This window comes from Mesorhizobium sp. BR1-1-13 (genome assembly GCF_020165515.1).
In the GTDB taxonomy this organism is placed as follows: Bacteria; Pseudomonadota; Alphaproteobacteria; order Rhizobiales; family Rhizobiaceae; genus Mesorhizobium.
In genome coordinates, this window is the sequence record NZ_JAIUIH010000008.1 from 57672 (window position 1) to 171448 (window position 113777).

General features: G+C 63.1%; 107 protein-coding genes and 2 pseudogenes (1 of these 109 only partly in view). 58 read left to right on the forward strand and 51 right to left on the reverse strand.

The features are described from left to right. Positions 1-141 precede the first annotated feature (141 nt). From LB533_RS19005 to LB533_RS30035, 3 genes are all read right to left on the reverse strand, one after another. A complete protein-coding gene (locus LB533_RS19005) occupies positions 142-687 on the reverse strand; it encodes an HdeD family acid-resistance protein (protein WP_181169442.1) in 546 nt (181 codons plus the stop codon). Between the two features lie 702 nt (positions 688-1389). Beyond that, positions 1390-1812 carry a hypothetical protein gene (locus LB533_RS19010; RefSeq protein ID WP_224557475.1) on the reverse strand — a complete coding sequence of 141 codons (423 nt, stop codon included), beginning with the start codon at positions 1810-1812 and terminating at the stop codon, positions 1390-1392. A gap of 127 nt (positions 1813-1939) precedes the next feature. Further along, complete coding sequence (locus tag LB533_RS30035) at positions 1940-2362, reverse strand: BA14K family protein (RefSeq protein ID WP_140641846.1); 423 nt, start codon at positions 2360-2362, stop codon at positions 1940-1942. 230 nt (positions 2363-2592) lie between these two features. Between LB533_RS30035 and LB533_RS19020 the strand changes: the two are divergent. Both LB533_RS19020 and LB533_RS19025 read left to right on the forward strand, forming a co-directional pair. Beyond that, positions 2593-2880, forward strand: a pseudogene (locus LB533_RS19020) (PDZ domain-containing protein); the annotation flags it as partial. A 255-nt stretch (positions 2881-3135) separates the two neighbouring features. Further along, positions 3136-3261: a hypothetical protein gene (locus LB533_RS19025; RefSeq protein WP_411908903.1), complete on the forward strand. Its 126-nt coding sequence runs from the start codon at positions 3136-3138 to the stop codon at positions 3259-3261. Between the two features lie 8 nt (positions 3262-3269). Here LB533_RS19025 and LB533_RS19030 read toward each other — a convergent pair whose 3' ends face one another. Further along, positions 3270-4880: an alpha/beta hydrolase gene (locus tag LB533_RS19030; protein WP_224557477.1), complete on the reverse strand. Its 1611-nt coding sequence runs from the start codon at positions 4878-4880 to the stop codon at positions 3270-3272. Positions 4881-5660: 780 nt separating this feature from the next. Between LB533_RS19030 and LB533_RS19040 the strand changes: the two genes are divergently transcribed. Continuing rightward, positions 5661-6104, forward strand: a complete 444-nt coding sequence (locus tag LB533_RS19040; protein ID WP_318012445.1) for a TOBE domain-containing protein — start codon at positions 5661-5663, stop codon at positions 6102-6104. 429 nt (positions 6105-6533) lie between these two features. Further along, on the forward strand, positions 6534-6740 hold the full coding sequence (locus LB533_RS19045) for a DUF6494 family protein (RefSeq protein WP_140499366.1): 207 nt from the start codon (positions 6534-6536) through the stop codon (positions 6738-6740). Positions 6741-6767: 27 nt separating this feature from the next. On the opposite strand, the gene LB533_RS19050 is transcribed toward LB533_RS19045, so the two are convergent. After that, positions 6768-7643: a helix-turn-helix transcriptional regulator gene (locus LB533_RS19050; protein ID WP_224678036.1), complete on the reverse strand. Its 876-nt coding sequence runs from the start codon at positions 7641-7643 to the stop codon at positions 6768-6770. A 95-nt stretch (positions 7644-7738) separates the two neighbouring features. Between LB533_RS19050 and LB533_RS19055 the strand changes: the two genes are divergently transcribed. From LB533_RS19055 to LB533_RS19075, 5 genes are read left to right on the forward strand one after another with little or no spacing between them, the layout of a single operon-like run. Then, complete coding sequence (locus LB533_RS19055) at positions 7739-8431, forward strand: ABC transporter permease (RefSeq protein WP_224677919.1); 693 nt, start codon at positions 7739-7741, stop codon at positions 8429-8431. Positions 8432-8433: 2 nt separating this feature from the next. Further along, entirely contained in the window at positions 8434-9156 is a 723-nt protein-coding gene (locus LB533_RS19060; RefSeq protein WP_224677920.1) for an ATP-binding cassette domain-containing protein, read from the forward strand. Positions 9157-9177: 21 nt separating this feature from the next. Continuing rightward, positions 9178-10005: an extracellular solute-binding protein gene (locus tag LB533_RS19065; protein WP_224677921.1), complete on the forward strand. Its 828-nt coding sequence runs from the start codon at positions 9178-9180 to the stop codon at positions 10003-10005. Then, positions 9983-11176, forward strand: a complete 1194-nt coding sequence (locus LB533_RS19070; RefSeq protein WP_318011251.1) for a molybdopterin-binding protein — start codon at positions 9983-9985, stop codon at positions 11174-11176. The genes LB533_RS19065 and LB533_RS19070 overlap by 23 nt, the downstream gene beginning before the upstream one ends. Positions 11177-11190: 14 nt before the next feature. Further along, complete coding sequence (locus LB533_RS19075; protein ID WP_140641862.1) at positions 11191-13140, forward strand: molybdopterin biosynthesis protein; 1950 nt, start codon at positions 11191-11193, stop codon at positions 13138-13140. On the opposite strand, the gene mobA is transcribed toward LB533_RS19075, so the two are convergent. Continuing rightward, positions 13137-13769 (reverse strand): molybdenum cofactor guanylyltransferase MobA, encoded by a 633-nt coding sequence (gene mobA / locus LB533_RS19080; protein ID WP_181169444.1) that lies wholly within the window; start codon positions 13767-13769, stop codon positions 13137-13139. The two genes, LB533_RS19075 and mobA, sit on opposite strands and share 4 nt — an antisense overlap. Continuing rightward, complete coding sequence (locus tag LB533_RS19085; protein WP_411908904.1) at positions 13759-14643, reverse strand: formate dehydrogenase accessory sulfurtransferase FdhD; 885 nt, start codon at positions 14641-14643, stop codon at positions 13759-13761. Before LB533_RS19085 ends, mobA begins: the two co-directional genes overlap by 11 nt. 150 nt (positions 14644-14793) lie before the next feature. Between LB533_RS19085 and glp the strand changes: the two genes are divergently transcribed. The 4 genes from glp to fdhF all read left to right on the forward strand — a co-directional run bounded on the left by glp (position 14794) and on the right by fdhF (position 20993). After that, the gene (gene glp / locus LB533_RS19090) at positions 14794-16050 is read left to right on the forward strand and encodes a gephyrin-like molybdotransferase Glp (RefSeq protein ID WP_140641865.1); all 1257 of its coding nucleotides are present in this window, start codon (positions 14794-14796) and stop codon (positions 16048-16050) included. 76 nt (positions 16051-16126) lie between these two features. After that, a complete protein-coding gene (locus LB533_RS19095) occupies positions 16127-16378 on the forward strand; it encodes a sulfurtransferase TusA family protein (RefSeq protein WP_224557479.1) in 252 nt (83 codons plus the stop codon). 149 nt (positions 16379-16527) lie between these two features. Further along, entirely contained in the window at positions 16528-18201 is a 1674-nt protein-coding gene (locus tag LB533_RS19100; protein WP_140641867.1) for an NAD(P)H-dependent oxidoreductase subunit E, read from the forward strand. Beyond that, positions 18201-20993, forward strand: a complete 2793-nt coding sequence (gene fdhF / locus LB533_RS19105) for a formate dehydrogenase subunit alpha (RefSeq protein WP_140641869.1) — start codon at positions 18201-18203, stop codon at positions 20991-20993. The genes LB533_RS19100 and fdhF overlap by 1 nt, the downstream gene beginning before the upstream one ends. Before the next feature lie 262 nt (positions 20994-21255). Here the strand turns inward: fdhF and LB533_RS30040 are convergent, their stop codons facing one another. The 11 genes from LB533_RS30040 to LB533_RS19160 all read right to left on the reverse strand — a co-directional run bounded on the left by LB533_RS30040 (position 21256) and on the right by LB533_RS19160 (position 30771). Next, positions 21256-21630, reverse strand: a complete 375-nt coding sequence (locus tag LB533_RS30040; protein WP_281407144.1) for an SH3 domain-containing protein — start codon at positions 21628-21630, stop codon at positions 21256-21258. Positions 21631-21957: 327 nt separating this feature from the next. Further along, on the reverse strand, positions 21958-23157 hold the full coding sequence (locus LB533_RS19115) for a D-alanyl-D-alanine carboxypeptidase (RefSeq protein WP_224557481.1): 1200 nt from the start codon (positions 23155-23157) through the stop codon (positions 21958-21960). 234 nt (positions 23158-23391) lie between these two features. After that, positions 23392-23688 (reverse strand): hypothetical protein, encoded by a 297-nt coding sequence (locus LB533_RS19120; RefSeq protein ID WP_140641873.1) that lies wholly within the window; start codon positions 23686-23688, stop codon positions 23392-23394. Positions 23689-24148: 460 nt separating this feature from the next. Next, on the reverse strand, positions 24149-24841 hold the full coding sequence (locus tag LB533_RS19125; protein ID WP_140641875.1) for an amino acid ABC transporter permease: 693 nt from the start codon (positions 24839-24841) through the stop codon (positions 24149-24151). Positions 24842-24861: 20 nt separating this feature from the next. Next, entirely contained in the window at positions 24862-25578 is a 717-nt protein-coding gene (locus LB533_RS19130) for an amino acid ABC transporter permease (RefSeq protein ID WP_224678037.1), read from the reverse strand. Between the two features lie 66 nt (positions 25579-25644). Continuing rightward, positions 25645-26472 carry a transporter substrate-binding domain-containing protein gene (locus LB533_RS19135; RefSeq protein ID WP_140641877.1) on the reverse strand — a complete coding sequence of 276 codons (828 nt, stop codon included), beginning with the start codon at positions 26470-26472 and terminating at the stop codon, positions 25645-25647. A 24-nt stretch (positions 26473-26496) separates the two neighbouring features. Then, on the reverse strand, positions 26497-27237 hold the full coding sequence (locus tag LB533_RS19140) for an amino acid ABC transporter ATP-binding protein (RefSeq protein WP_140641878.1): 741 nt from the start codon (positions 27235-27237) through the stop codon (positions 26497-26499). A gap of 57 nt (positions 27238-27294) precedes the next feature. Continuing rightward, the gene (locus LB533_RS19145) at positions 27295-27858 is read right to left on the reverse strand and encodes a peroxidase-related enzyme (protein WP_140641880.1); all 564 of its coding nucleotides are present in this window, start codon (positions 27856-27858) and stop codon (positions 27295-27297) included. Then, the gene (locus LB533_RS19150; RefSeq protein WP_140641882.1) at positions 27855-28337 is read right to left on the reverse strand and encodes a CMD domain-containing protein; all 483 of its coding nucleotides are present in this window, start codon (positions 28335-28337) and stop codon (positions 27855-27857) included. Before LB533_RS19150 ends, LB533_RS19145 begins: the two co-directional genes overlap by 4 nt. Then, positions 28334-29803 carry an NAD(P)-binding domain-containing protein gene (locus tag LB533_RS19155; RefSeq protein ID WP_224677922.1) on the reverse strand — a complete coding sequence of 490 codons (1470 nt, stop codon included), beginning with the start codon at positions 29801-29803 and terminating at the stop codon, positions 28334-28336. Before LB533_RS19155 ends, LB533_RS19150 begins: the two co-directional genes overlap by 4 nt. Then, positions 29800-30771 carry a LysR family transcriptional regulator gene (locus LB533_RS19160; protein WP_224677923.1) on the reverse strand — a complete coding sequence of 324 codons (972 nt, stop codon included), beginning with the start codon at positions 30769-30771 and terminating at the stop codon, positions 29800-29802. Before LB533_RS19160 ends, LB533_RS19155 begins: the two co-directional genes overlap by 4 nt. A gap of 217 nt (positions 30772-30988) precedes the next feature. Here LB533_RS19160 and LB533_RS19165 point away from each other — a divergent pair, with 217 nt between their 5' ends. Then, on the forward strand, positions 30989-32059 hold the full coding sequence (locus LB533_RS19165) for an NAD/NADP-dependent octopine/nopaline dehydrogenase family protein (RefSeq protein ID WP_140641888.1): 1071 nt from the start codon (positions 30989-30991) through the stop codon (positions 32057-32059). A 377-nt stretch (positions 32060-32436) separates the two neighbouring features. On the opposite strand, the gene LB533_RS19170 is transcribed toward LB533_RS19165, so the two are convergent. Then, a complete protein-coding gene (locus LB533_RS19170; protein WP_140641890.1) occupies positions 32437-32874 on the reverse strand; it encodes an Lrp/AsnC family transcriptional regulator in 438 nt (145 codons plus the stop codon). Positions 32875-33002: 128 nt separating this feature from the next. On the opposite strand from LB533_RS19170, the gene rocF reads away from it, so the two are divergent. Together rocF and LB533_RS19180 are read left to right on the forward strand one after the other, a co-directional pair. After that, on the forward strand, positions 33003-33923 hold the full coding sequence (gene rocF, locus LB533_RS19175; protein WP_140641892.1) for an arginase: 921 nt from the start codon (positions 33003-33005) through the stop codon (positions 33921-33923). A 3-nt stretch (positions 33924-33926) separates the two neighbouring features. After that, entirely contained in the window at positions 33927-34994 is a 1068-nt protein-coding gene (locus LB533_RS19180; RefSeq protein ID WP_140641894.1) for an ornithine cyclodeaminase, read from the forward strand. Positions 34995-35192: 198 nt separating this feature from the next. On the opposite strand, the gene LB533_RS19185 is transcribed toward LB533_RS19180, so the two are convergent. The 3 genes from LB533_RS19185 to LB533_RS19195 are packed head-to-tail and all read right to left on the reverse strand — an operon-like array spanning position 35193 to position 38745. Next, a complete protein-coding gene (locus LB533_RS19185; RefSeq protein ID WP_140641896.1) occupies positions 35193-36008 on the reverse strand; it encodes an alpha/beta hydrolase in 816 nt (271 codons plus the stop codon). Between the two features lie 11 nt (positions 36009-36019). Continuing rightward, positions 36020-37507 (reverse strand): NAD-dependent succinate-semialdehyde dehydrogenase, encoded by a 1488-nt coding sequence (locus LB533_RS19190; protein WP_140641898.1) that lies wholly within the window; start codon positions 37505-37507, stop codon positions 36020-36022. Between the two features lie 14 nt (positions 37508-37521). Next, on the reverse strand, positions 37522-38745 hold the full coding sequence (locus LB533_RS19195) for an iron-containing alcohol dehydrogenase (RefSeq protein ID WP_140641900.1): 1224 nt from the start codon (positions 38743-38745) through the stop codon (positions 37522-37524). 209 nt (positions 38746-38954) lie between these two features. Here LB533_RS19195 and LB533_RS19200 point away from each other — a divergent pair, with 209 nt between their 5' ends. From LB533_RS19200 to LB533_RS19225, 6 genes are all read left to right on the forward strand, one after another. Then, on the forward strand, positions 38955-39653 hold the full coding sequence (locus tag LB533_RS19200; RefSeq protein ID WP_140641902.1) for a GntR family transcriptional regulator: 699 nt from the start codon (positions 38955-38957) through the stop codon (positions 39651-39653). 6 nt (positions 39654-39659) lie between these two features. Further along, the gene (locus LB533_RS19205) at positions 39660-41237 is read left to right on the forward strand and encodes a sugar ABC transporter ATP-binding protein (protein ID WP_140641904.1); all 1578 of its coding nucleotides are present in this window, start codon (positions 39660-39662) and stop codon (positions 41235-41237) included. Between the two features lie 17 nt (positions 41238-41254). After that, positions 41255-42226 (forward strand): ABC transporter permease, encoded by a 972-nt coding sequence (locus LB533_RS19210; protein WP_140642111.1) that lies wholly within the window; start codon positions 41255-41257, stop codon positions 42224-42226. A gap of 57 nt (positions 42227-42283) precedes the next feature. Beyond that, the gene (locus LB533_RS19215; protein ID WP_140641906.1) at positions 42284-43234 is read left to right on the forward strand and encodes a substrate-binding domain-containing protein; all 951 of its coding nucleotides are present in this window, start codon (positions 42284-42286) and stop codon (positions 43232-43234) included. A gap of 67 nt (positions 43235-43301) precedes the next feature. Continuing rightward, positions 43302-43895: a DJ-1/PfpI family protein gene (locus LB533_RS19220; RefSeq protein WP_140499290.1), complete on the forward strand. Its 594-nt coding sequence runs from the start codon at positions 43302-43304 to the stop codon at positions 43893-43895. A 213-nt stretch (positions 43896-44108) separates the two neighbouring features. After that, positions 44109-45038 carry an ArsR/SmtB family transcription factor gene (locus LB533_RS19225; protein ID WP_140552082.1) on the forward strand — a complete coding sequence of 310 codons (930 nt, stop codon included), beginning with the start codon at positions 44109-44111 and terminating at the stop codon, positions 45036-45038. A gap of 26 nt (positions 45039-45064) precedes the next feature. On the opposite strand, the gene LB533_RS19230 is transcribed toward LB533_RS19225, so the two are convergent. The 12 genes from LB533_RS19230 to LB533_RS19285 form a co-directional block, all read right to left on the reverse strand. Beyond that, positions 45065-46615 (reverse strand): alpha-N-arabinofuranosidase, encoded by a 1551-nt coding sequence (locus LB533_RS19230; protein ID WP_140641909.1) that lies wholly within the window; start codon positions 46613-46615, stop codon positions 45065-45067. Between the two features lie 43 nt (positions 46616-46658). Further along, positions 46659-47561: an ABC transporter ATP-binding protein gene (locus LB533_RS19235; RefSeq protein WP_224557485.1), complete on the reverse strand. Its 903-nt coding sequence runs from the start codon at positions 47559-47561 to the stop codon at positions 46659-46661. Continuing rightward, entirely contained in the window at positions 47558-48625 is a 1068-nt protein-coding gene (locus LB533_RS19240) for an ABC transporter ATP-binding protein (RefSeq protein WP_140641913.1), read from the reverse strand. The genes LB533_RS19235 and LB533_RS19240 overlap by 4 nt, the downstream gene beginning before the upstream one ends. Continuing rightward, on the reverse strand, positions 48625-49485 hold the full coding sequence (locus tag LB533_RS19245) for an ABC transporter permease (protein ID WP_140552078.1): 861 nt from the start codon (positions 49483-49485) through the stop codon (positions 48625-48627). The genes LB533_RS19240 and LB533_RS19245 overlap by 1 nt, the downstream gene beginning before the upstream one ends. Further along, a complete protein-coding gene (locus tag LB533_RS19250; RefSeq protein WP_140641915.1) occupies positions 49482-50489 on the reverse strand; it encodes an ABC transporter permease in 1008 nt (335 codons plus the stop codon). The genes LB533_RS19245 and LB533_RS19250 overlap by 4 nt, the downstream gene beginning before the upstream one ends. A gap of 90 nt (positions 50490-50579) precedes the next feature. Next, entirely contained in the window at positions 50580-52481 is a 1902-nt protein-coding gene (locus tag LB533_RS19255) for an ABC transporter substrate-binding protein (protein ID WP_140641917.1), read from the reverse strand. 358 nt (positions 52482-52839) lie between these two features. Continuing rightward, entirely contained in the window at positions 52840-53346 is a 507-nt protein-coding gene (locus LB533_RS19260) for a sarcosine oxidase subunit gamma (RefSeq protein WP_224677924.1), read from the reverse strand. Further along, complete coding sequence (locus LB533_RS19265; RefSeq protein ID WP_318012446.1) at positions 53339-56287, reverse strand: sarcosine oxidase subunit alpha family protein; 2949 nt, start codon at positions 56285-56287, stop codon at positions 53339-53341. The genes LB533_RS19260 and LB533_RS19265 overlap by 8 nt, the downstream gene beginning before the upstream one ends. Next, positions 56284-56550: a sarcosine oxidase subunit delta gene (locus tag LB533_RS19270; RefSeq protein ID WP_140630428.1), complete on the reverse strand. Its 267-nt coding sequence runs from the start codon at positions 56548-56550 to the stop codon at positions 56284-56286. The genes LB533_RS19265 and LB533_RS19270 overlap by 4 nt, the downstream gene beginning before the upstream one ends. A 12-nt stretch (positions 56551-56562) precedes the next feature. Further along, on the reverse strand, positions 56563-57819 hold the full coding sequence (locus tag LB533_RS19275) for a sarcosine oxidase subunit beta family protein (protein WP_224677925.1): 1257 nt from the start codon (positions 57817-57819) through the stop codon (positions 56563-56565). 9 nt (positions 57820-57828) lie between these two features. Beyond that, positions 57829-58977 carry a M24 family metallopeptidase gene (locus tag LB533_RS19280; RefSeq protein WP_224677926.1) on the reverse strand — a complete coding sequence of 383 codons (1149 nt, stop codon included), beginning with the start codon at positions 58975-58977 and terminating at the stop codon, positions 57829-57831. A gap of 36 nt (positions 58978-59013) precedes the next feature. Further along, positions 59014-59187, reverse strand: coding sequence for a hypothetical protein (locus tag LB533_RS19285; RefSeq protein WP_224677927.1), 174 nt, complete (start codon positions 59185-59187; stop codon positions 59014-59016). A gap of 243 nt (positions 59188-59430) precedes the next feature. Here LB533_RS19285 and ehuB (LB533_RS19290) point away from each other — a divergent pair, with 243 nt between their 5' ends. Genes ehuB (LB533_RS19290) through LB533_RS19310 form a run of 5 tightly spaced genes read left to right on the forward strand, consistent with a single transcriptional unit; the run spans position 59431 to position 63240 of the window. After that, positions 59431-60300 carry an ectoine/hydroxyectoine ABC transporter substrate-binding protein EhuB gene (ehuB, locus tag LB533_RS19290; RefSeq protein ID WP_224677928.1) on the forward strand — a complete coding sequence of 290 codons (870 nt, stop codon included), beginning with the start codon at positions 59431-59433 and terminating at the stop codon, positions 60298-60300. Positions 60301-60357: 57 nt separating this feature from the next. Continuing rightward, on the forward strand, positions 60358-61086 hold the full coding sequence (gene ehuC, locus LB533_RS19295) for an ectoine/hydroxyectoine ABC transporter permease subunit EhuC (RefSeq protein ID WP_140556261.1): 729 nt from the start codon (positions 60358-60360) through the stop codon (positions 61084-61086). Further along, the gene (gene ehuD / locus LB533_RS19300) at positions 61083-61742 is read left to right on the forward strand and encodes an ectoine/hydroxyectoine ABC transporter permease subunit EhuD (RefSeq protein ID WP_140499281.1); all 660 of its coding nucleotides are present in this window, start codon (positions 61083-61085) and stop codon (positions 61740-61742) included. Before ehuC (LB533_RS19295) ends, ehuD (LB533_RS19300) begins: the two co-directional genes overlap by 4 nt. Then, a complete protein-coding gene (gene ehuA / locus LB533_RS19305; RefSeq protein ID WP_140499280.1) occupies positions 61739-62518 on the forward strand; it encodes an ectoine/hydroxyectoine ABC transporter ATP-binding protein EhuA in 780 nt (259 codons plus the stop codon). The genes ehuD (LB533_RS19300) and ehuA (LB533_RS19305) overlap by 4 nt, the downstream gene beginning before the upstream one ends. After that, positions 62515-63240 carry a GntR family transcriptional regulator gene (locus LB533_RS19310; protein ID WP_224677929.1) on the forward strand — a complete coding sequence of 242 codons (726 nt, stop codon included), beginning with the start codon at positions 62515-62517 and terminating at the stop codon, positions 63238-63240. The genes ehuA (LB533_RS19305) and LB533_RS19310 overlap by 4 nt, the downstream gene beginning before the upstream one ends. A gap of 82 nt (positions 63241-63322) precedes the next feature. Here LB533_RS19310 and LB533_RS19315 read toward each other — a convergent pair whose 3' ends face one another. The 4 genes from LB533_RS19315 to LB533_RS19330 form a co-directional block, all read right to left on the reverse strand. After that, the gene (locus LB533_RS19315) at positions 63323-64423 is read right to left on the reverse strand and encodes an alcohol dehydrogenase family protein (protein ID WP_224677930.1); all 1101 of its coding nucleotides are present in this window, start codon (positions 64421-64423) and stop codon (positions 63323-63325) included. 106 nt (positions 64424-64529) lie between these two features. After that, entirely contained in the window at positions 64530-65909 is a 1380-nt protein-coding gene (locus tag LB533_RS19320) for an aspartate aminotransferase family protein (protein WP_224677931.1), read from the reverse strand. Between the two features lie 31 nt (positions 65910-65940). Beyond that, positions 65941-67434 (reverse strand): NAD-dependent succinate-semialdehyde dehydrogenase, encoded by a 1494-nt coding sequence (locus LB533_RS19325; protein ID WP_224678039.1) that lies wholly within the window; start codon positions 67432-67434, stop codon positions 65941-65943. Between the two features lie 177 nt (positions 67435-67611). Beyond that, a complete protein-coding gene (locus LB533_RS19330) occupies positions 67612-68103 on the reverse strand; it encodes an Lrp/AsnC family transcriptional regulator (protein ID WP_140641936.1) in 492 nt (163 codons plus the stop codon). An 83-nt stretch (positions 68104-68186) separates the two neighbouring features. On the opposite strand from LB533_RS19330, the gene LB533_RS19335 reads away from it, so the two are divergent. The 15 genes from LB533_RS19335 to LB533_RS19405 all read left to right on the forward strand — a co-directional run bounded on the left by LB533_RS19335 (position 68187) and on the right by LB533_RS19405 (position 86706). Beyond that, positions 68187-69572, forward strand: coding sequence for a PLP-dependent aminotransferase family protein (locus LB533_RS19335; RefSeq protein WP_140641937.1), 1386 nt, complete (start codon positions 68187-68189; stop codon positions 69570-69572). A 222-nt stretch (positions 69573-69794) separates the two neighbouring features. Further along, positions 69795-70586 (forward strand): ectoine/hydroxyectoine ABC transporter ATP-binding protein EhuA, encoded by a 792-nt coding sequence (gene ehuA, locus LB533_RS19340; protein ID WP_140499274.1) that lies wholly within the window; start codon positions 69795-69797, stop codon positions 70584-70586. 93 nt (positions 70587-70679) lie between these two features. Beyond that, positions 70680-71531 carry an ectoine/hydroxyectoine ABC transporter substrate-binding protein EhuB gene (gene ehuB, locus LB533_RS19345; RefSeq protein ID WP_140499273.1) on the forward strand — a complete coding sequence of 284 codons (852 nt, stop codon included), beginning with the start codon at positions 70680-70682 and terminating at the stop codon, positions 71529-71531. A gap of 209 nt (positions 71532-71740) precedes the next feature. After that, positions 71741-72400, forward strand: coding sequence for an ectoine/hydroxyectoine ABC transporter permease subunit EhuC (gene ehuC, locus LB533_RS19350; RefSeq protein WP_140552065.1), 660 nt, complete (start codon positions 71741-71743; stop codon positions 72398-72400). 16 nt (positions 72401-72416) lie between these two features. Further along, positions 72417-73076 (forward strand): ectoine/hydroxyectoine ABC transporter permease subunit EhuD, encoded by a 660-nt coding sequence (ehuD, locus tag LB533_RS19355; RefSeq protein WP_224677932.1) that lies wholly within the window; start codon positions 72417-72419, stop codon positions 73074-73076. 5 nt (positions 73077-73081) lie between these two features. After that, positions 73082-73858, forward strand: a complete 777-nt coding sequence (eutA, locus tag LB533_RS19360; RefSeq protein ID WP_224677933.1) for an ectoine utilization protein EutA — start codon at positions 73082-73084, stop codon at positions 73856-73858. A gap of 28 nt (positions 73859-73886) precedes the next feature. Beyond that, positions 73887-74873 carry a hydroxyectoine utilization dehydratase EutB gene (gene eutB / locus LB533_RS19365; protein WP_224677934.1) on the forward strand — a complete coding sequence of 329 codons (987 nt, stop codon included), beginning with the start codon at positions 73887-73889 and terminating at the stop codon, positions 74871-74873. Further along, complete coding sequence (gene eutC, locus LB533_RS19370) at positions 74873-75865, forward strand: ectoine utilization protein EutC (RefSeq protein ID WP_224677935.1); 993 nt, start codon at positions 74873-74875, stop codon at positions 75863-75865. Before eutB ends, eutC begins: the two co-directional genes overlap by 1 nt. Before the next feature lie 138 nt (positions 75866-76003). Then, positions 76004-77182, forward strand: a complete 1179-nt coding sequence (doeA, locus tag LB533_RS19375; RefSeq protein WP_224677936.1) for an ectoine hydrolase DoeA — start codon at positions 76004-76006, stop codon at positions 77180-77182. A gap of 5 nt (positions 77183-77187) precedes the next feature. Then, positions 77188-78189, forward strand: coding sequence for a N(2)-acetyl-L-2,4-diaminobutanoate deacetylase DoeB (gene doeB / locus LB533_RS19380; protein ID WP_140641949.1), 1002 nt, complete (start codon positions 77188-77190; stop codon positions 78187-78189). 260 nt (positions 78190-78449) lie between these two features. After that, the gene (locus LB533_RS19385; RefSeq protein WP_224677937.1) at positions 78450-82322 is read left to right on the forward strand and encodes a hydantoinase B/oxoprolinase family protein; all 3873 of its coding nucleotides are present in this window, start codon (positions 78450-78452) and stop codon (positions 82320-82322) included. Between the two features lie 64 nt (positions 82323-82386). After that, positions 82387-83382 carry a sugar kinase gene (locus LB533_RS19390; protein WP_140641952.1) on the forward strand — a complete coding sequence of 332 codons (996 nt, stop codon included), beginning with the start codon at positions 82387-82389 and terminating at the stop codon, positions 83380-83382. After that, positions 83379-84641: a D-tagatose-bisphosphate aldolase, class II, non-catalytic subunit gene (locus LB533_RS19395; RefSeq protein ID WP_140641954.1), complete on the forward strand. Its 1263-nt coding sequence runs from the start codon at positions 83379-83381 to the stop codon at positions 84639-84641. Before LB533_RS19390 ends, LB533_RS19395 begins: the two co-directional genes overlap by 4 nt. Before the next feature lie 128 nt (positions 84642-84769). Further along, on the forward strand, positions 84770-86266 hold the full coding sequence (locus LB533_RS19400) for an aldehyde dehydrogenase family protein (protein WP_224677938.1): 1497 nt from the start codon (positions 84770-84772) through the stop codon (positions 86264-86266). Positions 86267-86430: 164 nt separating this feature from the next. Continuing rightward, the gene (locus LB533_RS19405; RefSeq protein ID WP_140517323.1) at positions 86431-86706 is read left to right on the forward strand and encodes a hypothetical protein; all 276 of its coding nucleotides are present in this window, start codon (positions 86431-86433) and stop codon (positions 86704-86706) included. A gap of 124 nt (positions 86707-86830) precedes the next feature. Here the strand turns inward: LB533_RS19405 and LB533_RS19410 are convergent, their stop codons facing one another. Beyond that, a complete protein-coding gene (locus tag LB533_RS19410; protein WP_224677939.1) occupies positions 86831-87928 on the reverse strand; it encodes a CaiB/BaiF CoA transferase family protein in 1098 nt (365 codons plus the stop codon). Positions 87929-88050: 122 nt separating this feature from the next. On the opposite strand from LB533_RS19410, the gene LB533_RS19415 reads away from it, so the two are divergent. Together LB533_RS19415 and LB533_RS19420 are read left to right on the forward strand one after the other, a co-directional pair. Next, positions 88051-89073 carry an LLM class flavin-dependent oxidoreductase gene (locus LB533_RS19415; protein WP_224677940.1) on the forward strand — a complete coding sequence of 341 codons (1023 nt, stop codon included), beginning with the start codon at positions 88051-88053 and terminating at the stop codon, positions 89071-89073. 52 nt (positions 89074-89125) lie between these two features. Further along, positions 89126-89773, forward strand: a complete 648-nt coding sequence (locus tag LB533_RS19420) for a ThuA domain-containing protein (protein ID WP_224677941.1) — start codon at positions 89126-89128, stop codon at positions 89771-89773. 22 nt (positions 89774-89795) lie between these two features. Here LB533_RS19420 and LB533_RS19425 read toward each other — a convergent pair whose 3' ends face one another. The 5 genes from LB533_RS19425 to LB533_RS19445 all read right to left on the reverse strand — a co-directional run bounded on the left by LB533_RS19425 (position 89796) and on the right by LB533_RS19445 (position 94598). Continuing rightward, a complete protein-coding gene (locus tag LB533_RS19425; RefSeq protein WP_224677942.1) occupies positions 89796-90215 on the reverse strand; it encodes a VOC family protein in 420 nt (139 codons plus the stop codon). 70 nt (positions 90216-90285) lie between these two features. Further along, positions 90286-92313 carry an amidase gene (locus tag LB533_RS19430; protein WP_224677943.1) on the reverse strand — a complete coding sequence of 676 codons (2028 nt, stop codon included), beginning with the start codon at positions 92311-92313 and terminating at the stop codon, positions 90286-90288. Between the two features lie 399 nt (positions 92314-92712). After that, complete coding sequence (locus LB533_RS19435; protein WP_224677944.1) at positions 92713-93861, reverse strand: amidohydrolase; 1149 nt, start codon at positions 93859-93861, stop codon at positions 92713-92715. Positions 93862-93960: 99 nt separating this feature from the next. Next, complete coding sequence (locus LB533_RS19440) at positions 93961-94404, reverse strand: SRPBCC family protein (RefSeq protein WP_140641970.1); 444 nt, start codon at positions 94402-94404, stop codon at positions 93961-93963. Between the two features lie 11 nt (positions 94405-94415). Next, entirely contained in the window at positions 94416-94598 is a 183-nt protein-coding gene (locus LB533_RS19445; RefSeq protein WP_224677945.1) for a hypothetical protein, read from the reverse strand. A gap of 54 nt (positions 94599-94652) precedes the next feature. Between LB533_RS19445 and LB533_RS19450 the strand changes: the two genes are divergently transcribed. The 4 genes from LB533_RS19450 to LB533_RS19465 are packed head-to-tail and all read left to right on the forward strand — an operon-like array spanning position 94653 to position 98501. Beyond that, positions 94653-95513 (forward strand): FAD binding domain-containing protein, encoded by an 861-nt coding sequence (locus LB533_RS19450; protein WP_224677946.1) that lies wholly within the window; start codon positions 94653-94655, stop codon positions 95511-95513. Beyond that, positions 95513-95989 (forward strand): (2Fe-2S)-binding protein, encoded by a 477-nt coding sequence (locus LB533_RS19455; protein ID WP_140521372.1) that lies wholly within the window; start codon positions 95513-95515, stop codon positions 95987-95989. Before LB533_RS19450 ends, LB533_RS19455 begins: the two co-directional genes overlap by 1 nt. Before the next feature lie 2 nt (positions 95990-95991). Continuing rightward, positions 95992-98256, forward strand: a complete 2265-nt coding sequence (locus LB533_RS19460) for a xanthine dehydrogenase family protein molybdopterin-binding subunit (protein WP_224677947.1) — start codon at positions 95992-95994, stop codon at positions 98254-98256. Continuing rightward, positions 98256-98501: a MoaD/ThiS family protein gene (locus LB533_RS19465; protein WP_224677948.1), complete on the forward strand. Its 246-nt coding sequence runs from the start codon at positions 98256-98258 to the stop codon at positions 98499-98501. Before LB533_RS19460 ends, LB533_RS19465 begins: the two co-directional genes overlap by 1 nt. Before the next feature lie 323 nt (positions 98502-98824). On the opposite strand, the gene LB533_RS19470 is transcribed toward LB533_RS19465, so the two are convergent. Next, positions 98825-99460, reverse strand: coding sequence for a response regulator (locus tag LB533_RS19470; RefSeq protein ID WP_263487612.1), 636 nt, complete (start codon positions 99458-99460; stop codon positions 98825-98827). Between the two features lie 14 nt (positions 99461-99474). Then, positions 99475-101112, reverse strand: a complete 1638-nt coding sequence (locus LB533_RS19475; RefSeq protein WP_224677949.1) for a sensor histidine kinase — start codon at positions 101110-101112, stop codon at positions 99475-99477. 486 nt (positions 101113-101598) lie between these two features. Between LB533_RS19475 and LB533_RS19480 the strand changes: the two genes are divergently transcribed. Then, positions 101599-102120 (forward strand): hypothetical protein, encoded by a 522-nt coding sequence (locus LB533_RS19480; RefSeq protein WP_140641976.1) that lies wholly within the window; start codon positions 101599-101601, stop codon positions 102118-102120. Continuing rightward, a pseudogene (locus LB533_RS30180) lies at positions 102108-102244 on the forward strand (IS630 family transposase); the annotation flags it as partial. The gene LB533_RS19480 and the pseudogene LB533_RS30180, both read left to right, overlap by 13 nt. Before the next feature lie 32 nt (positions 102245-102276). Here the strand turns inward: LB533_RS30180 and LB533_RS19485 are convergent. Beyond that, positions 102277-102888 carry a sugar transferase gene (locus LB533_RS19485; protein ID WP_140641978.1) on the reverse strand — a complete coding sequence of 204 codons (612 nt, stop codon included), beginning with the start codon at positions 102886-102888 and terminating at the stop codon, positions 102277-102279. An 8-nt stretch (positions 102889-102896) separates the two neighbouring features. Then, positions 102897-104648 (reverse strand): carbamoyltransferase, encoded by a 1752-nt coding sequence (locus LB533_RS19490; RefSeq protein WP_224677950.1) that lies wholly within the window; start codon positions 104646-104648, stop codon positions 102897-102899. Between the two features lie 468 nt (positions 104649-105116). On the opposite strand from LB533_RS19490, the gene LB533_RS19495 reads away from it, so the two are divergent. Then, entirely contained in the window at positions 105117-105950 is an 834-nt protein-coding gene (locus LB533_RS19495) for a methyltransferase domain-containing protein (protein WP_224677951.1), read from the forward strand. A 197-nt stretch (positions 105951-106147) separates the two neighbouring features. Further along, positions 106148-106291 (forward strand): hypothetical protein, encoded by a 144-nt coding sequence (locus LB533_RS19500; RefSeq protein ID WP_181167671.1) that lies wholly within the window; start codon positions 106148-106150, stop codon positions 106289-106291. 9 nt (positions 106292-106300) lie between these two features. Here the strand turns inward: LB533_RS19500 and LB533_RS19505 are convergent, their stop codons facing one another. The 3 genes from LB533_RS19505 to LB533_RS19515 all read right to left on the reverse strand — a co-directional run bounded on the left by LB533_RS19505 (position 106301) and on the right by LB533_RS19515 (position 110948). Continuing rightward, a complete protein-coding gene (locus tag LB533_RS19505; RefSeq protein WP_411970900.1) occupies positions 106301-108508 on the reverse strand; it encodes a cation:proton antiporter in 2208 nt (735 codons plus the stop codon). Positions 108509-108808: 300 nt separating this feature from the next. Next, positions 108809-110095 carry a DUF763 domain-containing protein gene (locus LB533_RS19510; RefSeq protein WP_224677954.1) on the reverse strand — a complete coding sequence of 429 codons (1287 nt, stop codon included), beginning with the start codon at positions 110093-110095 and terminating at the stop codon, positions 108809-108811. Between the two features lie 160 nt (positions 110096-110255). After that, entirely contained in the window at positions 110256-110948 is a 693-nt protein-coding gene (locus LB533_RS19515) for a DUF2270 domain-containing protein (protein WP_224677956.1), read from the reverse strand. Between the two features lie 228 nt (positions 110949-111176). Between LB533_RS19515 and LB533_RS19520 the strand changes: the two genes are divergently transcribed. The 6 genes from LB533_RS19520 to LB533_RS19545 form a co-directional block, all read left to right on the forward strand. Then, the gene (locus tag LB533_RS19520) at positions 111177-111908 is read left to right on the forward strand and encodes a gamma-glutamylcyclotransferase (RefSeq protein WP_224677958.1); all 732 of its coding nucleotides are present in this window, start codon (positions 111177-111179) and stop codon (positions 111906-111908) included. 130 nt (positions 111909-112038) lie between these two features. Further along, entirely contained in the window at positions 112039-112362 is a 324-nt protein-coding gene (locus tag LB533_RS19525) for an ArsR/SmtB family transcription factor (RefSeq protein WP_140499215.1), read from the forward strand. Beyond that, the gene (locus tag LB533_RS19530) at positions 112359-112787 is read left to right on the forward strand and encodes an SRPBCC domain-containing protein (RefSeq protein WP_224677959.1); all 429 of its coding nucleotides are present in this window, start codon (positions 112359-112361) and stop codon (positions 112785-112787) included. Before LB533_RS19525 ends, LB533_RS19530 begins: the two co-directional genes overlap by 4 nt. A 75-nt stretch (positions 112788-112862) precedes the next feature. Then, a complete protein-coding gene (locus LB533_RS19535) occupies positions 112863-113255 on the forward strand; it encodes a VOC family protein (protein ID WP_140657466.1) in 393 nt (130 codons plus the stop codon). A gap of 33 nt (positions 113256-113288) precedes the next feature. After that, entirely contained in the window at positions 113289-113513 is a 225-nt protein-coding gene (locus tag LB533_RS19540) for a hypothetical protein (protein WP_224677960.1), read from the forward strand. A gap of 11 nt (positions 113514-113524) precedes the next feature. Beyond that, positions 113525-113777 carry the 5' portion of a DUF1801 domain-containing protein gene (locus LB533_RS19545; protein ID WP_224677961.1) on the forward strand. Its footprint extends 203 nt past the window's final position, so the window shows 253 of its 456 coding nt (coding positions 1-253); its start codon is at positions 113525-113527; its stop codon lies beyond the right edge, outside the window.

Sequence of the window (113777 nt, forward strand, 5' to 3'; positions counted from 1 at the left end):
TCGTGCGGATCGATAGGCCGTTCGCGACGGGTCCAGGACAAAATGAAACCCCACGCAAAAAGCTTGCCGCTCTTGAGAACCGTCGCGGCAGGACAGGAGCCAATGCCGCAAGTGGGTAACGGTCACGGTGAAATGGTTGGATCATCGGGTCGTATCCGTTGGCCGCAAGCCTGTAACGAGCCAGCCCAGGCCGTGGAGGACCAGGTCGATACCCACGAACGCCCCAATCACCCAAACCCCGGTCGATGGCCATCCGATGAGTATCAAGAAGCCAGCCGCGAGACCGAACAGGCCGGAAACAAGCATCATCCATCGGTCGGTGGACAGATAGCGCAGGCTCAAAGACATTCTTCCGAACCCGGATATCACGAGCACGACACCGAGCACCCAGGTGAGGATGATAGATCCCAGCACCGGCAAGCTGATGAGCAGGCAGCCAAAAACGACGTAGAGGATGCCGAGCATCGTCTGCCAGAGAAAACCACGCCACCCACCGGTCCAGATGGCGAGGACGATCTCGACAAAACCGGCGAATACGATCGCAATGCCCAGGACAAGCGCGCTGATGGTCGTGGCCAGCGCCAGATCGCCCAACACGAAGACGCCGGCGAGAATAAAGACGATTCCGATCGCCGAGTTCGCCCATGCAGACCGTCTCGGTTGCTGAGCCTCCGACAACTGTGCCATTCCCGTACCTCCTCCCGGAGTCATCTACGAATGCGATGGAAATCCACCACGCGGCCAGTACGGGCATTCAGGACTATCTCGAAAGTGCTGCCGCCAATACGACGCGCGTGATAAACAAAATTGCGTCCCCGGCAGTCCACGCGACGCACGTCCCTGAAGCCTCTGCTCTGAATCAATCGCTGGCCTTGGACGCAAGTAATCGCGCGGCCGTTATTAAGGTTTGATCCGATATTTATATTTACGGTCACAGCTCCCGCTGGGGACACAGCGGCAAGAGGAATACCAAAGCCGAGTGCGGCACTTAACAGGGCAGCTAGTGCATATCTCCGCATATCTTTCGTCCTCTTTGGTGAATTAAGCCGACATCACGCGCATGCGAACACGTTGTCAATAATTCTGCATGGTGGCTTGGATATTTGGAGACACAATGCCTATTTTTTGGATTCTTTGCATTTAGCACTTTTGGCTGAGCGCCTCTGTTTTCGGTTTTATTGCGAAGGTGTATGTCTTGCGATTAACCGTTGGTTTGACGGACAGAGATCGCCGCGGGTGGCATTGTTCTTGTGACCGGCCGCGCCGAGGCAGCAGGCGTTCAGAAACACTGAAATGCACGAGGAGCCGACGGGTGTGGGAGATCTCGAAAGCTGATGAAGTGCGCGACCGAACTGAATAATCTTCGTCAGTTTTCCGGAGGTGAGACGCTCATCCGCCGACGCATAAAGACGGCACAGCTCGACCAACGCCCCACGACAGGCGTCCCTGTACGATGGTCAGCGTCCACTGACCGTTCGAGTACGTCGTTCCTTCCGGTCCTTTGGAGGGCAGGTCGACCTCGGCCGCGTCGTTGACGGATACAGAAGCGCGATCCCCCAGAAGACGCACTGCCAGACGCGTGCCGTCCTCGCACTTGTAGTTGCTGACGGGATAGGGATTGCCTACCCCGATCGACGTGGCGAACGCGGAATAAGTGAAGCTCACAATCATCACCGCGCCAATTGCCGCGACCGATAGATTTTTTTGCACAATAGTCCTCCCAACTGGTGCATCGGCGTGGATCAAACAGAGAAGCTGTATCAACTGATCGGCAAGCGCCTTCGGGAAATGCGCTTCGAAGGGGCGGGACATTTCCGGCTAGCTCACGCCAGTGGCTTTGCCGGCCTCTGCCAGGGCGGCCTGCACTCTCGTGCAAGCTTGAATTCAGCCGTTGCAGCAAATCCCGTGGGCTCGTCAGACCAAGGAGTCCAGAGGACGCTTAGAAGGGCGATATGCACTGTCGGCGTGGACCATTATACGGCTGCCAGCTGTTGTCCGAGACCCGAAAAGAGCGGTAGCGCTGTGAGCACCAGTTCACATGGTTATTCCAAGCGCTGTGATTGTGCTGGCGGGCAGCCGAAACCGCCATTCCGCCGAGCAGCATTCCGCCAATGAGGCCCGCGGCGACGGCGCCATTATTGTTCCTCGAATGCCGGTGATGGCGTGGCGGACGGGAGGGCCGATAATGGGGTCGCCTGTGGTGCGGTGGCCGTACTCCATGTCCCGGTCGATGGCGGGAAGGCCTCCTTAGGTCAATGTTCGTGACCGTATCGGCAACCGACGGCCTTAGCGCTCCGACGGGCATTGCCCAGGTGGGGGCTGCCAAGCTTGCGATGATCGCGGCGACGATGATGCGCTTCATATGCTTCTCCCGTAAACTTCATCTCCCGCCGTACGCCCCGCCGCTGCGGATAAGATCAAATCCAGGTAACTCTAGGCCAGCACCTCGTTTTCTTGGAATATGCTGTAAATCCCAAACGTGGATCGAGCGTTTATTTCTTGCTTCCGGAAGGAATGAGACCAGTCGAACAGTATGTCTTTCCGCCGAGGACGCCTGTCGCGACGGGCGCCACCAATGTTCCTTGAATGCCGGCGCCTGCCAAGGCCGACGCATTGGCCGATCTTGGCCTGACCATCGCTAAGTCAGACGATGGCAACGGCCTGGTCGTCACCGATGTGGATCCCAACAGCGATGCGGCCGATCGTGGCATCCAGCCGGGCGATGTCATCACCGCCGTCAGTTCTGCCAAGGTGAACACCACTGATGACGTCTCCAAGGCCATTGCCGATGCAGCCAAGGCCGGCCGCAAGGCCGTACTGATGCAGATCACCCGCGACGACTCGAGCCGGTTCGTCGCGCTGCCCGTGGGCAAGGCCTGACAGAAGGCGGTCTGGAGCCTGTTTCGAGGCGCCCGCCCCAAATGCTGCCGCCGCGATAGCCGTGGAACATCCAGCAATTTCCCGCGGCGATGTCTGTCGCCAAGCCGCTGCGGGAACAAGGAGCCTCGCACGTCAATCAGTCGTCGTGCCTCGCTCCTGGCGGCAGCGGGCTCCCTACGCCCGCTGCCGTTTCCGCCATTTACGTCAGTGGCAAATCGACTGCATCGTGAGCCTAAACGGATGTCGGGGCTCGCGGTGATTCTTCTGCTCACCGTGTTCGTCAGCACGCTCACGCTCGGCACGGGCCGCACGACGAGACTTCAGGGAGTGGTCCATCTTGGCATATTCGCTATGTTCCTGCTGATTTCGGCCGTGCCCTGAAGCCTCAGCTAGCCGCCTCTGTCGGCCTGTGCTGCAACTTTGGTGGCAAGATGGGTTTTGAGGGCGGCGAGGTCCTGTCGCGACCAGTCCTTCACGCCCAACACCGCGCTCCAGGCTTCCACATAGTCCTGCGGCGCGTAGACATGGCCGTAGCCGATCGGCGTGGTTGTCGCCACGGCCATATCGAGACCGAGCTGCAGCATGGTCACCACCGGGTACCAGCTCAATTGCGGCGAGACGTCCGGCCCGCGCGGCGCCTTCATCCAATCCGGCTGCCGGTAGGCGTCGCGATAGTCGAAGAACACGATCGGGTCGCTGGCATATTGCAGGTAGACGATCCTCAGCGGCCCCCAGAGCGTGTCCGGCGCCACCGCCGGGCCGTTCTGGTTCATGAACCGGACCAAGCTGCTGTCGCGGAAGATTGGCAGCCACTGCGGCGAGCCATTGTTGCGCGTATCACTGACCGAGCGCCAGATGCGGCTTTCGAAGGGCGGGCCGCTCCAGAGTGCGCCGCTGATCGGGTCGCTGAATATCTCGAACAGCCCGGCCGATCTTTCGGAGTTCATGGCGCCAAGGCTGAGTCCGTGTAGGTAAAGCCTCGGCCGCGACTGCTTCGGCAGGGTCGTCCAGTAGCCGTAGATTTCGAGGAACAGCGCGCGGGCCGTCTCGGCGCCGTATTCCGGCTGCGCCAGCAGCGACAGCGGACTGCTCAGATAGGAATATTGCGCGGCGACGCTGGCGACATCGCCTCGGCATAGATATTCGAGCGCATCCATCGAGGCCGGATCGATCCATCCGGTGCCGGTCGGCGTGATGACCACAAGCGTGGATTTGCTGAAGCCGCCCGCCCGCTTCAGCTCCTCCAGCGCGAGTTTCGCGCGGGCTTGCGCACTGTTTGCCGCTCCCAGTCCGACATAGACCCGAACCGGCTGTTGCGCCGGCCGGCCGGTGAAGGTCCCTATCTCGGCGGCGGCGGGACCGTCCGCGATGAACTCGCGGCCGGCGCGGCCGAGCTCGTCCCACCTGACCAGCGAGGCGGGGCTTCCGGTCCTGGAGGCTTCGCTAGGCTGCTGGCGCTCCGGTTCCATGAGTGCGTCGAACTTGGCGAACGAGGAGTCGAGCGCGCCGAAGATCGCGCGGATCGCAACGTCGCTCACCAGCAACCAGATGAGCAGCACGGCGACAGCGGCGCCGGCGACATTCGCCAGGCGCCGGGGTATGTAGCGTCTCAGTGCCCCGGCGATGGCGCGCACCAGCCAAGCGACAAGGCGCGCCAGCGCGAGCACGACGATGAAGGTGCAAATGGCCAGGGCGCAGACATTGACGGGATGAGCGCCATCGACAGCCGGCATGCCCATCACCGCGCGGATGGAGTTCTGCCACGCGCCGGATCGCCACAGTGCCACAAGGGCAAGGGCCAGGCACGGGACCAGGATGATCGCCTTGGACAGCAAACGCGGCCGTGGCGGCAGTTCCGGAATCTCGAGATATTTCCATAGCCACCGCAAGGCGACGCCAAGGCTGTAGCCGATGGCGAAGCACGCGCCCGCCAGTACGCCTTGCGTCAGGTCGGTGCGGGGAACGAGCGTCGGCGTCAGGGCGGCCGCGAAGAACAGCATGCCGAGGGCCATCCCGACACCGGAGAGCGATCGCCAGATACTAAGGAAACGAGTAGTTGTCACTTGGGTGTTACGCCTCGATTTGGACCGCAGGATAAAGTTGGCCTATGGTTTTTACCTTCGGAGTCGCCGTCCGCTATTGGCCCCCTAAACCGTCAGGCCCATGCCATGGGTCAACATGCATCGAACCCTTTGCGCGATAAGACAGAGATACCACGCGTATTAAAAACTAGTGCTCGCCCCGGTCCTTAGGTTCGCCAGACCATACCAGAGAATATGAAGGAAACGGGTTGCCGACCGTCCGCTAACGTGTTGACGTCCAGTAGAAAACGTCGCCCTCCGGGCCTACCATTGTCGTTATCCGCCATTAGGCTACGAAGCGGTTCGCCAATGCGATGGTCTAGACACTCGCCGACGCATCGTCTGCGGATGGCAGCTTTGCGCCTCCAACCCGCCGTTTAGCTTCAAACTGCGTGAGCTAGAGAGCAGACGTTGGACCAGCCCGGCCAAAGGCCCTGAAGCCGTGTGGCACGGCAGCGCCGGCAATATTCGTGAACCGAGTGCTACGTTTACCCGGCGCGCTGCTTGAGTTCAGGAAAATCTGGTCTCTGCGCCAACCTTGGCCTCAGGAACATCCCCATCTACCGCAGCCTTCTCCGCCACCAGTCAAGAATCCGCAGGCTGTGTGCGCCAGTCATACTCTTGCCGGAACCCAAGGATGTCGCGCAGCTTCCGATTTGAGATCGGTCCCTCGAATACGTCCAGGGTGCCGACCGCATCGTGGTGTTGAACAAAGGCCGGATCGAACAGATCGGCAGCCCTTCCGAGCTCTACGAGAATCCAGCTAATCTGTTCGTCGCAAGCTTTATCGGCTCGCCGGAAATGAACCTGATCGAGGGCCGCATCGACAACGGCGCATTCGTCGCCGATCAGGGCTTGCGCTTACCCTTGCCGGCGGATGCTCGGATGGGCGACAGGGATGGGGTAGTTTACGGGATTCGTCCGCAGCACATTTCGGTTGGCGGCAACCACTCTCGGGCGAGGGTGCAAGTGGTCGAGCCGACCGGTGAGGCCCAGGAGCTTACATTAAGTGCAGGTGGAGTCGACCTCGTGGCCGAGGTGCGGGATCAGCCGCCCTTCAAACTTGATCAAGAGGTTGGGTTGGAGATCATGATATCCAAGGTGCATCTGTTCGATGCTCATAGCGGCATCAGGATTGCTTAGGGCGCGCTGACGGGCGAAAAACGGCTATCCATCATGCTCTTCGGCAGTTGCCACTTGCTGCCTGGTTTTTCCGCCAGAGACGGCCGTCTGGCCGTGCCCGCGAAACGGCCTTGCGGACGTCGCCGACTGACTATCGTGGAAGCAGCACCTCCCTCGCTCTAGGCCGGTCCTGATCGACCAGATGATCGCCTTGGCGTCGAAACCCCCGGTGATCGCTGTTTGCCCATCGGCCGTCACGGCCATGACCGCGGAGCTCGGCACCACGCGTTTCTATGCCGCAGAGGAACGGACCAACGGCCGTCAGACATAGCGCGAGCGTCGTCCTCATTGCACCCCGGGCCATTCCGTGCTCCGTTGGCGCAGCGCCGCCGTTGCGGGCACCAAGCTTGCCGGACCGGCCATATCGCTCACACCGTTCGAGGCAATCATATGACCCAGAATATGGAAACCGATCCCTTCAACGTCTCCATGCGCAAGTTCCTCAAGCAGGTCGGCGTGACTTCGCAGCAGGCAATCGAGAAAGCCGTGGCGGAGAAGGGCCTGAAAGGACAGGGCCGACTGACCGTGAGGGCCGTCATCACCTCGGAGCCGGCAGGCCTGCGCCATGTCGTCGAGGGCGAGATCGATCTGGGATGAGAGCTGCGGCTTGATCGGGGTCGGCTGCTATTTGAAGAACCGTATCTGCCCGGCCGGCGATGGATCGTATCCGGCAAGCTCGGCGGCGCGGCTGGCGAAGATTTCCTGCCCTAGCAAACGCAGGAGCGCCTGGATCGGTTGTTGGAAGTAGGTCCGCTGCCGCATCAGGAGATCGAAGCTTTCCCAGGCCAATGGAACGAAATCGAGGCCAGCGGCGCGCGCGGCCGCGCGCGTGGCAATTCCGCAATCGGCCCTACCAATGCGCACGGCAGCCGCGAGATCGGGTCCGGTCAGGCAGGGAGGCTCCAACCGATTGACGTCGTCTTGTTTCGCGCCGGAGTCCGCCAGCAATTGCGTGAGCAGCATGTCCGCGCCTGCGCCGCGTTGACGAACCGCGATGCGTGCGCCGGTCGCAAGTACGTCGGTCAGGTTGTTGAGCGATTTTGGATTGCCTGGCGCGAGCAGCAGGCCTTGCTCGCGGCGGGCGAATCCGACCAGAACCGCATCGTAAAGCCGCGGCCTGGTCGCAATTGCGGCGACATTCGGGTCCGGGTCGCGGCTGTGGAAATGGATCGCGGCGGCAGACACCTCGCCGCGCAGCAGGCGTGTCACGCCGGCTTCCGTGCCTTCCGTCAGAAAGGCCAGGCCGGAGCCTGATTGGCGCAAAGCCCATTCGAGCAGGTCGTCCTGGCTGCCGCCGACGATCGGCGGCGGCTCGGATTGGGTCATTCCTGCGGGCCGGACCAACCCCGACATGACCCAGCGGTCGAGTTCATGCCGCGGAAACAGCCACTTGCCCGCCACCTTGCTGCACGGGATACGCTCCTCCGCGATTAGGTCATAAAGCTTGCGCTCGCCAATGCGCAGATAATCGGCGGCTTCGGACGTCGTCAGCAAATCCATCCTGCATTGATATGCATATTCCTGAATAGGTTCAAGGATTTGACTCTGACGGAGGAGTTGCAGGACATTGACGCTGGACACGACTGCGAGGAGCAATGTCGGAAGGGCTCGGTGCATGGCAACTGATCGCGGGCGGCGACGCCACGCTGTTTGCCATCGTGCGCCTGTCGCTCGCCGTGAGCCTTTCGGCTGTCGCGATCGCCATGGTCGCAGGCCTGCCGCTGGGCGCAATTATCGCGCTGGCACGCTTTCCCGGTCGTTCGGCGATCGTCGTGCTGCTGAACGGTTTCATGGGCCTGCCGCCGGTGGTGGTCGGGCTGACGGTCTACCTGCTGCTATCGCGATCCGGGCCGCTTGGCGAGTTCGGCCTCTTGTTCACACCCGCCGCCATGGTCATCGCGCAGGCGCTATTGGTGCTGCCCATCATTGCCGCGCTGACTCGCCAGACGGTCGAGGATCTGTGGCGCGAGTATCGTGAGGAACTGACTGCGATGCAGGTCGGGCCGACGGGCCTCGTCGCCACGCTTTTGTGGGACGGCCGCTTCAGCCTCGTCACGGCTCTGCTTGCAGGTTTCGGCAGGGCGGCGGCCGAGGTCGGCACCGTGATGATCGTCGGCGGCAACATTGATGGCTTCACCCGCACCATGACGACGGCAATCGCACTTGAAACCTCGAAGGGAAACCTGCCGCTCGCCATGGGACTCGGCCTGATGCTGATTTTCCTCATCCTGCTGATCAACGCCACCGCCTGGGGCGTGCGGGTTTGGTCGGAGCAACGGGCGGGCTAGGGATGCGGGCTGCTCAGAGCGATCTTCCACTTGTCTTCGATGACGTGTCGCTGGTCGCCGGTGCGACGACCATCCTGGACCGGGTGAACCTGACGATCGGGCCGCGCGCGCCGACTCTGGTCGTCGGCCCGAACGGGTCGGGCAAAACCTCCCTGCTGCGGCTCTGCATGGGGCTTGTTGCTCCTTCTGCTGGAACCCTGACTTGGGGGGGACGAATGCTTTCCCCGCCGACACGGCGCGCGATCCTGTTCCAGAAGCCGGTGATGCTGCGCCGCTCGGCGGCCGCGAATGTCGCCTATGCACTGGCTCAAGCCGGCTGTCCGCGCCGGCTCCGGGCCCCGCGCGCGGAGGAACTGCTCGAGCGCGTCGGTCTTCTCGATCTCGCGGCACGTCCGGCACGGCATCTCTCCGGTGGCGAGCAGCAGCGGCTGGCCCTCGCCCGGGCCCTGGCGCGCCAGCCCGAAATCCTGCTGCTCGACGAGCCGACAGCCAGCCTCGATCCGGCGGCGACGCGTTTTGTCGAGCAGATCATCATCACGGCTGCCCAATCGGGCACGAAGATCATCATGGCGTCGCATCACCTCGGCCAGGTACGCAGGATCGCGGGAGACGTCGTCTTTCTGCTCCGGGGGCGCGTTTGCGAGCATGCCGACGCCGACGACTTCCTTGACCGCCCCGCGACCCCGCAAGCCGCTGCCTTCGTGCGCGGCGAACTCGTGCTTTGATCAACTTGGACCGAGATTGAGATGCTGACCCGCCGAATGTTCTCTGCGCTTGTGGTGCTTCTGATGCTAGCGGGCGGCGCACCTGCCCAGGACCAGTCGATCGTCGTGGCGTCGACGACCTCGACCCAGGATTCTGGCCTGTTTGATTACATCCTGCCGCTGTTCGAGAAGAAAACCGGCATCAGCGTGAAGGTTGTCGCTCAGGGCACCGGTCAGGCGCTCGACACCGGTCGGCGCGGCGATGCCGACGTGGTCTTCGTCCATGCCAAGGCGCAGGAGGAGAAGTTCATCGAGGAAGGCTTCGGGGTGAAGCGCTTCGACGTGATGTACAACGACTTCGTCCTCGTGGGCCCCAAAAGCGACCCGGCGGGCGTTAGCGGGACCAAGGACATCGCAGCCGCGCTGATCGCCATCGAAGCCAAGAAAGCGGCCTTCGTGTCGCGCGGTGACAGGTCCGGCACCCATTCGGCCGAATTGGGTCTGTGGAAGACGGCTGGCATCGACATCGAGGCAGCCAAGGGCCCGTGGTACAAGGAGATCGGGCAGGGCATGGGGGCGGCGCTCAACGCCGCGGCGGCCATGAACGCCTATACGCTTTCCGATCGTGGCACCTGGCTGTCGTTCAAGAATCGTGGCGAGTTGGACATTGCCCTCGAGGGCGACAAGCGGCTCTTCAACCAGTATGGCGTGATGCTGGTGAATCCTCGCAAGCATCCAAGCGTCAAAGTGGAGGCCGGCCAGCGCTTCATCGATTGGCTGGTTTCTCCGGAGGGCCAGAAGGCGATCGGAGAATACAAGATCGACGGCCAGCAGCTCTTCTTCCCGAATGCGCAGCGCGAGCGTTCTTGAAGCTGGGTTGCAAACGGGCTCGCGTCTGCTTCAATATCGCGCCATGACGAGAATGTTTTCTTCGAAGGGCCCGCTGACTCCCCTGGAAGCGGCGCTCGATGCGCTGCTCGATGGTGTGATGCCCGTCACCCCGCGCTTGGTGCCGCTTGAACAAGCCTTGGGCTATGTCGCTGCCGGGATGCCGGCTGTCGTGCCAGCTCAGCCTGCGCGAGACATCGCTGCCATCGACGGCTGGGCGTGTCGCGCCCTCGACCTTGTGGGGGCATCAGCCTATTCGCCCTTAGTTTTGCCGGTCGCGCCGACCTGGGTCGAGACGGGTGAGGTCATGCCTGAAAATCGCGACTGTGTGCTGCAGGCCGGCCTCGTCGATTGCAGTGGACCGATGATCCAAGCAGCAGCTGAAGCCGTGCCCGGTCAGGGTGTGCGCCGGGCGGGCGAGGATATGGCGGCGGCCCGCCCGCCAATGCTTGAGGGAAAGGCGATCGGCTTCGCCGACCTGCTGGTCGCCCGCAAAGTGGGACTGAGCCAGCTTGCCATACGGAGCCCGCGCGTGCGCGCAATCGATGTCGCTGCCGACAGTCACGAGACATTCTCCATGCGGCTCGTGGTCGAGAGCCTGAGTGCCTCGGGCGTTTCGATTGCCGGTATAGATACCGTAGAGCGCGACGCGGCATCGATCATTGCCGCTCTTGATGGCGAGGCATGCGATTTTCTGCTCCTGATCGGCGGTACTGGCGACGGCCACGCCGACGTGACCGCCGAGGCTCTGGCGCGGCGCGGGGTGTTGATTGGGCACGGCATTGCCTTAAGGCCCGGGGGGACAACGGCGATAGGCCGGCTCGGCAAAACACCGGTGGTCGCATTGGCCGGATCGCCGCACCAAGCTTTCGCCGGGTTCCTTGCGCTTGTCCAGCCAGTCCTGGACCGCCTGTCGGGCAGATTTGAACGGCCCGGCATCATCTTGCCGCTGTCGCGGAAAATCTCATCCGCGGTCGGACTCTACGAGCTCGTTCTGCTCGGGAAGGAACGGGATATGTGGACGCCGCTCGCCGTCGGCGACTTTTCGCTGGACGCCATGCGGCTTGCCGACGCCTGGCTTGCGGTCCCGGGCGATAGCGAGGGGTATGCCTTCGGCACGCCCATCTCCGCCTTTCCGCTCCGCAACTTTTGATCGAGTGAGCCGCTATGACGAATTCTCCATCATCGGCCCAGCAGAATAGCGGGCAGGAGCAGTTCCTGACGATATTGTCGCGCGAAGCTGCGCTGGCGGGCTTCGAGGCAGCGCTGTTTCCCCGCCCGTTACCGACCGAGACGCGGACGCTGGCCGACGCGCTCGGGCTGGTTCTTGCCGAAGACGTGGCGGCGCCGGTCGACGTGCCGCCCTTCGACCGCTCCAATGTCGACGGCTTCGCAGTACGTGCGGCCGACCTGGCTGCTGCTTCTGAAACCCGTCCCGTTCGGCTTGAACTGAATGCGGAAGCGATTGCCTGCGGCACGGTTCCGCAACTCCCCGTTCTGACCGGAACCGCCACGCCCATCGCAACCGGCGGGCCGCTGCCACGTGGCGCGGACGCGATCATCATGGTGGAGCATACCCATCCGGTGGGGTTGAGTGCCATCGAGGTGGGGCGCGGCATCTCGCCCGGCCAGTTTGTCTCCAATGCGGGATCTGACATGGCGCGAGGAGAGGTCGTGCTGCGCACCGGAACGCAAATCGGCTCGCGCGAAATCGGCATGCTCGCCGCGTGCGGAATCGCACAAGTGGCCGTGGCGCGCAGGCCACGCGTGGCCGTGCTCTCCACTGGCGATGAACTCGTTCAGCCGGGCGAGCCGCTGCGGGCGGCCGGCATTTATGATGCCAACGGACCGATCATCGCTGCGGCGGTCACTGAAAATGGCGGCGAAGCGCATTTTCTCGGCGCTTTTCCAGACGACGAGGCAACGCTTGAGACGGCTATGCGCGAGGCGCTCGCCGCCCACGACGTAATGATCGTGTCGGGCGGCACGTCCAAAGGGGCAGGGGATGTCACGCATCGCATTATCGGCCGACTGGGCAAGCCCGGCATCATCGCCCACGGCGTGGCGCTGAAGCCCGGAAAGCCGCTTTGCCTGGCGGTGTGCGGGGGCAAGCCGGTCATCGTCCTGCCGGGATTTCCGACCTCGGCCATGTTCACCTTCCATGACATGGTGGTACCCGCCCTGCGGCGCATGGCGGGGCTGCCGCCGCGCGTCGATGCTCAGGTCACCGCAAGCCTTCCGTTGCGGGTTCATTCCGAACTCGGACGGACCGAATTCGCGATGGTCTCCCTTGTGCAAGGGCAGGGAGGATTGACGGCCTATCCGACTGGTAAGGGCTCGGGAGCGATAACATCCTTTACCCAGGCGGACGGCTTCATCCGCATCGAGGCACTGGCCGATCACGTGCCTGCCGGTGTAGACGTGCCGGTGACGCTGTTCACGCCGCGGGTCCGCGTTCCCGATCTCGTTGTCATCGGCAGTCATTGCGTCGGCCTCGATCTGGTCGTTGGCGAACTTTCGCGTCGGGGGATTTCGGTGCGCTCGCTTTCTGTGGGAAGCCTGGGCGGTCTTGCGGCGGCCAAGCGCGGCGAGTGCGATCTCGCTCCCATTCATCTCTTCGACCCGAAGACGCGGAACTACAACGCGCCCTTCCTCGGTGACGGACTCGAACTGGTGCCAGGCTGGCGGCGCATGCAAGGTTTGGTGTTCCGCCGAGGGGACGGGCGCTTCGAGGGCCTCGGCGCGGAGGACGCGGTCCGTGCCGCGCTCGCCGATCCCGATTGCATGATGGTCAACCGCAACCAAGGCTCGGGAACGCGTATCCTGATCGACCAACTGCTCGGCGCGGAACGCCCGGACGGCTACTGGAACCAGCCGCGCACACACAATGCCGTGGCCGCGGCGGTAGCGCAGAAGCGCGCCGACTGGGGCGTCACCATCGCGCCGGTCGCGCGTGCGGCCGGGCTCGGTCTTATCCCGTTGACCGAAGAGCACTACGACTTCGCGCTGGTTTGCGCGCGAAAGGATCGGCCCGCGGTGCACGCGTTCCTCGAAGTCCTCCAGGCCGACGAGGTGCATTCGGCGCTGGAGCGCGCGGGGTTCAGCCGGCCGGGTTAGCTAGCGGCGAGCAACGCGGCCAGCCGCTCGGCTTCGGCGAGGTCGTCGACCGTGTTGGCGTTGAAGAACGGGTCCACCGGCTCTGCCGGCCAGGATACGGTGGCAAGGCCGTAGCGGGTGGTCCACCGGTCGATCTTGCGCAGGCCCTCGTTGGTCAACGCATGGCGCAATTCGTCCCGCAGGGCGACTTTCCAGAGCCCGATGACCGGATGCGCCTGACCGCCGGATGACGCCACCGCCAAATCCGCCCCCTCGGTCATGCGCGCCCGCTGGAGGCGTGCAACGAGGTCGCGCGGCAGGAAAGGACAATCACCGGCGGCGCTGACCACCCACTCGACGTCGGGCCTGTTGTCCGCCGTCCAATCGAGCGCGGCGAGCATGCCGGCGAGCGGCCCCGGATAACCCTCGATCGTGTCGGCGACGACGGGCAGGCCAAAACGGGCGAAGCGAACGGGGTCGCCATTGGCATTAAGAACGAGCCCGTCGCATTGCGGTCCTAGCCGTTCGATGACATGCTCGAGCATCGTGCGTCCGCCGATCACGCGCGTCGGCTTGTCCCCGCCGCCCATGCGCCGACCCAGACCGCCGGCGAGCACGACGCCCAGCGTCATGGGCCGCTCAGTCGTCATGCTCGGCACCCTTGCGGCGGTTGCGCGGCGCTTCCTCATCGACCGAAGCGATATCCTGGTCGAAGACGATCCGCTCCTGGCCCGAAAGTGCGGTGAAGCGCTTGCCGCGCGCCCGGCCGACCAGCGTCAGCCCCACTTGGCGGGCCAGCGCCACGCCCCAGGCGGTGAAGCCGGAGCGCGAAACCAGGATGGGAATGCCCATCCGAACCGTCTTGATCGTCATCTCTGAGGTCAGCCTCCCGGTCGTGTAGATGATCTTGTCCCCCGGATCGATGGCGTGGCGGTACATCCAGCCGGCGATCTTGTCGACAGCGTTATGGCGGCCGACGTCTTCCATATAGCAGATTGGCGTGCCCTCCCTGCAAAGGACGCAGCCATGGATGGCGCCTGCTTCCAGATAGAGCGACGGCGTGGTGTTGATTTTGTGCGTCAGCTCGTAGAGCCAGGAGGTGCGAAGCTCAGCGGGCGGGAGCGTGATGTCCTCGATCGCCTCCAGCACGTCGCCGAAGGCGGTGCCTTGGGCGCAACCCGAGGTCTGCGTTCGCTTTCTGAGCTTCTGCTCGTAGTCGGTGTTGCGCTCGGTGCGAACGACCACGACCTGGAGGTCCTCGTCATACTCGACGTCCGTCACCACATCGGTGGGCAGAAGCATGTTCTGGTTCAGCAGATAGCCGAGCGCAAGATATTCAGGGTAGTCGTTGACCGTCATCATCGTGACGATCTCCTGAGCGTTGAGATAGAGCGTCAGGGCACGTTCGATCGGAACGCGGACCTCTACCGTCGCGCCTGTATGGTCGATGCCCGCAACCAGCTCCGTCAGCCGTTGGTCTTGCGGATCGGGTGTGATGATGGCGTGTTCCGGTTGGCGTAGCATCAAATGCATGGCAGTCTCCTGACGTCGTATTCTGGCTCGCGCCTGCGCTAGCTTGCCGTATCTTACAGGCTGTTCAACCGAAGCTGATTAAAAAAAGCCGGATTGATGCGATTACGAAGAAGCCGACACGCTCGTAGAGTGGGAATATGAATGGCGCAAATTTCGGATGACTGCTTCGCTTTCGGCGGACAGATGCGGCCCATCGACGAGACTGCCGCGCTGATCGCCTCGAAACTCAGCGCCGTACAGGAGGTCGAGAGGGTCCCGCTCTTGCTGGCGGATGGGCGCGTCCTGGCAAAAAAGATGGTAGCATCGCTGCCGCTGCCGCCCTTCACCAATTCCGCGGTCGACGGCTACGCCGTGCGAGGGGTAGACCTGCCGCAGACTGTCGAGACGGCGTTCGCCGTTGCCGGGAGGGTTCAGGCCGGCATGGCGGCGAATGAACCTGTGCCGCCGGGCCAGACGGTACGCATCTTCACTGGTGCTCCAATGCCCGACGGGGTCGACACGGTGTTCATGCAGGAAGACGTGAGCATCGACGGCTCCGGCAGGATCCTTCTCCCGCCCGGCCTGCAAAAGGGTGCCAATGTACGCCCTGCGGGTGAAGATGTCGCATTGGGCGAGGCCGTCCTCCCGGCGGGCCACCGGATGCGGCCGCAAGATATCGCGCTCGCCGCCGCATTGGGGTTCACCGAACTTCAGGTCAGGCGCAAGATACGCGTCGCAGTGTTCTCGACCGGGGACGAAATCGTCGCGCCGGGAGACATGCGTGGACCGGCGCAGCTTTTCGACTCCAACCGTTTCATGCTGACGGCGATGCTCGCTCGACTCTGCTGCGACATCACCGATCTCGGTATCCTCGTGGATAACAGTAGCCTGATCGCTGAAAAGCTGAGCGAAGCGGCATTGAGCCATGACCTGATCCTGACTTCGGGCGGTGTGTCGACAGGCGAGGCAGATTGCGTGAAGGCCGCCGTCGAGAGTGCCGGAACCCTGGTGTTCTGGCGCGTCGCGATCAAGCCGGGCCGGCCGGTCGCCATGGGGGTGATCGATGGAACCCCGCTGATCGGACTTCCTGGCAATCCGGTGGCGAGCTTCGTCACCTTCGCGCATATTGCCCGCCCGGCAATCCTCGCCCTTGCGGGAGCCCTCCAGCAACCGCCGACCCCGATCGCTATGCGGGCCGCCTTTTCCTATAGCAAAAAGCAGGGACGGCGCGAGTATGTGCGAGCAAGCGTACGCGCGGCCGCGGATGGATGCTACGAAGCGACGAAGTTTCCCAGGGAAGGCGCAGGACTGTTGTCATCCCTGGTCGCGACCGATGGTCTCGTCGAGTTGGGAGAGGAGATAGTCCGTGTCGACCCAGGTCACACGGTCCAGTTCCTCCCCTATTCCAGTCTTATGTGAGAGCCGTCGGATCACGTCCTCGAAACGAGAGCCGCAACCCGGGCTCGATTGACGGGGTCAGGCCCCGTCGGGCATCATGCCGATCATGATAACCACGACGAAGTTGGATCTGACCGGGCTTAAGTGCCCTTTACCAGCACTTAAGACTCGTAAGGCGCTGAAAGCCTTGAAGCCGGGCGAGCGGCTCGAGGTTCACTGCACGGACCCGCTGGCGGTCATCGATATCCCCAATCTGCTCAACGAGATGGGCGAGCGACTTGAAGCGACGGAACGCGACGGCGATCGCATCGTGTTCATGATCGAAAAGACGCAGCCCGCGACGATGTGACGAGTTGCACCCCATCGGCGGCGGCCCCAAGATTTGCGAGGCAATGCTTGCGCTGGTCGTGCAGGGGACATGTCGTGCCTCATAGTCGACATCCTGGCCCGCGGGATATCGTTAAGAGGTAAGGGCGTTTCACTCGGGGAGGTGAGCACATGACGATCCAGGAACGACGGCCGCGTGATCGCGGACCAAAGGGCAGGCCGTTGGAAGACGCCGCGCTCGCCGAGATCCAGGCGCTCCTGGGCGCGCGCCAGCGACGGCGCGACTTGCTGATCGAATTCCTTCATCTGATCCAGGACCGATATGGCTGCCTGTCGGCGCGGCATTTGCGGGCGCTGGCGCAAGATATGCGCTTGTCGCAGGCCGAGGTCTACGAGGTGGCGACCTTCTACGACCATTTCGACGTTGTGAAGGAAGGCGAGACGCCGCCTGCGCCGTTGACAATCCGCGTGTGCGATTCAGTGAGTTGCATGCTGGCAGGCGCCGACACCCTCCTGGCCGAATTGCAAGCGGGCGCCGATCCAGCGGCGATCAGGGTCATGCGCGCGCCCTGCATGGGCCGTTGCGCTGGCGCGCCTGCCGCGCGTATCGGTGATCGCGAGGTCGACCAGGCAACCGCCGAGGGCCTGAGGCGCATGGCCGCGTCAGCGGATACCGGTGTGAGCGTGCCCGATTATGTCGGGCTTGAGGCGTATCGGCAGGCGGGCGGCTACCAGCTTTTGCAGCGGGTACGGATTGGGGCGCTGACCACGGACGAGCTCATCGCCACCCTGGGCGATGCGGGCTTGAGGGGTCTGGGCGGTGCGGGTTTTCCCGCCGGCAAGAAGTGGCAGTTCGTGCGCTCCTATCCAGGCCCGCGTCTGATGTCGATCAATGGCGACGAGGGTGAGCCCGGCACCTTCAAGGACCGCATCTATCTCGAGCGAGATCCGCACCGTGCCTTTGAGGGTGCATTGATCGCGGCGCACGCCGTCGAGGCGGAACGGATCTATCTTTACATGCGTGACGAATACCCTGCGGTGCTCGCCATTCTTCGTCAGGAGATCGCCGCACTCGAGGCCACCGGCATCGTCAAGCCGGGCTTCATCGAGCTCCGCCGCGGCGCCGGCGCGTATATCTGCGGCGAGGAGAGTGCGATGCTGGAAAGCATCGAGGGCAAGCGCGGCATGCCGCGCCACCGCCCCCCCTACATCGCCGAGGTCGGCCTGTTTGGACGGCCGACCCTCAACCATAATGTCGAGACGCTCTGGTGGATCCGCGACATCGTCGAAAAGGGCGCGCAATGGTTCGCTGCGCAGGGCAGGCCCGGCCACCCCGGCATCCGCTCATGGTCCGTATCCGGCCGGGTGAAAAATCCCGGCGTCAAGCTGGCGCCGGCCGGCGTCACGGTACGCGAATTGATCGACGACTATTGCGGCGGCATGGCGGACGGTCATGAGTTCAAGGCCTATTTGCCGGGCGGCGCCTCAGGCGGCATCCTGCCAGCGGCACTGGGGGACATTCCGCTCGATTTCGGCGGCGATCTGGCCAAGCAGGGCGCCTTCGTCGGCTCCCATGCTATAGTCGTGTTCTCGCGGGCCGACAATATAAAGCAGGTCACGCTCAACCTCATGAAATTCTTCAAGCATGAGAGCTGCGGGAAGTGCACGCCTTGTCGCGAGGGAACCGAAAAGTTGGTGGCCATCTTGCAGGAGCAGGGCCAGATGCCGGAAGACAAGATTCGCGACCTCGAAGCGGTGATGCGCGATTCGTCGATCTGCGGCCTGGGCCAGGCGGCGCCCAATCCGATCAATCATCTGCTGACGCATTTCCGGAGTGACCTTTGATGGCCGAGAGCGTGGTATTCACCCTCGATGGGCAAACCGTGAGCGCCGCCCCTGGCGAGACCATCTGGGATATCGCCAAGCGCCAGGGCACAAAGATTCCGCATCTGTGCCATGTCGACATGCCGGGCTATCGCCCCGACGGCAATTGCCGCGCCTGCATGGTCGACATCGAAGGCGAGCGCGTGCTGGCTGCCTCCTGCGTTCGCCAGCCTTCCGCCGGCATGGTCGTGAAAACCGACACCGAACGCGCCCGCAAATCACGCGAGATGGTATTCGAGCTCCTCGCAAGCAACATGCGACCGGCGAGCGACGGTCCAGACAACCAGTCGGCATTCTGGCAATGGGCCGGTTCGATGGGGATTTCGGGCAGCCGATACCGTTCCAAGTTCACCGAGGAGGGGCTAGCGCCAGAATTCGACATCACCAATCCGGCCATTGCCGTCAATCTCGACGCCTGCATCACCTGCGGCGCTTGCGTGCGCGCCTGCCGCGAGGTGCAGGTCAACGACGTGATCGGCATGGCCGAGCGCGGCAATCACTCGATTCCTGTCTTCGATATGCACGATCCGATGGGCCTGTCGACCTGCGTCACCTGCGGCGAATGCGTCCAGGCTTGCCCGACTGGTGCGCTCTACGAGAAATCGCTGATGGACGAGACCGGCAAGACACGTGTCGTCCAGGCGTTCGACAAGGTCGTCGACACGGTCTGCCCGTTTTGCGGCGTTGGCTGCCAGACGCAGGTCGCCGTCAAGGACAATAAAATCGTCCAGGTCGACGGCCGCAACGGTCCGGCGAACGAGAACCGGCTCTGCGTCAAGGGCCGCTTTGGCTTCGACTATGTGATGTCGCCCGAACGGCTGACGAAGCCGCTGATCCGGCGCGACGACGCGCCGAAGGCCGGCGACATTGATTTGCGCAATGTCGACCCGCTGACAGTGTTCCGCGAGGCCAGCTGGGAAGAGGCGCTGGAGCGCGCCGCCAGCGGGCTGAAACGCATCCGCGACCAGCATGGTGGCAAGGCGCTGGCTGGCTTCGGCTCGGCAAAGGGGTCGAACGAGGAGGCCTATCTCTTCCAGAAATTCGTCCGGCAGGGTTTCGGCACCAACAATATCGACCACTGCACCCGGCTCTGCCACGCCTCTTCCGTGGCCGCTTTGATGGAGGGCGTTGGCTCTGGCGCGGTCTCGGCGCCTTTCATGGACGCCATGAAGGCCGAATGCGTGATCATCATCGGGGCGCGGCCGGCGACAAACCATCCAGTGGCCGCCACCTATTTCAAGCAAGCGGCAAAGCGCGGCACCAAGCTGATCGTGATGGATCCGCGCGGCCAGGAACTGATGCGCCACGCCAGCTATGCGCTGCGCTTCAAGCCGGGCAGCGACGTGGCGATGCTCAACGCGCTGTTGCACGTCATCATAGAAGAGAGGCTCTATGACGAGCAGTACATCCAGGCCAATGTCTCCGGCTTCGAGGCATTGAGGGCTAAGGTGAAGGATTTTTCGCCCGAGGCGATGGCTCCCGTCTGCGGCATCGAGGCCGGTGTGCTGCGCGAGGTGGCACGCACCTATGCCAAGGCGGAGCGCTCGATGATTTTTTGGGGTATGGGCATTTCGCAGCACACCCACGGCACCGACAATTCGCGCTGCCTGATCGCGCTGGCGCTGATCACCGGCCATGTCGGGCGCGCCGGCACAGGCCTGCATCCGCTGCGCGGCCAGAACAATGTCCAGGGCGCTTCGGACGCGGGCCTCATCCCGATGTATTTCCCCGACTACAAATCGGTGGAGAATGCCGATATCCGCGGCCAGTACGAGAATTTCTGGGGCCAGACGCTCGACCCCAAACGCGGCTTGACCGTCGTCGAGATCGTCGACGCGATCCATGACGGCGAGATCCGGGGCATGTACATCATGGGCGAGAACCCGGCCATGTCCGATCCCGACCAGAGCCATGCGCGCGCCGCACTCGCCAAGCTGGAGCATCTGGTTGTTCAGGACATCTTCCTGACCGAAACAGCATGGCATGCCGACGTTGTGCTCCCTGCCTCCGCGCATGCGGAGAAGCTCGGCACTTACACCAACACCAATCGGCAGGTGCAGATCGGCCGGCCGGCCGTCAACCTGCCGGGCGAGGCGCGGCAGGACCTCGATCTCATCATCGAGCTTGCCAGACGCATGGGGCTGGATTGGAACTACAGGCACGTTTCGGACGTCTTCGGCGAAATGGCGCAAGTAATGCCGTCGCTGAAGCACATTTCCTGGGAGCGCATCGAACGCGAGGAGTCCGTCGTCTATCCTGCCGATGGTCCTGATGTTCCTGGCAACGAGATCGTCTTCACCACCGGGTTCCCGACCGCGGATGGCCGCGGGCGCATCGTGCCCGCCGACCTCCTGCCTCCCGACGAGGTGCCCGACGACGAATATCCTCTGGTGCTAACCACCGGGCGCCTGCTGGAGCACTGGCACACGGGCGCCATGACGCGCCGCGCCGGGGTGCTCAACGCGATCGAGCCCTACGGCATTGCTGCGATGAATCCCTACGAGATCAAGCGCCGCGGCCTTGCGCAGGGAGACGTGATCAACGTGGAGACGCGGCGCGGCGTCGTCGAAGCCATTCTGCGGGCCGATCGAGAGGTCGCCGATGGCATGGTGTTCATGCCGTTCTGCTTTGCCGAGAGCCCGGCCAACATGCTTACCAATCCTATGCTCGATCCTTACGGTAAGATCCCGGAGTTCAAATATTGTGCCGCGCGGATCGTGCCGGCATCGAGATCGGTCGAAGCTGCCGAATGATGTTTGGAAGCTGCCCGCGGAGGTAGTGTTGGGCGATGGCTGACTTGAGGAAGTCCATTGCTCGACGGCCGCCGGAATAGTCGGGCAGGCCGTCGCAAAGGCTCGCGACAGGTGGGAGGGCTCTGTCGCCGGCCAAATGTGAGCCACGGTTGTGCGGAACGCCCTCAACTCGGCGTTCTTCTCGCGAGGTTTGATTTGGCTGAAGGCGACGCGAGATGCCATCACCGGCCGACCAGCAGCAGCCTTCCGACGAGTGCTGCTGTTAGAGTGTATCGTTAGGATAGATGCCCCAAAGGCGGGTTTGCCTGACGAAGCCTGCCAGCGAATTGACCGCAACCCTGCACCATTGCCCGTCGCAGCGCACCAGTTCGACAATTACTTCCGGCGCCAGCCAGGCGGTGACGAGGCTGGAAACCGAAGGCTTCCGGCGCAGCGCGATCTTGTCCTTGCTCCATGGGGCGGTTACAGCGGTCCTTCGCCCCGAAAGAAGCGGACCGAAGACCCAGCCGGATGTTCCCTGCCAGTCTCGCACGCGCCGCCAGTTTCCATATTCCTGGTAGATTTCAAGCGGAATCCTCGGCCGGACATAAACCCATTCGACGTCATATTGGGTGCCCGGTCCGACCCGCATATTCACAGGAGAACTCTTCAACGACGCGAAGCGGGGCAAGGCAATCCCATTGGCGGCAGCTTGAGGGCCGGCCTTTGTGACAGTTGCAACACATAGTGCAGCGATGAGGCAACAACGAAGGACGCTACCCGTGACGAAAAAGCCGCAACCGGTGTCTTGATAAGTCGACGAGACGACGTCGCTCCGAGGCGCACAGCCGCGGCGTTTCACAGCGAAGCCCCATGCGAAGGATCGAAGAGGGCTCGAGGACATCTTTCGATATTGCCGCATGGTCCTGGTGAGAGGACGTCGGGAGAGGCGAGTTGCAGCGTTCGCATGGGCGTTCGATCCCACCTACCGAGTGAGCGCGTAGCAATCGATGTTTTTGAGCGCCAGCCGCCCGCAAGCGCTCCACGCTTCCGACTTGTTGTCGAAGCCGGCATATCTGGCGCGGTAGTACACATCGCCACCTTTTTCGAAGGCCTCGGTAAAAGCAGAAGTTTTCGAAAGCAGTTTTGGCGCTTTGCGAGCCGCCAGTGAAAGGATTTCACGAGCTGCGGCCTTGCTTGGCATCGATCCAATCTGGATGATCCATTGACCTTCGTGGGTGGAAGCGGTGCTGATCAGATCGATGGCATCGGCAGACAAGGCCTGCTCCCTGGACCCATCGCCCATCGCCTCAGCGGCGAAAGCGGCTCGGGAATCGGCCACCTGAGCCGGCTTCCACGTCGGAGTGGGCACCGATGCGTTCGAAGCCGCGGAGGCGACCAATGCGCTTTCTCCGCCACGATCGATCCTGAACCGGTCCGGACCGTTGGAAGCCTTAGCCAGATAGCGGCTGATGAGACGCTTCATGCGTGCATCTCGGCTCCCGACCGTATGTCCGCCCATCACCACCGCGACGATGCTGCGGCCCTGCGCCTCGACGGAAGAAACCAGGTTGAAGCCCGAGGCATTCGTGTATCCCGTTTTGATCCCATCCACGCCTTTCACCCGGCCGAGCAGATGGTTGTGATTGCCGAAGCGCCGACCTTTGTATTTGAAGGATCGGGTGTTGAAGTAGGAATAATAGCCAGGATGATGATCCCTGAGCGCCAGGCCAAGACGTGCCATGTCGCGCGCCGTGGTCTTCTGGGCTGTATCGGGCAGTCCGTTGGCGTTCCTGAACGTGGTGGAGGTCATTCCTAACTGTCGTGCTTTTTGCGTCATGAGACGTGCGAAGCCGGCCTCCGATCCGCCGAGGAACTCGCCAATGGCCGTCGCGGCATCGTTGGCGGACTTCGTTACCAGCGCCAATATGACCTGTTCGACGGTGATCGTTTGACCTTGCTTCAGTCCGAGCTTGGAGGGGGCCTCGTTGGCGGCACTGGCCGACACCGGTATCGCCGTGCCTTTCGAGATCCTGCCGCTCTCGAGCGCGTCGAAGATGAGGTAGAGCGTCATCATCTTGGTGAGAGACGCTGGATAGCGCGGAGCGTCCGCATGATCCCTGTAGAGGGTCTTGCCTGTCTTGGCATCGATGACAATGGCTGAAAATCTGGAATTGGCCTGCACGGCGGAAGCAGAGGCGGCGCAAAACACGATGACGACCGAGATCCTCAAGGCGAATTTCAACAATGACGCCGGGAAGGCGACAAGCTTCTCCAGTACCAGATACATCCGCCCCGCCCGTCGCCGCTCCGTGTAAAATGTGGCCGGGCGATCCGGCCATCGGATCACGAAGCTAGGCAGGCACCGTTACCAATTGGTTATCGCATTCTTAACGAGAGGCCGCAAATTGTCTCGGCTCTATCCCTCGATCTCGGGCTCGTATGGTGGCTTTGCCGGAGCCAGGAAATCCGATCTCACCCATTCGGCGAATTTGCCGTTCGAGATGCCGTTCTCCTTGCTGCAGTCATTGCGTCCCGATTCCACGAAGGTGGACTCTCCTTTGTAGCAGCCGGCATTGGAATAGCCGGTTATGCGCGACCATTCGTGGTCCGTCTCGTAGACGATGACCGTCTCGCGATAAAACAGCATCCCGACGATGCCGCATTCCATCGATGGACAACTGCGCCGCTTGGCATTTTCGCCAGCGACCCACATCCGGTTTTCTGCTTGCACAGGTTGGACGAAAGCCACGTGAGCCGCCAGCAACGTGGTCGCAACCAAAACGACCCGCCGTATTCCGGATTCCGGTCTGGCTACTACCCGACGAGAAGTCATGCATCCCTGCACCAGGTCGTCCATAGCGAAAACAGCAGCGTGTCCTTGGGAACGGAGGAATGCCAATAGCTGAAGAACTCTCACGCCTGCACTCCGCCAATATCGATATCGGCATTTTATCTTTGGTCAGCAAGCTGTCGACCAAAATCGCGACCCGTTGGATGTTTCGGAACGAAGGCACGCCCAATCCGCGGCTCCGCACCAGGTAAGGTCGGTCGCCGTGACGGTTCGCGGAACTTGACGCCGCACGGCTCGAGGCGCGCATCGATTGCGGCGCCGACTACCAGGATGCTTCTGCGGAAGACAAGCCGATCTTGCTAGAAGATTCTATTCTACATCCTCACGTCCGTACCCTAAGCGCTTGCTCCAGCCTGTCGGCGATCTGTGTGACGAGATAGGCAATCGCCATGTAGATCACGACGGCAATTACGAAGGCTTCGAGATAGTAGAAATTCAACGCGGCGGTCAGCTGTGACTGCGCGAAAATATCGACAACTTCGATGGCGAATCCGAGTGAAAGTGCTTTCATGATAACCATCATCGAGGTTGTCAGATCGGGAATTGCCGTCAGGGCGACCTGGGGAAATAGCACCCGTCGAAACAGTTGGCCCCTTGTATAGCCAAGCGAATAGGCTGCGTCTGCCTGACCGCTGTCAAAGGCATTGAGGGCTCCTTTGATAATCTCCGCCTGGAACGCGGCGACACAGCCGGTCACCGCAATGACAAGGATAACCCAATTGGGCGTTTGGTGGGCGTTGAAATCTATGCCAACCAATGAAAACAGAAACTGGAGCGCGGGGGGAAGACCGAAATAGGCGAGGAAGATCACGATCACCATCGGAACGCCCTTAAAGACGACCTTGTAGGCCATGACGAGCTCTCGCAGTGCGGGAATCCGTCTATATTCCACGAGCGCAAACAGGCTGCCGACCATCGTCGAGAGGACGAAGATCGTAAGGGCCATTGCAAGCGTTACGGGTACGGCGCCCAGAATTTCCCGCGAGTCCTGGAGCAGGATATCGGTCTCAAACATGGTCAAATACCCTTGTTAGGTCACACGCTCGCGATCAGTGTGTTCTTGATCTGAGCAGATGTCGTAGCCTCCGGTGCCTGCATCGGGGAACGAAGCTCGAAGAAGCGGATGATGAGCCATGCGATCAGGCACATCACCGAATAGATGACCGCCAGCACGAGATAGGTTTCGAACTGGTACTGATTATAGTCGCGCTCCATGATCAAATGCGCGGTCGCCATGACATCCGCCGCCCCGATGTACATCACCAGCGCAACGTTATGGATCAGGTAGATGACGGAGTTCCCGTAGCCCGGCAACGCGAAGTGCACTGCTTGTGGCCCGATGACCCGCGCGATTTTCTGGCGAAAGGTATATCCAAGACTGTCTGCCGCATCATGCTGGCCGCGATCGACGGCCAGATATGCAGGTCGCAGGACTTCTGACAGGTAGCCGCCGTGATAAAAGCTCAATGCCACCATCGCGGCGATCGTCGGCGAGAAAAAATCTTCGGAGCCGAACAGGATTACCAACAAGGGAAGCCCGTAAAATGCAACGAACAATTGGAGGACGACGGGAACACTCCGGGCATAGGATACGTAGAGGTCCGCCAGGTGACTGATCACAGGTACCCTGCGGACCCGGAGAGTTGTCGCAAGGAGATCTAGGCAGAAGCCGGCAATGAGGGCCGTAAAAGTGATGGCCAGCGTCAGCGGCAACGCCGAGAGCAACTCGGGAATCATAGCAGACACATCCACCTTGAACACTCCTTCTTGCAGTTCAACCTTGGCGCCGACCATCCAGCTGCAGCTGAGGACGCCCCGTTACTTCATGTATTTCACGATGTCCTCGCCGAACCACTTCTGCGAGAGCTTGTCGATCGTGCCGTCGTCCTTCAGTTCCTTGAGCACCTTGTTGACGTCCTCAGCCAGGATCTTGTTTTCCGCTGACCGGTGAATCAGCATGTACGTGTTGTTGCTGTAGACCGGATCGGATGCGACGATATCGAGTTTCTTGTTATCGATGACCGCCTGCTCACCGAGGTTAGACGGTAGAACCAATGCGTCGAACTTGCCGTTCTGAACTTCATCCAGGCGGTTCGGGTAGGGGATCCCGGCGCTCGATGCCGTGACGTCGAGCTTGTATTGCGGATTCTCTTTCTGCCAGTTCATGATGAACTTGTAGGTTCCGCCACCTGCCGTCGTCGGAACGATCCTCTTGCCGACCAGGTCCTTCATTTCCTTTATGCCGCTGTCTTTCTTGCTGTAGATTTTCATCAGACTGGCGCCCATCGGGTTCTCTGGAATGATGAATTGCTTCTCTCGCTCGGGCGACTTGTAGTAGCCACCTACGGCGATGTCGTACTTCCCGGTGGCAAGGCCGGTTTCCTGGGCGATGTCAGAGACACCTTCCATTTCGAACTTGTATTGCGGCAGCTTCGCATTGATCGCCCTCAGAAGATCGGGCTCATAGCCTTGCGGTTCGACGCCGATCGCACCCCAGGCCAGCGGCTTGGATTCGGCAGACGTCGCGATCTTGACCGTCCGGACGGCCTGACCATAGCTGATCCCAGCGGTTGCGAGGGCAATTGCGATGCCACCAGCGACGGCCAGGACATAGCGGCGGGAAAAACCGGATGTGATTGCAGACATTTCTTGAGTTCCCTTCTTGTTGAGCTATTGAAAAGCGAGTTCTGACTGCAGGAATTGAGCCAGTCGTGGACTGGAAGGCGCGTCGAAGATTTCAGCCGGACTGCCGTCGGCGGCAACCACGCCACGGTCCATGAAGACGATCCGGTTCGAGATGTTCTTTGCGAATTGCATCTCGTGGGTCACAAGCAGCGACGTGATCCCTGACGACGTGACATCCTTGATCACCTTCAAAACTTCACCGACAAGTTCGGGGTCCAGCGATGACGTAGGCTCATCGAAGAGGATGACGTCAGGACGCACCGCCAGCGCGCGTGCGATGCCGGTGCGCTGGAGCTGGCCGCCCGAGAGCTGGGATGGATAGCTGTCTCGCTTCGACGAGAGACCGACCCGATCGAGCTCTCTGAGCGCGATTTCCTGCGCCTCATCCCTGGATTTGCGCTGCACCACAACGAGCGGATCCATCACGTTCTGGAGGACCGTCATGTTCTTGAAGACGTTGAACTGCTGAAAGACCATCGCGGTCCTCAACCGGATCGCCTGGACAGCGGCCTTGTCGGCACGCTGGTAATCCATCCCAATCTGATCGAACGAAATGGTTCCTGACGACGGCTTGGCCAGATAGTTGATGCATTTCAGCAGCGTGGTCTTGCCGGTGCCACTGGGGCCGATGATCGACACCACGTCACCCCGCTTTACCGAGAGATTGACGCCGTTCAGGACCTGCGTACTTCCGTAAGACAGCTTTATATCTTTGAGTTCAAGCATTGCTGGTTGGCCCTTCGGAAAGTGTGGGACGGACTGGCTTGACTGTATGCGACGTCATCATCCGCTTTCCGCATGGCCCAGGACGTGCATCAGCCGGTTTGCCCAGCCGAAGATCGCTATGGCGTGGACGAGGTCGATGATCTCGGCATCATTCATGCCGACTGATCGCAGCGAGGCGATGTCGTCTGCCGTCGCTTCCGACGGCGCCGCCGACAGGCGGCGGGCAAAGTTGTAGATTGCCGCATCGCGCGACCCAAGCTTTTCAGGTTTGTCGAGATACAGCGCGGTGACCACTTCATCGCTCTTGGTCAGCTCCGCATGCCGGCGAGCGTGAACAACGGCACAGAATTTGCAGCCATTGACGATCGAGGCACCCAATGCGCCAAGCTCGCGGTCGGGACGGGCAAGCCCGCCCTCGACGTACATGATCGCGTTGAACAACACCGTGCGGGCAATATAGCTCTCGGGATCATGCACAAGGGTGCGCACATATTCCGAAACTTTCTTGGCCGACGGCGTAACCTTCATCGCTTCGAGCTGTTCCGGCGTTGCCTCCGATAGCTCGACCGGTGCGATATAGGGATGCCAATTCAGCGGCTTCAGGCGCACCGAGGAAATCATGCCCGCCTCATCAATCGCAAGCCGGTCGCGACCCGGGTCTGGAAGTTGATGAAGGCAGTCAATTCGGAGAGCGCAACGATCTGGGGATTGTTCAATCCGGCTTGGGCGAGCAGGGCAATGTGGCTCGCCTCCGCCTTTCTCGGCGTCAGGGTGATCAGGTCAACATGTCGGGCGATGGTCGCCAGGGGTTCATTCAAATCCGTTTCCCCCCGGGCCAAGGACAGAAGCTGCTCCGTGGGACCAAGCTGAGCTAGTTGCACATCATATTCGGCCATCAGGACGGGATCGGCGTTCAGAGCTGCCATGCGACGGGCCAGAGCGACCCGCAAATTCGGCGCCAGCCCCTGATCGTTTGCCGGCTGCAGGACGGAGAGGCGACATTCCTCAGCCCCTCGCACGAATTCGGGCCGAAACCGCCGTGCAGCGAAAAGGGCATCGTCCGGTGAAAGACCTGCAGCCTTGTCCATTGCGTCGATCACAGTGCGGCCTCCTTATGCAACAAGGGTGTTGAATCGACCCATTCGTCGCCCAGAAGTTCCGGGGTATCGTAGGCGATCAGATTGGCGAAGTGGGTTTCGACATCTTCGGCGAACAGCGACGCGGCAATGCCGCGGACCAGACGGTCGGCGCCAGCGCTGACGGCCGGGATATCGCCGGACACCTTGCCATGGGTCAGCATGGCGGCGTCGTTGAAGCAGTGGACATGCGCCAGCATCGGGCAGGAACCGGGCACGCGCTCGCGAAATTCGAAGGCAGGGCCGAGATCCGGTGCCTCCAACATGCCTGCGCGCGGCGGCCCCATGTCCGGCGTATATCGACCATCCGACCAGGTGCGGATGTGTGGGGCGAGGGCGGCGAATTCCGGGCGACCACTGAAATCATTTGAAAAGCCGGTCGCAGCGATCATGAAATCGTAGCGCATCGGCCCTTGCGTGGTTTCGACTAGAAGGCCTCCGGCATCTTCCTTCACCGCGACTACGCCGCAGTCGAGAAAGAAGCGGGCATTCGCATGACGAGACACGCGAAGCGTCGATGAACGCGGCGGCGGCGTCTGGGTCGAGGCGGTGTAGTCGAAGAATCTCCACTTCCAGGCGTCAGGCAAATGATACATGCCGAGGATGACACCCTGGCTGCCGATCCCGGTCAGCTTGTTGATGCGCGGCATTTCCTTGCGCCGGATCAACATGTCGACTGAACCGGCGCCCGCCTCGAGCGCTGTCGCGGCATTGTCCATCGAAGAGGCACCGGCGCCGATAACCGCCACACGCTTGCCTTTCAGTGCATCAAAATCGATGTCGTCGGCAGAATGGGCCCAATAGGAGCGATCGATGCCCCTGAGGAAATCAGGCACGGCAAAACCGCCGAGACCGGACCGACCGGTGGCTAGAACGAGACGACGGGTGAGAACCCGGCCGGTTTCCGCGCCCTCGACATCGATCGCAATCAGATCGCCAACGGCTGCAACGCCTGTCATGCGCACGCTGTTGCGCACTGGCAGACCAAGAACGTTCCGGTACCAGACCAGGTAGTCCATCCACTGGCCTTTGGGGATTTTGTCCAGCGACCGCCATGCTTCAACGCCCCATTGTGCCGTGAACCAGGCGCGGAATGTCAGCTGCGGCAGGCCGAGCGACGGACCGTGCAGCGTTTTCGGCGACCGGAGCGTTTGCATGCGGGCAAACGTTATCCATGGCCCTTCGAAGCCGGCCGGAGCCGCGTCGTAGGCGACGACATTGGTTATCCCCGTCAGCACCAGCTTTGCGGTGGCAGCAAGTCCGCACATGCCGGCGCCGATCACAACGACGTCACGGACCGGCACGCCATCGCGCGAACGCGCGGGAACCCATGGCTTGGCAGGCAGTTCGAGAAAATCGAGATCCTGAGCAAGTTGTGCTTCCAGCGCGGCTAGACCTCTCGCGGGGAGCGAACTGGGGGTGTGCTTCATATTCCCGTTCCGTGATTTGTGCCGGAGGCAGGATCGGTCACCAATTGGCCGGCCAGGGTCGGATCGAGTTTCTTGAAGCCGACGATCGACCGTTCAGCCACCGCCTCGACCGCATCCACCAACGCCTGCGCGACTGGACGAAGGGGGCGTTTTTCGGCAGCCACAACACCCCAATAAAAGAGGACGGTTACGTCGATCGGCCGGATGACGACCCCAGGCAAGCCCACGCCATAGGCGGTGAGGGGATCGATGACAGCCGCAACACCAGTCCGGCGTACGATCTGCAGCGCGCCACAGGCGGTATTCGTGCGGATTACTGGCCCGGTGTCGATGCCCCTGGCCGCCAACGCCTTGGAGACATGCAACTGGAAACGCAGCGGGTTGAGCAACGTGGCGACGCGGCGGCCGGCAAAAGCGGAAAGCGGTATGACATCTAGTTCGGCGAGCGGATCACCCTCCCGCACGGCAGCAACATCAGGCGCCGAATAGAGCCGCAGGACATCCAGACCGGGCGTATCGAGCGGCAGGCTTGAAAACCCGACCTCGGCACGTCCGCTACGCACTTCCTGAGCGACGGTCGAGGGAAGAAACTGCCCGAGATGCGTCTCGTGCGGAAGCTCGGCACCTTGGAGTTCGGCCAAGGCCGTCGGGATCAAGCCGGTGCCGATCGCGGAGGTGGTGACGATCTGCAGGATTCGCCCTCTGCCGGCGGCGATCATCTTGGCCCGCGCTGCGAGTTCGGTGAAGGACATCAGCAGGCGTCGTGCTTCCTCCTCGAACGCGACTCCTTCTTCAGACAACTGCACTCGTCGACCGATCCGATGCAGCAATTCGAAGCCAAGTTCGGCCTCGAGCTCCTGAATGGTGCGCGTCACCGCAGGCTGGGAACGCCCGAGCATGTCAGCCGCCCTGGTGATGCTGCCGCTGGCAGCAACCGCAAGGAAGGTCTGAAGGTCCCGGGTTTCCATGTTTCTCCTACATGCGTAATCCGTATGATTGACATCGTCTCATTCGTTTTTGATATATGTCAAGCGGAAACGAATGTTCGTTACGGGCTTTGTGCATATGCCGGCTTCAGCGCCAGAATCCGGATCGGAGGCGGACAGGGACGTCAGACGCGGCTCTGGCTTCAGGTGAAGGCGGCAGGGATTCTCGAACCACAAAGCCTGCGACAGGAGGAATGTTATGCGCGTGAGTATTCTGGGCGCCGGAGCAATTGCTTATGGCCTTGCCGCCTATTTGGCAGGATCGGGGCATTCGCCAATGCTTTGGTCACCGTCGGGACAGCGCACCAAGGCGTTGGCTACCGGCGAATTGTTGAAAGCGACGGGGGACATCGTGGCGACGGTACCCGTGCGCATCGCCAAGGATTGCAAGGATGCCATCGCCAACGCGGACGTGGTGGTGATTGCACTTCCGGCTTACGGCCACAGGATGGTGATGGATGCTGCCGCCCCCCATCTGATCGATGGAATCCCGGTCATCATCAGTTCGCATTGTTCGTTCGGGGCACTGTATCTCTCCAAGCGGTTGGCGGAGCGCAAGGTCAGCTTGCCGATCGTCCTTTGGGGCACAACACTGTTGACCGGTCGACAACTCGGACCAACCGAAGTCCATGTCACCACCATTCGCCAGAAGCTTGACGTCGCGACGCTGCCTTTCAAAGCTCAGGATGAAGGATACGCACTTTGCACGAGCTTATTCGGTGATCGTTTCGTCAAGCGCGACGGCATGCTTGCGATCGCGCTCAGCAACCTCAATCCGCAAAACCACTTGGGAATTGCCCTTCTCAATCTGACACGCATGGAAAAAGCCGAGCAATGGAGCCAGGGGGGAAACGTCACCCCTGCCGCTGGCCGCCTTATCGAGGCTCTGGATGCCGAACGGCTAGCCATCGCCGCCCATTTTGGTATCGCGGTTCGCACCGTCCAGGAGCATTTTTCATTGTCGTTTCATGTTCCGAAGGGAACCGTTTCGGAGATGAACCAGGAGATGGATCGTCAAGGCCGTGGCGGCTTTGGTCCGACAACAATCGAAAGCCGCTACATTCTCGAGGATGTTCCGTTCGGACTGCTGCCGACCGTATTGTTGGGCAAGATCACCGAGAAACCGGCGACACTCCACGAGTCTGGAGTTTCGATATTATCGGCGGCTTACGGTCGCGATCTCAGGGGGGATAACGATATTCTTCCCGCGCTCGGCCTCGAGGGAATAGCAAAAACGGATCTTGAAAGCCTTTGCCGCATGGGGTTTTGAGCGCCCGCAGTCGATGCGGCATGATCAAGTTTGAGGCGCACCACGCTACGTCAGCGCGTCGGTTCACCTAACGGTGGCGTGCAGCGTCAGGGCGATGTCGCCGCACGAGTTCGAGGCGAGGCTGATCTAACCTCGAGAGGCAAGGAACTCATCCCGCCGTTCAAGACGGTCGAGCCGGAACGCCAGCACCAGTAGGACGAGGCCGACTTTGCGCTTGGTGTCGCGTGACGCGGGTCGATGACAGATCTCGCCGCTCATGCAGCCCTGCTGGAGGTTGCCACACGTTGGACAAGTCCGAGCCCATTTTACGGTCGTGCCGCACAACGATGCAGGGCAGCACTGCCGGTTTGGCCAGCCAACCTATTCACAGACAGCGATCAAAGCCGTGCCTTGGTGCTCCGGGGTGTCGCCAACAACAGGCTGGTCTCACTGCCGGTAATGCCGGGGATCAGGCGGATGCGCCGCAGCACGGCGTCGAATTCGGTCAGTGTCTGCGTCCCCAGTTCTATTACCAGATCCCAGCGGCCGTTGGTGGTATGGATCGTCGAAACCTCCGAGAAGCCGCCAAGGGCGCGGATCACACGATCGGCGGCATGCCCTTCGATTTCCACCATCATGATGCCGCGTACACGCTGGTCGACGGCATCGGCTCGCAGAATGACGGTATAACCGATGATCGCGCCGGCTTTTTCAAGACGCTCCATGCGGGACCTGACCGTTGCCCGCGAGACGCCGACATCTAGGGCAAGGTCCGAGATGCTGCGCCGCGCGTCATGCCTCAAAAGCGTGATGAGCTGTTCGTCAAGCTGATCCATGGCTCTGAATGCAATCAAATCATTCCATTTTGATAGCCCATTTCAACAAATTTGCCAATTTGATATGTTCATCCTGCCGGTTATCCGCGCTCCAATAGGCGATCGAAAACGCGCGCGGGGACATAGGAATGCATTGCACGATCGTCGGGGCACCGATCCAGGTCGGCTCAGGCCGGATGGGTTGCGAGATGGGTCCTAGCGCGCTCCGTACCGCAGGCCTGGCGGCCGCACTCACTGAACTCGGGCATACGCTGGCCGACCTTGGCACCGTCGCCTCTGCCGATCTGCGCCCGATCAGCCACGGCAATGCCGCCTTGAAGGCGCTGCCGGAAATCGTCGCATGGACGGCGGCGATCACGGAGGCGGCCTATGCCGCCAGCGCCGGCGCCATGCCGATCTTCCTTGGTGGCGATCACAGCATTTCCGCCGGCACGCTGGCCGGCATCGCCCGCCGGGCGGCGGAAGCCGGCCGCCCCCTGTTCGTGCTGTGGCTCGACGCACATCCTGATTTTCATACGCTCGACACCACGACCAGTGGCAATTTGCATGGCGTGCCGCTGGCTTATGCCAGCGGGCAACCAGGCTTCGAAGGCTACTTTCCCAGCTTGGCGGCTTGCGTGGATCCGGCCCGTATCTGCACACTGGGCATCCGTAGCGTCGATCCGGCGGAGCGCGAAGCGCTTCGCAAGGCGGGCGTCACCGTGCACGATATGCGCACGATCGACGAATATGGCATGGCCCCACTGCTTCGCGCCTTTCTTGAGCGGGTCAGCGCTGAAAACGGGATGCTGCATGTCAGCTTCGATGTCGATTTTCTCGACCCGTCCATCGCTCCGGCCGTGGGCACCACCGTGCCGGGCGGCGCCACCTTTCGCGAGGCTCATCTGGTGATGGAAATGCTGCACGACAGCCGTCTCGTCACCAGCCTCGACCTGGTCGAGCTCAATCCCGCACTCGACGAACGCAACCGCACCGCGACCCTTCTCGTGGACCTGACCGCGAGCCTTATGGGCCGGCGGATCATGGACCGTCCCACACGGAGTTATTGAGCTGTGACCCCCAAGCTGAACATCGTGCCCTTCGTCAGCGTCGATCACATGATGAGGCTGGTCCTTGCCGTCGGCATCGATCGCTTTCTCATCGATCTCGCCGCCTATATCGAAGAGGATTTCCGACGTTGGGACTTGTTCGACAAGACCCCGCGCATCGCATCGCACAGCATCGACGGTGTCATCGAACTGATGCCGACGAGCGACGGACAGCTCTACGGCTTCAAATATGTCAACGGTCATCCAAAAAACACGCGCGACGGGCGCCAGACCGTGACGGCCTTCGGCGTGATGGCCGATGTCGGCAATGGCTATCCGATGCTGCTTTCGGAAATGACCATCCTGACCGCATTGCGCACGGCGGCGACGTCGGCCGTCGCGGCCAAATACCTCGCCCCCGATGCGGCGGACTGCATGGCAATCATCGGCAACGGCGCCCAGTCGGAATTCCAGGCCATCGCCTTCAAGGCCCTGCTCGGCATCCACAGGCTTCGCCTTTATGACATCGACCGGTCGGCGTCCTTGAAATGCGCGAAAAACCTTGCCGCGTTTGGTTTCGATATCGCGATCTGTGCGTCGGCGCAGGAGGCGGTGGAAGGGGCTCACATCATCACGACGGTCACCGCCGACAAACGCTCCGCGACCATCCTGACGGACAACATGGTCGGATCGGGCGTGCACATAAATGCCGTCGGCGGCGATTGCCCCGGCAAGACGGAGCTGCATCGCGACATACTGCTGCGCTCCGACATCTTCGTCGAATACCCGCCGCAGTCGCGCATCGAGGGTGAAGTCCAGCAACTCGAGCCTGACCATCCCGTGACAGAGTTGTGGCAAGTGATGACCGGTAAGGCGGCCGGCCGCCGGGATGCCAGCCAGATCACCTTGTTCGATTCCGTCGGCTTTGCGATCGAGGACTTTTCCGCGCTGCGCTACGTCCGCGACCAGCTTCAGCGCACCGGCCTCTACGAGGAGCTCGATCTGCTGGCGGACCCGGACGAGCCACGCGACCTCTTCGGCATGCTGCTGCGCGCCGACAAGGCCGCAGGGGTCAGGGCCGTATCCGGCTGAGTTTTCGCAGAGCCTGCTGGGGATGTTCGTCTCGCAACAGACGCGGCGCCGAGCATCCGGCTTCAGGATCGAGCAAGCCGAGGATAACAAAATGCCCGCCCGAGGGCGGAGGGGTGATCTGCACGGGATCGGAGGGCGGGAGCTGCGCGGCGGGCGGCGGCTGAATATCCCTGGCTAAAGTCGCCGACGCCAATGGCCTCAGAGGGAAACCAGGTTTGTCAGCAGGGTCGCTGCGTCGGTGTCGGCCAAGCCGAGGTCGCGAACGCTGCTCATGTGATTGGTCGCAGGAAGGGTGGTCTGCGAGACCTGTAGTCCCTGCTCCTTCAGATGTCGCGCAAACGCCTCGGCCTGGCTGTGGAATGGCGGCGTTTCATCGGCGCCGACAGCGATCTCGACCGACACTGACGGATCGAAACGGCGGGTGAGCGGCGAGAACCTGGCTGCATCCTCGTCGGTTATCGCGATCTCGGCGGCAAGGAAGGAGGTCTGAAGCGGCTTCAGGTCGTAGAGCCCGCCAAGCAGCAACGCGCCTTTGATCGTCGATGTCCGGCCGTCGTCATGGAAGAGCATCGTCGCAAGCTGGGCGCCGGCTGAATGTCCGCTCACGGTCAGGCGCTTGGTATCGCCGCCGCGATCGCCGATATGGTCGAGCACCCAGCTTTTGGCGCGCCGCACCTGGTCGACGATCGTGGCCATCCTCACGGCCGGCATCAGCGCATAATCGACGATGACCGCGATTGCGCCGGCGCGCGTCACCGTCTCGGCGACATAGGAATAGTCGCGCTTGGAGAACATGCGCCAGTAGCCGCCATGGATGAACATATGGACCGGCAGGCGGTCGCGTTTGCCCTCCGGAAAGAACAGATCGATGGTCTCGGTGGCATCGGCTCCATAGGCGATGTCGGCAACCATCGGTATTGTCGCGCGCACCTCCGTGCTGCGACGAACGATCTCGGCGACGATATCGTCGAATTCGGCGACATGGTCGCGGATGCGGAAAGGATCATTCTGCATGGGCTGCCCGTTCACATGGTGACGGCGATGTACTTCGCCTCCATGAACTCGGCAATGCCGTGCTTCTGTCCGCCTTCGCGGCCAAGGCCACTCTGCTTGACGCCGCCGAAAGGTGCGGCCGGATCCGACATCAGGCCGCGATTGAGCGCGACCATGCCCGTTTCGATCCTAGATGCCACCTGCATGCCCCTGGCCAGATCCCGCGTATAGATATAGGCGGCTAGGCCGTATTCCGTGTCGTTGGCGCGCGCGATGACTTCGTCCTCGTTCTCGAAGCGGCTGATCGGGGCCACCGGACCGAATATCTCCTCCTGTGCCATCTCGGCATTGGCGGGCACGTCCCGAAGGACGGTCGGCGGATAGAAATAGCCCTTGTCGTCGGCGACCACGCCGCCGCACAGGATCCTGGCGCCGCGGGCGACCGCGTCCTTGACCAACCGATCGATCTTGTCGACGGCTTTCCTGGTGATCATCGGACCGCATTCGGTGTCCGGGTCGGTGCCTGAACCGAGCTTGAGCGCGGCCATGCGTTGGCGCAAACCTTCGGCAAACGCGTCATGGATGCCGGCCTGTGCGTAGATGCGGTTGGCTGCCGTGCAGGCCTCGCCGGCGTTTCGCATCTTGGCGACCATGGCGCCGTCGAGGGCCGCGTCCAGATCGGCGTCATCGAAGACGATGAAGGGGGCGTTGCCGCCAAGTTCCATCGAGCATGAGATGACGTGCTTGGCTGCTTCGGCCAGCAGAACGCGACCCACGCCGGTCGAACCCGTAAAGGATAGCTTGCGGACCCGCGGATCGGCGAGCATGGCGGCGGTCACCGGTCCGGGGTTCGAGGTGGTGAGCACATTGACGACGCCGGCGGGTACGCCCGCCTCCTCGTACAGCGCGGCGAGCGCGTAGGCGGTCAGTGGCGTCTCGCTGGCGGGCTTCAGAATGACAGTGCAGCCGGCGGCCAGCGCCGGCGCGATCTTGCGTGTCGCCATGGCGGCGGGGAAATTCCAGGGCGTTATGAGCACGCAGATGCCGATCGGATGATAGTCGACGACGATCCGGTTGGCGCCTGACGGCGCCATGCCGAATTCGCCGCTGATGCGGACTGCTTCCTCGGCATTCCAGCGGAAGAATTCAGCCGCATAGGCGACCTCGCCGCGCGCGTCGCGCAGCGCCTTGCCGTTCTCCAGCGAGATCAGCGCCGCCAGCGTATCGGACCGTTCGACCATCAATTCGAAACAACGCCGCAGGATTTCCGAACGCTTGCGCGGCGCGGTTGCGCGCCAGCCCGCAGCCGCCTTCGCAGCCGCCTCGACGGCAGCGGCGGCATCGGCAATCGTAGCGTCCGGGACGGCCGCAATCACGGCCTCCGTGGAAGGATCGATCACCTCAATGAGGCGACCGTCGGAAGACTGTCGCCAGTGTCCGTTAATATAGAGGCCGTGCGAGAATGTGGTGTAGTCGAACATGTCCGGATCTTCGTTGAATTGCCCTTGGGGTACGTTCATCTCATCACCTCTGGTCAGACTGAGCTTGCGGCCATGTCGCCGTCATAGGCGGCCCTCACCAGCCGCCGCATCGCGGCGATGTCGAAAGGACGAGGGTTGTTCTTGATCAGCCGATCGATGCCGAGCGCCTGCTCGGCGGTCCAGTCGATCTTGTCGTGTGGAAGACCCAGATCGGCCAGCGTACGGGTGATGCCGATGGCACCGAACAGCCGGGCCACCTCATCGATGGTGGCGCGCGCGGTCGCCTCGGCGCTCTTTGTCTCCGTCACCCCCAGAGCAGCGCCGACCGCCGCTATTTCATCGGTCGCGGCGGGCAGGTTGTAGCTCATCACGTAGGGAAGCATCGTCGCCACGCCCAATCCGTGCGGCGTGTGGGTAAGCGCACCGACGGGATATTGCACGGCGTGGGCAGCCGCAGTTCCGGCCGTGCCGAAAGCGCAGCCGGCCGCAAGCGCCCCCATCATAACATCGGCGCGTGCATCTTCGTCCGAGCCGTCCCGGTACGCCTTTTCGAGACTGCGGCCCAGGAGCTGGATGGCGAGCAGCGCGAAATGATCGGTCAGGGCGCTCTTGCCGACAAAGACATGCCGCTGCGGCAAATGCGGATCGGCGCCACGTTTGGCGGACGTGAAGGCTTCGATCGCGTGGGTGAGCGCGTCGGCTCCGGCAATTGCCGTGAGGGAGGGCGGGCATGTCGCGGTGAGTTCCGGATCGCAGAGCGCGACCGCGGCAATGAGATGGGGACTGGAAATGCCGACCTTCAGCGTCCGTTCCGGATCGGAGATCACCGCCACCGGCGTCACTTCCGAACCGGTGCCGGCGGTGGTCGGGACCGCGATTACCGGGAGCGTGGGGCCGGGCACCTTGAATTCCCCGTAGTAGTCCTGAAGCCGCCCGCCGTGACTGATCAGCAGCGCGGCGCTTTTGGCCATATCCAGGCAGCTGCCGCCACCGATCCCGATCACCATGTCCGGCTTGAAGTCCTTCGCATGGGCGGCGCAGACGGCAACGCTGTCACGGGGGACATCCGGGAGGATGCGATCGTACACGAGCGTTTCGATCGAGCCTGCTCTCAGTGCGGCGCTGATCTGCGCGAACATTGCCGTCCCGGCGAAACGCTCATCCGTGCAGATGAATGCGCGCCGGCCATATCTGGCGGCAACATCAGGCAGCGCGTGACGCTGGCCTTTGCCGAAAAGAATCTCCCGCGGCAACCGGGCTGCTGCAAATAGAGTCATGAACTGTGTCCTTCGAATATGGATTGGCGAGCGGGGGATCGGAGATCATCGCTTGCCCAGCGTGCGTGGCGTGGTTCGGGCAAGGCACGGGCCAGAGCCGTCGTCGAGTTTTCCTGACTCACGAAATATCCTCTATAAAATCGTATAGGATATAGGATTGAATTACGCGGAGCATCGTGTTAGAGGTCGCTCCTGTCAAGAGGCAAAACATGCAGAATCCAGACCTTACCGTCGACAACGACGCTCGGTTGACGGGCCGCATCCAGCGTGCCAACAGCCTGTCGGAGGACGTCTACGAGGCGATCTTCCAGCAGCTGATGTCGCTGAAGATAGCTCCGGGATCGCGGATCACCGTCGACAACCTCGTCAAGGAGTTCAACGTCTCGCATACGCCCATCCGCGAAGCTCTTGGGCGGCTGGAAGGCGAGGGCCTGGTGGTGAAAACCCATCTTATCGGGTACCGGGCCGCGCCCCAGATCACACGGCGCCGTTTCGACGAGCTCTATGAACTGCGCCTGCTGCTCGAACCCGCAGCCGCCGCCAAGGCAGCCGCTGCGCTGGATGAAGCCCGGCTGATGATTTTGCAGGAGGCGGCTGGCGTGATGGCCAGGCGCGTGGGCAAGGACGAACGCCTGCGTTATTCGAACTTCGCCCGCCAGGATGCCATCTTCCACGACAAGGTCATGGAGTTCGCGCAGAACGAGCTCATCCGCGAAACGCTGAACCACCAGCACACCCACTTCCACATCTTCCGCCTGATGTATCACTCGCGGGTCACCGAAGAGGCACTTGACGAGCACGAAGCCATCCTCGCCGCTTTCGCGGCCAGCGATCCGGTTGCCGCCGAAAAGGCGATGCGCGTGCACATAGAGAATTCGCGGGACAGGCTCCTGCCTGCATTCGAGTAGGCCGCGATGTCAGTTGCTACTCGCATCGACGGAAGCGTCACCGCTTTGCCGCCGGAGCCCACATCGGCTGTGGCCCCGGTGCTGCGCGCGGAAGGGCTTTGCAAACAATACGGCCCGGTAACCGTGTTGTCGGACATCACGCTGGATATTTTCCCCGGCGAAATCCATGCCGTCATCGGCGAGAATGGCGCCGGCAAGTCGACGTTCATGCGCTTGCTTTCCGGTTACATCGAGCCAACCGCCGGCGGCCTGTCCATGGCCGGTGACCGCGTGAGTTTCAGGACACCTCACCAGGCGCAGGCGGCAGGTATCGCGCTGGTGCATCAGGAGATCCTCCTGGCCGAAGCGCTCACGGTGACCGACAATCTCTTTCTCGGCCGCGAGCTCTCCAGGCGCGGAATCGTCGATGATGGCGCCATGCGCCGCATCGCGGCCGCGAAACTGGCCGAGATCGGTTGCGAGGTCTCGCCGACCGCGCTGGTCCGAGACATTTCGCTGGCGGATCGCCAGCTCGTGCAAATCGCCCGCGCGTTGCTCGACGACCACAGGGTCGTCATCTTCGACGAGCCGACAGCGGTGCTGACCGGCGGGGAGGTCGAGCGTTTGCTCGCCATCATCTTCGGGCTCAGGGCGCGGGGCATCGCCGTCCTCTACATCAGCCACCGCCTCGACGAGGTGCAGCGGCTGGCGGATAAAGTCTCCGTCCTGCGCGACGGCAAGATGATCGGCACCTATCCCGGCCATGCATTGAGCCAGGCCGACATGGCGCAGCTTATGGTCGGGCGCGAACTCGCCGCGCTTTATCCTCACAAGCGCGAGGTCCGTACGAGCCGGCCCATGCTGACCGTCCGAAACGCGACTGTTCCGGGTTACGCGCGGGACGTGTCCTTTACCGTTCACAAAGGCGAGATTCTTGGCTTCGCCGGCATGATCGGGGCGGGGCGAACCGAGTTGTTCGAAGGCATTGTGGGGCTTCGGCCGGCGACGGCGACGATCGAGTTCAACGGGTCGCCGATACAGATACGCTCGCAGCGCGAGGCCATAGAGGCGGGCATCGGCTATCTCACGGAAGATCGCAAGGGCAAGGGCCTGCTTTTGCAGGAGCGGCTGGCGCCGAACTTGACCCTCTCGTCACTTGGCCTTCTGCATCCGGGACTTCTGGTTCTGCGCGGCCGCGAATCCGAGGCGCTCGCGCGGGCCGTCTCCAGCTACGACATCCGGGTGAAGAGCCTGAACAACCAGGCGGGGCAGCTTTCGGGCGGAAACCAGCAGAAACTTCTGCTGGCCAAGGTGCTTCTGACCAATCCGTCGGTCGTGATCATCGATGAGCCGACGCGCGGGATCGACATCGCCAACAAGGCACAGATCTACGCCTTCATCCAGGAGCTCGTGGGCCAAGGCAAAGCCTGCATCGTCATCTCCTCGGAGATGCAGGAACTGGTCGGCATCTGCGACCGCATCCTGGTCATGCGCGAAGGCAGGATCAGCGGCGAGGTCTCGGGCGAAACGATGATCGAAAGCAACATCGCGCTACTGGCGACCAGCGACAAAGGCCATGACACGGCCCAAGGAGGAAGACAGTGACGGCGCTTACCCATTCCATGTCCGCCCGAAGCGACAGGCAGCACCATTTCTCGTGGACGGATGCCGGCCCTTTCCTTGCACTGTTCGCACTGCTGGTGGCGGGATTCCTCATCAATCCGGATTTTCTTTCCGCGACAAACCTGGGAAACGTGATCACGCGCAGTGCTTATGTCGCCATCATAGCCGTCGGCGCCACGTTCGTGATCTCATCGGGCGGGCTCGACCTTTCGGTCGGCTCGATGGTCGCCTTCATCGCCGGCGTCACGATCATGTTCATGAACATGATGGCCCCCAGCCTCGGCCTTTGGGCCATTCCGGCAGGCATGGTGATAGCCGTCATCGCGGGGCTTCTATGCGGCCTCGCGAACGGTCTGATCGTCACGGTCGGAAGGATCGAACCGTTCATCGCCACGCTCGGCACGATGGGTATCTTCCGCGCACTGATCACCTATATGACCGATGGAGGCACGATCCCGATCGATCGCTCGCTGCGGGACGCGTACCGGCCGGTCTATTTCGGTACCGTCGCGGGCATTCCGGTGCCGATCCTTCTGTCGGCGCTCGTTGCGGTGATCGGCGCATTTGTCCTCTACAAGACCAAATATGGCCGCAAATGTGCGGCGGTAGGCGCCAACGAGGACGTCGCCCGCTATTCGGGCATCTCGGTCGTCAAGACGCGCACCATTGCCTATGTCATCCAGGGTGCATGCGTGGCGGTCGCCGCCATCTGTTACGTGCCTCGCCTCGGGGCCGCCACCCCGACCACCGGACAGCTTTGGGAGCTGCAGGTGATAACGGCCGTTGTCATTGGCGGAACTGCGCTGCGGGGCGGCAAGGGCCGCATCTGGGGCACCATAGCCGGTGCGGTGATCCTGGAACTGATCGCCAACCTGATGGTGCTGTCGGACTTCGTTTCCGAATACCTCGTCGCCGCGGTGCAGGGCGTCATCATCATCATCGCCATGCTTGTGCAAAGATTTTCGAAATAGCCCGTCTTCGGACCGGACGGGCGCCTGTTGTGTGGTCCATATCTCTGGGAGGTATTTATGTTTAGCAGAAAATGGGTTGCGGTTGCGGCTGCCGGCGCACTGATGGTGGCCGGCCAGGCGCTTGCAGCCGACAAGAAGGTGGTCGCGGTGTCGATCCCGGCGGCGGATCATGGCTGGACGGCCGGCATCGTCTATCACGCGCAGGCCGCCGCAAAGGAAATCAACGCGGCCTTCCCGGATGTCGACGTGGTCGTTAAGACGTCGCCCTCGGCGGCCGACCAGGTAAGCGCGCTGGAGGATCTGTCGGCCAGCCGCAAGCTGGATGCGCTGGTGATCCTGCCCTACACCTCGGAGGAATTGACCCAGCCGGTGAAGGCCATCAAGGACATGGGCACGTTCATCACCGTCGTCGACAGGGGATTGACCGATCCTTCCGTCCAGGACCTGTATCTTGCCGGCGACAACATCGCGGTTGGCACCAACACGGCGAAGTTCATGATCGACAAACTGGGCGGCAAAGGTGACGTCGTCGTGCTGCGCGGCATTCCCACCGTCATCGACGACGAGCGCATCAAGGGCTTCGAGGATACCATCAAGGGCACCGGCCTGAAGGTGCTCGACATGCAGTATGCGCACTGGAACAGCGACGAGGCCTTCAAGCTCATGCAGGATTACCTGGCCAAGCACCCGCACATCGATGCGGTCTGGGCCAATGACGACGACATGCTTCTCGGTGTGCTCGAGGCCGTCAAGCAGTCCGGCCGAACCGACATCAAGCTGGCGCTCGGCGGCAACGGCATGAAGGACATCGTGAAGAAGGTGATAGACGGGGATGCGATGACACCGGTCGAGACGCCGTATCCGCCGGCGATGATCAAGACCGCGATCTACATGACCGTGGCGAACTTGATCGGCCAGGCTCCGGTTCGCGGTGCCGTCAAACTCGATGCGCCGCTCATAACCCAGGCCAACGCCGAGGAATACTATTTCCCGGACTCCCCATTCTGAAGGCCGCAATCCGAATGAGACAAGGCGCGTGACGCGCCTTGCCTGCCAACAACAGAGAGGAAGAGCTATGCCAGGCAAGAAGATACTGATGCTGACCGGTGAGTTCACCGAGGAATACGAGATTTTCGTTTACCAGCAAGCGATGGAAGCCGTCGGCCACACGGTCCACGTCGTTTGCCCCGACAAGAATGCAGGCGACCTGATCAAGACCTCGCTGCACGATTTCGAAGGGGACCAGACCTACACCGAAAAGCTCGGGCACTACGCGCTGATCAACAAGACGTTCTCGGATGCGGAAAAGCAGCTCGACCAGTACCACGCGGTCTACTGCGCGGGCGGACGCGGACCGGAATACATCCGCACCGACAAGCGTGTGCAGACGATCGTTCGACACTTTCACGAGACCAAGAAGCCGATCTTCACGATCTGCCATGGCGTGCAGATCCTGATCGCGGTCGACGGTGTCGTGCGCGGCAAGAAGGTCGGTGCGCTGGGCGCTTGCGAGCCGGAAGTCACTCTCGCGGGCGGAACCTATATCGACCTCTCGCCGACGGAAGCCTATGTCGATGGCACGATGGTGTCGGCCAAGGGATGGACGGCGCTGGCCGCCTTTATCCGTGAGTGCCTGAAGGTGCTCGGCACGGAAATCCGCCACAACTGAGCCACGAACCAGGGCGGAGGCCGGCGCGCTGGCGTGGCGTGTCGGCCTCCACAGTTTACCGAAGCCTTCGCCGATGCGGACGACTGTATCGACCGTCGTCGCCGCGCCCGCCAGATGCGCGGACAGGCTAAAACACGCTATAGCGCTTTGAGCGCCCGCTCATGTATGCTTGCGATCAGACTTTCTGATATATAGCGCACATGAGCAGTTTGCATGAGACGCAGTTTCCTGAACGTGACGCCGGATAACGGTGTCCCGGTCCTCAAAGGACTGGCATCCCCGGTCCGCATGCGCATTCTCCAGCTTCTCCACAAGTCGGGAAAGTTGAATGTGAACGAGATCAGCAAGGAGCTCGGACTCCCTCAATCCACCGTCGCCACGAATATTCAGATGCTGGAAGAGGCCGGCCTGGTCGATACCTACCCGATCAAGGCCAAGAAAGGTCACCAGAAGATCTGCGCCCCCAAATACGACGAGATCATCCTCCGCTTCGATTCAGGAGAAGAGCGCCGCAAGGACAATCAGATCGAGGTTGCGATGCCCCTTGGACTGTTCACGGGCTGCGAGGTCAACGCTCCGTGCGGTCTTTGTTCGACCGAAGGAGTGATCGGTCTGCTCGATGTACCGGACTTCTTCCTCGATCCAGGACGCGTCCAGGCTGCCCTTGTCTGGTTTGGGCGTGGTTTTGTCGAATACAAGTTTCCCAACAACGCCAAGCTGGTGAACTCACGTGTCGAGGCCTTGGAGTTCTCGATGGAGCTGTCATCCGAGGTGCCGGGAACCAATCTCGATTGGCCCTCCGACATCACGCTCTGGGTGAACGACCACCGCATCGGCACATGGACTTCGCCCGGCGATTTCGGCGACAAGCGCGGCGTCTACACGCCGAACTGGTGGAAGCTCGAAGGCTCGCAATACGGCAAGCTCAAGACCTGGCGTATCAACAAATCCGGCTCCTTCATTGACGGCATCTCGATCTCCGGCGTGACCGTAGCCGATATCGGCCTTGCGGAGCATCACTCCATAAGGATGAGGATCGGCATCGACGACAATGCCCGACATCCCGGCGGCGTGAACATCTTTGGCCGTGGCTTCGGCAATTACGACCAGGACATCGTCATGCGCCTTCACCTTGCACGGTAAGGCTCGTCTTCCTCCGACCTATCCCGTCATTTCGATGTGTCGAACCGCACGACGGTCCAGGACGCCGGCTCAAGCTTGATGCTAATTCGATCTTTCGTCGTTTCGATGGAACTGAATTCAGTCGGTTTAACCTCGTCCGGCGCCTCCTTCGTGTTGAGGGCGAGGAGATCGTTGTGTCGTAGTTCATGGGCCAGGCGCTTCGTCAACGTGCCGAAGCCGGTTGCCTCGATGCTCACGTCGATGCCATCGGAAAGGTTGCGGTTAAGCATGAACAGCGTCACCGTGCGGTCAGCCTCGGAGTGAACCACGGAAAGCTTGAGAAACGGCACGGCTTCGATCTTGTCGTAAAGCTCTTCGGTCCGCGTCGGGTCGTAGTAGCGAGCGGAATAGGTCGGCACATCCACATATGTGCGCAGCACGCGTCCGCGGCCCAGATTGCTGAAGTCGGCAAAGGGCCAGAAGATCGTCTGACGCCAAGCCGGTCCGCCCGTTTCGGTCATGATAGGGGCGATAGCGTTGACGAGTTGGGCGAGGCATCCAGCCTTGACCCTGTCGGCGTGATTGAGCAGTGAGATGCAGGCGCCTCCGAAGGCCAGTGCGTCCTGCATGTTGTATTTCTCCTCGAGGATGGCCGGCGCGACCGGCCACCCGGTCTGAATGCGGTTGTCGTCGCCACGCCGCGTCCGATACCAGACGTTCCATTCGTCGAAGCTCAGCATGATGCGCTTCGACGACCTGCGCCGTGCCGCCACGGAATCGGCGATAGCGACGACCTCCTCGATGAAACTGTCCATCAGGTCGGGGCTGGCGAGGAAGGAGGGCGTGTCGTCGGCATAGTTGTTGAGATAGGTGTGGAGCGAGATGTACTCGACATGATCGAGCGTGTGTTCCAGCACGACCCTTTCCCAGTCCCCGTAGGTCGACATCTTCCGTCCCGACGAACCGCAGGCGGCAAGTTCGATCGATGGGTCGGTCAGCTTCATCATCTTCGCCGCTTCGGCTGCAATCCGCCCATACTCCTGGGCTGTCTTGGCGCCCATTTGCCAGGTACCGTCCATTTCGTTGCCGAGGCACCAGAATTTCACGTCATGCGGCTTGTCCCAGCCGTGCGATCGGCGACGGTCGGAAAGCGTGGTGCCGGAAGGGTGATTGCAGTATTCGAGATAGTGCCTTGCCTCGTCCGGCCCGCGCGTGCCGAGATTCACAGCCAGCATCGGTTCGATGTCGGCAAGCCGGCACCAGTCGATGAATTCATTGGTCCCGAACTGGTTGGTCTCGATCGATTTCCAGGCGAGATCCATTCTGCGAGGGCGCTTTTCGACAGGGCCGACGCCGTCTTCCCAATCGTATCCGGAGACAAAATTGCCGCCGGGATAGCGCATGATCGTGGGTGCCAGTTCTCTCACCAGCTCGAGGACGTCGCGGCGGAAGCCGTTCTTGTCCGCCGTGGGATGGCCGGGTTCGAAGATGCCGCCATAAACGCATCGCCCGAGATGCTCGACAAAAGCGCCGAACAGACGTTTGTCCGTCTCGCCGATGATGAAGTCTCTGTCGAAACGCACTTGTGCCTTTTGCATGGTCCTACCGCTCTGTTTCCTGGTGGATGAATGCGTGCGAAATTCACTCGATCCGGACAGCCCCCGCCTCCGGTTTGGGATTGTCGGCGCCGGCGCGCACCTGCCGCGCGGCCACGCCGGAACCGGTAAGCACGCCCGTTCCCGAGGGATCCGGCGACAGAAGGGAGTCCTTGAGGAGCTGCGAATATGGGTGCTGCGGATGGTCGAGGATATCCCTTGCAGGGCCGCTCTCGACAATCTCTCCCTTGCGCATGATGATGATCCGGTCGCTGATTTGATAGGCGGTGGCCAGATCGTGCGTGATGTAGATGATCGACACGCCGAGACCGTCGCGCAGTGTCCTGAACAGGTTGACGATCGACATGCGCAGCGACGCGTCAACCATCGACACGGGTTCGTCTGCGACGATCAGCGAGGGCTCGGAAACGAGCGCGCGGGCGATCGCGACGCGCTGGAGTTGTCCCCCGGACAGTTCGTGCGGGAAGCGCCCGCGGATTTCCGCCAGGGAGAGGCCGACTTTCTCAAGGGCGGCGTTGGCGGACTCCTCACGCCGGTCACGTGACCTGGCTCCCATGAAGTTCTTTGCCGAGATCAGCAGATAACGATCCACGCGTTTCAACGGATTGAACGCTTCGAACGGATTCTGGAAGATGGGCTGGACCTGCTTCATGAAGGCAAGTCGCGCCGAACGCCTTCGTAGCGCCGTTAGATCCCCGTCCTTGAATCGTATGCTGCCGGCAGTCGGCGTAATCATGTTCAGGATCATGCGGGCGAGGGTCGTCTTGCCGCTTCCCGACTCGCCGATGACGGCGAATACTTCTGGTCGCCCGGCTGGCAGCGTGAAACTCACGTCGCTGACGGCGTCGAAGCTCTGCCGCCCAAGAATGCCACCGCGAGCATAAGACTTGGTGAGATGGCTGACCTCGAGAAGGCTGGTCCCGGTCATGCGCCTTCCTCTCCGATCGCTTCGGCAGTCCCCGTGTCGGCCGCACTCGGGCGAACCTCGGTGCTGGCTGCAAAGCAGGCAACGCGATGGTCCGGCGCGAGCCTGGTGAGGGCGGGAACCTCGCGCCGGCATATGTCCATCGCCAAGGGGCAACGGGGATGAAACCTGCATCCGGCCGGCGGCTCGGCCAGGTTGGGAGGCGCTCCCGGCAGCGCCGGCCGCGCAGTGACGTCGCCGATCCTGGGAAGGCTTGCCACAAGATGTGCGGTATAGGGGTGCAGCGGATTGGCAAAGACGGCAGCCGTCGGACCCTCCTCGACGAGCCGCCCGGCATACATGATGCCAAGCCGATCGGCGATGTTGGCATGCACGGTCAAATCGTGCGTCACGAAGATCATCGAAGATCCGAACTGACGCTGCGTTTCCCGGATCATGGTGAGGACGTCCTTCTGGACGACGACATCCAGTGCGGTGGTGGGCTCGTCCGCAATGATGAAATCGGGCCGGCAGACCGTCGCCAGCGCAATGCAGACGCGCTGGCGCATGCCGCCCGAAAGTTCATGCGGATAGGCCTGGAGGATATCGGGGGATAGGCGGAGGCGGGCAAGGTGGGCTTTCACGGCCTCCAGGAATGCATCTTTTTGCAGGCCCATATGCCGGAAGGCAAAGTCCTCGAAGGTCCGCCGGACCCGGCGAACAGGATTGAGGACGCTCATCGAGCCCTGCATGATGTAGGACAGATGCCGCCAGCGAATGGCGTCGCGTTGCTCAGGCGCCAGCGCATAGATGTCGCGGTCGAGAAAGCTGTAGTGGATGGAACCGCCGATCACATTGAGAGGCGGCTGGATCGCGGCGGCGATTGTCTTGATGAACGTCGTCTTGCCGCAACTGGACTCGCCCGCCAGCCCATAGATCTCGTTGCGGCGGACATGCATGGTGATCGAATCGACGGCGCGGACTTCGCGGTCGATACCGAAATAGCTCATTTGGTAGTAGGCCCGCAGGTTCTTGGTCCGCAGCACCGCGTCCCTGGCGTCGCCATCCGCGAGACCCCGGTCCGACATCAGCCGTTCCCCATCCGGCTCAGCCGGCTGCGCGGGTCGATATACTCGTTCATCGAGATCGACAGCAGGAAGAGGCCGATGAATGTCAGGGTGATGAAGAAGGTCGGGAACAGGTACCACCACCATGTGCCCGAAACCATGGCGCTATGCTGGTTGGCCCAGAAGATCATGCTGCCGATGGTAGGGGTGTCCACGTCGGTGAAGCCGAGCACGGCCAGCGTGACCTCGAGGCCGATGGACCAGTTCATGTTGTTCATGAAAGTCGAGAACACGATCGGCAGCACATAGGGCAGATGTTCTTCGGCGACGATGCGCGGCGTCGACATGCCCGAGAAGACGGCGGCATTGGTGAACTCGCGGGTTTTCAGGCTGATCATCACGGAGCGTATCAGCCGGGCGTCATAGGCCCAGCCGAGGCAAGACATCACCAGCGCCAGCATGATCCATGTCATTTCGTCACGCAGGACGAAGTAGAGCAGCACAAGGAGCGGAAAGAGCGGGATGACGATAAAGGTATCGTTGATCGACATGAGCACGCGATCGACCATGCCGCCGAGATAGCCCGAAAGGAGGCCGACGATGAGAGAAAGCACGCGGCTGATGAAAGCCACCACAAAGCCAAAGGCCAGCGTGTTGCGGAGGGCGAAAGTGAGCTGCCAGAAGACATCCTGGCCGCGCGAGTTTGTGCCGAACCAATAGGGTTCCGATGGTGGCACATCCATCGGGACAAGGTAGGAATCGATTGGTGAGTAGGGCGAGAAAAAAGACGCGAGAGACATCGCCACCACCGCCAGCATGATGATGGCGCCGATCGCGAACTCGCCATTGTAGCGGAACAGATCCCTTACGGTCTGGATCATGCCTTCACCTGCACGCGCGGATCGATCAGCGGATAGATGATGTCGATCAGGAAGACGGCGGCCGACACCGAGATAATCGAAATCGAGGCGATGCCGAGGACAAGTGAATAGTCGGCCGCGTGAACGGCATCGACCAGCAGCCGCCCGATACCGGGGTAGCCGAACACCTGCTCGGTGATGATGGCGCCGTTGAAGATCGATCCGATGGAGATCGCCAAACCAGTGATCTGAGGCATGAAGGCGTTGCGCATCACGTAGGAAGTGAGGATGCGGCCCCGCGGCACGCCCGCCAGTTCCGCATAGACGACGTAGTCGTCCGTGACGATGTTGGAAACGAGTGCGCGCATGCCCATGAACCAGCCGCCGATGCCGACGAGGATCAGTGAGAGTGCTGGGAGAATGGAGTGCATGAAGACGCTGCCGATGAAGCGGGGCGTGAAGCCGGGCGTGAGATTCATCTCATATCCGCCGCCACTGGGCAGGATCGGCAAGAGGAAGGTGAAGACAATGAGCAGGACGAAGGCAACGATGTAATAGGGTACCGGATGCATTCCCATCGCGATCACCCCGATCGCCTTGAGCAGCCGGTTCTTCCGGTAATAGCCGGCGAGGCCGCCCAGCAGGTTGCCCAGGAACCAGCTCAACAGAGTCGAGATCGCGAGCAGGCCGATCGTCCACGGCAGCGCGCGCCCGATCAGCACGCCGACAGGAGTAGGAAAGGCCGAAAGGGACGGTCCGAAATCCAGTACCGCAACCCGTTTCAGGAAGTTGAGATATTGCAGCCCGAGATCGTCGCCCACGCCGTACATCTCGCGCAGGGAGGTGCGCAGGAGTTCGATCGATTCAGGACTGGAGAAGCCGAACGAACTAACCTGCGCCACCGCATGCTCGACCGGGTCGACTGGGGTCAGATGCGTGATGAAGAAAGTGATCGTGATGCCGATGTAGACAACCAGGATGAATTGCCCGAGACGCTTGAGAACATGGATGGCGTAGGCTTGCATCGGTCGCTCTGGTCGGTTTGGCGGCTTGCCCTGCGGTGGGGGCGCACCATGCGTGCGCCTCCGTCCGCCCTGAGGATGATGGGTCTGCTGCTAGCCTGCCTTCGTGGATTTGAGCTTCACCATCATGTACTTGGTATTGGCCCAGTTCGGCACCGGGTCGGTGTAGGGCGCGTTCTCTGCGTTGGGGAAACCGGTCCAGTAGGTCGTGTCCATCACGGTGAACACATTGTAGGACATCAGAGGTATCGTGGGCATCTCTTCGGCCGCGAGCTTCAGATATTCAAGACCGAGTTCCACGCCCCGAGGGGCATCGAAGTCGATCGTCCTGATCTCCTCGATGATCTTGTCGAGACGCGGCTCCTTCCACCGTTGCCAGTTGCGCGGCGGCTGCACCTTGCCGGGCTCTGCCACGAACTGCGAGTGCCAGCTGTCGAGGAAGAAGGAGAGATCGGGGTGGCCGCCCCAAGTCTCCACGCTCCACCCGATGAAGGTTTCGAAGTCGCCGACGCCGCGCCGGTCGATCAAAGTGCCTTGCGCGACGTCGATCTGGGCGTCGATGCCGAACTGCCGCCACAACTGCACGATCAGCGAGCCCGCCCGCGTCATGACCGGGCGAAGGTCGCCCTCGACCATGACTTTGACGGAGAAGCGTTTGCCGTCGGGTTGGTACCATTCGTCGCCTTTTTTGGTGAAGCCTGCCTTCTCCAGCAGCTCGGCGGCAGCCTGCTGGTCGCGCTTCCACCAACCGCGCCCGATGGCGGTCGCGATGTCTTCAGGTTTCGATGGCACCTTGTCTCCCATCGAGGGCCGCAGCATCTCCGCGATCTGCTGGCCCATTGTCGGGTCGTAAGGCTTGATCTTTCGCTTGCCGGTATCGACCTCGAAACTGGTCAGCCATTCTTCCATGGGCTCGAAATAGTATTTTGGATAAAGACCCGTCGGTGGAACGCCGATCGCCGAGATCGTCGCCGCGCCACGATACGAGGCCATGTCGAGGGCCTTGATGTCGATCAGCAAGGCCAACGCCCAGCGCACATCCTTGTTCTGGAACTTCTCGATCTGGTGATTGAAAATAACGGCCGGCAATGTCGGGTCCGGATGAGCGTAAGGGAAGCCCTTGAACCAGCTGGTCGAGGAAGGGGATTCCTTGGCCAGCGTGAACATGCCTTCCGGCGAAGTGTCGTGGATGACATCCAGCTGGTGGTTGCGCTGCTCGATCACCCGCTTTTCCGGTGGCCCCGGATCGATATAGGCCAGATATGTCGGACCGGGTTCGCCGAAACGGGCGACGCTGGTGCGTTTCCAGTCATCGCGCTTTTGCCAGATGAACCATTTGCCGCCCTGGTCGTAGTTCCTCAGCTTGTAGGCGCCGAGCGACACTGGTGGGTTGAAGTCGAATTTGAGCACGTCGCCGGCCTTTTCAAAGACGTGCTTCGGCATCATCCACATCGCGTTCCAGCGGACCGTAAACAGCGCATGGAAGCGTGAGTTCGGCTTTTTCAGTTTGAAGAGAATCTCGGTCGGACTTTTCTTCTCGACTGAGGCGACATTGATCTGGATGGGCGCGCTCCACCGTAGACCGCTGGTCTTCATGTGGGTTTCCACCGTGTAGATCACGTCGTCGGCTGTGAATTCGACGCCGTCGCTCCAGAAGATGCCGGACCGCAGCTTCACGGTCATTTCAGTGAAATCGGAATTGTACCGGGGCTTGTCCGACGCAAGGGAGTTGTCCCAGACACCGTCGATCCCATGGTCGGCATCGATATACCAGAACGTGTCCATCGCCTGCTGGTGCAGACCCGTCGACTGACCGCCGGCGTTGATGGCCCAGATGTTGAACCATCCCGCGTTCTTGATCGTGCCTTCCGGGTTTTCGAGTATCAGAAGCTGGTCGCGTGGAATGTCCGAAGTCGGAATTTGCGCCTGCGCGTAGGCTTTCCTGCTGGCGAGGGCCGTCCCTGCGAGCAGAATGAAAGTTCTCCTCGATAACATGCCGTATCCTCCCGTTGCGGCTGCTCTCAAGGGCATGCCGCTAGGTCAGGCATCTTCGATTAGACCACAGGTCATGTCAACGCATTATCTGGACTGTATCAGAAATCATGATATGGATTAAGGAGGCGAGGGCTGCGGATAGGACGGAGATCATCATGTCTGTCGTGCCGGCGGCGAATAATTGACGGTTGAGCCGCATCCCCGCGGCAGGGTGATCGGCTTTCGCCATGCCAGGAGGCACTGTCGAATTCACGCGCGGACAATGTGGGCTCAGCGGCCGACAGGAGCGCCAAACAGGTCCAGCTTTTCCTTACGCAATCGCGCGCGGAAAACGTTACGCACCTTTCCTGGAATTGCTTTAACGCGCGGCGGCAATCCAGTCGGCAAGGCTGCGGGCGAAGCTTCGCGGCACGATCAGGTCGCAGCTGCTCTCGCCCGTTCGCAGATAGAGCGCCGGCACGTGATGGATCGACGTTTGTACGGCACGGCCGGGGGCCGAAGCAGCGGACGACCAGTCGACCGGCAGGCAGGCAGAGAGAATGTCCCGAAGACGCGCACCCTCCATCCTGAACCGCATCCGGCCTTCGCCGAGCGGAACTGAGCAGCCCAATTCCGGATCGATCGCAATGGTTGGCGGTTGCGCACTTGTCTCGACGATCAGCCAAAGACGGCGGGGGGCGATCCTGACGACGAGAGCGCCGGCATGCCGAACCGTCTCGCCGACGCTGGCAGGAAGCGTCGCGCCCAAGGCCTTTGAGACGCTCGCTTCGAATCTTGCCAGCGTTCCGTCCCAGCCCTCGATCTGGACGATCGGGCAATCGGACGCCCACAGATTGAAATCCTTCGACAGTACAGGTTCAACCATGCATGCGCTCTCCCTTGGGGTCGAGGAAGACGGAGGGCACGATCCGGGCGCGAACGGTCTCTGCCCGCATCGGGTAAGCCGCGATGACCTCGTCCCCTTCGGCCGCAGCATTGCCCGCGAACAGCGCCAGTCCGACATAGTGGCCGAGTTCCGGGCTGAAGGTGACTGAGGTGATCCGCCCGCGCCCGTGGCCGGTGACCCCATCGCCGGGCAGGAACAATATGGCGCCTCCGCGCAGGCGCTTGCCGTCCTCGATGCATTCCAGCCCGATGAGGCGCTGGCGGTCGGGCGCATGGAACGCGTCGCGGCGACGCAGGACGTCGCCGACGAATCCGCCGCGTTTGCCGACCATTCGGCCGAGGCCGAGGTCGTCGAGCGTGGTGCGGCCGTCGATCTCGGGCCCGGCGACGTGACCCTTTTCGACGCGCAGCGCGCCGAGTGCCTCGACCCCGTAAGGCTTGAGGCCGAACGGCGCGCCTGCTTCGAGCAGGCGGCTCCAGACCCGTTTGCCGACGCTGGCGCCGGCATAGATTTCGTAGGCGCGCTCGCCGGAATAGCTGAGGCGGATGATGCGCAGCTCTCGCCCCTCATACTCGGCTTCGATGAAACCCATATGCGGCAGCGTCTCGTTGGAGACATCGAGCGCGGGAAAGGCGGCGGCGAGGGCATCGCGGCTTCCTGGCCCGGCGACCGACATCGCCGCCCACTCGTCGCTGACCGATGAGACCGCGACACGCAAATCCGGCCAGGCGGTGTCGAGCAGGAATTCCAGCCGCGACAAGACGTCGGCGGCCTTGGCGGTAGAGGTGGTCATGAAGAAGCGATTTTGCGACAAGCGCGTGGTGGTGCCGTCGTCGAAGACGATGCCGTCGTCGCGCAGCATGACGCCGTAGCGCGCGCGGCCAACGGGAAGCTTGGCGAAACTGTTGGCGTAGACGCGGTCGAGGAAGATGGCCGCGTCCGGTCCCTGCACGTCGATCTTGCCGAGGGTGGAAATGTCCATCAGCCCGGCGCCGCCGCGCACGGCCCGCATCTCCGCGACATAGGCTTCATTCACGTCGCGCCCGGCATCGCGATAGAAATACGGACGCATCCAGAGGCCGACCTCGAGCATCTCGGCACCGTTTGCCAGGTGCCAGTCGTGCATCGGCGTGCGGCGGACCGGCTTGAAATGATGACCGACGGCACGGCCGGCCAGCGCGCCGATCGCGACCGCCGCGTAGGGCGGGCGGAAGGTCGTGGTTCCGGTTTGCGGGATCGTTGCCCGGCGCAGCGCCGCCATGGCCGAAAGCGCGGCGAAATTGCTGGTCTTGCCTTGGTCGGTCCCCATGCCGAGCGTGGTGTAGCGCTTCAGGTGTTCGACCGATTCATAGCCCTCGCGATGGGCGAGCTCGACGTCCTTGGTGGTCACATCCATCTGGAGATCGACGAAGGCCTTGCCGCGCCTCGCGGAAGAGATCGCACGAAAGGGAGCGGCTGGGGCCTCTTCGAGATCGAGTTCATGCGGCGCCGGCATGGCCGCCGGTTTTCCACAGAAGCATGCTGCTTCGATGCCGGCGCGGTGGCCGTCCTCGATCGCGTCGGCGGTCGAGAAGCGCCCCATCATCGCGCCGGCGCCGAACTGGCCTGCCGGAAAGCCGCCCGGAACGAAGCCGTCGATGTCGTCGCGATAGACGGGCCTGACGCCAAGATGCGAGGTGAGATGCACGGTCGGCGACCAGCCGCCGGAGACGCAGACGAAATCGCAGGCGATTTCCGAGTAGCCGCTCGGGCCGGAAAGCCGTGCTGCCTTCACCGCATGGCTGCCGCGCAGATCAGCGATCCGGGTTCCGGAGCGGATCTCTACGTTCAGGCGTCCGGCTTCCGCCGCCAGACCGGCGGGCGGAGCGCCGCGCTGGTCCGCGACCGTCACTTGCGCGCCGGCGGCGGCGAGGTCGAAAGCAGCGCGATAGGCGCCGTCATTCATGGTTGCCACGAGGATATTCTTCCCTGGCAGCACGGCGAAGCGGTTGAAATAGGTCCTGGCGGCGGACGCCAGCATGACGCCCGGCCGGTCGTTGTTGGAGAACACCAGCGGCCGCTCGATGGCTCCGGCTGCAAAGACGATCGAGCGGGCGCGCAGCATGGTGAAGACCTGCCGAGCTGTGCCTTGCGCGACCTGGCCGTCGCGCTGCTCGATCAGCCCCAGCGTGTTACCGTCATAGGTGCCGAACGCCAACGTCTTGCGCATCAAGGTGATGTTGGGCTGGTCTGCAAGTTCCGCCTCGGTCTTTGTCAACCAGGCTGCCGCCCTGCCATCGGTGCGCTCGGCAAGAAGCTGGCCACCGAGCACGAAATCCTGCTCGACGAGGACGACCTTGGCGCCGCTGGCTGCCGCGGCGCGCGCCGCCGACAGGCCGGCAGGGCCGCCGCCGATGACTGCAACATCGGCAAATGCATGCCGGGTCTCGTAACGGTCGGGATCGGGTTCGGTGCCGGCCCGGCCCAATCCCGCGGCTTTGCGGATGAAGCGCTCGTAGAACATCCAGGCGCGGCGGGTCGGACCCATGAAGGTCTTGTAGTAGAAGCCGGCGGAAAAGAGGGGCGCAAACAGGCCGTTGACGCTCTGCATGTCGAAGGCAAGGGACGGCCAGCGGTTCTGGCTTTCGGCAGCCATACCTTCAACCAGTTCCAGCGTCGTGGCCGGCAGGTTCGGTTCGCGCCGTCCGCCGCTTCCGAGCGTGACCAGCGCGTTGGGTTCTTCCGGGCCGGCCGAGAAGATGCCGCGCGGCCGATGGTATTTGAAGCTGCGGCCTGTCAGCATGACCCGATTGGCAAGCAGCGCGGAAGCAAGCGTATCGCCTCGATAGCCGCCCAGCTCGCGGCCGTCGAATGTGAAGCGGAGCGGCTGCGTGCGGTCGATGCGGCCGCCGGCGGCCAGACGATTTCCAATCATGTTCATGCTGGCATTTTCCTAGCGAAGCCGACCGATGCGATAGCGTGGTTCCTCGTGTCGCGCTCGATGACCAGCCATTGCCGGCAGCCGGTCACATGCTGCCAGAATTCCCGGTGCAGCCCCGCCGGGTTCTTGCGCACATAGACATAGCGATACCACGCCTCCGGGTCGGGATCGTCATGCGCCGGGCGCACCGCGGAAGCGTCGCCGCCATAGCGGAACTCGTCATGGTCGCGCGGGCCGCAGCATGGGCAGTCGATACGAAGCATTTCTCTCGCTCTCTATTGCAGCCAGGCCGAGGGGCCGGCGCCGGCCTCGTCGAGCGTGTGGCCGGTCCGGAAACGGTCGAGCGCGTAGGCGGCGGTCAGCGGATGCGGCTTGCCGGTGGCCAGCATATGGGCAAAGCACCAGCCGGAGGCCGGCGTCGCCTTGAAGCCGCCATAGCACCAGCCGCCATTGAGATAGAGCCCTTCTATCGGGGTCGGGCAGATGATCGGACTGGCGTCCGGCGTCATGTCCATGACGCCACCCCAGTGGCGCAGCAGCCTGACACGCGAGATGCAGGGCATCAGGGCTATCGCGGCCTCCGCCACTTCGCGTACGACGCCGAGATTGCCGCGCTGGGCGTAGGAATTGTAGCCGTCGAGATTGCCGCCGAAGACCAGCCCGCCCTTGTCGGACTGGCTGACATAGAAATGATCTGCGCCATAAGCGACGACGTGATCGACCAGCGGCTTGAGCGGCTCGGTGACGAAAGCCTGGAGCACATGGCTTTCGATTGGCAGTTCCAGGCCGGCCTTGGCGGCAAGGAGCGAAGTATGGCCGGCAACGGCGAGGCCGACCTTGCCGGCGCCGATCCGGCCCTTGCTGGTTTCGACGCCGACGATCCTTTCGCCGTCGCGGACAAAGCCGGTCACCTCGCAGTTCTGGATGATGTCGACGCCGTGGCCGTCGGCAGCGCGCGCATAGCCCCAGGCGACGGCATCATGGCGGGCAGTGCCGGCGCGCCCCTGCAGGATCGCACCATGGATCGGAAATCGCGCGGTTTCGGAGAAATCGAGATAGGGCACCAGCCGGCGCACCGCGTCGCGGTCGAGAATGTCGGCGTCGATGCCGTTCAGGCGCATGATGTTGGCGCGATGGCTGAACGTGTCGAGTTGATCGGCCGAATGGGCGGTGACGATCTGGCCGCGCTGCGAAAACATCACGTTGAAGTTCAGCGCCCGCGACAAGCCTTCCCACAGCTTGACCGAGAATTCGTAGAACTGGGTGTTGCCGTCGAGCAGGTAGTTGGAGCGGATGACGGTGGTGTTGCGGCCGACATTGCCGCCGCCGACATAGCCCTTCTCCAGAACGGCGACATTGCGGATGCCGTGGTTCTCGGCGAGGTAGAAAGCCGTCGCGAGGCCATGCCCGCCGCCACCCACGACAATCACGTCATAGGCGGGCTTCGGCTCGGCCGCGCGCCAGGCGCGCCGCCAGTTCTTCTGGCCGGAAAGGGCATTGCGGAAAATCGAAAACGCCGAATAGCGCGCCATGTTCATGGTCTAGCGGACGATCGGGCCGGCCGGGGTGCGGGTCAGCACTTCGGCTCCCGCATCGGTCAGCAGCACGGTGTTGGAGATGAAATGGTCGCCGCGGCCGGTGCCCATCAGCCAGGACAGGATGTGGAAGCTCATCCCGGTCTCGATTTCGAGATCGGAATCGTGCCTGAGGCCCGTCACCGAATTGCCGCCGGTCCATGAGGGCGGCTGGCCGATGCCGACGAGATAGCCGCAATGATGGCGGCGATAATGCGAGAGGCCGGCATCGTCGGCGACGCCTTGCCAGGCGGCGTAGACATCGCGCGCCCTGGCGCCGGGCTCGAGCGCCCTGACGACGGCATCGAATGCGTTGGCCGTGACCTCGGCCATGGCGGCATCTTCGTCCTTGATGTTGCCGATGCGGATCAGCCGGCCAAGCGGTGCGTGATAGCGCGAGACGCAGCCCGACAGTTCGACGAAGACCGGCTCGCCGCTGCGATAGATGCCGTCGCCCCAGGTCGTGTGCTCCTCGCCGAGCCGGGCGGCGGGCCGGATGAACGGGCCGAAGCCCGGCGCGTGGCCGCCGGCGCGCACCATCGCCGCCACGCATTGGGCGGCAACCTCCTGCTCGGCGGCGCCGTCGGAGATGGCAGCGATCGCGGCACCTGCCGCAGCATCCGTGACCTTGGCGGCGCGGCGCATCAGCACCTGTTCCTCGGCGCTCTTCACCAACCGCATCTTGTCGACCAGCCCGGAGACGTCGCTCCATTTGGCGTCGGCCTGCGCCTCGAGCTTCAGGGCGAGGCCGTGGCTGAGTCCGGAGGTCCAGTGTTCGAGGCCTATACGTTTGCCGGCCAGGCCGAGTTCGGAAATGACGCGTGCGGTGAGGTCGGCCGCGGTCTCGCTATCGGAGTGACCACGGAATTCCGCCGCCTTCACCTGGTTCTCGATCGTCACCTTCTCCATCGACCGGGTGACCAGGATAGGGCGCCGGTCGAGCGTGACGATCAGGAGGTGCGGCGCGAAATAACCCCAATGGTCGAGGCCGGTGAGGTAGAAAACAGTCTCCGGCGAGGCGAAGACGGCGGCGTCGAGCTTGCGCTCTACCAATGCCGTGCGAACTTTCGACAAGCGGCCGGCGATCTCGGCTTCGGAAAAGGGATTGCGGTCCATTGAGGTGTCCTTGAGTTGCCGGTCCTGGGCTGATGGTCAGTCAATGACGATGGGATCGTGGGCCAGGTCGCGGAGCCGCTCGCCGCCGCCTTCGGTGACGCTGGGATCCTGACAGATGATGAGATCGAAGCCGGCCTTTGCCATGCGCTGCCTCACCTCGGCCAGGCGCTGCGCGTATTCCGCCTTGCTGAACCCGCCCGACGCGTCCAAAGCCGTTTTCCTTCCTGCCCTCATCCAAATGCGGTTCGTACCCGCATCGAGAAAGCACACCTTAATTGTGCACAACTTGCGCATCGCCAAGCCGTCAAATCAAGCTATGTGGCGATTTTTCGAGATTCGTACAGTGCGTCTTGCGATATGTCCAGATGAGTTGTATACCTCTTAGTGCGCTTGACCCGATGGTGGAGAAACGTCGTTCGAGCCGACAATTATCGAAGAAGAAAAGGGGAATGCATGTTCACGTCACAGATATCCCGCCGCGCGCTCGTGAAGGCCGCAGCCTGTCTTGCGCTCGCTGCGACCGCATTCACGTCACAGCTGGCCCATGCGGAAACGACGCTGGAACGCGCCAAGAAGGACGGCTATATCCGCGTCGGCTTCGCCAATGAGGCGCCGTTCGGTTTCGCCACGCCTGACGGCAAATTGACCGGCGAAGCGCCGGAAGTCGCCAAGGCGGTGCTCGCCAAGATGGGCATTGCGCAGGTCGACGGCGTGCTAACCGAATTCGGCTCGCTCATTCCGGGTCTCAAGGCCGGCCGCTTCGACATCATTGCCGCCGGCATGTTCATCAATCCCAAGCGCTGCGCCGAGATCAATTTTTCTGAACCGTCCTATGGCATCGGCCAGGCCATGCTGGTCGCGAAGGGCAATCCGAAAGGCGTGAAGGACTATTCGAGCATCAAGGACAATCCCGATCTCAAGCTCGCCGTGATGGCGGGCGCCGTCGAGGGGGGATATGCGAAGGACGCCGGCGTTGCCCAAGGGCAAATCGTTTCCTTGCCCGACCAATCCAGCCTGGTCGCGGCCGTCCAGTCGGGTCGTGCCGATGCCGCCGCGCTAACCGCGCTCTCGATCGCCGACATGGCCAAGAAGGCCGATGGCGTCGAATCGACCAAGCCCTTCGGTGAAGTTGCCGGCAAGTCGGTGAAGGGCCATGGCGGCTTCGGCTTCCGCAAGGAGGACACCGATCTGCAGGAAGCATTCAACGCCGAACTGAAGAAGTTCCTCGGCACGCCGGAGCATATCGCGCTGGTCGAGCCGCTCGGCTTCGGCAAGGACTATCTGCCGAACAAGACGACTGCAGAGCTCTGCAAGGGCGAATAAATTCCCAACTGCTGGGCGGCGTGAAAGCGCCGCCCTCTTTTTTCCTCGGAGAAGCAGATGGGTATCCGCACGCTCGTTGCCATGCTGGTCGTTTCGCTGGCCGTGATCGCGGCGCTGGCGACGCAGGAGACGTACAGGCTGTTCCTACCGGGACTATTGCAGGGCGCCGTCCTGACGATCGAGATCGCTGTCCTCGGCAGCTTGCTGGCGGTCGTCATGGGCGTGCTCGCCGCGCTTGCGCGCATGTATGGTCCAGCGCCGCTCAGATGGCTGGCGACTGTCTATGTCGAAGTCTTTCGCGGCACCTCGGCGCTGGTGCAATTGTTCTGGCTGTTTTTCGTGCTGCCGCAATTCGGCGTCACGCTCGACGCGTTTCCCGTCGCGGTGCTGGCGCTTGGTCTGAATGTTGGCGCCTACGGATCCGAATGCGTGCGCGGCGCCATCCAGTCGGTCGCGCGCGGCCAATGGGAGGCAGGAACGGCGCTCAACATGAGCCGCGCGCAAATGCTGCGCCGGATCATCCTGCCGCAGGCGTTCGTCGCCATGATCCCGCCCTGGGGCAATCTTTTCATCGAGCTTTTGAAATCGACGGCGCTGGTTTCGCTGATCACGCTCACGGACCTCGCCTTCAAGGCGCAGCAGATGAACCAGAACACCTTCAAGACCATTCCCATCTTCACGCTGGTGCTGCTGATGTATCTCGCCATGTCGCTCACCGTTTCCATCGGCATGCGGCTTCTCGAAAGGCGGGCCTCGCTCGGCCTGGCGCGGGGGAGGGCGGCATGATCTGGGATTGGAGTTTTGCCGCGGAGATCCTGCCGGTGCTGGCACGCGCCGCCGTCGTCTCGATCGAGGCGACGCTGCTCGGCTTCGTCATCGCGGCTTTGCTCGGCCTGGTCCTCGCAGTAATCCGTATCGCGGTGCCCTGGACCGGCTGGACGATCTCGGTGCTGGTCGAACTGATCCGCTCGACGCCTCTGCTCATCCAGATCTTCTTCCTCTATTTCGTCTTTCCGAAATTCGGCGTCGTGCTCGACGCATTCACGGCCGGCGTTCTGGCCATCGGCATTCACTACGCCGCCTATTGCTCGGAAGTCTACCGAGCGGGCTTCGACAACATCCATCGCGGCCAGTGGGAAGCCTCGATCGCGCTCAACCTCTCCTCCTGGACGACCTTTCGCGACATCATCATCCCGCAGGCGATACCGCCGATCGTGCCGGCGCTCGGCAACTACCTCGTCGCGCTGTTCAAGGAGACGCCGCTGCTTTCGGCCATCGCCGTGCTGGAACTCATGCAGACGGCCAAGATCATCGGCTCCGAAACTTTCCGCTACACCGAACCGATCACGCTGGTCGGCCTGTTCTTCCTGGCCATGAGCCTGGTTTCGGCCGCGCTCATCCGTGCCCTCGAACGCCTGCTCAACCGGAGGACCGCGCGATGACCGAACAACCGATGGTCCGTTTCGACAATGTCTCGAAGCGTTACGGCGCGCTCACCGTGCTCGACGGGCTGAACCTCGAAATCGCGCGCGGCGAGAAGGTTTCCGTCATCGGACCGTCCGGCTCCGGCAAGACCACGGTCCTCCGCATGCTGATGACGCTGGAGACGATCAATGACGGCGTCATCTGGGTCGAAGGCGAGCCACTGACCCATATGAAGCAAGGCGGAAAGCTGGTGCCCGCCAATCTCGCCCACATCCGCCGCATCCGGGCGAAGATCGGCATGGTGTTCCAGTCTTTCAACCTGTTTCCACACATGACGGCGATGGCCAATTGCATCGAGGCGCCGATGACCGTGCTTGGCATGAAGCGGGCCGATGCCGAGGCACGGGCGGCCGAGCTTCTCGACATGGTCGGGCTGTCGCAAAAGAAGGATCATTATCCTTCCCAGCTTTCCGGCGGCCAGCAACAGCGCGTCGCCATTGCCAGGGCGCTGGCGATGCGGCCCAAGATAATGCTGTTCGACGAGGTGACGTCCGCGCTCGATCCGGAACTTGTCGGCGAAGTGCTGCAAGTGATAAGGCAAATCGGCCGCGAGCATGATTTGACGATGCTCATGGTTACCCACCAGATGGGCTTCGCCAAGGAATTTTCCGATCGCGTCTGCTTCTTCTACCAGGGCAAAATTTGCGAGCAGGGGCCGCCGGCAGAGCTTTTCGGCGCACCCAAGAATGAGCGGACGCGGCAGTTCCTGCACGCTGTCCTGGAGGCTGGATGACGCTTGATACGGATGCCTCGGCCAAGACCGCGCCGCCTCCGCGTCCGCTTTCGGCGCGCGAACGGTTCGAACGCATCTACCTGATCCTGCGCGACCGCATCTGCCTGCTCGACTATCTGCCGGGGAGCCGGCTGTCCGAAGAAGAACTCGCCCAGGAATTCGAGATCAGCCGCACACCGGTCCGACGCGTGCTGGCGCGGCTCGAGGCCGAAGGCCTTGTGCAATCGGTTCACGGCGTCGGTACGATCGTTACCGACGTCGACATCGAGGAGTTGCAACAGGTCTATCATCTGCGACTGGAACTCGCGCTGCTGGTCGGCAAGCTTTCGCCAATTCCCCGAACGGTGGTCGACCTCGATCGCATTCGAGCGCTCATCGCACGCTGCGATTCCGATATGCTCAATCCCGATCAGCGTGCCTTCCTGCAGCTGAACATGGACTTCTTCACTGAACTATCCGGCATGACCGGGAACCAGCCCCTGCGCGAAATAAGTGAAAGACTGTATTTTCAGGTTGCGCGTGTGGTCCTCAAGATGATGCCGCAGTTGGGCCTCGTGGAGGAATTCACGGCGTTCCGGCGCGAAATGGAAGAAGTGCTGGCCGCCGCGGAAATCGGGGACTGGGAATCGATCGGGCACATCAGGCGAGCCCATATCTCGATGAGCTTTCGGCGCATGATGCGCCATGCCGGCCGATCAGACGAATTTGACGGCAAGAACTGACTGTCGGCATTGTGGCGGTGACGTGGTTTGCCACGCCGCTACGACGAGCGACGTGGCTCCCGCCACTTCATTTTGAGTGCCGCTATTCAGCCAGGGCGTCAGGCACCACCACCAGCTTGCCGACGAAATCCTTGGCGATGAAATCGGCCTGGGCGCGGTGGAAATCGGAAAGCCTGTAGACGCCGCCGACCAGCGGCCGGATCTTGCCTTCCTCGATATAGCGCACGATGCGTCGGAAATCCGCGCGCGTACCCTGGCTCGAGCCGTGCAATTGCAGCTGCTTGAGATACATGGTCCGGAGATCGAGCTGGACGACCGGGCCGGCGATCGCGCCTGCGGTGGTGTAGCGGCCCTCGGGCCTCAGGATGCGCAACAGGTCGTTGAAGATCGCGCCACCGACGAGGTCGGCCACCACGTCGATCGGCTGGCCGCCGGTCGCCTCGGCCACGGCTTGCGGCAGGTCGGCCACGCCGCGGGTGATGACGGCTTCGGCGCCGATGTCGAGCACCGCCTGCTCCTTGCCCTTGCCGACGACGGCATAGGGAATGGCGCCGCGCGCTCGCGCCAACTGCACGATGCCGGAGCCGACGCCGCCCGAGGCGCCGGTGACCAGCACGCGTTCGCCGGCCTTCAGGCCGGCGCGTTCCAGCATCTGCTCGCCGGTGAGATAGGCGCAGCAGAAGGTGGCGAGTTCGACATCGCTCAAGTCAGTGTCGACGACATGGGCGTTCTCAGCCGGCACAGCCTGGTATTCGGCGTAACCGCCGTCGCGGCCGTGACCCATATAGTCGATGTCGGCGAGCGAATCGTCGTCGCGATTGTAGATCGAGAAATCGACCATCACTCGTTCGCCGATGCGATCCGGCGAGACCCCTGCGCCAACGGCAGCGACGGTGCCGACCGTGTCGGTGCCCTGGATACGCGGGAAGGTCAGCGTGTTGCCCTGACGCCGCCATGTCGACACGGCGGTCGCGTCCTCCTCCGTGCCATAGGCGCCCTGGCGCACCCAGACGTCGGTGTTGTTCATGCCGCAGGCGCTGACCTTGACCAGCACTTCGCCGGCGGCGGGCGCTGGCACTTTCACGTCAGTGCGGTAGACAAGCTTTTCCGGGCCGCCGTGGCCGGTAAGCTGCACGGCCGCCATGGTGGCGGGGAGGGTGGGATGAGAGGTCATCGCGTTCACTTCCAAATACTTTGCAGGTTGGCGCTGCCTCTCACCTTTACCGTCTCTCCGTGAACGACGAGGAGGTGCCGGCAGGCGGATGAAGGGCAGCGCCGATCATCGACAATTAGAGACTGGCGAACACGGTCCTTACCGCGTCGGCGGTCTTGGCCACGACGGTGTCAGCCTCCTCGCGTGTCAGGCAAAGCGGTGGGGCGAAGCCCAGAATATCGCCCTGCGGCATGGCGCGGCCGATGACCCCGCTTGCGGCGAGGGCCGTGGCGATCTGCGGTCCGATCTTCTGCGCCGGATCGAAGAACACACGGTCGTCCTTGTCGGCGACGAACTCGACCGCTGCCAGCATGCCGTCGCCGCGCACCTCGCCGACGTTTTTGTGGCCGCCGACGGCCTTGGCCAATTCGGCGCGGAAATAGGCGCCGGTCTCGCCGGCATTCCTCACCAGATCCATCTCGTCGATCAGTTCGAGGTTGGCCACGCCCGCTGCGACGCAGATCGGATGCGCCGAATAGGTCCAGCCGTGCCCGAGCGAGCCGAGCTTATCGGAGCCCTGCACCAGCACCTGCCACATCTTGTCGGCGACGATGACGCCCGACAGCGGCGCATAGGCGGAGGTCAGGCCCTTGGCGATGGTGATCAGGTCCGGCTTGATGCCGTAATGGTCGGAGCCGAACATGGTGCCCAGCCGGCCGAAGCCCGTCACCACCTCGTCGGCGACCAGGAGCACGTCGTACTTCTTCAGCACCGCCTGGATTTTCTCCCAGTAGCCGGCGGGCGGCGGCACGATGCCGCCGGTGCCGAGGATCGGCTCGCCGATAAAGGCGGCGACGGTCTCGGGGCCTTCGGCCAGGATCATCTCTTCCAGCTTGTCGGCGCAATGCTGCGAGAACTGCTCCTCGCTCATCGAGCGGTCGGCGCGGCGGAAATAGTAGGGCGCCTCGGTGTGCAGGATCGGCGCGCGCGGCAGGTCGAAGGCATTGTGGAAGAGATCGAGCCCGGTCAGCGACCCCGTCATGACGCCGGAGCCGTGATAGCCGCGCCAGCGCGAGATGATCTTCTTCTTCTCCGGGCGGCCAAGGACGTTGTTGTAGTACCAGATCAGCTTGATGTTGGTTTCGTTGGCATCCGAACCCGAGAGGCCGAAATAGACCCTCGACATGCCCTTTGGCGCACGGTCGATGATCATCTTCGACAGCGTGATCGAGGCTTCGGTGCCGTGGCCGACATAGGCGTGGTAATAGGCGAGGTTCTTGGCCTGCGCGGCGATGGCATCTGATATCTTCTGGCGGCCGTAGCCGACATTGACGCAATAGAGGCCGGCGAAGGCATCGATGCTCTTCTTGCCATTGTTGTCCCAGACGGTGACGCCTTCGCCGCCGGCCATGATCCGCGTGGGCGATTCACCGCGCGCGTGCGTGCCCATATGGGTGGAGGGATGGAAGAAGTGGTCGCGGTCCCAGGCGGCGAGTTCGTTGGACTGATCGAGCATTTTTTGACTCCTTGAGGATGGCCGGACGAGCCTAGGCGATGTCCATGCACAGATACTTGAGATCGGTGAAGGCTTCGAGCCCGTGACGCGAACCTTCGCGGCCGATGCCGGACTGCTTGACGCCGCCGAACGGGATCGGCGCGCCGGTGATCTTGACGCGGTTGATCGCGACCATGCCGTAGTCCAGCGCCCGGCCCAGGCGTTGCTGGCGGGCGCCGTTCTCGGTCACGACATAGGCGACGAGGCCATATTCGGTGGCATTGGCGCGCGCGGTCACCTCGTCCTCGCTGTCGAACGGCGTCACGGCGGCGACCGGACCAAAAGTTTCTTCGCGCATGATCAGCGCCTCGTCAGATACGTCGGCCAGCAGCGTCGGCTGGTAGAACAACGGGCCGGCCTGGTGCCTTCTGCCGCCGGCGAGGCAGCGCGCGCCCTGGGCGAGCGCGTCGGCGACCTGCTCCTCGACCTTCTTGACGGCGCGCTCATGCATCAGCGGGCCGATGTCGCTTTCGTCGGCGAGGCCAGTGCCGGTCCGCATCGCCTCGATGCGCTTGGCGAAGGCGGCACAGAAACGGTCGTAGATCGGCCGCTGGACATAGATGCGGTTGGCCGCGAGGCAGTCCTGGCCGGATGTGGCGAATTTGGCGTCGACGGCGATGCGCACGGCCTTGTCGAGATCGGCGTCGGCAAAGACGATCAGCGGCGCGTGGCCGCCAAGCTCCATAACCAGCCGCTTCATCGTCGGCGCGCTCTGGGCCGCGATCAGCCTGCCGATCTCGGTCGAACCGGTGAAGCTCATGGCGCGCACGCGCGAGTCCTCGCACATTCGCCCGACAATGATCGACGCCTTGCCTGTGACGACGTTAAAGACGCCGGCGGGCAGGCCGGCGCGCTCGCCGAGTTCGGCCAGCGCCAGCGCCGAGAGCGGCGTTTCCGAAGAGGGGTGCGCGACGACGGTGCAACCGGCGGCAAGGGCCGCGGCCGCCTTGCGGGTCAGCATGGCGGACGGGAAGTTCCACGGCGTCACGACGCCGACGACGCCGAGCGGCTCGCGCCGCACTGTCATTTCCGCGTTCGGCAGATGGCTGGTTACGCTTTCGGCGTTGAGCCGCTTTGCTTCCTCGGCATACCATTCGACGAAAGAGGCGGCATAATCGATCTCGCCGAGCGATTCCTTCAAGGGCTTGCCCTGTTCCAGCGTCATCAGCAGAGCGAGATCGTCTTTCGCGGCGATGATGAGGTCGAACCATTTGCGCAGGATTTTCGAGCGCTCCTGCGGCAACAGCGCCCGCCAGGCAGGGAAAGCGCGCGCCGCCGCGTCGATCGCACTTGCCGTCTGGCGGCCATCGAGCGCGGCGACGAAGGCCACCGTGGCGCCGGTCGCGGGATCGGTGACCTCGAAGCTCTCCGCTGCCTCGCTTGCCGTCCAGTGCCCGTCGACATAGGCAAGCTCGCGCAGCAGCCGGCGGTCGGCGAGGCGGTCGAGCGCTTCATGGCGGTGCGTACGGGCAAAATGCGCTGACATCATCGATTGCTCCCGATTGGGGTGATGCCGCAAGACTAGGGGCGTCGGCGCGAAGGGTGAGGCTGTTTAGGTGCAGCTATATAGAGAGATTCTCTCTATTCGGCTGGAGAGCAGGACGATCTGTCTAGCCGCAGGGGTGGGGCGGGTGCTTTCGCGCATTCTCCGAGCGTTTCGTTCTCAGGCCTGCACCGGCAAAAGATCGGCAAGCGGCAGCACCGTCTCGTCCTTCACCGTCTTGATGACGATATAGGTGAAGTAGCGGTCGATGCCGATTTCGCGTTCGAGCAAGGCATCGACCAGCCGCTGATAGGTATCGATATCGCGCGCCATCACCTTCAGAACATAGTCGACGCCGCCGCCCACCGACCAGCAGGCCACAATCTCAGGTATGTCGCGGATGACGCGCTCAAAGCGGTCGAAATCGGCCTGGCGGTGGCTGGCCAGCGTCACCTCCATCAGCACGGTGGCGACGGGTGCGACGACGCGCATGGCAATCGAGGCATGATAGCCGGAGACGATGCCGGCCTTTTCCAGCTTGCGCAGCCGCATCCAGCACGGCGTCGGCGACAGGCCGACCTTGTCGGCCAGCGCCAGCTTGGTGATGCGCCCGTCACGCTGGATGGCGTCCAGGATTCTGAGGTCGATCGGGTCGAGTTTCGCGGCGGCCATCTGTATCCACTTTTTGGTCCGCCGTACCATGACGGCGCATTATTTCGATTGTCAATTGCACTGATTTCGATCTCTAATAAGTCATGACATTGTGGCAACCCGATCCCGCGCTCATCCGGCGGCCCGCCTACCAGTCGCTGGCCGACCAGTTCGCGCGCGCCATTCATGACGGGCGGCTCGCCAACGGCGCGCGGCTGCCGACGCATCGCCGGCTGGCCGACGAGTTGAAACTATCGGTGCAGACGGTCAGTCGCGCCTATGAGGAACTGATTCGCCGCGGCCTGATCTCGGGCGAGATCGGCCGCGGCAGCTTCGTCCAGACTCAGCGGCGCGAGCCGGAACCGCCCTATCTGCCGGAGCGGCTAGGCGAAGTGATCGATCTTTCGATCCTGAAGCCGGTCTGCGAGCCGATGCATCTGGAGCGGCTGAAGCAGGCTCTGGGCTGGCTGGCCGACAACCTGCCGTCGAGCTCGGCGCTCTCGTTCCGGCCCAACGTGGTGTTTCCCCGCCACCGCGCCGTGGCGGTCGAGTGGCTGAAACTGTGCGGCCTCGATGCCTCGCCGCAGAATATCAGCCTGACCAATGGCGCTACCGCCGGCATGACGGTGGCGCTGATGAGCGTGGCCCCGCCCGGCTCGACTGTCGCTACCGAGGCGATCGGCCACCATACGCTGGTGCCGCTCGCCCGCTATCTCGGCTTCAACCTCGAAGGCCTCCCGATAGACGGCAATGGCCTGATCCCGGAAGCGCTGGACGAGGCCTGCCGGATCTCCGACATCCGCGCCGTATTCGTGCAGCCTTCGGTGATCAACCCGACGGCGACGCTGATGGATGCGGGGCGGCGCGAGCAGATTGCGGCGGTTGCCCGCAGGCACGACATAGCCATCATCGAGAACGATGTGCTGGGGCCGCTGGTCGAGGACCGGCCGCCGCCGGTCGCCGCCTTCGCGCCTGAGCGCACGCTCTACGTCACGTCTTTCACCAAGATCGTGGTACCGGGCCTGCGCATCGGTTATCTCGCCGCGCCCGACCGCTATGTCGCCGCGGTCGCCAACCGCCATCTGGTTTCCAACTGGATGGCGACGCCGCTGGTGGCAGAGATCGCCACCAAATGGGTGACCGACGGCACCGCGATGGAACTCGTGCGCTGGCAGCGCACAGCATTGCGGCGACGCCAGGACATCGTCGCCGAGGTGCTGGCCGGCGTCGACTATCGCACCCGGCGCGACGGACTGCATGTCTGGTTGCAGCTGCCGGCCGACCGTGCCGAGGAGAGCTTCGTCGCCCAGGCGCGCCTGCAAGGCGTGGCGATCGCGCCCGGCGCCTCCTTCCGTATCTCGCAAGCGCCCTGGCAACCGGCGGTGCGTATCTCGCTGGGTTCGACCACCGAAGGGGAACTGCGCGCCGGCCTCGGCGTTGTCACCAAGCTGCTGCTTGGCGACCCCGAGCATCTGCTGCTCGCAATCTAGCGAGATGTGCCGCTATCCAGACGATGCCGACCCGCCAAAGGCGTCCCCGGTGCTGTCATTTTCGGCTCGACTTGATCTCGATCCCGGCACATTGCTAGGCACTGAATGCCCAAGAATTGTGCGGGATCAGAATAATTGTCATGATATTATTTTCCCGATTGACATGATTTGGCGGGTTCCGCATCGTTAAGGGCATAGGCTTCTCCAGCACGGGAAATTCGTTTGTCCGCATCCGCGCCTATCATCAAGGTCGATGGCATTTCGAAAAGCTTCGGCACCTTCAAGGTGCTGGATGGCCTGTCCATGCAGGTCATGCCCGGCGAGAAGCTGGCGCTGATCGGCCCGTCCGGCTCGGGCAAGACGACGATCCTGCGCATACTGATGACGCTGGAGCGCATCGATGGCGGCCACATCCAGATCGACGGCGAGCATCTCTATCACATGGAGCGAAACGGCCAGCTGCTGGCCGCCGACGAGCGGCATCTGGCCAGGATGCGCCAGAAGATCGGCATGGTCTTCCAGCTGTTCAACCTGTTCCCGCACAAATGCGTCATCGACAATGTCACGCTGGCGCCGATGCTGACCAAGGGCACGCCGCGCGCCGCCGCCGAGAAGCGGGCGATGGAATTGCTCGACATGGTCGGCATGGCCGACAAGGCCAAGGCCATGCCGGCGCAGCTTTCGGGCGGCCAGAAGCAGCGCGTCGCGATTGCCCGCGCGCTGGCACTGTCGCCCCGGATCATGCTGTTCGACGAGGTCACCTCGGCGCTCGATCCCGAATTGGTCGAGGAGGTGCTCAACGTCATGCGCAAGCTCGCGGCCGAAACCGACATGACGATGCTGCTCGTCACCCATGAAATGGGCTTTGCCCACGACTTCGCCGACCGGGTGCTGTTCTTCGACCGCGGCCGCATCGTCGAGGAGGGCAAACCCGACGAGATTTTCCGCCATCCCAAACAGGAGCGCACGCAAGGTTTCCTGAAGAAGATCATCGCGGCCGGACATCGCGTCTGACCGCCATGCCCGAGGCGGCGACACCGTCCGCAAGGCCGGCATTGCTGTCCTGAGAACACTGCAACCAAGAACACAAACATGGAGTTGGGAACAATGAAAAAACTTGGCATTCTGGCCGGCGTCGCCGGTCTTGCGCTGACCGCGGTGCTCGCCGCCTCGAACATCGGATCGGCCGACGACAGCAAGCTCGAGCAGTTGAAGGCGCAAGGCTTCGCCCGCCTCGCCATCGCCAACGAGCCGCCCTACACGGCGGTCGCCGCCGACGGCAAGGTTTCGGGCGCCGCGCCCGACGTGGCGCGGGAGATCTTCAAGCGGCTGGGCGTCGCCGATGTCGCCGCCTCGATCTCGGAATATGGCGCCATGATCCCCGGCCTGCAGGCCGGCCGCTTCGACGTCGTCACCGCCGGCCTGTTCATGAAGCCGGAGCGTTGTGCGGCGGTTGCCTATTCCGAGCCGGTGCTGTGCGACGCCGAGGCGATGCTGGTGAAGAAGGGCAATCCGAAGGGCTTCAAGAGCTATGAGGATGTCGCCAAGGACACCTCCGCCACCATCGGCGCGCCCGGCGGCGGCACCGAGGAGAAGCTCGCGCTCAACGCCGGCGTGCCGCGTGACCGCGTCATCGTCGTGCCCGACGGCCAGAGCGGGCTGAAGATGGTGCAGGACGGCCGCATCGACGCCTATTCGCTGCCCGTCCTGTCGATCAATGATCTGATGAAGAAGGCCAATGACCCGAGCCTCGAAGTCATAGCACCCGTGCAGGGCGCGCCCGTCTATTGCGACGGCGCCGCCTTCAAGAAGGGCGACGAAGCACTGCGCGACGCCTTCGACGTCGAGCTCGCCAAGATGAAGAAGTCGGGCGAGTTCGCCAAGATCATCGAGCCCTACGGCTTCTCGGCTGCGGCGGCGATGTCGACGACGCGCGATAAGCTCTGCGCGGCGAAATAAGGCCTTTTCCCTTGTCCCCGTCCACGGGGAGAAGGGAGCCCGAAGGGCCGGATGAGGGGCAGCGCGTTTTTTTGCGAGCTGGGAGCCGCGCCTCATCCGCCTGCCTGTCCTTCGCGGCAGCTGTGCTGCGGCAAAGGAGGGTGAACCTGCATCTTCTCCTCGTGAGAGGGGAGAAGATGCTAAAACCAAACGTTGGAAGCCTCTGATAAATGACCCAGTGGTCCGGCTATCTCGGCCTGATATTGCAGGGAGCGCTTGTCACCATCGAGCTGACGCTGATGGGGTCGGTGCTGGCCCTTGTCATGGCCTTCCTGGCCGGCATGGGGCGGCTGTCGCGCTTCTTCGCGCTGCGGGCGCTCGCCACCGCCTATATCGAATTCTTCCGCGGCACATCGATTTTCGTGCAGCTGTTCTGGGCCTATTTCGTGTTGCCCCTGGCGGGCGTCGAACTCACTCCGCTGCAAGCCGGCGTGCTGGCGCTGGGCCTCAATGTCGGCGCCTATGCGGCGGAAGTGGTGCGCGGCGCCATCCAGTCGGTCGGCGCCGAGCAATACGAAGCCTGCACGGCGCTCAATCTCGGCCGCTGGCAAGGCATGCGCCATGTCATCCTGCCCCAGGCGCTTCTGGTGATGCTGCCGACCTTCGGCAACAACGCCATCGAACTGCTCAAGGCGACATCCGTCGTCTCGCTGATCTCGCTCGCCGATCTCACCTTCCAGGCGCAGGTGGTGCGTTCGCAGACCGGCAGCACGCTGATGCCGTTCACCACCATCTTGGTGATCTATTTCGTGCTCGCGCTCGTCATTTCATGGGGCGTGCGGTCGCTGGAGCGCCGCATGGCGCGCGGTCTCGACGGAGTGCGCGTCTGATGGATTGGGCCCTGTAATGGATTGGGACTGGGATTTCGTCCGGCAGATTCTGCCGACGCTGATCGAGGGGGTGAAGATCACCATCCTGGCGACGGTGCTCGGCTCGGTGCTCGCGGCAATCGTCGGGCTCGGCATCGCACTGGCCCGCCGCTCGCCGAACAAGATGATGTCGCGCACGGTCGGCTGGGCGGCCGAATTCATCCGCGGCACGCCGCTGCTGGTGCAGCTCTACTTCATCTTCTACGTGCTGCCCGATTTCGGCATCCTGCTGCCGCCGCTGGTGGCCGGCGTCATCGGGCTTGGGCTGCACTACGGCACCTATACGGCGGAGGTCTATCGCGCCGGCATCGAGAACGTGCCGCGCGGCCAGTGGGAGGCGGCCAAAGCCTGCAATCTCAGCGCTAGCCAGACCTGGACCCACATCGTCATACCGCAGGCGATCCCGCCGATGATCCCGGCGCTGGCCAATTATTTCATCGCCATGTTCAAGGAGACGCCGCTGTTGTCGGCGATCACCGTGCTGGAGCTGATGAACCAGGCCAAGAGCGTCGCCAACACCTATTATCGCTATGTCGAGCCGATGACGCTGGTCGGCGCCTTCTTCCTGATCATCAGCCTTTTCTCGGTTATGCTGCTGCGCTGGCTGGAACATCGCTACGGCAAGATCGAAAGGTAGTTCCCATGAAGCCGCTTCCCGAAATCAGGCTGATGCCGACAAGGCCCGCACTCGAGGCGCGCCCGTTGGAAAAGCGCGTCGGCCTGATCATCCTGGCCACCGACCACACCAGCGAGCCGGACTTCCGCCGCATGGTGGCGAGTGAGAGGATCGGCATCTATGTCGCCCGCATCCCTTATAAGAATCCGACCACGCCTCAGAATCTGCGCAAGATGCAGCCCGAACTGACGGCGGGCGCGGCGCTGATCCTGCCGGACGAACCGCTCGATGCCATCTGCTACTCCTGCACGTCGGCCTCCGTGGTGATCGGCGACGCCGAGATCGAGGCGGCGATCCAGGCGGCCAAGCCTGGAGTGCCCGTGGTCACGCCGCCGATGGCGGGCGTGCGTGGGTTGAGGGCTCTGGGCGCGAAGAGGATCAGCATTCTCACGCCCTACACCGTCGAGACCAGCCGGCCGATGGCGGCCTATTTCGCCGAACGCGGCTTCGAGATCGCCAGCTTCACCTGTCTCGGCTTCGAGGACGACCGCGAGATGGCGCGCATTGCGCCGGCAGCTCTCGTCGAGCTGGCGCGCGAGGCGACTGACCCGCAGGCCGAGGCGTTGTTCGTGTCCTGCACGGCGCTGCGCTCGGCGCTGGCGGTTGCCGCGATGGAACAGGCTATCGGCCGTCCGGTCGTCACCAGCAATCAGGCGAGCGCGTGGAATTGCCTGCGACTGTGTGGCGATGATGTGCCGCGTCCGGACTTCGGGCGGCTGACGACCTTGCCGCTTGGACAGTAAGGTTATGTCCTGCATGCACGAGCGACCCATGACGCACGCCGTCGCCCTTTCTGACATCCGCGCCGCGCGCCAACGCATCACCGGCAAGGTCGAGCCGACACCGGTCGTGGCGTCCGGGAGCCTGTCGGAGCGGCTCGGCTTTCCCGTTCACCTCAAGCTGGAACATCGCCAGACCACGGGCAGCTTCAAATTGCGTGGCGCCTCGAACGCCATTGCTTCGCTCAATGCCGAGCAGCGGGCACGCGGTGTTGTCGCGGCCTCGACCGGCAATCACGGCCGCGCACTCGCCCATGCCGCCAGGCTCGAAGGCATGCGCGCGGTGATCTGCATGTCGCGGCTGGTGCCGCAGAACAAGCTCGATGCCATCCGCCGCCTCGGCGCGGAAATCCGCATTGTCGGCGACAGCCAGGACGACGCACAGCAGGAGGTCGAGCGGCTGGTGGCGCAAGAGGGCCTGATGATGCTGCCACCCTTCGACCATCCCGACATCATCGCCGGGCAAGGCACGCTCGGGCTGGAGATCATGGAGCAGGTTCCCGACGCCGCTCTGGTGCTGGTGCAGCTCTCCGGCGGCGGGTTGGCCTCCGGCATTGCCGCCGCCGTCAAGGGCGTCAGGCCGAGCACAGAGGTCGTCGGCATCTCGATGGCGCGCGGCGCGGCGATGAAGGCCAGCCTCGATGCGGGGCGCCCGGTGCAGGTGGAGGAACTGCCGACGCTGGCGGATTCGCTCGGCGGCGGCATTGGCCTCGACAACCGGCTGACCTTTTCCATGTGCCGAGACCTGCTCGACGGTATCGTGCTGCTTTCCGAGGACGAGATCGCCGCCGGCATCCGCCATGCCTACGAACAGGAGCGCGAGATCGTCGAGGGCGCCGGAGCGGTCGGTATCGCTGCGCTGCTTGCCGGCAAGGTGAAGCCAAACGGACCGGTGGTCGTTCTGCTTTCCGGTCGCAATATCGATATGAGCCTGCACAGAAAGATCGTTTGCGGCGAAGCCGTTGCGGAGCGCGCCTGATGAGCCGGATGACCATCCTTACCGAGAAACAACTACGCGAGATCGTAGCTCTCGATCTCGACGCGGCCGCCTGCGTCGAAAACGCCTTCCGGGCGCTCGCTACCCTGCCGGTGGCGATGCCGCCGATCCTGCGGCTCGACATCCCCGAGCATCGCGGCGAGGTCGACGTGAAGACCGCCTATGTGCCTGGTATTGACGGCTTCGCCATCAAGATCAGCCCCGGCTTCTTCGACAATCCCAAGCTCGGCCTGCCCAGTGTCAACGGCATGATGGTGCTGCTATCGGCAAAAACCGGTCTGGTCGAGGCGTTGCTGCTCGACAATGGCTATCTCACCGACGTCCGCACCGCCGCAGCCGGGGCGGTCGCGGCAAAACATCTGTCGCGGCCGGATTCGTCCGTTGCCGCGATCTTCGGCGCCGGCGTGCAGGCCGGATTGCAGCTCGAGGCGCTGCGCCTGGTGCGGCCGATCGAAGAAGCTCGCATCTGGGCGCGCGACGCGGCCAAGGCGCAAGCCGCGGCCGACGCCTTGAGCGAAAAACTGGGCATCGTGGTGCGCGCAGAACCGGATGCGGCCAGGGCGGTCGCCGGCGCCGACATCATCGTCACCACCACGCCCTCCACTGAACCATTGATCAAGGCCGGCTTCGTCTCGGCCGGCCAGCACATCACCGCCATGGGCTCGGACGCCGAGCACAAGAACGAGATCGCACCAGCAATCCTGCGCATGGCCGATCTCTATGTCGCCGACAGCGCAAGGCAGACGCGGCGGCTCGGTGAATTGCACCATGCCATCTCCGCCGGCGTGATGGCGGCGGACGCGGAGGTGGCCGAACTCGGCCAGATCATCGCCGGCGAACGGCATGGCCGGCGCGCGGCGGACGACATTACCATCGCCGACCTGACCGGCACCGGCGTGCAGGACACGGCGATCGCCACGCTCGCCCGTGACCGGGCCCGGGTCGCGAAAGCCGGAACCATTTTTGAAAGTTGATGCTGGCCGCAAGAGCATGATCCGGAAAGGTGGGAACCGGGTTTCCGAGGAGATCATGCTCAAACAAAAAATTACCTGGAGCCAAATTCAGCGGAAGTTGAAGCGGGTTCCAGGGCCCAACAAACGAGGACCAACAAAATGCAACCGAACTTGAAATTCTCGCGAAGCGAATATGCCGATCGCCTCGCCAAGACGCGGAAAGCCATGGCCGTGAAAGGCGTCGATCTGCTTATTGTCAGCGACCCCTCCAACATGGCCTGGCTGACCGGCTATGACGGCTGGTCCTTTTATGTGCATCAGGCGGTCATCGTGCCGCCGTCGGGTGAGCCGGTCTGGTATGGCCGCGGCCAGGACGCCAACGGCGCCAAGCGCACCGCCTATCTCGCGCATGACAACATCGTCGGCTATGCCGATCACTATGTGCAGTCGACCGAGCGCCATCCGATGGATTTCCTGTCGAGCGTGCTTGCCGATCGCGGCTGGGGCAAGCTGACCGTCGGCGTCGAGATGGACAATTACTGGTTCTCGGCCGCCGCCTTCGCCTCTTTGCAGAAGCACCTGCCCAATGCCCGTTTCGTCGACGCCACCGCGCTGGTCAACTGGCAGCGCGCTGTGAAGAGCCCGACCGAGATCGACTATATGCGTAAGGCCGCCCGTATCGTCGAGGCGATGCACCAGCGTATCGTCGACAAGATAGAAGTCGGCATGCGCAAATGCGATCTCGTCGCCGAGATCTATGATGCCGGCACGCGCGGCGTCGACGGCATTGGCGGCGACTATCCAGCGATCGTGCCGCTGCTGCCGTCGGGCGCCGACGCCTCGGCGCCGCACCTGACCTGGGACGACAAGCCGATGAAGTCGGGCGAGGGCACGTTCTTCGAAATCGCCGGGTGCTACAACAGGTACCATTGCCCGCTGTCGCGAACAGTGTTCCTCGGCAAGCCGACACAGGAATTCCTCGATGCGGAGAAGGCGACGCTCGAAGGCATGGACGCGGGGCTCGCGGCAGCCAAGCCCGGCAACATGTGCGAAGACATCGCCAACGCCTTCTTCGCGGTCTTGAAGAAATATGGCATCGTCAAGGACAACCGCACCGGCTACCCGATCGGCCTTTCCTATCCGCCAGACTGGGGCGAACGCACGATGAGCCTGCGCCCTGGAGACCGCACCGAGCTGAAGCCTGGCATGACCTTCCATTTCATGACCGGCCTATGGCTGGAGACGATGGGGCTGGAAATCACCGAATCCATCCTGATCACCGAGACGGGCGTCGAGTGCCTGGCCAATGTGCCGCGCAAGCTGGTGGTGAAGAATTGAAACCGATGTCCGACCTTCGTCCGTCGCCGGTCTCGCCCTCGGTCGATTTCGATCGCGACGGCGCACAGCACGGTTTCCTGCGCCTGCCCTACAGCCGCGACGATTCGGCGTGGGGCTCGGTGATGATCCCGATCTGCGTCCTGCGCAACGGCAAGGGGCCGACGGCCCTGCTGACCGGCGGCAATCATGGCGACGAATATGAAGGGCCGCTGGCGCTCTATGATCTGGCGCGCACGCTTGATCCCGCCCAGGTCAGCGGCACGGTCATCATCGTGCCGGCGATGAACTATCCCGCCTTCCGCGCCGGCACGCGCACCTCGCCGATCGACAAGGGCAACATGAACCGCAGCTTTCCAGGCCGGCCAGACGGTACGGTGACGGAAAAGATCGCCGATTATTTCCAGCGGGAGCTGCTTCCCCGCGCGAATATCGTGTTCGACTTCCATTCCGGCGGCAAGACGCTGGACTTCGTGCCGTTCTGCGCCGCCCATGCGCTGCCGGACAAGGCCCTGGAACAAAGGGCCTTCGCGGCGGTCGAAGCCTTCGCGGCGCCGTTCTCGATGCGCATGATCGAGATCGATGCCGTCGGCATGTACGATACCGCAGCCGAGGACATGGGTAAGGTGTTCGTCACGACCGAGCTCGGCGGTGGGGGCACATCGAGAGCCGAGACGGTGCGGATCGCCCGGCGCGGCATGCTCAACGTGCTGCGGCATGCCGGCATCGTCGCCGGTGCGGTCGAGAAGACGCCAACCCAATGGCTCGACATGCCGTCCGGCGATTGCTTTGCCTTCGCGGAGGAAGACGGTATGGTCGAGACGATGGTCGATCTCGGCGAGCCCATCGAGAAGGGCGCGGTGCTGGCGCGCATCCATTCCACCGGCCGAACCGGCATCGCCCCCCAGGAGATCCGGGCAAAAATGTCGGGCATGCTGGCGGCGCGGCATTTCCCCGGCCTGGTCAAGGCCGGCGACTGCGTCTCGGTGGTTGCCGCATTGGTCGATTGACGGAAGGGCCCGCCCGCCTTCAGGCAAGTTCGAGCCTATCCCGCATACTTCCACCCTGGATCCAGATAGCGGCCGGCGAGCCAGCCGGCCGCGCTGACGGCTCCGGCCGGCGCGCTGCGGAGGCGTGTGCCTTGCCATGGCCTCAGACATCCAAAGCCACCGTCCTCGAAGAGGCAATGGCGCGACGACTTGTTCCGGCGCGAACTCGGATATCAAAGAGTATGACTTTGCTGCCATACTCGCGATAAAGAGGTGTCGGAATGCAACAGAAATGGGATTTCTGGATCGACCGCGGCGGCACGTTCACCGATGTCATCGGCCGTGATCCCGAGGGCGGCCTGCATCCGCGCAAGCTTCTGTCCGAAAATCCCGAGGCCTATGCCGACGCAGCCATCCAGGGCATTCGCGACCTTCTCGGCCTGCGCCCCGGCGAGCCTATCCCCGCCGGGTTGATAGGCGACGTAAAGATGGGCACAACGGTCGCCACCAATGCGCTGCTGGAGCGCAAGGGCGACCGCGTGCTTTTGCTCATCACCAAGGGATTTCGCGATGCGCTGAGGATCGCCTATCAGGCCCGCCCCGACATCTTCGCCAAGGAGATCATCCTCCCCGAACAGCTCTACGAGCGCGTCATCGAGGTCAACGAGCGCGTGCTTGCCGACGGCTGCGTCGAACGGCTGCTCGACATCGCTGCCTGTCGCCCGGCGATCGAACAGGCAAAGGCGGACGGCATCGATGCGGTCGCCATTGTCTTCATGCACGCCTGGAAATATCCCGATCACGAAAAGGCCGTCGCTAAGGTCTGCCGCAAGCTCGGTTTCGGCCAGGTTTCGGTCAGCCACGAGGTGTCGCCGCTGATCAAGCTGGTCGGCCGCGGCGACACCACCGTGGTCGATGCCTATCTGTCTCCGATCCTGTCAAGATATGTGCAAAGGGTAGGCCAGGAACTCGGCGTACTCTCCCCCCTCGAGGGGGGTGAGGCGCGATCCGCCAAGGGCGGAGAAACAGCCAATGAATTGGCTTTTTCAGCAACGAACGCCCGGAGCCATGGCGAAGGGCAGGCGAAGCCGACAGAGGGGAGCGCTGTCCCGCAAACGTCTCGTTCTGTCGCGCCCCCCTCTGCCCTGCCGGGCATCTCCCCCACAAGGGGGGAGATCGGCCAATCTCCGCGCCTTATGTTCATGATGTCCTCTGGTGGGCTGACCGCCGCGGACCTGTTCCAGGGCAAGGATGCGCTGCTGTCGGGCCCCGCCGGCGGGGTCGTGGGCATGGTCGAGACGGCCAGGCTTGCCGGCTTCGAAAAGGTGATCGGCTTCGACATGGGCGGCACCTCCACCGATGTCGCCCATTATGACGGCGAATATGAGCGCGCCTTCGATACCGAGGTCGCAGGCGTGCGCGTGCGCGCGCCGATGATGCGCATCCACACCGTGGCGGCCGGCGGCGGCTCGGTCCTACACTACGAAGCAGGCCGCTTTCGCACCGGCCCGGACTCCGCCGGCGCCAATCCAGGCCCCGCCGCCTACAGGCGCGGCGGCCCGCTCGCCGTCACCGACGCCAACGTCATGCTCGGCAAGCTGCAGCCGGATTTTTTCCCGACCATCTTCGGCCCCGGCCAGAACGAGCCGCTCGATGTGGACACCGTTCGCCAGAAATTCACCACGCTCGCCGCCGAAATCGGCGACGGCCGCTCGGCCGAAGCGGTCGCCGAAGGTTTCGTCACCATCGCGGTCGAAAACATGGCCAACGCCATCAAAAAGATCTCGGTGCAGCGCGGCTACGATGTCACCGAATATCTCCTGAACTGTTTTGGCGGCGCAGGCGGCCAGCACGCCTGCCTGGTCGCCGACGCACTCGGCATGGAGGCGGTACTGATCCATCCGTTTTCCGGCCTGCTGTCGGCCTACGGCATCGGCCTGTCTTCGGTCTTTGCCTCACGCCAGCAGGCCTTGCTTGCACCGCTGGCGGAAGAATCCAGGCCGGCAATCGAAGGCCTGATCGCGGCCTTGCAAACCGCCGTTGTCGCGGAACTCGCCGCACAAGGCATCGCCGAGGACGCGGTGACCGCCAGACCGGCGCTGCAGATCCGTTATGACGGCACCGACACCGCACTTCCGGTGCATTTCGACCATGGCTCGATGTTGCGGGCGAGGGCCGATTTCGAGGCTGCCCACAAGGCGCAATTCGGTTTCGTCTATGACGACAAGCCGATGATCGTCGAAGCGGTGAGCGTCGAAGGGATGGAGGCAGGCGGCGAGCAGAATGCCGAAGCCTATGCGCAGGCGGGGCAGCCATCAAAAGCCAGGGCCGAGGAGGTCCGGCGGATCTATACGGAAGGAAAATGGCACCAAGCCGACGTCTGCCGGCGCGAGGCGTTGCGGCCGTCCGATCGGGTCGCCGGCCCCGCACTGATCATCGAACCCAACCAGACGATCGTCGTGGAGCCGGGCTGGCAGGCCGAGATCACGGCCAGAAACCATGTGCTGATGCGGCGCACGGCCAAGAAACGCCGGCAGGCGGCACTTGGCACCGAGGCCGATCCGGTGATGCTGGAAGTGTTCAACAATTTGTTCATGTCGATCGCCGAGCAGATGGGCGTGACGCTGCAGAACACCGCTTATTCCGTCAACATCAAGGAAAGGCTGGATTTCTCCTGCGCCGTCTTCGACCGGAACGGCGCGCTGGTCGCCAATGCACCGCACATGCCGGTGCATCTGGGCTCCATGGACCGCTCGGTCGAAACCATCATCCGGCTGAATTCCGGCGACATCCATCCCGGCGATGTCTTTGCGCTCAACGCCCCCTATAATGGCGGTACGCATTTGCCCGATATCACGGTGGTGACACCGGTGTTCGAAGAGGTGCGCCCAACCTCCCCCTCGAGGGAGGAGATTGGCCAATCGCCTGAAATCCTCTTCTGGGTGGCCTCGCGCGGCCACCATGCCGATATCGGCGGCACGGCGCCCGGCTCGATGACGCCGCTTGCCACCACGGTCGACGAGGAAGGCGTGCTGTTCGACAATTTCCGCATCGTCGATCGCGGAAAGTTTCGCGAGGACGAACTGCGGGCGCTGCTCACCGACCACCGCTATCCGGCCCGCAATCCGCACCAGAATATCGCCGATCTCAAGGCGCAGCTCGCCGCCAACGAAAAGGGCGTGGCGGAGTTGCGCAAGATGGTGGCGCATTTCGGGCTCGATGTCGTCGAGGCCTATATGGGCCATGTGCAGGACAATGCGGCCGAAAGCGTGCGGCGCGTGATCGAGCGGCTGCCGGATACATCGGCCTATGAATATCCCACCGACACCGGCCAGGTGATCAAGGTGAAGATATCGGTCGACCGGCAAAAGCGCGAGGCGACGGTCGACTTCACCGGCACGTCGCCGGTGATGAAGAACAATTTCAACGCGCCAGAGCCCGTCGCCCGCGCCGCCGTGCTCTATGCCTTCCGCGTCATGGTCGAGGACATGATCCCGATGAATGCCGGGTGCCTGAGGCCGATCAACATCATCATCCCCGACGGCTCGATGCTGAAACCCGCTTATCCCGCCGCCGTCGTCGCAGGCAATGTCGAGACCTCGCAGCACGTCACCAACGCGCTGTTCGGCGCCATGGGCGCCATGGCCAATGCGCAAGGCACCATGAACAATCTGACCTTCGGCAACAGGAAGTACCAGTATTACGAGACGATCTGTTCCGGTTCGCCCGCCGGCCGGATGAATTCCGGCCGCGGCTTTGCCGGCACTTCGGGCGTTCACACCCACATGACCAATTCGCGCCTCACCGACCCGGAAATACTGGAGCTGCGCTTTCCCGTGATGCTGGAGGATTTCCACATCCGCGAAGGCTCCGGCGGCAAGGGCAGGTGGAATGCCGGCGACGGCACGAAGCGCACCATTCGCTTCCTGGAGAAGATGGAATGCGCCATCCTGTCCTCGCATCGCAACCGTCCGCCGCAAGGCCTGGACGGCGGCGGCGACGGCGAACCCGGCTCGACCAAGGTGCGCCGCAAGGACGGCACGGTCGAGGTGCTGAAAGCCTGCGACCAGACGGTGCTTCAGGCCGGCGACGCCGTCATCGTGACGACGCCGACGCCGGGGGCATTCGGAAGGCCAGAGCCGTCCGACGTTTGATAGAATCGCTGAACCGCTCTATTTCCGGAATTCCCCTTCCTGTCCCTCAAACCAGACCCTCTCGATGCCAGGCAAACCTCCGTTGAAGACACTTGCGCCGGACGAACTCGGGCCGACAGTCACCGTCGGCGAGATTTTGGTGGAGATCATGGCCAAAAGCCGTGGCGACGGCTTCCTCCAGCCCATCGCGCTGACCGGACCCTATCCGAGCGGGGCGCCGGCGATCTTCATCGACCAATGCGCCAGGCTCGGCGGGCGGGCCGGCATCATCGCCTGCGTCGGCGACGATGATTTCGGCAGGATCAATGTCGAGCGCCTGCGCCGGGACGGTGCGGATGTCTCGGCCATCGCCGTCAGCCCAGACTATCCGACGGGCAGCGCCTTCGTGCGCTACCGCGAGGACGGTTCGCGCGACTTCGTCTACAATATCGGCAAATCGGCCGCAGCGCTGGTCGGCTTGACCCCTGAGGCCAGGGCGCTGCTGGCGCGATCGGGCCATCTGCACGTCATGGGGACCGCGCTCAGCATTCCCGCCATTTGGGAGGTGCTCGACTATGCCATCGATGCCGTCAAGGGGCGTGGCGGAAGCATCTCGCTCGATCCCAACCTCCGCAAGGAACTGCTCGGCCATGGCCAGACGCGCGAGCGCTTCGCACGGCTTCTCGACATTGCCGATCTGATCCTGCCGTCGGGCGAGGAACTCCACACCGCCTCGGGCAACGACAATGAAGCCGACGCGCTCGTCTCGCTGTTTGCCGGCGGCGCCGGCGAGGTCGTCGTCAAGCGCGGCGCTCTGGGCGCGTCCCTGTTCGGCGCTGACGGCAGCCGCGTCGAGTCGCCCGGCTTCCTGGTCGAGGAGATCGATCCGACCGGCGCGGGCGACTGTTTTGGCGGCGCCTACATCGCCTGCCGCAGGCTCGGCATGCCTGCCGTGACAGCGCTCGATTACGCGAATGCGGCAGGGGCGCGCAACGTCACGCGGCAAGGCCCGATGGAGGGAGCCGGCACGCGCGCCGAACTCGATCTGTTCATTGCCAACACGCCGAGGCGACGCCCGTGACTGATCCATTGCTGAAACTTGCAAATTCCCGGCGTCAGGGGGCGGCGGAAGGCATCACCTCCGTCTGCTCGTCCCATCCAGTCGTGATACGGGCCGCAGTGCGCGACGCCGCGCTGTTCTCCCGGCCGCTGCTGATCGAGGCAACCTGCAACCAGGTCAACCAGTTCGGCGGCTATACCGGCATGCAGCCCGCCGACTTCGTCGCGGCGGTGACTGCTATTGCCGGCTCCGAAGGCCTTGCGCCCGAGCGGGTCATCTTCGGCGGGGATCATCTCGGTCCCAATCCATGGCGAAAGGAAGATGCCGGCGCGGCGATGGCGAAGGCCGAGGACATGGTGTCCGCCTATGTCCGGGCCGGTTTCCGCAAAATCCATCTCGATGCCTCCATGGGATGTGCGGGCGAGCCGGCGGCGCTGGATGATGCTACGATTGCCAGGCGCGCCGCGCGCCTGGCCCGCAAGGCCGAGGACGCCGCCAGCGGGACCGACCGGCCGCTCTACGTGATCGGCACCGAGGTTCCGCCGCCGGGCGGAGCGGATCATCTCATCGGCGAAATCAGCCCCACAAGCCTGTCCGCGGTCCGGCACACATTGGCGGTGCATCGGCAGGTCTTCCACGAGAACGGCCTCGCCGACGCCTTTTCGCGGGTCATCGCCGTGGTCGTGCAGCCGGGCGTGGAGTTCGGCAACGAGAACGTGGTCTTCTACGATCGCGCCAAGGCGCAGCATCTGCGCGACTTGCTCGAACAGGAAGCGGGCCTGGTCTACGAGGCCCATTCCACCGACTATCAGACGCAAGCGGCCCTGCGCGAACTGGTCGAGGACGGCTTTGCCATCCTCAAGGTGGGGCCGCAGCTGACCTTCGTCCTGCGCGAAGCGCTCTACGGGCTGGATCTGATGGCCTCCGACCTGTTGCCCGACCATGGCGCGCGCCCGCTTTATCAGACCATGGAGGCGCTGATGACCGCCGATGCCAAGGACTGGCACAGCCACTACCACGGCTCGGCAGCGCAACAGCGCGTGCAACGGCACTATTCACTGTCGGACCGCATACGTTACTACTGGAACCATCCGGACGCGATGGACGCTGTCCAGCAATTGATGACCGCTTTGTCGGGCAAGGCCGTGCCGGCGACGCTGTTCCATCAGCATCTGCCCGCACTCGACCGCTTTGCCGGAAAGCCGCTCGATCCGGAGGCGGTCCTGGTTGCAGCGGTTCAGAGCGCGCTCGAAGGCTACCGTTTCGCCTGCGGCGGTTGAGACGGCCGACATCCGGGAGCGGGCAACGGGCTTGGCAGTCCGATCCTTTCGACGACATGTCGACTTTGCTTGCTTGAGCCGTGCCCGCGCCGGGATAATAGTCGCGAGGCAGTGCCGAGGAGGAAGAGATGACGCTGAACTTCGACCCAAGGGCGAAGGCCAGGACGCTCTACAAGGGCGAATTCCGGCCGATGTTCATCGGCGGCAAGTGGGTCGCGGCGCAGTCCGGGCGGGAGATGCAGGCGCTCAACCCGGCGACGGGCGAAGTGCTGGCGACGGTGCCGCGCGGAGGCATCGCCGACATCGATGCGGCGGTGGCCGCCGCGCGCATCGCTTTCGAAGGCCCGTGGTCCAAATTCTCACCCTATGAGCGCCAATGCGTGCTGCTCAGGATCGCCGATCTGTTCGAGAAGAACTGGGAAGAGCTCTGTGTCTCCGACACGCTCGACATGGGGCTGCCGATCACGCGCACGCTCGCCAACCGGCGCCGCGTCATCGGCATGCTGCGCTTCTATGCCGGGATGGCGACCGCGCTGCATGGCGAATTAATCGACAATTCGATCCCGGGCGAGATCGTCACCTTCACCCGGCGCGAACCGGTGGGCGTGGTCGGCGCCATCATTCCCTGGAACGCGCCGACCGCCGCCTCGATCTGGAAGATCGCGCCGGCGCTCGCTGCGGGCTGCACCATCGTGCTGAAACCTTCCGAGGATGCATCGCTGACGCCGCTTTTGATCGCGCGGCTGATGCAGGAAGCGGGCGTTCCCGAGGGCGTCGTCAACGTCGTCACCGGAACCGGAGCCGAAGCCGGCGCGCGGCTTGCCGAACATCCCGACGTCAACAAGATCGTCTTCACCGGCTCGACGCTCACCGGCCAGGTCATCGCTCGGGCGGGTGTTGCCAATCTCAAGCGCGTTTCATTGGAACTCGGCGGCAAGTCGCCGCTCATCGTGTGCCGCGACGCCGATATCGATAAGGCCGTTCCGATCGCGGCGATGGCCGTCTTCGTGCATTCGGGCCAGGTCTGCATCGCCGGTTCGCGGCTGTTCGTGGCACGCGAAATCCATGACGAGTTCGTGCGCCGGCTCGCCGATTTCGCCGGCAGGTTGCGCATCGGCCACGGCATCGAAGCCGAAACCGAAATAGGGCCGCTCATCAATGCGAGGCAGGCCGGCAAGGTCGAGGGTTACATCAAGGCCGGCAGCGAGGAGGGCGCGGAACTGGTCGCCGGCGGATCGCGGCTGACCGGCGACCTCTATGACGGCGGCAATTTCATCGCTCCGACCGTCTTCGGCGCGGTGTCCGACACGATGACCATAGCGCGTGAGGAGATTTTTGGACCGGTCATTTCCGCGATGCCGTTCGACACGCTCGACGAAGCCGTCGTCCGCGCCAATGCGACGCCCTATGGGCTGGCCGCCGGCATTTTCACCACCCATCTCGGCACGGCGCACAAGCTCGCCCGCCGGGTCAAGGCGGGTTCCGTCTGGGTCAACATGTACCGCGCCATCGACCCCGCCGTGCCGTTCGGCGGCATGAAAATGTCGGGCTACGGTCGGGAGGGCGGCGTTGAGCATCTGCACGAATATCTGGAGACCAAGTCGGTGTGGATCCAAACCGACTAAGGCTTTTGGCGGTTTTCAGGCGAGCCGGCTTGCGCCGCCGGTTCTCAGGCTGCCGCTCATGCACGCCGGCTGCAAATCAACCGGCGCCCGTTCTCAGGAACTTTTCTTTATCCGGCGATTTTTGGATATAAGATGAAATCCGGTTGGCCAGGAAGGTGTTGTCGATGACGACGAAACGCTTTGCAATCTGCGCTCTTGCCCTTGTAATGGGCTGCGGCATCGTCTCTTCGGCGTCCGCCGGGGCCAGGCACCGCCACCACCAGGGCGAACCCGAACGCTATGTTCCCGCTGACGGCGATATTATCGACATACTGTTCGGCGGCCCACGCTACTATGACCGGCAGCTTGTCACGACAGCCGCCGGCGCCTGCTCCTACCACCGGGTGGGGCCGGATGCGAATGCGTTGAACAAGATCAACGACCACCATTGCGGAAAGTAGGCGGCGGACCTTGGCGATCGTCGCATCAGGTCTTCCAAACACGCGAGCCATGCGGGCGCAAACGAGCGCCGCCTATTCGCGGCAACCGGATCATGGCGAACTCAGCAGTGAAAACTGCTCGATTTCAACAGGTTGCGGCTGGATTCGCCAGTTCGGCGCGAATCTCCGCATCGTGTTCGCCGCGTGCAGGGCTTTTCGCCGGTGTCCGCTCCGTTCTTCCGGAGAAACGCGGGGCGGCGGCCGCCTGAAGGGCGCCGTCCACCGTCAACCAGGAGCCGCGTGCGGCCATGTGCGGATGCAGCGCCGCCTCCTGCGGGCTGAGCACAGGCCCGACGCAGGCATCCGTTCCTTCGAACAATTTCATCCACTCGTCTCGGGATTTTTCGGCAAAGATCGCTTCCAGCCGGCTGCCGAGCTCAGGCCAGAGGCCGCGGTCGAACTGAGCGGCGAACTGCGGATCGCCGCCCAGGCCAAGCCTGTCGAGGAACAGCGCATAGAATTTCGGCTCGACGCAATGGACGCTGATGAAGCCGCCATCTGACGTACGGTACACGCGGCACCAATGCGGTCCGTCCAGAAGGCTCCGGCCACGCTCGGCGGCAAGCGCGCCGGATGGTGCGAGCGACATCAACAGGTTCATCATATGGGCCGAACCGTCGACGATCGCCGCGTCGACGACCGTGCCTTCACCACCTGCGCGGGCGTTCATGATGGCGGCCAGCATGCCGACCACCAGATAGAGCGCGCCGCCGCCTATGTCGCCGACCAGCGTCGGCGGCGCCATTGGCGGCTCGCCCGGCAGGGAGGCATACCAGAGTGCGCCCGACACGCCGGTATAGTTCATGTCGTGGCCGGCGGTGCGGGCGAGCGGGCCTTCCTGCCCCCAGCCGGTCATGCGGCCATAGGCCAGGCGAGGGCAGGCGGCCAGACACACATCTGGACCAAGCCCGAGACGCTCCATCACGCCCGGCCGGAAGCCCTCGATCAGGCCGTCGGCGGAGGCGATCAGGCGCATCACCACGGCAACGTCCTCGGCATCCCTGAGGTCGAGCGCGATAGAGCGCTTGCCGCGATCGAGCAGCGAGCGCTCGGGAAGGCCCGGCACGCATGCATGCTTGCGGTGGACGACGATCACATCGGCGCCGAGATCGGCGAGCAGCATGCCGGCAAAGGGCGCCGGCCCCAGCGCCTCGATCTCGACGATGCGGATTCCCCTGAGCATCCCACCCTCCACGGCATTCAAACTTTCGGTAAGGCGCACTTTTGGTGTCACGCAGGGGCGACGGTGTGTAACCCTGCTCTTTTGGCATTGAAGCACGTGTCGCCGGTATATACGTCAGGGCCATGAAAAAAATCGGTTTCCTGTCATTCGGGCACTGGACGCCCTCGTCGCAATCACAGGTGCGCTCGGCGTCGGACGCGCTGTTGCAATCCATTGATCTCGCCGTCGCGGCCGAGCAACTCGGCGCTGACGGCGCGTATTTCCGCGTCCACCATTTTGCCCGACAGCTCGCCTCGCCATTTCCGCTTCTGGCGGCGGTCGGCGCCAAGACCAGCCGCATCGAGATCGGCACGGCGGTCATCGACATGCGCTACGAGAATCCGCTCTACATGGCCGAGGATGCGGGCGCGGCCGACATCATCGCCGGCGGACGCTTGCAGCTCGGCATCAGCCGGGGCTCGCCCGAACAGGTCATCGATGGCTGGCGCTATTTCGGCTACGCGCCGCAGGAAGGCAAAAGCGACGCCGACATGGCGCGGCATCACGCCGAGGTCTTCCTCGAGACGCTGCGCGGCGAGGGCTTCGCCCAGCCCAATCCGCGGCCGATGTTTCCCAACCCGCCCGGCTTGCTGCGCCTGGAGCCGCATTCTGAAGGCCTGCGCGAGCGCATCTGGTGGGGTGCCGCCACCAACGCCACTTCGGAGTGGGCGGCGAAGCTGGGCATGAATTTGCAGAGCTCGACCCTCAAATTCGATGAAAGCGGCAAGCCCTTCCACATCCAGCAGGCCGAGCAGATCCGGATCTATCGCGAGGCCTGGAAGGCGGCCGGCCATGAACGCGAACCGCGCGTCTCGGTCAGCCGCAGCATTTTCGCGCTGGTCGACGACCGCGACCGCGCCTATTTCGGCCGCGGCAATGAAAGCCGCGACCAGATCGGCTTCATCGAGGAGAACACGCGGGCGATCTTCGGGCGTAGCTATGCCGCCGAGCCTGACGTGCTGATCAAGGAGCTGGCGCAGGACGAGGCGATCGCCGAGGCCGACACGCTGCTGCTCACCGTGCCCAACCAACTCGGCGTCGACTACAACGCCCATGTCATCGAGGCGATCCTGACCCATGTCGCGCCGGCGCTGGGTTGGCGCTGACAGCCTAGCCGTGTAACCATCGCTGCTGCGGACAGTTCAGGAGGTTCACTGCATGGCGAAGAAGGCCTTGATTGCCTGGGGTGGGTGGGAAGGCCATACGCCCCAGCGCAGCGCCATTGTGGTGCGCGACATGCTGGAGCGCAATGGATACACGGTCACGCTCGGCGAGGGCACGGGGATGTTTGCCGATCCGGAGCTGAACTCATTCGACCTCATCGTGCCCGTCATCACCATGTCGAAGATCGAAAAGTCCGAGCTGCAGAATCTGACGCGCGCGGTTCGACAGGGAACGGGACTCGGCGGTTTCCACGGCACGATGGGCGACAGTTTCCGCAACGAGCCCGACTATCAGTTCATGACCGGCGGCCAATGGGTCGCGCATCCCGGCGATATCATCGACTATCGCGTGGTCATCACCAAACCGGACGATCCGATCACGAGAGGCATCAGCGACTTCGCCTATCGGTCGGAGCAGTATTACATGCATGTCGACCCGAGCAACGAGGTGCTGGCGACGACCACCTTCACCGACGAGCATTTCCCGGGCATTGGCGGCGTCGACATGCCGGTTGTCTGGAAGCGAAGATATGGCGCCGGCAAGGTCTTCTACAGCTCGCTCGGACACACGGCGGATGAGTTCGCGGTGCCGGAAATGGCTGTCATCGTCGAGCGTGGTTTGCTGTGGGCCGCGCGTGGCTAATGCCCACTGAAACCGCGACAGCCTACCAATCGGCGACGCGGTCGCCGCCGGTGAATTGCGCGCTCTTGCCGGTGTATTCGAACAGTTCGATCTTCACACCGTTGGGATCGCGCAGCCAGGCCTGATATGTGTCGTCGCAGGCGAGTTTTTTCGCGGTGACCTCCACACCCCTGGACGCAATATGCGCGGTCGCGGCGTCGATATCCTTCACCTCCAGGCAGAAATGGTTGATCTGGTTCGTCTCACCGAACCGCGCGCCCTCTTTGTGAAAAACCTCGATATGGCTGCGGCCGCCGCAATTAAGGTAGAAACCGAAAATCTTTCCGTCGCGCAGGAAGTTGAACTGGATGTCCATGCCGAGGACCTCCTCATAGAAGCGCCGTGTCTCGTCCAGATCGTTGGCGAAGATGCAGACATGGGCGAGTTGTTTGACTTTGATCATGGCTGGCTCCCCATAATTCGCCGGTTCACATAGCGAGCCCGGCGCGAAATTGGCCCGCGCGGGCTCATCGTCATCCAATCCCGCCGGTGACCACATAGGCGCCGGCGCTGCGTCCATCCCGCAGCCGCATCACCGCCGTGACGATCGAGCCGTAAGGGCCGCGCCAAACGCTGTGGATCCGTTGACGCTCTGCGGTCGGGACAAACGCCCGGCCGGTCAGACGCGCGCCGGCTCGCCGCATCCCGACCGCCTCGCCGTTGACGTGCACCTTGATGCTGGCGCGCTCCGTCTCGGTTGCGTCGACGGGGAGGTCGAGCGTGATGACGATCTCGTCCTGATCGCCGGTGCCGCGCGCCTCGGCCGCTAGCTTGATTGCGAGCGCAGGCGCATTGCCATTGCCGGCTTGGGCGGACCGGCTAGAAAACACATCATCGGCGAGTTCCGGCGTGCGTGGCGGGCGCGTGCGGCGCTGCGTGGAGCGTTCGAAGTCGCCGGCCATGCGCAGCAGCCTCACATCGTCATAGGCCTTGCCGGCGAAGGTCAGGCCGACCGGCATGCCGATATCGGCCATGGTGCCCATCGGCACGGTGACGGTCGGGATGCCGAAATGCCGCCACACCAGGTTGCCGTTGGCGACCCAGGTGCCGTTGCGCCAGGCGAGCGCGGCGGAGGCCTCGTTGATGTCGGCATCGGCCGGCCCGACATCGGCGACTGCGGGCAGCACGACGGCATCAAGCCTGTTGGCGTCCAGCCAGTCTTCGAAATCGAGCCGCCGCGTCGTTTCCAGCCCTTTCAGCCCGTCCTCCATCGTCGGAATGTCCCGGAACGGCGTGACGCCGGATTTCGCGCGCTCGACATACTCCGCCAGGTCGAAACCGCCTTCATAACGGTCGGGCAGCGTGCCCGGTGGCTGCGGAAAAATCTTCGGACCGTCGACCGAAGCGAGATCGGGGATGTTCGGGTCGGCGTTCGCGCGTAAGAAGTCATCCCAGCCCCAGATGCAGAGATCCCAGATTTCGCGGTCGGCGAAGTCCCGCGGCACCAGAGCCCGCTCGACCATGGTGTGCGCGCCGGGGCGATCGCGCTCATAGTTGGAGACGAGGGGAAAATCGACCTCGACCACTTCTGCTCCAAGCCGTCTGAGGTCCGCCGCCGCCTGCTCCCAGAGATCAAGCACCGAGGCGCGGGTTTCGATCGGCCGGTCGGCGCCGCTGTCGCGGCCGATATACATTCTGGGCACGCCAAGCCGCATGCCTTGCAGTGACCCCGCAAGTGTCAGATCGGTGTAGCGCGGCGGCCGGATTTCGGAACTCTTCGGCAGGGCGACCCAAGGCTGGGCGCGCCAGAAATCGCCTCGCGTCTCGGGATCGTCGGCGACGATGACGTCCAGCAGTTCGAGCATGTCGGGCACGCTGCGCGTGTGCGGCACGACCACATCCATGGTCGGCACCAGCGGCCAGTTGCCGCGCACCGAAATGACGCCGCGCGACGGTGTGTAGGCGACCAGCGCATTGTTGGTGGCGGGCGCACGGCCGGACGACCAGGTCTCCTCGCCAAGCCCGAAGGCGCAGAAGCTCGCCGCCGTCGCGGTGCCCGAGCCGTTCGAGGAGCCGGACGCGAAGGCGGCAGTCAGGTAATCGGCATTGTAAGGGCTTTCGGCGCGGCCATAGACGCCGCGCTGCATGCCGCCATTGGCCATGGGCGGCATGTTGGTGAGGCCGATCAGCACCGCCCCGCCGGCGCGCAGCCGGGCGACGGTGAAGGCGTCTTCGTTGGCGATGAGATGCTCGAAGGCCGGCGAGCCGGCGGCGACAGTCAAGCCAGATACCTTGTAGCTGTCCTTGGCGGTGTAGGGGATGCCATCGAGCGGGCCGAGCGTCTTGCCCTGGCTGCGGCGCCGGTCCGAAGCCGCGGCCTCCTCGAACATGGCTGGGTTGAGGATGGGGACGGCGTTGAGGCTGATGCCGTGCCGGTCGAAATGCGCGATGCGCCTGAGATAGGCCGCGACCAGTTCGACGCTGGTGACGAGGCCCTCCTCAAGCGCGCTCCGCAACTGTTCGATTGTCGCTTCGACGATGTGAAGCCTGGCATCGGTCATCTTCTGGCCCCTGGCGGTCGCTTTCAGGCATGGATGAGCTAGGCCGCCCGCTTCGGCAAGGGCCAATCGCGATTGACGGTGGTCCTGGCGCGGTCAGGCGTGGTGCATATCCTGACCGGCAAAAAGCGGCTGCCCGATGCAACCTAATCGAGAAGACGCGTCAGGTGCCTTCTGGAATGGTGAAGTCCGGATCCGGCAACGAGGAGTTGCGTCTCTGGTGTCGTGGCTCCACACTCAGATGCTTTTTTAAGGTGGCCCGGCAAAGCTCGAACTTGCGTCTCGGCCCGAACTGATCGTCAGGGCCGGCCTTGTCACCAACCTGACCGCGATGCGTTAGCGCGGGACTGAAGGACCCCCATCACGCATCGCGGCGCGGGACAAGCCTGATCGCGGCCTATCTCAGCCCAGCAAATTGCGCGCCGTGCGCATGAAGATCTTCGACCCGATCGGGATCAGATCGTCGGGGAAATCATAGTCGGGATTGTGCAGGGCAGGGTGGCGCTCGCCGGCGCCCAGGAAGAACATCGCCGACGTCGCACTGTGGCCGAACAGGCCGAAATCCTCCGAGGCGCGCATCGGCAGGGCTTCTTGCGTGTGCGCGACGCCCTCTTCGTCGAGGGCGCGTTGCAGATGCTCCACCGCGTCGGGCGCGTTGATGCTGGCGACGAAGATCTCGTGATAGTCCCAGCTTGCGGACAGGCGATGCTGGCCCGCGATCTTCGTGACCAGCGCTTCCGCGGCGGCGCACAAATCCGCCATGCGCTCGTCGCGCCGGGTGCGCAGCGTCGCCCAGACCTCGGCATGGGCCGGCGCGATGCCGAACACGGCCTCGCCCATCTCGGCATGGGTGACTGTGACCATGCCGAAATCGTCGTCGGCGAAAGTTCCGTGCCCGAGCGCGGGCAGGGCAGGCATCAATTGGCTGATCGCCGGCATCGGCGAAATTCCGGTCTCGGGCATGGAGGAATGTGCGGTCTTGCCCTCCAGCACGATGCGCATGCCGCGCGAGGCACAGTTGACCACGCCGGGCTTGAGCCGCACCTCGCCGAACGGCACGCCGGGCAGATTGTGCAGCGAAAAGGCGAAATCGGGCGCGATCTCACCGAAGCGGGGATCGGCGACGACACCGGCGGCGCCATTGCCGGTTTCTTCCGCCGGCTGGAACATCAGCACGACGCGACCGCTTGCAGGCCGCTCGCGCCCCAACTGGCGGCCGAGCGCCGCCAGGATCGCGGTGTGTCCGTCATGGCCGCACATATGGGACTTGCCCGGCACGCGCGAGGCATGCGGCACGCCGGACAGTTCTTCGATGGGCAAGGCGTCGAGTTCCGAACGAAACAGGACGGTTGGTCCGTTTTTGCCGCTGTCGTAGACAGCTGCGACACCATGTCCGCCCAATCCGGTCAGCACCTTGTCGGGACCCGTATCGGCGAGGAAGTCGACGACGGCTTTCGCTGTCTTTTCCTCCTCGTTCGATATTTCCGGCTGCTGGTGCAGCTTGCGCCGCCACTCGGTCAGCTCAACGATGTCCCGGTTGGTGAGAGTCATGCTTTTGGCCTCCGCTGTATCGCTCACGACGCGCCCGGTCGCCTGGGCGCGTCGGAACGATAGCTAGCGGCAAATGGCTGAAACCGCCACCGTCTTGATCTATTGATTGATCTCGGGCTCGACGAGCTTTGCCAGGTTGCGGAGCGATTCCTGCCAGCCGAGATAGCAGGCCTCGACCGGGATGACGTCGGGAATGCCGGCCTGGGTGATGTCGATCTCGGTGCCGACAGACACTTTTTTCAGGGTGACGGTCACCTGGATCTCGCCCGGCAGATTGGGATCGTCGAACCTGTCGGTGTAGCGCAGGCGCTCACCGGGAACGAGTTCGAGATACTCGCCGCCGAAGGCATGGCTGTCGCCGGTGGTGAAGTTGCGGAACGACATCTTGAACGTGCCGCCCACCTTGCCCTCGAAGTGATGAACCGTGCAGGTGAAGCCGTTCGGCGGCAGCCACTTCGCCAGCGCGTCGGCCTCGACGAAGGCGCGATAGATTTTTTCCGGGCTGGTCGTGAGAACACGGTGCAAACGTACGGTGCCGGGCATATCATATCCTTTCATAATGCCTGTTCGATGCCCCAAGGACGAGCGGGGCCCGGCCAGTCCGACACCGGCTCCTGGAATTTTTTCAGAGCCTCGGCCGCGGCCTGCGCGACTGGCTTACGCCAGTTCAGCCCGGGTTGGGACTCGATTTTGCGGCGGCTGGCCCAATCGTCGAAAATGACGAACCGGATAGCCATTATGAAGAGACTGTTTATAACGGTCGCTGAGATCGCTGTGACCAAGGGGAGACGATGCGCTACATACGTCCACTTTCAATCGAAGATGCCGTTGGCCAGTTGGCCGGATCGGCCGGAACGGCGGCCATTCTCGCCGGAGGCAGCGACCTGCTGGTGAGAATGAAGGGCGGCTTCATCGAACCCGAACTGATCGTCGACATCAAGGCGATCGCTGCCTTGAGCGAAATCAGGGAGACGGCCGACGGCTTCAGCATCGGTGCGGCGGTTCCCTGCGCGGTGCTGGGAGAGAACGCAGCCCTGAAGAAGGCCTGGCCCGGCGTGGTCGAGGCGGCCAAGCTGATCGGCTCGAAACAGGTGCAGGGGCGTTGCACCATCGTTGGCAATCTGTGCAACGCCTCGCCGGCGGCCGACAGCGTGCCGGCGCTGGTGGCGGCCGGCGCCAAAGCGGTGATCGTCGGGCCCGCGGGCCGGCGCACCATCGCCGTGGAGGCGGTGCCGACCGGACCGGGCAAGACGTCGCTCGCCAAGGGCGAGATCATCGAGGCGATCCTTCTCGACGGCCAAGCGCCGCGCTCGGGCGACGCGTATCTCAGGTTCATTCCCCGCACCGAGATGGATATCGCGGTGGTCAGCGCCGGCGTGAACCTGACGCTCGACGAGCAGGGTGTCGTCAAGGCTGCGCGCGTGGCGCTGGGCGCCGCCGCGCCCACGGTGCTTCTGGTGCAGGAGGCCGCCGAGGCCCTCATCGGCAGGAAACTGGACGAAGCAGCCCTCGAGCGGCTCGCCAAGGTCTGCTCCGGGGCCTGCCGGCCTATAGACGACAAGCGGGGCACGATCGAATTCAGACGGAAAGTCGCAGGCGTGCTGGCCAGGCGGGCCGCCACGTCAGCCTACAAGCGTGCAGGAGGCAAGTGATGGCCGGTGTAGCAGTTTCAACCACGATCAACGGCGACAGCGTCGAGTATCTCTGCCAGCCCGACGAGACGCTGCTCGACGTGCTGCGCGACCGGCTAGGGCTGACCGGAGCCAAGGAAGGCTGCGGCACGGGCGACTGCGGCGCCTGCAGCATCATCCTCGACGACCGGCTGGTGTGCTCGTGCCTGGTGCTGGGCGCGGAGGCGCAAGGGCGCCGCGTGGAGACCGTCGAGGGCATGGCGCATGGCGAACGATTGCATCCGCTCCAGCAGAAATTCCTTGAGCACGCCGCGCTGCAATGCGGCGTCTGCACGCCGGGTTTCCTGATCGCGGCGAAGGATCTTTTGGCCAAGAACCCCGACCCGACCGAGGAGGAGATCCGCTTCGGCCTGGCCGGGAATCTCTGCCGCTGCACCGGCTATGACAAGATCGTGCGCGCCGTCCAGGACGCGGCAAGCGTGATGAAGGGAGCCTGACGATGAATTTCGATCCGCGTTTTTCCAATCGCAATTTCGCTTCGGTCGGCACGCGTCCCATCCGTCCCGACGGCGTCGACAAGGTGACCGGCCGCGCCCGCTACGGCGCCGACTTCAACATGGCCGGCCAGCTGGTCGGGCGTGTGCTGCGCAGCCCGCACGCGCACGCCAAAATCAGGAAGATCGACACTTCGAAGGCGGAAAAGCTCGCCGGCGTGAAGGCGGTGATCACCGCGGCCGACCTGCCCGACCTTACCGATGGCGATGCCGCCATGTACGACATCCTCGACAATTGCATGGCGCGCACCAAGGCGCTCTATGACGGCCATGCAGTGGCCGCGGTCGCCGCGATCGACGCCCGCACCGCCAGGCAGGCGCTGAAGCTGATCGAGGTCGACTACGAGGTGCTGCCGCATGTCACAGATGTCGACGAGGCGATGCAGCACCACGCCCCGCTGATCAACGAGACCGTCTTCACCGAGGGTCTGGAGGAAAAGCCGGTCAAGCCCTCCAACGTCACCAAGCGCAGCCAGTTCGGCCATGGCGACGTCCATCAGGGCTTTGGGCAGGCCGACTTCATCGTCGAGCGCTCCTTCAAGACCGAGCAGACGCACCAGGGCTATATCGAGCCGCATGCCTGCGTGGCCAATGTCAGCTCCGACGGCACGGCGGACCTGTGGGTCTGCACGCAAGGCCATTTCGTCTACCGCCAGCATTGCGCCCAGCTGCTCGGCATGGAAGCCTCGAAGCTGCGCGTCACCTCCTCCGAGATCGGCGGCGGCTTCGGCGGCAAGACCCATGTCTGGGCCGAGCCGGTGGCGCTCGCTCTGTCGCGCAAGGCCGGCCGCCCGGTGAAGCTGGTGATGACCCGCGACGAGGTGTTCCGCGCCTCGGGCCCGACCAGCGCCACCTCGATCGACGTCAAGATCGGCGCCCGCAAGGACGGCACGATCACCGCCGCGGAAGCGACGCTGCGCTACACCAGCGGTCCCTATGCCGGCACCTGGGCCGAGATCGGCGCCATGACGGCCTTCGCCTGCTACAGGCTGGAGAACGTCAAGACCGTCGGCTACGAAGTGCTGGTCAACCGGCCGAAGACCGCCGCTTACCGCGCGCCGTCGGCGCCAATGGCGGCCTTCGCGGTGGAAAGCGCGGTCGACGAACTCGCCAAGGAGATCGGCATGGATCCGGTCGAGTTCCGCATCAGGAACGCCGCCCAGGAGGGCACGCGCTCCTCCTACGGCCCGGTCTACGGCCCGATCGGCATCGGCCCGACGCTGGAAGCGGTGAAGAACCACGCGCATATGAAGGCGCCGCTCAAGGCAAACCAGGGGCGCGGCATGGCCTGCGGCTTCTGGTTCAATTTCGGCGGCCAGACCTGCGTCGACTTGAACATCGGCATGGACGGCTCGGTGTCGCTCGCCGTCGGAACAGTCGACGTTGGTGGTTCCCGCGCCTCGCTGTCGCTGGTGGCGGCGGAGGAGCTGGGCATCGACTATGCCCAGCTCAAGGCGGTGGTCGCCGACACGTCGAGCCTCGGCTATAACGATATGACCGACGGCAGCCGCGGCACCTTCTCTTCGTCCATGGCGACCATCTCGGCCGCCCGCAACGCCATCAAGGTGCTGCGCGAGCGCGCCGCGCAGATGTGGGACATCTCGGTCGACGACGTCGTCTGGGAGCAGGGCCATGCGGTGGCCAAGGGCGAGAAGCACGGCAATCTCGGCAAGCTGTCGCTGAAGGAGATCGCGGCGCAATCCGGCAAGACCGGCGGGCCGATCGCCGGCCATAGCGAGCTCGTCGCCGACGGCGCCGGCGTCTCTTTCGCCACCCATATCTGCGACGTCGAGGTCGACCCCGACACCGGCTCGACCAGGGTGATCCGCTACACCGTGGTGCAGGATGCCGGCAAGGCGGTGCACCCGACCTATGTCGAGGGCCAGTACCAGGGGGGTGCCGCGCAAGGCATCGGCTGGGCGCTCAACGAGGAGTATATTTACGGCAAGGACGGGCGGCTGCAGAACGCCGGCTTCCTCGACTACCGCATCCCGGTCTGCTCCGACCTGCCGATGATCAACACGCAGATCCTGGAAATCCCCAACCCCAACCACCCCTATGGCGTGCGCGGCGTCGGCGAAACCTCGATCGTGCCGCCGCTGGCGGCGATCGCCAACGCGGTGTCCAACGCCGCCGGCGTGCGCATGACCCACATCCCGATGTCGCCGCCGCGCATCCTGGCGGCAATCGAGGCGGAACGGGAAGGCTGATGGTGCAAGTGACGCTCTGGGGGGCGCTTGCTGCGACCGCCGGAGGCCAGAGCAAGGTCGAGGTCGAGGCCAAGGACATAAGGGAGCTGTTCAGGAAACTGGCTGAACAGTATCCCGGGCTTGAACCACTGATGGACCGGGGGATTGCGGTGGCGATCGACGGGGTGATTTATCGGGATACGTGGGGGAAGAAACTGCCGCCGGGGGCGGAGATTTTCCTGTTGCCGCGGTTGGCTGGGGGGTGAGGGGGATTGGTATCGCTTGGCCGAAGGTGCGAACGTCTTGTTAAGGGCCGATTGCGGATTGGCAGTTTCGGGTCTCGGATCTTCAATTGCGGACCTTAAGATCGGTGCGAGTATGGTCGTGCCGTGACCCAAGGCGACTTTGTAGGCGGAGGTCTGAATGGCAGCTCGCGGGCCGTTAGAGGACATGGGAAGCTCCGGCCTCTTCACCCCCGACGCGGAGCAACCCACTTTGCAACCGGTGCGCTTCCGACCGGGGAAAGCCGGATCGGAAGGTTCTGGGGCGATATCACATTCGGCTCAAAAAAATACATTCGCCGATCGGATCAAGGGTGGCGATCAACACCAAGTTCGAGCTTCCGGGACAGATTGGCGAGCTCGACTCGTGTCGCTATGTCGAGCTTGTTGTAGATGCTGTGCAGATGAAGCTTGACGGTGCCAGGCGATATGCCAAGCGTCTGGCCGATTTCCCTGGAACGCAAACCGAGAGCCGCAAGGCGTGAAACTTCCGCCTCGCGCGGCGTCAACAAGCGCAGAACCCTATCGCGCTCGTTCTCGCGCTCACGGATCCGAAAGAAAGCGGCATTTAAGCTGCTGTCCATGAAATAGCTGTTGCCGGCAACGACCGCCCGAATACAGTCGAACAGGACGACCGGCGCCTGCTCCTTCATCACGATGCCTTTGATGCCGTGGCGCGATGCTTCCGCGAAGTCCTCGTCGCTAAGATCGGCCGTCAAAACGACGACAGTTAGCTCCGGGTGATTAGTGCGGACATGACGAACGAATTCGAGCCCGCTCATTTCGGGCATCTTGAGATCGAGAAGCACGATGTCGACCGGCTCGGCCGCTATAACCTCAAGCGCACCTCGCGCACTGGTGCAGGTGGCAACGACATGCAAATCGGGCTGCGTTTCGATCAACCGACGCAGCCCGTCCAAGACAATCAAGTGGTCGTCGACCATGACAATACGGGTGATCATGAAATGGCTCCTGCTACTGGCAAGCTGATGACGACCCGCGTCCATTCGGCGAATTTGTCGATGGACAAGTATCCACCGCAGGCCCCGGCCCGTTGGCGCAGACTGCGCGGTCCCAGCTGGTCCGTCTCCAGATCGGCATGCTCGAGCCGGCGGTCAAAACCAAACCCGGCTCCGTCGTCATCGATCATTAGTGTGATCGTCGATTCATCCAGCCGCAGGCTTGCCTTAATTGTGCGCGCTGCACCGTGTCGCACGGCATTGGCAGTTGCCTCCGAAGCCATTCGTGTGAGCTCGTAGATCATCGTCGCGGGAAGCTGCAGATCGCCAGGGGTCAGCGTGAAACGAAAATCGATCGACCATTGTTTTTGAAGTCGTTCTGCGAGGGCCGCAAACTGGACCGCGAGTTGGGAATTGCCCGACATATTGTGCTCGTGCCCCGGCTCGAGCGCACGGATGAAGGCGCGTAGCTCGCGTTGCTCCTCCATCAGCATCGATTGAATCGCAGCCAGGCGCTGGTCCATTTTTGCAGTATCTTGAAACCGCAGGGCCTGTAGCTGCAGAACTGTGCCTGCGAGTGACTGCAAGACACCGTCGTGAAGATCGCGCCCGATCTTTATCCGTTCCTCAACGGCGGCCGCGTCGCTCAACTGGCGGACCAGCATCGCCTGCACGAAGAGCGCCCTTATGCGATCGGCGACGATTTCCGCAACGGCCACATCATCGAGCGTCAGGGCTGGAGGGTCCAGCACGAAGAGGCGTGCCTCGAGATCGTCCACCTGGAATGGCACCGAAATCGCACTGGTAATGGCGTGGTCGAGGACAAGGGCGGCGCAAAGAGGCGCGCCTTCCTCCTGCCAACGCTCGAAGCGACCCTCCCCTTGATGAACCAGCACCCCACGGCCGCGCCCGGCATCGCTGATCAAAAAGCTTGCGCGGACGAGGCGCTCCGCAGTCCATGGGAAATATGCGCTCGGCGGCAATCGTTTCACGGATGACTCGCCGTTTATCCAAAACGCGGCATAGGTCCACGGCTCTTCGGCATCACTCCACAACAGCAACGCGCGCGGCACCCTCATCACATGAGCGACGTAATCCAGCGCTGCGCTTGCTGGCCAGTCGCCGCCAGCTGGTATGACGGGCGCCTTCTCGACCAGCCGCAGCAATTCGGTACGGACTGCCTCTTGGTGGGCGCCCAACCAGATCAACAGGATGGCCGTGACCAGCATGAATAAGAGTCGAGACACATCCGTAGTGCTGTCGTGGTCGAGATCAATGATTATGGTGGTGTCGGTCGCAACCAGAGCGAGCAAAACTCCAACCAAGATCAGAGAAGTCCACAGCGCACCTTGCCACCGCCAATGCAATGTGGCCGCCAGAAGCGTGAAAGGCATGAACATGAAGAATGGGCTCGAGGCACCGTCTGTCAGGGACATGAAAACGATGATCGCGACGACGTCGATTGCGTGCCGTATCATCGTCCCACTTACGCGCGCGATCTCGCTTCTCCAGATAACAATAGCAGCGAGGACGGCGTAGCAGAGATAGGCAAGGAGAAGCGCGAATATGAGCTCCGTCGAACGTGGTGGGTGGGTCGCGTCCAGCCATGCGATATAAAGACTGCCGATTGCCAGCATGACGCGGCCGGCTGCGATAACCCTATCGGAGCGAGCGCGAAAGGTGTTGATCCACGTCCTTTGGCCGACAACAACATTCTCTCTGCTTGAGAAGTTTTGCGGGAGCAACTTGCCAACATATGCCAAGGCGCTCTGAACGGTGTGTCCTACAGAATAACTCGGCCGTTCGCGCCACAACATGTCCGATGTCCCCACAGAGCTGTTCGGCCGCTTCCCTTCGATAGTTGGCTGGTAACGCCGCTGCCTCTCATCGCCAGGCGCTCGGCCGAACGGCTTTACGCCGTCACATCGCGGAATGATGCCAAGCGATGATACACTCCTTAGGCCGTGTTTGTTCTTGCCATCCGGGTTTGTACGACAGCGTACCCATAGAGAATATACACGGCAACATTGAGAACCTCCTATACATCGTTGGATATATGTACGGCGGGATTTCCAGAATGTAACCTGACCACTTGGCAATTCTCAGGTGCATTTGGGGGATCATTGTCAATCCGAAGAACATATCAGCCCTATCTATCGGCTGCCTGGTCTTCTCCGCTTTTTGCCGAAGAGAAGCGGCCGTGGGCGGCAGTAGAGATCGCGCCAACTCCAAACGGCAACCCGCCTGCCACGTTAATCTGCTCTGCCTACAGAGCCAGCCAAGCAGGCATCGTAGCACTCATTCTGAATCAGGTCGATCCGCGTGTCGTTAACAAAATACTGGATCCTGTCGTCCCTTTTTTGCCGCTAACGATACCCGGCGTGATCTATCTTCGCATGGACAACGGAGCTCGGATGCAAGAGGCCTTATTCGCGGCGGAGGTCGTTTTCGCCGCAACGAAGCCGTTCCGAGCTTCCTTGCTGTCGCTTGGCATAGATCGTCGCCGTATCTGGCCCGCGAGTTCAGCTCCGGCACTGCTCGACGACGATGTTGCGAAGTTCGGCAAGATGGTTTCAACTCGACGCTTCCATGCTGACAACGATCAACTCCGTGGGAAAGTTGTTCAGCCGTTGTTGCCGATTTAAGACACGACAAGGCTATCAGCCGCTTCATCCGCGAATACAATGCCGAGAGCCCGCAACCATTCATCTGGAAAATCAAGCCTGACGACATCATGCCGCCCGAAACCGCGGTTTCCAAACGTTGAAATTGATACAATGGGTCGACGGCTCCATCTTGTTTCAGGTCGAGACGCCGCCTCTTTTCCGACCCGACGCAGCACGAATCCGGCTGTGGTCGATGGCTTCCCCGAAAATCATGAGCTTGATCGTTCCCAGCAGAATGGTGAAGTCCAGCCTCAGCGAACGATGCTCAATGTACCAAAGGTCCAGCGCCAGCTTGTCCGTATTGCTGAGTGACGAATTTCCGCAGATCTGGGCCCACCCTGTAAGCCCCGGACGAACCGATCCACGATGCGCGCCGTCTGCGCCAAAGGCCGCGATCGTGTCTGGCAAGATTGGCCGCGGCCCGATCAGGCTCATTCGGCCGGTCAGCACATTCCACAACTCGGGCAGTTCATCGAGCCGGCTTCGGCGCAGGAAGCCACCGAATGGCGTCATGCGATCGGCGTCCGGGAGCAGAGCCCCCTCGAAATCACGGGCGTTCGTCATTGAGCGGAACTTCACTAATGTGAAGAGACTGCCGTTCCTGCCGCTGCGCAACTGCGTAAATAATATCGGTCGTCCCATGCTTGCCCAGATGGCGGCGGCTAACAGCACAAGCATCGGCGCGCAAGCGACGAGCGCAAGTAGAGAGATGACAACGTCCGCTGTCCGATACAGATGGCCCTTCATCGCGCGCATCAAATTGGCAGGGGCTGTGCGGGTTTCCGGATGATGAAGTTGCCGATGGCGAGAGCGTCCATCCCGGTCCCGTGGAATGTACGCACGGCATCAACTGCGGTGCAGACAATGGGCTCGCCCTTCACGTTAAACGATGTGTTTAGAAGGATAGGCACGCCGGTGAGTTCCTCGAAAGCATCGAGAAGCCGGTGATAGAGCGGATTCGAATCTCGATGGACAAGTTGGACCCGCGCCGTGCCGTCGACATGCACAATAGCTGGCGCCGCTTCCTTGAGCTCGGGCTTCGCGCGGAATGCGATCACCATAAATGGCGCATCGTCCCATGCCTCCAGATAACGGTCGGCGGCCTCCGCCTTCATCGAAGGGCAGAACGGACGCCAAGGCTCGCGATACTTGATCACGGCGTTCACCTTGTCACGCATCTCTACCCTTCTCGGATCGGCCAATATGCTGCGTTGTCCGAGCGCCCTCGGACCGGCCTCCATGCGACCCTGGAACCAACCGACGATCTGGCCCTGACTCAATTCGGACGCAACTGTCTTAGCAATGTCATTGGACGGGAAATAAGGGATGCCGCAGCGTTTGAGCATATCTTCAATCTGCTCGTCGCTTTCCTCATTGCCAAGTGCCAGTGTCCGGAGCTTTTCAGGTCGGCTGCCGGTCCGCTGCCAGCAAGCCACCAGGGCAGAGCCTGCCGCCGCCCCGCTGTCGCTGCACAGGGGATGTGGAAATATACGCCCGATGGTGTCGAGCTCGAATAGCTTCGTGTTCATCTTGACGTTGTGGCCGACGCCTCCGCTGATGCACAAATTTGTCGCGCCCGTCTGCCGACACCCCCAACGGACGAGCCGCTGCGTCGCTTCCTCCAGCGCTTCCTGAACGGCAAAGGCAAAATTGAAATGCCATTCCGTCAGCGGTTCGCTTTCTCCTCTAGGTCGGTGGTTCATCAGAGTAGCAAAATTGTCGGTGAAGCGGTTTGACCAACCGTGCGGACCATAGTGAATCATCGCCGGGTCGATGCAATAGCCGATACCGTCCTTGGCCTCGAAGATCATGCGCCGGACGGCAGCTTGGATTTCTGCGTCGGGACGACCATAGGCGGCTAGGCCCATGACCTTGTATTCACCATCGTAGGCTTCAAAACCGAGATATTCGGTGGCGGCGGCATAAAACCAGCCGAGCGAATGCGGCATCGCAATTTCATATATCGGAACAATTCGGTCGCCTTCGCAATGCCAGAGGACGGTGCAATGCCGATCACCCGATCCATCAACCGTTAGGCACAACCCATGATCAAATGGCGATTGCATATAAGCCTGCATCGCGTGGACATAGTGGTGCGGCAGTGGGGAGATCGATGGTAGCCTGTCGGTGCCGAAGGCGCGCCGCCATTCCATCATGTGACGATCGATTACGTTCTGCTCGGAGAAATGGCTCAGCAATCGATTTTGCCAACCGATCGTGTTCCGGTCGAGCGGCCATTCACGTCCCATCGCTTCGAAGAATTCTCGCATCGCGCCATTGGTGTAGGAGGGAATATCCCAGTTTATGGCCAAACTCCCTAAGTCGTCCGCTCCAATGCCGGCATGTTCGAGGCAGAATTTGATTGCCTGTGTCGGATAGCAGCCCTTTGCATGCTTGTTCCGCAGAAACCGCTCCTCCTCCGCGAACGCCAGCAGTTTTCCTGAACGAACAAGACCTGCGGAAGGATCGTATCCGCCCTCAAAAACACCAAGAAAATAATCAGCCATGTTGATCGCCTCCCACTGCATCGGGAACGATAGGTGAAGGCGTCTCCATTGGCCATCTATCTAACGATATATGGGACTTGCTGTCTGCTCTTCCGCTCGGCTGCGGCCGATGCGCACCCTACTTGCGCGAAACTTTAGTACTTCCGCCTGCCCAGCGTTGTCGCACCAGTCGTGCCTTGTCGCCCGAATTCGTCGAACGTCGCGGTACTGATCCGATCGCGACGTTCGATCTTTCCAAAGCAAGTGGCAGCTCATGGCGCAACCACGACCTCCCGCACAGTCGCCTGTTATGTCCGCTTTAAGGCAGTGGCAGCGCTGACTTCAATGTCCGACGTGAGGGCGCATTCCGGCCATCCAACCTTCAACTGACGAGGGCAATCACCGGCGCTAGTTCACTTAGCTTCGCAGGGCATTGCGCGATGCCGTCGGGTGCGCTTCTATCCCTGCCGCGCCATGGGGGGTCGTCCTTTGTCTGCCAGGAACCAAACGTCCACCGGTCACGAAGCGAGCGAGGCCGGTTGGCTCGACCTTCATTTCGAATCGTCGCGGCCCGAATACGAGGCGGCCTTGCTCGACGTCGGCATCCGCGCGGGCTGGCGCGTGCTCGACGCCGGATGCGGCAGCGGCGGCTTCCTGCCGCTCATCGCGAGCGCCGTCGGCCCATCCGGCTTCATCGCCGCGCTCGACCTCGCGCCCGAAAACATCGCCCGGGTCGAGGCGCTCGCGGGCACGCTGCCCGAGCCGCCGGAAATCGCCACGCATGTCGGCAGCATCCTGTCGCTGCCCTTCGCCGACGCATCGTTCGATTGCGTCTGGTCCGGCAATGTCATGCAGTATCTGACGCCGGCCGAGTTCGAGCTTGCCGTCGGCGAGGCCAGGCGCGTGCTGAAGCCGGGCGGCATCTTCGCGGTCAAGGATTTCGATTCGACCATCCTGCAGATCCTGCCCATCGACCGGGCCCTGCTGGCGCGGTTCATGGCCGCCAGGCTGCAGGGGTTTCGCGACCGGGGCGTGCTCGGCACCGATTGCGGTTCGACGCTTCCGGCGCGCCTGCGGCAGGCGGGCCTGGAGGTCGTCAGCCGCAAGGGCTGGCTGGTCGAGCGCTGGGCGCCCGCGCCTCGCTTCACGCGCGACTATGTTCGCGACCTGCTGGCCTATTTTTCCAGCGTCGCGCCGGGCTATGCCCTGCCTGACGCGGACCAGGCCTATTGGCGGGAGCTGAAGCAGCGGCCGGATCGCCTGCTCGACGATCCCGATTTCTGCTACCGCGAGTTCTTCGTCATGACGGTCTGCCGGATTTAGCGGCCGGCTGCCACGGCCGATGCCGCGGCACTGCGAGGCCCGGGCAACCCGATTCCGAGATCGAGGCCAAGCCAAACCGCATTCGCCAGCCCTCCGCTCAAATGGCCGGCTTTCGAGCGAATTTCTTCGCGAACCATTAATTCGGCCGTGCTGTTAATAAGCATCTGCTAATAAATTGGTTCGCGCGGGGGTACGCAATGACCAAGAATCTCGGCAATGCACGCTATGTGCCACCAAAAGAACAGCAAGGCTCGGTCCTCGGCAAGGTCGCGCCGGCGCTGTTCCCGCTGGCCGTGGTGGCGCTGGGCTATGTGATCGGCAGGCAGTTCTTCGGCCTTTAGACACAGCCATTAAGCGCCGGTTTCGGCCGCCGCCTCGGGCCTTGCTTCGGCGCGGATGCGGTCGCTTGCCACGAGCACGACCGGGCAGGCGACGGCGGCCAGCACCGCCATGGCGGTGTCGCCGAAGAACAGTTCCTCGCCCGGCCGCTGCGTGACGCCCATCACCACCATCGCCGCCCCCTTGGCCACTTCCCTGGCGATCGCCTTGTCGGGCGTGGCGCGGGCGCGGATCGCGGTATCGACGGCGACGCCGTAGCGGTCGGCGAGATCGACCACGTCCTTGAGCACCGCCTCCTCGCGGCGGTGCGAAACGGTGCCTTGCCGGGCGCCTTTGCGCGCCTGCGAGACATAGAGCACCTTGACCCGCGCCCGGTGCGGCCTTGCCAGCGCCAGGGCGAAATCGGCGGCGCGTCGCGACACTTCCGTGCCGTTGACCGGAACGAGGATGGTGGTGCCCGCGCGCAGCACCGGCATCTTGCCCCCGGCGCCGGCACCGTTCAGCACAAGGCAGAGCGGACCGTCGAAGCCGCTGGTCATGTCGTTGAGCGCCTCGGTGAACGATCCCTTCTCGGTCAGCATGGCCTCGAGCCCGACCAGCAGCAGGCCGTAGCCCTTGCGCGCCTCCTCGGCGATTGTCTGCGCGGTCGCCTCGCGTTCGCTGCGGGCGGTGAGATGCACCTTCTCGACCGGCGTGTCCTCGGCCTTGCTCACCGCTTTGGCGCTTCTGGCGGCGCCCTTCTTGACCTCCTTCAAGGCGCGCTCCGGGCCCTTGTCGCGGGCCGGGCCGGCAAGCCTGCCGTCCTTGAGGTGGAGAAGCGTGGTCGGCATGCCGCTGCCGCCGCCGACCAGGCCGGCGAGATAGGCGGTGAACTTGCCGACCGGGCTGTCGTCGACCAGCAGCAGCAGCCGCTCCAGCTTGGAGACGAAGCCGCGCTCGTCGAGCAGCTCGCGGTCGACGCGCTGCTTCTCGGCGTCTTCGACGGGCAGCCGGCCGAGCGCCCAGCGCAGCATGGGCGGCATGGCGAGCGTGGTGATGACTGCCATCGTGACGATCATGGTGAACAGATTGTGGGACAGGATGTTCATCGACAAGCCGATCGAGGCGACGATCACCTCGGTCGAGCCGCGCGCGTTCATGGCGCTGCCGACGGCGGTCGCCTCCTTCAGCGTCATGCCGGCGAAGCGGCCGCCGATGAAGGCGCCGCCGAACTTGCCGATGCTGGCGATGAGCACCAGCGCCAGCGTCAGCAGCGCCAGCGTCGGGTCGGCCAGCACGGTGAGGTCGGCCGAAAGCCCGGCCATGCCGAAGAAGATCGGCATGAAGAGCGCCGTGATGACGCCGCGCAACTGGCTCTCGATGTGGCTGGACAGGATCGGGGATTCGCCGACCAGTATGCCGGCGACGAAGGCGCCGAGCACGGTGTGGACGCCGATCAGGTTGGTGATCAGGGCCATAACGCCCATGATGATCAGGATGACCGATATGACGGCGTATTCGCTGCGGAAACTGTCGTTGCTCCAGCGGATCAGCGTGAACACCAGCCGGCGGCCGATGGTGAAGGAGAACACCATGAACAGCGCCACTTCGGCCACCGTTATCACCAGCGGCACGATTTGGAGGCTGCCATTGGTGGCGATGCCGAAGGTGACGGCGATGATCAGCCAGCCGATCGTGTCCTCGATGATGGCCGAGGAGATGATGACCTGGCCGAGATTGCGGCGCATGAAGTTCATCTCGCGCACCACCATGGCGACGATCTTGACCGAGGAGATGGACAGGGCCGTGCCAAGGAAAAGCCCGGCGACGACGCGCTCGCCGGGGTCGGGCAGCAGCGTGTCGGGCAGGAACTGCGCCAGCGCGAAACCGCAGGCAAAGGGCACGAGTACGCCGGTGACCGAGATCGAAAAACACGCCGCGCCCACCCTGCGCACCAGGCGCAGGTCCGTCTCCATGCCGGTGAGCAGCAGAAGCAGCAGGACGCCGAGCTGGGAGACCGCCTCGATCATGCTCTTCTGCGCGGGGTCGGTCGAGAAGATCAGCTGCTGCGCGCCCGGCCAGAGCCAGCCGAACAGCGAAGGCCCGAGCAGGATGCCGCCGATCAGCTGGCCCATGATCGCCGGCTGGCCGTAGCGCTGGAAGATTTCGCCCAGGCCACGCCCGACCAGAAGCAGAAGCACGATTTCGGCGACGAAAACGCCCTCCGCCGAGCCGCCCATGCCCGCGGCGTGGCTGGCCGGCTGCGCGGCCCAGGCCGGGCCCGGCGAGGCAAAGGCGGCGATGGTCAAGACGGCCAGGAGAAATGTCGTTTGCAGGCGCTGCCGGTCCATCCAGCCCTCAATAGATGATTTCCGGAACACCGTTCCCGTTCGGCAGGGCTGGCCTGTTCCGGCAGGATCGGATCAGGTCCGCACGCATCGCTGCTATAAACGTGCAAGGCTGCGCAAGGTTGCGGGGCGGGCAAACAACAGGGAGCAAGCCTGAGCTGCGTCGATACTCAGGTGGCGCCTGCTGGCCTCTTAGCCCGACCGCTTCGGCGCGGCTGCCGGCAAGGGCTGCGCCGGCGGGGCGGGCGGCGGCTCCGGGCCGAAGACGCTGCGGCCGCCGAGCAGGTGCGACTGGTCGAACTCGCCGGCGACGATCTCCTTCAGGCTCGGGCCGGTGACGTAGCGCTCCAGTCGCCGCGCCTGGCCGTCGAGCCGCTGCAGGGCGCCAAGCTCCTCCTCTCGGCCGAGCTTGGCCTTGGCGACCGCCGACTTCATGACGGCGATGGTCTCGTCATAGACCTTCAGCGGCACCGGAAAGGGATGCCGGTCCTTGCCGCCATGCGCCAGCGAGAAGCGCGCCGGGTCGGAAAAGCGGCACGGCGCGCCATGCACCACCTCCGCCACCATCGCCAACGCCCGCACGGTGCGGGCGCCGACGCCCGGAACCAGCAGCAATTCGGGAAAGTCCGTCGGGCCGCTCTCGATGGCGGCGGAGATGTTGCCGTGCAGCCGGCGCATGACGATGTCGCTTTCGCGCACGTCATGGTGCGCCGGCATGACCAGGTTGGGCAGCATCGGCTGTGCACTGTCGCGCTTTGCCGAAGCCGTCGCGGGCTCGAGGGCGGCGAATTCGTGCACGATCCGGTCGGGACCGAGCTGGCGCAGAAGGTCGAGCTGGCCGCTGCGCGAGGCCTCGGCACGATGGTCGGTGAGGTTGACGATCTCGCCCTGCCGTTCGCCCTCGATCGCCGCGTGGGGCTGGTCGACGAAACTCCTCAAGCCCTCCGACAGCCAATGATAGCGGCGCGCCTGTCTTCTGTCGCCGTTCATGCCTTGCTGGACGACCACCCAGCGGCTGTCGTCGGTGACGATGAAACCATGCAGATAGAGGTCGAAACCGTCCTGCACGGCGGCGCTGTCGACCTTGGCGACCAGGCGGCTGGCTGTGGCAAGGGCCGCGCCGTCGATGCCGACGCGCTCGCCGATCATTTCCAGCTCATGCGGCGTCTTGCGCGAATGGGAACCGCGGCCGCCGCAGACATGGATGCCGAGCTCGCCCGACAGCGGCGTCAGCCCGCGCTTCAGCGCGCCGATGACGCTGGTGGTGATGCCGGACGAATGCCAGTCCATGCCCATCACCGCACCGAAGGACTGGAACCAGAAGGGATGCGCCAGCCGGCGCAGAAGCTCGTCGCGGCCGTAATGGTGGATGATCGCCTCGCACAGCACGGCGCCGAGCCGCGTCATGCGGTCGTCAAGCCATTTCGGGACCCGTCCGCCATGCAGCGGCAGGTCGGCGCTGCCGCTTCGCTGCGTCACTTGTTTCGATGCTCCGTGGCCGGCCGAGGACCGGCTCTCTCTCCCTCTAGATGGCATCCATGCGGCTATTTTCCAAGCCGGCACACAGACGCTCATTCGCGGTTTGATTCAGGATGGCGTCTCACCCGGTTGTTCGCAAAGCGTTTTTGTCCATCGCGGACTAGACATGCACGTCGCCGAAGGAGAGTTCGTCGTTGTCGTCGGGCGTCAGTAGGGCGACGCCCAGCAGGCCGGCAAAGAGGATGGCGACCAGCGTGACGATGACCAGGCCGGGCACGGGACCCAGGGCGGCGGCGTTGACGGCCTCGCGCAATGTGCCGACGAAGCCGACCGGCGCGGTTTGGTCGAGCAGGCTGGGCGTCGACAGTTTGAGGATCCAGGCGAGCAGCAGGATCAGCATCATGTGGATGTAGTTGCGGCGCAGACGGCGCGCCAGCGCCACCCGCTGCGAGACCAGGAATTTCGGCGTGCGCAGGCTTTCGCCGACGATCAGCAGCCAGTCCGAGGCGAAGTCCGGCTGCGGCGAGAAGATCTGCGCGAAATAGTGGCGCTCGAACTGGCGCACGCGGGCGCGGTAGACATCGAAGAAGCGGTAGCGCCGCGCCTCGATCCACAGCAACAGCAGCACCAGCAGCATGGCGAACAACAGCACGCCGTGATGGGCGCTGGCCGTCGACAGCGATACCGACAGCATCGCGGCCACGACTGTGATCGCCCAATTGCTGGTCCTGTCGATACGGTCGCGCCATCCCGCCATGCGCGCAATCTCGGCGCGATGGAAATGCGACATCACGGTGACCATTTCGCCAGGCGAAAGCGTCCTGCCGACGGGCGTTGCCGGCGCATCGTTCATAGTTCCCTCCCAACCTAATGGAACGCCTCGAACGCGATCTCGTTCCGCCGACGGCGGATGGCGCCGACCCAGGCGGACTTTCCGCCAATTCTATCGCGACGGCGGTGCGCCGAGGCTTTTCAAACGCTTAGGCAGGTTCGCTCAGCTTCTGAGTCCGCGTCCGAATGGCTCTGGCTCTTGAGAATCCCTTTGCCTTGGGCAACATGGCGGCGAGGCTGGAGTACGAAGATGAACAGGCCGACATCCGCCGCACGTTCACAGTCCACGACGCGAAGCGCGGCGATGGCGCTGACGGAGGCGCTGGTCGCCCGCACCTTGCGCTCAATCGAGGATGCCGGGCCGACGCCGGGCATGGTCTACATGACCGATGCCGACTATGCGCGTTTCAGCGACGAAATCCTGGGCGATGCGCCGGCCGGGCCGCTGAAACTGTTCGCCTATGGCTCGCTGCTGTGGAAGCCGGCGGGCGAGGTGAGGGGCGGCGAGCGCGCGGTGGCGACCGGCTGGCACCGCTCCTTCTGCTTCACCGTGCAGCGGTTTCGCGGCACGATCGAGCAGCCCGGCCTGATGATGGCGCTCGATCGTGGTGGCCAATGCCAGGGCATGGTGTTCGAGCTCGCGGAGCCGGTTGCCGACAATCTCGAGGCGCTGCTGCGCCGCGAGATGACCATTCTGCCCGCCGTCAACGTGCCGCGCTGGCTGCGGGTCAGGACCGAGGGCGGCACGTACCGCGCGCTCGGCTTCGTCGTCGATCCCGCCAATGCGCGTTATGTCGGCAGGCTGGACAAACGGGCGATCGCGGCGACGCTGGCCCGGGCCGCTGGCCATTGGGGCTCGGGCGCGCAATATCTGTTCGAGACCATCCGCCACCTCGACGCCTGCGGCATTCGCGATCGCAATCTGTGGCAGTTGCAGGCGCTGGTGGCCGAGGAGATCAACCGCGTCCACGCCACGGTTTAGCGATCGGCGTTCCCAGCGCAACGCGACCCGGAAGTTCCGGACGCTTTCCCGGCCCTCCAAATCTTCCGCTTGACGAACATATATCCCGACGGTTATACGTCAAATCAATAGCCAACGGGTTATCGATTAAATGCCGGATGCTCATGATGCGCTCTTCAGAACGCTTGCCGACCCGACACGGCGCGCCATCTTCGAACGGCTGTGCCGCCAGGGAGAGCAGACGGTGGGAGCGCTGACGATCCAGTCCGGGGTCTCGCAGCCGGCCGTGTCGAAGCATCTTGGCGTGCTGAAGCAGGCCGGGCTGGTGCGCGACCGCCATGAAGGCCGCCAGACGCATTACAGCGCGCAACTCGGCGCACTGGCGCCGCTGATGGACTGGACGCGTGAGATGGCCGGGTTCTGGGAAAGCCGGTTCGACGATCTCGAGGATCTGCTCAAAAGGATGGACCAGTGAACGACAGTGCCGAGACCCGCACCGTCGTCGTCGAGCGGCAGATTTCGCATCCGCCGGAAAAGCTCTGGCGCGCGCTGACGCAACCGCATCTGATCGAGGAGTGGCTGATGAAGAACGATTTAAATCCGGTCGTGGGCCATCGCTTCAACATCAGCACCGACTGGGGCGGCGTGCTGGATTGCCAGGTGCTTGCCGTCGAGCCGCACAAGACGCTGTCCTACACCTGGAACCTCGCGCACCAGGACCCCGCCTTCGATCTCAGGAGCGTGGTGACCTTCACGCTCACCCCCACGCCTGCCGGAACCTATCTGCGCATGGAGCAGTCCGGTTTCCGGCCCGAGCAGAGGCGGGCCTATGGCGGCGCCAAGATGGGATGGCCGAAATTCCTGGAGAAGCTGGAAGAGCTCCTGGCACGGACGGACTGAAACCCGCCGGCCGGAGTTCATGGCGAGGCCGTTCGAGGGCGGCCCGGAGCAAACGAAACCTATGGAGGATATGCGATGAAGATCAAATTGACCCGCGTCTATGTGGACGATCAGGAGAAGGCACTTGCCTTCTACACCGACGTGTTGGGCTTCACCAAGAAGGCCGATTTCAGCAACGGTCCGTTTCGCTGGCTGACCGTGGCCTCGCCGGACGAGCCTGAGGGAACCGAGCTGCAGCTTGCGCTGAACGACAACCCCGCGGCCAAGGCCTACCAGCAGGCCTTGTTCAAGCAGGGCCAGCCGGCGCTGATGCTCTTCACCGACGACATCAAGGCCGATCACGAGCGCATCAAGGCGCGGGGCGGGGCCTTCGCCATGGCACCGACCGAAGTGACCGGTTCCACCATTGCGCAGCTCAACGACAGTTGCGGCAACCTCATCCAGATCACGCAGCTGGCGCGCTGGTAAGGCAGGCGTTCGTTTATTTCCAGAGGAGGTATCATGGATTGGAACAAATGGGTCCGGCAAACGCATCGCTGGCTGTCGATCATCTTCACGGGGACCGTCCTCGCCAACTTCGTCGCCATGGGCTTGGGACAGCCGCCTGCCTGGGTGGTCTATTCGCCGCTGCTGCCGCTGTTCCTGCTGCTGGTCAGCGGCCTCTACATGTTCGTGCTGCCATACGCTGCCAAGCGGCTTAACGGGCGGCAGAGCGCGAGCCAGTAAGGACGGGATGGATGGCGAAGACGCAGGGACAATCAGCCAAAGGCGCCGCCAGACCTGCAACCGCCGGTCCGGTCCTGCTTTCTGGCGGTAACCCGCAGATCGCCAAGGGCGAAGGCAACGCCCCCGTCCAGGCCTACATCGCGGCCATGCCGGGCTGGAAGAGTGAGGTCGGGGGCCGCCTCGACGCGCTCATCGAGCGTGCCGTGCCTGATGTGCGCAAGGCCGTCAAATGGAACTCGCCCTTCTATGGCATGGAAGGCGAGG

Bases quoted from the DNA above. Each gene is read 5' to 3' on its own strand.
- LB533_RS19005 (WP_181169442.1), bottom strand. From the start codon at position 687: ATGGCACAGTTGTCGGAGGCTCAGCAACCGAGACGGTCTGCATGGGCG.
- LB533_RS19010 (WP_224557475.1), bottom strand. From the start codon at position 1,812: ATGTCCCGCCCCTTCGAAGCGCATTTCCCGAAGGCGCTTGCCGATCAG.
- LB533_RS30035 (WP_140641846.1), bottom strand. From the start codon at position 2,362: ATGAAGCGCATCATCGTCGCCGCGATCATCGCAAGCTTGGCAGCCCCC.
- LB533_RS19030 (WP_224557477.1), bottom strand. From the start codon at position 4,880: ATGCTGTTCTTCGCGGCCGCCCTGACGCCGACGCTCGTTCCCCGCACC.
- LB533_RS19045 (WP_140499366.1), top strand. From the start codon at position 6,534: ATGACCCAGAATATGGAAACCGATCCCTTCAACGTCTCCATGCGCAAG.
- LB533_RS19050 (WP_224678036.1), bottom strand. From the start codon at position 7,643: ATGGATTTGCTGACGACGTCCGAAGCCGCCGATTATCTGCGCATTGGC.
- LB533_RS19055 (WP_224677919.1), top strand. From the start codon at position 7,739: ATGTCGGAAGGGCTCGGTGCATGGCAACTGATCGCGGGCGGCGACGCC.
- LB533_RS19060 (WP_224677920.1), top strand. From the start codon at position 8,434: ATGCGGGCTGCTCAGAGCGATCTTCCACTTGTCTTCGATGACGTGTCG.
- LB533_RS19065 (WP_224677921.1), top strand. From the start codon at position 9,178: ATGCTGACCCGCCGAATGTTCTCTGCGCTTGTGGTGCTTCTGATGCTA.
- LB533_RS19070 (WP_318011251.1), top strand. From the start codon at position 9,983: ATGCGCAGCGCGAGCGTTCTTGAAGCTGGGTTGCAAACGGGCTCGCGT.
- LB533_RS19075 (WP_140641862.1), top strand. From the start codon at position 11,191: ATGACGAATTCTCCATCATCGGCCCAGCAGAATAGCGGGCAGGAGCAG.
- mobA (WP_181169444.1), bottom strand. From the start codon at position 13,769: ATGACGACTGAGCGGCCCATGACGCTGGGCGTCGTGCTCGCCGGCGGT.
- LB533_RS19085 (WP_411908904.1), bottom strand. From the start codon at position 14,643: ATGCTACGCCAACCGGAACACGCCATCATCACACCCGATCCGCAAGAC.
- glp (WP_140641865.1), top strand. From the start codon at position 14,794: ATGGCGCAAATTTCGGATGACTGCTTCGCTTTCGGCGGACAGATGCGG.
- LB533_RS19095 (WP_224557479.1), top strand. From the start codon at position 16,127: ATGCCGATCATGATAACCACGACGAAGTTGGATCTGACCGGGCTTAAG.
- LB533_RS19100 (WP_140641867.1), top strand. From the start codon at position 16,528: ATGACGATCCAGGAACGACGGCCGCGTGATCGCGGACCAAAGGGCAGG.
- fdhF (WP_140641869.1), top strand. From the start codon at position 18,201: ATGGCCGAGAGCGTGGTATTCACCCTCGATGGGCAAACCGTGAGCGCC.
- LB533_RS19120 (WP_140641873.1), bottom strand. From the start codon at position 23,688: ATGTGGGTCGCTGGCGAAAATGCCAAGCGGCGCAGTTGTCCATCGATG.
- LB533_RS19125 (WP_140641875.1), bottom strand. From the start codon at position 24,841: ATGTTTGAGACCGATATCCTGCTCCAGGACTCGCGGGAAATTCTGGGC.
- LB533_RS19135 (WP_140641877.1), bottom strand. From the start codon at position 26,472: ATGTCTGCAATCACATCCGGTTTTTCCCGCCGCTATGTCCTGGCCGTC.
- LB533_RS19140 (WP_140641878.1), bottom strand. From the start codon at position 27,237: ATGCTTGAACTCAAAGATATAAAGCTGTCTTACGGAAGTACGCAGGTC.
- LB533_RS19145 (WP_140641880.1), bottom strand. From the start codon at position 27,858: ATGATTTCCTCGGTGCGCCTGAAGCCGCTGAATTGGCATCCCTATATC.
- LB533_RS19155 (WP_224677922.1), bottom strand. From the start codon at position 29,803: ATGAAGCACACCCCCAGTTCGCTCCCCGCGAGAGGTCTAGCCGCGCTG.
- LB533_RS19160 (WP_224677923.1), bottom strand. From the start codon at position 30,771: ATGGAAACCCGGGACCTTCAGACCTTCCTTGCGGTTGCTGCCAGCGGC.
- LB533_RS19165 (WP_140641888.1), top strand. From the start codon at position 30,989: ATGCGCGTGAGTATTCTGGGCGCCGGAGCAATTGCTTATGGCCTTGCC.
- LB533_RS19170 (WP_140641890.1), bottom strand. From the start codon at position 32,874: ATGGATCAGCTTGACGAACAGCTCATCACGCTTTTGAGGCATGACGCG.
- rocF (WP_140641892.1), top strand. From the start codon at position 33,003: ATGCATTGCACGATCGTCGGGGCACCGATCCAGGTCGGCTCAGGCCGG.
- LB533_RS19185 (WP_140641896.1), bottom strand. From the start codon at position 36,008: ATGCAGAATGATCCTTTCCGCATCCGCGACCATGTCGCCGAATTCGAC.
- LB533_RS19190 (WP_140641898.1), bottom strand. From the start codon at position 37,507: ATGAACGTACCCCAAGGGCAATTCAACGAAGATCCGGACATGTTCGAC.
- LB533_RS19195 (WP_140641900.1), bottom strand. From the start codon at position 38,745: ATGACTCTATTTGCAGCAGCCCGGTTGCCGCGGGAGATTCTTTTCGGC.
- LB533_RS19200 (WP_140641902.1), top strand. From the start codon at position 38,955: ATGCAGAATCCAGACCTTACCGTCGACAACGACGCTCGGTTGACGGGC.
- LB533_RS19205 (WP_140641904.1), top strand. From the start codon at position 39,660: ATGTCAGTTGCTACTCGCATCGACGGAAGCGTCACCGCTTTGCCGCCG.
- LB533_RS19210 (WP_140642111.1), top strand. From the start codon at position 41,255: ATGTCCGCCCGAAGCGACAGGCAGCACCATTTCTCGTGGACGGATGCC.
- LB533_RS19215 (WP_140641906.1), top strand. From the start codon at position 42,284: ATGTTTAGCAGAAAATGGGTTGCGGTTGCGGCTGCCGGCGCACTGATG.
- LB533_RS19220 (WP_140499290.1), top strand. From the start codon at position 43,302: ATGCCAGGCAAGAAGATACTGATGCTGACCGGTGAGTTCACCGAGGAA.
- LB533_RS19225 (WP_140552082.1), top strand. From the start codon at position 44,109: ATGAGACGCAGTTTCCTGAACGTGACGCCGGATAACGGTGTCCCGGTC.
- LB533_RS19230 (WP_140641909.1), bottom strand. From the start codon at position 46,615: ATGCAAAAGGCACAAGTGCGTTTCGACAGAGACTTCATCATCGGCGAG.
- LB533_RS19235 (WP_224557485.1), bottom strand. From the start codon at position 47,561: ATGACCGGGACCAGCCTTCTCGAGGTCAGCCATCTCACCAAGTCTTAT.
- LB533_RS19240 (WP_140641913.1), bottom strand. From the start codon at position 48,625: ATGTCGGACCGGGGTCTCGCGGATGGCGACGCCAGGGACGCGGTGCTG.
- LB533_RS19245 (WP_140552078.1), bottom strand. From the start codon at position 49,485: ATGATCCAGACCGTAAGGGATCTGTTCCGCTACAATGGCGAGTTCGCG.
- LB533_RS19250 (WP_140641915.1), bottom strand. From the start codon at position 50,489: ATGCAAGCCTACGCCATCCATGTTCTCAAGCGTCTCGGGCAATTCATC.
- LB533_RS19255 (WP_140641917.1), bottom strand. From the start codon at position 52,481: ATGTTATCGAGGAGAACTTTCATTCTGCTCGCAGGGACGGCCCTCGCC.
- LB533_RS19260 (WP_224677924.1), bottom strand. From the start codon at position 53,346: ATGGTTGAACCTGTACTGTCGAAGGATTTCAATCTGTGGGCGTCCGAT.
- LB533_RS19265 (WP_318012446.1), bottom strand. From the start codon at position 56,287: ATGAACATGATTGGAAATCGTCTGGCCGCCGGCGGCCGCATCGACCGC.
- LB533_RS19270 (WP_140630428.1), bottom strand. From the start codon at position 56,550: ATGCTTCGTATCGACTGCCCATGCTGCGGCCCGCGCGACCATGACGAG.
- LB533_RS19275 (WP_224677925.1), bottom strand. From the start codon at position 57,819: ATGGCGCGCTATTCGGCGTTTTCGATTTTCCGCAATGCCCTTTCCGGC.
- LB533_RS19280 (WP_224677926.1), bottom strand. From the start codon at position 58,977: ATGGACCGCAATCCCTTTTCCGAAGCCGAGATCGCCGGCCGCTTGTCG.
- ehuB (WP_224677928.1), top strand. From the start codon at position 59,431: ATGTTCACGTCACAGATATCCCGCCGCGCGCTCGTGAAGGCCGCAGCC.
- ehuC (WP_140556261.1), top strand. From the start codon at position 60,358: ATGGGTATCCGCACGCTCGTTGCCATGCTGGTCGTTTCGCTGGCCGTG.
- ehuD (WP_140499281.1), top strand. From the start codon at position 61,083: ATGATCTGGGATTGGAGTTTTGCCGCGGAGATCCTGCCGGTGCTGGCA.
- ehuA (WP_140499280.1), top strand. From the start codon at position 61,739: ATGACCGAACAACCGATGGTCCGTTTCGACAATGTCTCGAAGCGTTAC.
- LB533_RS19310 (WP_224677929.1), top strand. From the start codon at position 62,515: ATGACGCTTGATACGGATGCCTCGGCCAAGACCGCGCCGCCTCCGCGT.
- LB533_RS19320 (WP_224677931.1), bottom strand. From the start codon at position 65,909: ATGCTCGATCAGTCCAACGAACTCGCCGCCTGGGACCGCGACCACTTC.
- LB533_RS19325 (WP_224678039.1), bottom strand. From the start codon at position 67,434: ATGTCAGCGCATTTTGCCCGTACGCACCGCCATGAAGCGCTCGACCGC.
- LB533_RS19330 (WP_140641936.1), bottom strand. From the start codon at position 68,103: ATGGCCGCCGCGAAACTCGACCCGATCGACCTCAGAATCCTGGACGCC.
- LB533_RS19335 (WP_140641937.1), top strand. From the start codon at position 68,187: ATGACATTGTGGCAACCCGATCCCGCGCTCATCCGGCGGCCCGCCTAC.
- ehuB (WP_140499273.1), top strand. From the start codon at position 70,680: ATGAAAAAACTTGGCATTCTGGCCGGCGTCGCCGGTCTTGCGCTGACC.
- ehuC (WP_140552065.1), top strand. From the start codon at position 71,741: ATGACCCAGTGGTCCGGCTATCTCGGCCTGATATTGCAGGGAGCGCTT.
- ehuD (WP_224677932.1), top strand. From the start codon at position 72,417: ATGGATTGGGACTGGGATTTCGTCCGGCAGATTCTGCCGACGCTGATC.
- eutA (WP_224677933.1), top strand. From the start codon at position 73,082: ATGAAGCCGCTTCCCGAAATCAGGCTGATGCCGACAAGGCCCGCACTC.
- eutB (WP_224677934.1), top strand. From the start codon at position 73,887: ATGACGCACGCCGTCGCCCTTTCTGACATCCGCGCCGCGCGCCAACGC.
- eutC (WP_224677935.1), top strand. From the start codon at position 74,873: ATGAGCCGGATGACCATCCTTACCGAGAAACAACTACGCGAGATCGTA.
- doeA (WP_224677936.1), top strand. From the start codon at position 76,004: ATGCAACCGAACTTGAAATTCTCGCGAAGCGAATATGCCGATCGCCTC.
- doeB (WP_140641949.1), top strand. From the start codon at position 77,188: ATGTCCGACCTTCGTCCGTCGCCGGTCTCGCCCTCGGTCGATTTCGAT.
- LB533_RS19385 (WP_224677937.1), top strand. From the start codon at position 78,450: ATGCAACAGAAATGGGATTTCTGGATCGACCGCGGCGGCACGTTCACC.
- LB533_RS19390 (WP_140641952.1), top strand. From the start codon at position 82,387: ATGCCAGGCAAACCTCCGTTGAAGACACTTGCGCCGGACGAACTCGGG.
- LB533_RS19400 (WP_224677938.1), top strand. From the start codon at position 84,770: ATGACGCTGAACTTCGACCCAAGGGCGAAGGCCAGGACGCTCTACAAG.
- LB533_RS19405 (WP_140517323.1), top strand. From the start codon at position 86,431: ATGACGACGAAACGCTTTGCAATCTGCGCTCTTGCCCTTGTAATGGGC.
- LB533_RS19410 (WP_224677939.1), bottom strand. From the start codon at position 87,928: ATGCTCAGGGGAATCCGCATCGTCGAGATCGAGGCGCTGGGGCCGGCG.
- LB533_RS19415 (WP_224677940.1), top strand. From the start codon at position 88,051: ATGAAAAAAATCGGTTTCCTGTCATTCGGGCACTGGACGCCCTCGTCG.
- LB533_RS19420 (WP_224677941.1), top strand. From the start codon at position 89,126: ATGGCGAAGAAGGCCTTGATTGCCTGGGGTGGGTGGGAAGGCCATACG.
- LB533_RS19425 (WP_224677942.1), bottom strand. From the start codon at position 90,215: ATGATCAAAGTCAAACAACTCGCCCATGTCTGCATCTTCGCCAACGAT.
- LB533_RS19430 (WP_224677943.1), bottom strand. From the start codon at position 92,313: ATGACCGATGCCAGGCTTCACATCGTCGAAGCGACAATCGAACAGTTG.
- LB533_RS19435 (WP_224677944.1), bottom strand. From the start codon at position 93,861: ATGACTCTCACCAACCGGGACATCGTTGAGCTGACCGAGTGGCGGCGC.
- LB533_RS19440 (WP_140641970.1), bottom strand. From the start codon at position 94,404: ATGCCCGGCACCGTACGTTTGCACCGTGTTCTCACGACCAGCCCGGAA.
- LB533_RS19445 (WP_224677945.1), bottom strand. From the start codon at position 94,598: ATGGCTATCCGGTTCGTCATTTTCGACGATTGGGCCAGCCGCCGCAAA.
- LB533_RS19450 (WP_224677946.1), top strand. From the start codon at position 94,653: ATGCGCTACATACGTCCACTTTCAATCGAAGATGCCGTTGGCCAGTTG.
- LB533_RS19455 (WP_140521372.1), top strand. From the start codon at position 95,513: ATGGCCGGTGTAGCAGTTTCAACCACGATCAACGGCGACAGCGTCGAG.
- LB533_RS19460 (WP_224677947.1), top strand. From the start codon at position 95,992: ATGAATTTCGATCCGCGTTTTTCCAATCGCAATTTCGCTTCGGTCGGC.
- LB533_RS19465 (WP_224677948.1), top strand. From the start codon at position 98,256: ATGGTGCAAGTGACGCTCTGGGGGGCGCTTGCTGCGACCGCCGGAGGC.
- LB533_RS19470 (WP_263487612.1), bottom strand. From the start codon at position 99,460: ATGGTCGACGACCACTTGATTGTCTTGGACGGGCTGCGTCGGTTGATC.
- LB533_RS19475 (WP_224677949.1), bottom strand. From the start codon at position 101,112: ATGCTGGCAATCGGCAGTCTTTATATCGCATGGCTGGACGCGACCCAC.
- LB533_RS19485 (WP_140641978.1), bottom strand. From the start codon at position 102,888: ATGAAGGGCCATCTGTATCGGACAGCGGACGTTGTCATCTCTCTACTT.
- LB533_RS19490 (WP_224677950.1), bottom strand. From the start codon at position 104,648: ATGGCTGATTATTTTCTTGGTGTTTTTGAGGGCGGATACGATCCTTCC.
- LB533_RS19500 (WP_181167671.1), top strand. From the start codon at position 106,148: ATGACCAAGAATCTCGGCAATGCACGCTATGTGCCACCAAAAGAACAG.
- LB533_RS19505 (WP_411970900.1), bottom strand. From the start codon at position 108,508: ATGGGCGGCTCGGCGGAGGGCGTTTTCGTCGCCGAAATCGTGCTTCTG.
- LB533_RS19515 (WP_224677956.1), bottom strand. From the start codon at position 110,948: ATGAACGATGCGCCGGCAACGCCCGTCGGCAGGACGCTTTCGCCTGGC.
- LB533_RS19520 (WP_224677958.1), top strand. From the start codon at position 111,177: ATGAACAGGCCGACATCCGCCGCACGTTCACAGTCCACGACGCGAAGC.
- LB533_RS19525 (WP_140499215.1), top strand. From the start codon at position 112,039: ATGCCGGATGCTCATGATGCGCTCTTCAGAACGCTTGCCGACCCGACA.
- LB533_RS19535 (WP_140657466.1), top strand. From the start codon at position 112,863: ATGAAGATCAAATTGACCCGCGTCTATGTGGACGATCAGGAGAAGGCA.
- LB533_RS19540 (WP_224677960.1), top strand. From the start codon at position 113,289: ATGGATTGGAACAAATGGGTCCGGCAAACGCATCGCTGGCTGTCGATC.